Source organism: Ureaplasma urealyticum serovar 8 str. ATCC 27618 (genome assembly GCF_000169535.1).
GTDB classification, from domain to species: Bacteria; Bacillota_I; Bacilli_A; order Mycoplasmatales; family Mycoplasmoidaceae; genus Ureaplasma; species Ureaplasma urealyticum.
The window spans coordinates 749,725-865,067 of sequence record NZ_AAYN02000002.1 but is presented as its reverse complement, the minus strand read 5'-3'; the positions used below and the strand labels follow the sequence as shown (position 1 = coordinate 865,067).

Genomic DNA, 115,343 nt, shown 5'->3' with positions numbered 1-115,343 from the left:
TTGCAATTTTAGATTTAATGTGACGAAATAAGGTTTTATGGCTAAAGCACATGCATTCTCAAAAAAAGTAGGATGAATAGAACTAATTACAGGTCCAATGTTTGCTGGTAAAACAGCTGAGTTAATTCGACGATTACATCGTTTAGAGTATGCAGATGTAAAATATCTAGTATTTAAACCAAGAATTGATACTAGATCAACACAAAATATTAAATCACGAACAGGAACGTCATTACCATCAATTGAAGTTGAAAATGCTCCTGAAATTTTAAGTTATATTATGTCAGATAATTTTGATAATGAAATAAAAGTTATTGGTATTGATGAAGTTCAATTTTTTGATGATCGAATTTGTGAAGTTGCAAACATTTTAGCTGAAAATGGTTTTGTTGTGATTATTTCAGGATTAGATAAAAACTTTAAAGGCGAACCTTTTGGTCCTATTGCTAAACTTTTTGCCTATGCTGATAAAATTACAAAATTAACAGCTATTTGTAATGAATGTGGCGCTGAAGCAACGCACTCATTACGAAAGATTGATGGTAAATATGCTAATTATGATGATGAAATTGTAAAAATTGGTTGCCAAGAGTTTTATTCTGCTGTTTGTCGTCATCATCATAAAGTACCTAATCGCCCTTATTTGAATGCTAATTCTGAAGAATTTATTAGATTTTTCAAAAATAAAAAACGTAATAAAAATGTATAATTACATTTAATCATTATTAAATAGTTAGGAACAAATTTTGAAAATAGTTTTAGAAGAATTAAAAGAATATTTAACAAACAAACTATATTTTAAGTACAAATTTATTAATATTTTTATTAGCATTCTTTTAGCTACTTGATTAATTTCTTTTATTGTAAGTCTAATTTTAGTTTTAAATTATGGTTACAATAATAAATTGTTAAATCATCAAAAATGTTTAACTTTTGCTATTTTGGCTTGTATTAGTTTTTTAATGCTAACTATTACCATTGTATCTTTTTTGTGAATTATTTTTCACAATAGTACAGCAAGTTATTTAGTTTTAAAAATTAATAAATACGCTCCTAAAAAGCCAATTAAAAAATTACCATTCTTATTTTTTAAACTAGCTTATTACTCTTTTAGTAAAAAACAAAAAAGCCAATATTCACAAAAACAAATTTATGAATATTTAACATCTTTTAATGATTATGTATAGAATTTAATATTATGGATATTATTAATAAAAAAATTAATTGATTTCCTGGACACATGAAAAAAGCAACAGATGAGATTTTAAAAAATCTTAAAAATGTTGATTTTTTTATTCAATTAGTTGATGCACGATGTCCAATAACATCAAGTAATAATGAACTAATAAAACAAATTGCTTCAAAACCAATTATTAATTTAGCTAATAAAGCTGATTTAAGTGATTGAAACACTAATTTTAATAATGATTTTTTATTAATTTCAACTAAGAAAGTTAATGATAAAAATCTTGTTATTAAACATTTATATCAATTATTTGAACAAAAGATTAAAACATATCAAAAAAAAGGTTTAGTTAATCCTAAATTTATTGGCATGATTATTGGACTACCAAACATTGGTAAATCTTCATTAATTAATTTTTTAGCTCCTAAAAAAACCTTAAAAGTTGAAAATAGACCCGGTGTTACTAAAACACAAAGTATTCGTCAAATTAATCAACATTTTTATTTAATTGATACTCCTGGAATTTTTTTAAAAGACATTCAAAAAGAACGTGATGGTTTTGTTTTAACATTAATTAATTGTATTAAAAAAGAAGTTCTGGAATTAGAAGCAATTATTCGTTTTGCTTATGAGTTTTATTTAAAAAATTACCAAAAGGACTTATTTATAAGATATAAAATAAATCAAGTAATGAATTTTGAAGATTTTATCGATTATATTTGCCAATTATATAACTATAAATTAGTAAATAATGAATTTGATTATTCAAGAGCTTATGAAAACTTATTTAATGATTTTTGTAATGGATTAATTTGTAAAGTTAATTATGACCAATAATTTTTTTAAAATAAATTGTTTAATACTAATTAATTTAATGAGGTGATATCATTGAATTATTTAACACATTATTTTAGTTTGAAGTATAAAGGTGATTGATTAAAAATTTATTTAGCATTAATAAATCACGAAGAACAAAATGAGCATTCATTATTAGAAAATGAAGAATATGAAAGATTAAAAGCTATTGATTTAACAGATGAAAAATATCCAAATAAATATAAAAAAATCAATCAACCACCATTTATTTTATACTATTCAAAAACTATTGAGTGACTTGATAAGAAAAATATTTGATTAATAGATTATGAAAATGCAATCTCAAATTATGATATACTAACTTTGATAAAAGCAGGATATGGCTTTGTTATCTATTATGATAATGCCATATTGGATGTATTAATCAATCGTTTAATCACTCTTAAAGCGCGAATTTGCATTATTAGTAATGAAGGGATTTATAGTTCTAAAAATATTAAATATTTAAATTATTGTAATGTAAGTGTTATATCCGAAATTCCAAAAGATTATAATGGTAGTCAAACGAAACAAGACTTAAAACGCCTTGCATGCGCATCAAGTGATCATATTTTATGTGTTAATGAACTATATCAAATAGATGATTATCTTCTTAATCAATATAAAGATTGTCAATTAGATTTAGTGCTATTAGATAAAAAATTAACTAAACCAAACACAATTTATCCTAAATACATTAATCGTATTTATCAGTTTATTAAAAACACAAAATTAATAAATTAAACAAGAAACATAATATTATAATTATTTACAATGATTAAAACGAGCAAATGATTATAATAAATGGGAGAAAAAATGCAAAAAGATTTGATAGTAGTAGAGTCGCCAAATAAGATTAAATCGATTCAATCGTATTTAGGTGATGGATATAATGTAATAGCAACAGGTGGCCATTTACGCGAACTTGCTAAAAAATCAGGATACGATCCAAAAACTTATGATTTAAAATGAGAAATAATCAAAACAACAAATAAAAAAATATCAAAAAAACAACAAATAAAAGCAATCATAGATTTAGCAAAAAAATCAGATAATATTTATTTAGCAACTGACCCTGATCGTGAAGGCGAAGCTATTAGTTGACATGTTTATGATTTATTACCAAAAAAAGAGAAAGAACGTGTTAGAAGAATTACTTTTAATGAAATCACACAAAAAGCAATTTTAAAATCAATTGACGAAAAACATGATATTGATTTTAATTTGGTGGACTCACAATTTGCAAGACGAATTTTAGATCGAGTTATTGGTTATAAACTTTCTGGATTAGTTAAAAAAAATCTGCATGGTCTATCAGCTGGACGAGTGCAATCAATTGCTTTATTATTTGTAGTTGAAAGAGAATTAGAACGACGAGCTTTTGTTAAAGAAGAATGATACCAAGTTGAAGGAACGATTGAAAAAAATATTTTTGTATCTTTAAGAAAAGTTCCATACGACGTTGAATTATATAATCAAAAAGAGAATGGCGATAGTGATTTAAAATTTTTACATCGTAAAGATGCTCAACGTGTTATTGATGAATTAGGCGATATTTTTAAAGTTTATAATGTTGATGATTTAAAAATCACTAAAGGGGATGTTCAATTACCATTAACAACTGATAAATTACTACAAATGGCGTCAAATAATTTCGGTTGAAGTGCTAATAAAACAACACTAGTAGCCCAACAAATGTTTGAGGGTTTAGAAATTAATAATCAACAATTAGCTTTAATAACTTATCCAAGAACAGATAGCGAACGATTAAGCGATGATTTTTTATTAGAAGCTAATAAATTTATTGAAGATAATTATGGTAATGATTATTTAGAAAATTTTAAGAATAAAAAAATCAATAAAAAAGAAGAAAATGTACAAGATGCACACGAGGCAATTCGTCCTGTTGACATTAACTTAAAACCTGAAGAAATTAAAGAGCATGTTTCAGCAGATATTTACAAATTATATAATTTAGTTTGAAACAAAACTTTAGCTGCATTAATGAAAGTTCCAACATTTAATAAGCAAGTTATTCGTTTCATTAGTAATGAATATAAATTTTATACATCATATAAAACAATTAGAACTCTAGGATATTGAGTTTTAGATTTTTATAAAAAACAACGTGATGAATTAAAGTTTCAACCACCAGTTATTAATGTTGGTGATGAATTTAAAAAAGAAAACATTGAATTGGTTCAAAAAGAAACAACTCCACCACCTTATTACACAGAAGCATCTTTAATTGCTGCATTAAAAAATGCTGGTGTTGGTCGTCCATCAACATATGCGACAATGGCTACGATTGGAACAACTCGAGGTTATATTAATAAAGAAAAAGGAAAACTAATTCCAACAGAGTTAGGGATTAAAGTTATTCAAGAACTAAAAGAAGCCTTCCCACGAGTTATTTCTATTAAATTTACATCTAAAATGGAAGATCGTTTAGATGTTGTTGCTAATGGTGAATTATTTTGAAAAGATTTAGTTAGTTCTTTCATACCTGTTTTTGAAGAAGAAGTAAAACAAGCTTATACTAAAATTGAAAAAGTTCCAGATGAAAAAATTAATCGATTATGTCCAATGTGTGAACATGATTTAGTGATTAAAAGATCTAGAACAAATGCTCAATTTATTGCCTGTTCAAACTTTCCTACCTGTCGTTTTACAGAATCATTAGAAAAACCAGAAATTCTTGATGAATTATGTCCAACTTGTTCAGAACCATTAATTAAACGTAAGAATCGTAAGAATAAATACTTTATTGGATGTACAGGTTATCCACAATGTAACTACATTCGTAATGTTAATGAATCAAATAATGATAAAAACAATTCTGATCAAGAATAATATATAAAATACAAAAAGGAAAATCTTATGTTAATTAAATTAGAAAACAACCAAAACTTAAATCAAATACTAAAAGATAATCATTCAAAACCAGTTTTAATTGATTTTTATGCTGATTGATGCCCGCCTTGTCGTATGCTTTCACCAGTATTAGATTCAATTGAAAAAAAATACGGTGATGAATTTACTATTATTAAAGTAAACGTTGATCATTTTCCAGAATTATCTGCACAATATCAAGTTAAATCAATTCCATCTTTATTTTATGTAAAGAATGAAGAAATTAAAACAAATAGCTTAGGATTTATTGACGAAAATTCATTAGTTAATAAATTACGTTCAATTTAATAATTAAAATTTATTATTGTTTAGCTATTGCATTATTGCTTATTATTTACTATAATAAATAAGTTATATACATAAGCAATAATTATTTTGGAAACATACTCAAGTGGTTAAGAGGGCACCCTGCTAAGGTGTTAGGTCGTTCCGCGGCGCGTGGGTTCGAATCCCACTGTTTCCGCCATTTATAACTAAAAATAGGGATCAAACCCTATTTTTTATTTATATATGAACGAATTAATAATTATTGTATATTTCTAGTCTATTTTTAATTTTAAAACACATGTATAATTTTATTTGTAATAAGGATAAAAATAAAAAATGAGAAAAAGAATTCTAGCGAAATTTATCATAACATTCATTTGTGTGTTATTAATAATTAATGTTGCGCTAGTAGCGACATATTTTCATCATCGACCAACAGCAATTGTTACAGATATTTTAATATCATTTTATATTTTAAATACCACAATCGGTTTATATATTTTATCTTCAAAACACCGTCAAGACCGTTCTAAAAAATCGTGATTGTTTGTTTTCTTATTTTTACCAATTATTTCAATTATTTTATTTTGAATTTTTGGATCGCGCCCTTTTAAAGATAAAAGAATTAATGATATTATTGCTAATCGACGTGTGCTTTTTAAATATGAAGATTATGAATTTTATCATAATTTTCAAAACATGAATTTTAGTAATAATGGCCTTGATTTAATTCGTAAAATTGGTCTTTATAATTATCAACTTTTCCGTACGCCCATTTATTGTGATAATCAAATTACAATTATTAAAGAAGCAAATGAAATGTATGAACAAACCATTAAGTTAATAAGAAGCGCTAAAAAAACAATTTATTTACAATATTACATTATTGAAGATGGTCGTTGACTACAATCGCTTGTTAAAGAGTTAATCGCAAAAAGTAATGAAGGCGTTAAAATATACATTTTATACGATCCAATTGGAACACTAAATAAATTCCCTAAAAAATATCGTGAACAACTAATTAATAATAATGTAGAAATTGCTTGTTTTAAAGCACGAGCTGATTATAAATTTAGAAGTACAATTAATTTTCGCTCTCATCGTAAATATTTAATTGTTGATGGACAAACTGCTATTAGTGGTGGTTCTAATATTGGTGATTCTTATTTAAATATTGATGCTAAAGTTGGTCATTGAGTTGATTTGAATTATATTTTAACAGGTGGAATTGTGCACACAATTTTATTGGAGTTTATTCATGATTGATACTACTATACACCATTTTCAAAAACAAATAGTTTTAATGATGTTGTTAATAATATGCATCCCCAACCATATTTAGCATATGATGAAAACAATTTAGTAAATGATGATGTTAAAAATAAAACCTTAACAACACTTTTACATACAGGACCTGATCAATCAACTAGTTCTTTAAATGAAATTTTAGTTATGGCAATTGCTAATGCTAAAAAATCTATTACCATTTTTACACCATATTTATTCCCAACAGAAGACATTTTAATTGGTCTTAAAGCTGCATCAAACGCTGGAATAAAAGTCAAAATTATTTTGCCTGGTCGTGTTGATTCATGAGGTTTTATTATTTCAATGAATCGTTTAAGTTACGAATCATTAATTAAATCTGGTGTTCAAATTTATGAATATAGTGGTTTTTTACACACTAAAGCAATTTTAATTGATGATGATATATCATTGTTAGGTTCTTATAATCTTGACAATCGTGCGCTAGTAATTAATTATGAGTCCTTATTAACAGTTTATTCATTACAAGTTAACCAAGAAATCACTGAAGTTTTTAACCAATATTTACGTAATTCACAGTTAATTCATTTAGAAGATTTAGATAATAAATTCACTTTTAGTGAACTAGTTCAAACAATATTTGTCAATATCTTTCAGCTACTTTTATAATAAAAACCACTATTTAACAATATAAGGCATTAACATAAGGCTATAAGTAATATAATTAAAATACATTTTATCAAATATGATATTTTATGAAAAAGGTTTAATATGATATCGAGAGAATTTACTATTGTAGCAGAATTATCAACGTTTATTAAAGCGATTACTTATTTTGTTAATACAGCAAGTGATTTTAGTTCATCAATTACAATTAAAGCGAATGGACGTCAAGCAGATGCTAAATCAATTATTAACATTATGGCTTTAGGTATTAAACAAGGTACAAAAATCGAGTTAAGTGCTGTTGGTAATGATGCAAATGAAGCAATTAATAAATTAGAAGAAATTTTAATTGAACAAAAATTAATTTAAATATATTAAATATCTTTATTTTTTTAGTGGAGATTATAGAATATGAATCGTTATGTTAACGCAATGCGTTCACTTGCTTTACAAGCTATTAATAAAGCAAATCAAGGGCATAGTGGAATGAGTATTTCTGCTGCGCCCATTATTTATACTCTTTATAAAGGATTAATGACTATTTCTAAATCACATCCAAAATGATTTAATCGTGATCGTTTAGTTTTATCAGCTGGGCATGGATCAATGGCATTATATCCTGTTTTTTATTTTTCATCATTATTAACACTTGATGATATTAAAAACTTTCGTAATGACAATCATTTAACACCAGGTCATCCTGAAGTTTTATCAAATAATTATATTGATGCATCAACTGGTCCATTAGGTCAAGGTGTTGCTAATGCAGTTGGTATGGCAATTACTGAAAGTTATTTAAGAGCAGAATTTGCCAGCCTTAAAGGTGTTGTTGATCATTATACATACTGCATTGTTGGTGATGGTGATTTACAAGAAGGGATTAGTTATGAAGCAATGAGTATTGCTGGGAAACTTAAATTATCAAAACTAATTATTCTACATGATTCAAATGATTATCAATTAGATTCAGCAGTTAGTGATGTAAATATTGAAGATTTAAAAATGCGTGTTGAATCAATGGGATGAAATTATTTAAAAACTGATAATAATCCCGAAAATATTTTTAAAGCAATTGCTGAAGCTAAATGAAAGAAAAATGTTAAACCAACATTTATTGAAGTAAAAACAATTATTGGTGAAGGAACATCATTTGAAAATAGTAATGAAGCTCATGCTGCAGCAATATCTAAAGAAGAGTTAGAAAAATTTGGTAAACGTTTTCACACAAAAACTAATAATTTTGAATTTCATCAAGAAATCTTTGACCATTTCTTTTTTAATGTTGTCGCTCGTGGTGAAAGTGCATATAATCAATGACAACAATTAGTTGATCAATATATGCAAACAAATCCTGAACAAATGCAACGTTTATTAAATTACATTAATGGAAATTATGAAGATTTAAATAAAATGTTAGATGAAAACAAGATTGTTAATTTAAGTGATTCAACTCGTAGTTATTTAAAACAATACTTTGCTCAACTTAAAGATCTTAAATCAGCACTTGTTTTATCAGCTGATTTAGCAAAATCAACATTTACAAAAATTGGCGAAAACGCTTTTAATGATGATTATAAAAATCCATACATTAAATTTGGGATTCGTGAATTTGCCATGGCTGGAGCTATGAATGGGATTAGTTTGCACCAAGGTGCTAAAGCAATTGGGGGAACTTTTTTAGCCTTCTCTGATTATATGAAACCTGCTATTCGTTTAACTGCTATTAGCAATTTAGCTAACTTATTTATTTTTAGTCATGATAGTTATGCTGTTGGTGGAGATGGACCAACACATCAACCAGTTGATCAATTGCCAATGTTAAGAGCAATTCCTAATGTAGAAGTTATTCGCCCTGCTGATCATTATGAAGTCAAACATGCTCTATCATATAGTTTTAAACAAAAACAAAAACCAATTTGTTTAGTTACTTCACGTCAAGCTATTAAACAAATCAATGAACAAAAACCACAAGATTTCACTAAAGGTGCATACATTATTAACTCGCCATTTTCTTTTAGTGAAAATCCTGATTACACAATTATTGCTTCAGGTAGTGAAGTAAGTTTAGCAAATGATGCAGCTAAAGAAATTTTTGAAAAACATCAATTAAAAGTTAAAGTTATTTCAGCTTTTAACTTAAATTTATTTTTACAACAAAAACCTGAAGTTATTAAAAATTTAGTAAGTTCAAAAAATGGTTTATTAGCGATTGAAGCATCGAGCGAAATGCTTTGATGAAAACTATCAGTTTATACTAATAAATTTATGCAGATTGCTGCTAATCAATTTGGGCGTAGCGCAGATGGTAATAAATTAATGCACGAATTTGGTTTTAGTGTTGAAAACATTATCAATCAACTTTTAAATAAAAAATAAGGAAATATTTTTATGAATAAATATAGTATTTACGTTGATCACACTTTATTAAAACCTGATGCAAGTTTAGATGAAATTCACAATTTATGCGAAGAAGCTGAAGAAAATGAATTTTACTCAGTTTGTATTAACCCTTGTTTTATTAAAGTTGCCAAACATTATTTATTAGAAACACCTGTAAAAATTTGTACAGTTGTTGGTTTTCCACTAGGTGCTAATACAATTGAAACAAAAGTTTTTGAAACAAGAAATGCCATTGCTTTAGGTGCTGATGAGATTGATATGGTTATTAATATTAATCAACTAAAAAGTGCTAATCGTGAATATTGCTTACAAGAAATTAATGAAGTTAAAAAAGCGTGTAGTGATAAAGTTTTAAAAGTGATTGTTGAAACAGCACTTTTAGATCAAGAACAAAAAGAATTTGCAGCTAGAATTATTTTAGAATCAGATGCTGATTTTATTAAAACATCAACTGGTTTTGCTAAAGAAGGAGCAAAACTTGAGGATATTATTTTATGAAAGCAAATATTAGGTGATGCTAAACAAATTAAAGCTGCTGGAGGAATTAAAAATCTTGATGATTTCAAAGCTTTTATTGATGCTGGAGCAACAAGAATTGGCACTTCATCAGCCATCAAAATATTAAATAATCAATAAATTAAATTTTTAGAGAAAGGTTTTTAGTTGCTTAAAAACCTTTTTTATTTATCTAAAATAGAAATATTACTTTAAAAAGTATATAAAAGTCCTATTGTTCCAAAAATTACACTATAATAATTATTGTGCTTTTTATTATGTTTAAATGAAAGTGGTGATTTTTTTCTTGAGTTGTTTAATTAATAAAAAACAAAATAGTTTTTTTAAATTGAATTTTAGAAAAATATTTGGCGATAAAGAATTTGTTAAGAAAGCACTTAAATTATTTTTTCCAGCAATTATACAAAACATTATCATAACTGTTGTTGCTTATGTTGATAACTTTTTTTTAGCAACATACGCGCCCCAATCACAAGGATTAGATGCTAAAACGGCAACAATTCTTGCGACGCAATTATTATATTTACCTACAATTTTTACAGTGGCTGTTTGTTATGCGTGTAGTGTTTATAGTTCGCAGTATTTAGGAAGTAAAAATTATCATAAGTTTAAAGAAACAATAAACTATATGATTTTAGGTTCAGTAGTATTAAATATCCCTTTTTTAATTGCTTATATTGGTTTTCCACAATGATCAGTAACAACATACGCTGGATCAATTGGTAATTTTGGTAAAGACCTCTCAAAAATTACACCAGAGGAATTAGCTAACTTTGAAAAAGTTAATAAATGAGCATCAATGTATTTACAATATGCGATGATTGGTCAATGTTTTTATGCTTTTTCGTATCCATTTGCCATTGCTCATCGCCAGGATGCACGACCAACCATTCCTTTATTTGGAAGTATTGCAGCTCTTTGTTTAAATTGTATTTTAGATCCAGTTTTAATGATTTTAGTCGCTAAAACACCAGAAGAAGCAGTTATGTTAGCTGTGTTTTCAACAATTGCTTCACGTGGTTTTGATTTATCTATTGTTTTATTATGTGTGTTTATTTTTAAAAAACGTGCAACATATGTTGTTAATTATTGAAATTTAACATGACGATTGCTAAAAAACATTTTTAAACGTGGATGATTTATTGCTGTTAATGAAATTATATTTTCACTTTCAACAATTCTATTATCATTGTTTTTATATAAATACCATCCTGATATTCGTGCTTCTGCTTCAACTGCTTTATTAATTTCACAATTTACGAAATTAATTTGACCAGGAATGAATACTATTGTAGCTGTTCTTGTACTTTCACATTTAGGAAGAAATGAAATTAGTGCTGCAAAACAAAACTCACGTTATACAATTGCTTGATCTCTTGTTATTGCATGCATTTTAGCGATTATATTATTTATATTATCATTCTTTATTAACCCTTTATTGAATCCGCCATTATCAAATTCACTAGTTGATATTGAACATGCTAAAAAAGTAGCAAAATTAGCAACTCAATTAGAATGAGTTTTAGTTGCTGAAATTATTATTTTAGGCCCATATGCAGCAATGAATAATTGTATTCGTGGTGCTGGAGTTATTTATGGATCAATTAATGATAGTTCAGTCATGATTACATGAGTAGTAATGTTTGCTTTAATTAGTACATTTGCATATCATCCTAAAATTCCTCATGTTCTAACATTTGCTTTACTTGAATCTAATTGATTAGTAAAAATGATTCTTGTAAGTATCTTATTTTCAAAAGTTAATTGAGCTAAAAATTTAATTAACACTAATCAATTAAAAACAATAAATAATATGCAAACATTTGCATTTAATTACAATAAAAATAAATAAAATATTTAAAAATGAAAACAAATTAATAATACATGTGTAATAAAAGGAACATTTTTATCTTTTTTTGAAAAAATGAGGCCAATTTTTGCTATCATTTCTATATACTAGTGTCATTCTTTTGAGACTTTTCTATTTATATTATTACGAAACGTTATATTTAAAAATAGTTGAACTTGATTTAAGGATGGACGTGGTTGTAAGATAAATAGTTTTCAAAACAATGATGCTATTTTCATTTGTATAAATACCTGATTTATACTTTTTAGTTTACAAACCAAAAAAATTATCACATTTCGTATATTAATAATGAGTTTTTCGTGATAATTTTTAAAAAATTAAGTCAAAACATTATAAGTTATAAAAATGATTGTTTAAAAAGTCGTTATAGATTATTTATTGAAGCTAAATAAAAACTCATTCATTTATCTTTTAGAAAACAACTAAAAGCATTTTAAAGGAGAAACATATGCGCTTCGATTTTTTTAAAAAATCACGAAAAACAAAAGTAAATTGGTTAACGAATCAGTTTGGCGACAAAGTTTTCATGAAAACCGCTGCTAAGTTATTTTTTCCAGCAATTCTTGAAGTTATTATTTTATCGTCTGTTAACTATTTTGATAGTCTTTTCATTGCTTTATTTACACCTGATAATATGGGGGCAGCTGCAAAAACTGCAACAGTGTTAGCAACACAATTGATGTTCTTACCAACAATTTTTTTCTATGCTATTGTAGCAGCGGCAGGAATTTTAGCCGCACAATATTATGGTAAAAGAGATTATTTAAGATTTAAGGAAACAATAAACTTTATGTTATTGTTTGGTTCCATTGTAGTAGTGATATTTGTCATTATTTATATGGTAGTACCACTAGAAATGATTCAATTATATTCAGGAAATACTTTAGATGATTCAGCTTCTGAAGAAGCAAAACGTATTTATGATTTAACAAATCATTGAGCAGCAAGTTATTTACGTTGACAATCATTAACTTTAATTCCTTACATGTTTACATTCTCAATTGCGACTGCTTATCGTCAACACAACAATGCCATTATGCCATTGATTTCTAGTTCAATTGCGGTGTTAGTTAATATTATCTTAGACCCAGTGTTAATTAAATATTGTGCAACAAGACCCTTTGAAGCAATTTTATTTGTGGCTATTGCTACAATTATTGCTAGATGTATAGATGCTGGCATTATGTTAGTTTTAACATTATTCCGCAAGAGTTATCCATACTACTTCTTTAACCATTTAAAATTAAGTAAAAGAGTTATTAAACTAATTTTTATTCATGGTTGACAAGTATTAGTTAATGAAATTTTATTCTCAGTTGGTACAACAATCATTTTAATGTTCTATACAAGATATAGTCAAGATCATCGTGATGCAATTTCAACAGTTACTTTAATTATTCAATTTACTAACTTGATTTGACCAGGAGCTGCATCAACAGTTGCTGTTTTAGTATTAGCTAATCTTGGTGCTAATAAACATGATTTGGCAAAAGAAAATACACGAAAATTAATTAATTGAGGTATTGTTGTAGGGGTTAGCATAGGAATTATTTTATTAATTCTATCAACATTTGTGAACCAATTATTAAACCCACCTCTAGATTATACAGAACAAGGTTTAAAACAAGCAGCACATACTGCAACAATTGCAATGTATTTAGAATGAATTGTAATTATGGTTGTTCTAACACAAGGTCCATATTCAGTAATTTACTTCTGTATTCGTGGTGGTGGTAGTCGTTGATTATTAACAATCGATTGCTTATCAACTTTTATTTGATTAATTATTATGGGTTGTGTAACACATATTAATGTTCCAGAAAATTATAGTGATCGTTTACATGTTGTGCTTTTATTCTTCATCATGGAATCTCAAAATATTTCTAAATTAATTATGGCTATAGTTATCTTTAAAAAGACAAATTGAGCACAAAATTTAGTTGATGAAGAAAAAGAAATTACTTCTGAAATTGGTAATGAAAAAGAAGAAAAGCCAAAAAAACAATTAGAATCAAAAATAGAAAATAAAGTGATTAATACTAATTCACAAGGTGTGATGAATGAAATTTAGTGATAATAATTATCAAAAATGAATCCTTGATTCTTTAGCTGATCAAAAGATTTTTGAACCAACTCCTATACAAACAAAAGCTATACCATTAATTAGTAAAAAAGAAAATGTTATTGGTATTGCGCCAACAGGAACAGGAAAGACTTTAGCTTTTGCTTTGCCAATTTTAAATAATTTAGATTTATCGCAAAAACTACAAGCTATTATCATTGCACCAACACGCGAATTAGTTCGTCAAATTTTTAGTAAAATTGCTCTTTTTAAAAAACAACAACCCCTTTTACAAATTAAAATGTTAATTGGTGGTGAAAGTATTGACAAACAAATTAACTCACAATTAAATAAAGCTCATATTATTGTTGCAACTCCAACACGTTTAAAACAAGTTTTATCATCGCAAGTACTTGACTTACGAAGTATTAATACTCTTGTTTTTGATGAAGCAGATATGCTAATGGATTTGGGTTTTGTTAATGAACTAGATTTTATTAATTCACAATTTATCAATACTAATGTTCAAAAAATTAGTTTTAGTGCAACATTACACGAAATGTTATCTATTCAATTAAAGAAATATTTTAAAAACACTAAAATTATTAATATTAGCAATTCAATTTATGAAAATGAAAAAATAACACATTATGTTGTTCATAATCATGATAAATGACATTCGTTATCAACAATTATGAAAACAATTAAACCTTATTTATGTATTATTTTTGCTAATACAAAAAAAGAAGTTGAATTAATTTATAAGTATTTAGTTGAACAAAATAAAAATGTTTGTATTTTACATGGTTCACTACTTCAACGTGAACGAAAAAATAATTATCGTGATATTAAAAATAATAAATTTCAATATGTTGTTGCCTCAGATATTGCAAGTCGTGGTTTAGATATTGATGGTGCAAGCCACATCATTAACTGAAATTTACCTTCTGAAAATGAATGATATATTCATCGTGCAGGCCGAAGTGGTCGTGGTAAATATAGTGGTGAATCATATGTGCTTTATGATCCAAAAGATCATGATAAATTATTAAATTTATCAAAAAAAGGGATTGTTTTCCATCATAAATTTATTAAACAAAACGAATTAGTTGATAAACAATTTGTATTTAAGAAAAAGAATCAATTCCATGATTTAGAAACCCAAAATGAAATTAAAAAAGTAATTGCAACAGCAAGCACTAAAGTTAAACCAGGTTATAAAAAGAAAATTAAAGAAGCGATTCAAAAAATCAATCAAAAAAACAAGCGTTCTCATATTGAAAAGAAAATGAATGCTCATCGAATTCGTGGATATAAATTAAAAAATAGTCAATAAATTTAAAAAAAATAATATAATAACAATGCATATAAGGTAAAAAAGCTCGTAAGACTTATATGCATCGAATTCGTTTAAATTACATAAAAACATTTCGATATTAATCATACGTTAATATATTTTTAATCTCTATTTTAATAAAAAATATTCATTTTAAAACTCTCATTATGCTATTAAAAGTTTATTAGTCTCCATTCTCTTTGTCCATAAGTTCAAAAAATTTACACAAAACTAATAAACTTATTCATAAATAAAAACAAACATCAAGACTAACCCTCCTTAATAGTTTGCTTTGACTCCTTTGTTTTCTCTTTCTTTTTTAAGCAAACTTTTCTCATGTTTCTCACTTGTAATTTTTTATAGTCGTAAAAATACATATCCTTTCTCATTAAGTAAGTAGTTTTTAAATTGTAATAGCATTTTTTCTCTCAAACCACTCTATAATCTTTATTGTATTTATATTTTTTAAATTAAGTTTTATTTTCTCTCTCTTATAATTCCTTTCAAAGTTTATTTTTAAATAATATAAATTAAAATGTTTTATTCTTCCTTTACAACTTTTTTATTTTTTAACGAGTAATGAGAGTTTAATTTTTCATAATAAATTACCTATATTTATTTAATTTTTTTCTAAAAAATACCTTCTCAAAAAAAAAAAAAAAACACCCAACACTTTTAAAGTGTTTAGGTGTTTTTAGTTTTTATTAATTTTCTAATTCAGCTTCTTCATCGTATGGTTGAATATCATTGAAATTTAAATCTAATGTGTTAATTCGACCAAAGAATTCAAATTCCACAGTTGCAACTTTTTTGTTTTGATCAATTTTAGCAATTCTAGCAATTTCACCAAAGAAGGTATCTGCAACAATTTTTACTTGTTGATCAACTTCAAAATTAGGAAGATCTTCAGTTTCATGTGATTCAACAACTACAACATTTTGTTGGCTATTAGTTTGTTCATCCAAATTTACTAAAGCGCGTTTTGCATCATTATCAGCAATTAATTTTAAAATTTTATCTTCAGGCACTGGAATTGGTTTAACATTTTTTCCGGAAGAACCAACAAGGCCTGTAACCATTTGAGTATTACGAATTAAGAATCAAATTTGATCAGTCATTTCAGCTTTTAAGAAGATATAACCATTAAATTTATTACCTTCTTTAATTTTTGTACAACGATATTTTGTAACACCATCAACAACGATTGTTTCTCATTTTGTATTAGCTCGGTTTTTCATAGAGCGTGGCGCTTCTGATGGTTCGTAAATTTTAACTTCTTTAATTTTTTCTTTAATAATTTTTAAATCTGATAATTTATCGCCATATCCATAACCATTTAATTTATCTTTAATGTTTTCAATAACTTTTTGTTCATTACCACTTACAACCGTTACGATATATCATTGATGCGTATGATTTAAATCAATTTTTAAGTCACTTAATAATTTAGAATCTAAATCTTTAATTTTATATGCCATAATTTTTTCCTTTACTTTCAAAATTTTATTTTGCTGATAGTTTATAAAAACCTGAATCAATTCCAAAAAAGATTGCTGCAAGAATTAAAACAATAATAATTACAATAATCAAACTAACAAGAACAGAGCGTTTAGAAGCTCAAGAAGTACGTCGAATTTCTTTACCAATTCCATAGAATCAACGTTTTAATTTAAAACTTAGTTTTTCAAAATCAACGCTATATTTATCTAATAGTTGATAATGTTCATCAATCATTTCATTAATTGCATTTTTTAATTCTAAACGATGAGCATTAAACTGAGTTTTTGAAATTAGTTTATTCTCTTTTAATAATTTTAAAATAAGCTTTTGATCATCTTTAGCTTTTTTAATTAAACTTTTATGAAGATTTAATTCACGATAAGTTTGTTGTGCCAAGAGCTTTTTTTGCTGTTTACGTTCTTTTTCTAATAAAAGGTTTCGTTCATACTCTTGATCTTGATATGTCAAATACTTATTTGTTTTTTGCTTTTTTTCATTAGCCATTATTATCTTGTTTCCTTATGCAGTGTTTTCATATTGCATTTTTTACAATACTTATTTAATTCAAGCCGCGATGTAGCAAATTTATTACGCGTTGTTTGATAGTTTCTACTCATGCATGTTTCACAAACTAGTATTATTTTCTTAACCATAATATTGTATTATACTCCATTAATTAAATATTAAACTAATAAATCCTTACGATTGATATTATTTATTGTTAGTTTTTTTAATAATTGTTGTTTTAAAATAGCATCATTCATAAATGGAAAACCAATAAAGAAAACAATCATAACAAAAAACAATAAACTAGCAACCCATGGAATGATACTTACATTATTTGTATAAAACAATCCAAAACTATATAGTTTTAAATTGTAAGGATCTAATCAAGCATAAATTGTATAACCGTATAAGAATTGGTATAAGAAAACAAATAAACAACTTATCATCCCAATTAATCAAGCGCTTAAAATTCATTTATTAACAACTTTATTTTTTAATTTATTATCTTCATAATTAAAAAATCATTTTGGTTTTATATTGTTTTGTTTTTTAGTTGTTTTCTTATTTTTATTTAATTTTATTTGTTTGTAAAAAGCAAACGCTATTACTAATCCATAAATCGCAAAAAAGAAAACAATTGGATAATTAGATAATAAATCAATATATACATCAGTGTTTAATGGAATGCTAATTATCATAAAAATAATTATTCATACAAAAAACACAATTAAAACGCTAACTAATCCTTGCATTTCTTTAAAATGTTTTGATTTAACACGTTGTAATCACGATCATCAAAAAACAATTTTTTCATCAATCGCATATTGACCATTATGAATTAAGAAAATGACGAATGAATTTAAAACACCAATAATCGAAATTGTAATGAAAACATTAATAACAATAGTGATAATTCTTACTAAATTAGCATTGTATTCAAATACTTTATTAATTACACCATAAGCATAGCCTTCGCTTGTAAAAACCTGACCTATGGTTATTAAAATATAAACAATAGCTACTAAAAACATTCCTACAACTAAAGTTATGGGAACATTCTTTTTAGCGTTTTTAATTTTATGTTGTAACGAAGTAACTCCTAAAAACGCATCAAATGAAAATAGAATAGAAGGAAGCGAAGCTAATACGCCAACAATACTAAAACTTAAACGTTTCGGATTGTTATGATTAAATAACGAATCTTGTGCATGATTAATTCCATAAACAATTCCAATTATAGCAATAACAACAATAGGTATAAATTTAATGATTGTTGCACAATTTTGTAAGATTGAACTAAATTTAAATGAAATGAAATTAAGTAATAAAAAGAACAAAAACAATCCAATTGCCAAAAGAAAAATTTGATATATTTGAGGTGGTGGAGCATCTTTTGGCATTGTTGTCATTAATAATGATTCAGCAGCAAAAAATGAAATTGAAGGTGTTAGTATACCATTATAAAAAAAGGTTTGTAAAATTGAAATAAAGCGAGCAAATTTAGGCGCTTTTAATTCATCTACAACACCTGCAATTCCTGAACCTGATTTTTTAGAAAATGTAATATAAGCAAAACTTAATGCTGTAAAAAGGGCAATTAAACTAGCAAATACTCATGAAATAATAATACCTATATCATTAAAGTTGTTAAAACGAAAAATAGAACCATTTTTAAAGAAAATACCTATTCCTACGACGCTACTAATCATAATTGCAATTGATGTAAATAAACCAATTTGCCTTGTTTTTTTAACACTAATTTTCATTAAGTAAACCTTACTAAATAATTTTTTATCTTTAAAAAAGAGGGTGTAATCTTAATAGTCCCTCTTTTCATAATTGTTCCAATTTTTATTTAAAAATTATAACACAAAGAAATAAAATCCCTTAATTTTTCATTGAAAGAATATTTTCAATATCAATCTTTTTTAGTTTGGTCTTCAAATAAATAATTCTACACAAAATAAAATGTTTTTTTACACAAACTTTAAAGTAAAATTTAAACATCCCTTGTGTGTAATTATGTATGTACATAAAGATTAGAAATAGGGAGATTTGGGAAAGATTATGAAAAAGAACAAAAAAATTGATAAACATCAAGTTCCGAAAATTGCTTCAATTGGAATTATATCAACAGCTGTTATTGCTATTGGAGTTGGTACAAAATTAGGAATTGATCACTCACATGATTATGTAAGTACTTTAAATAACACGACAAATTTATCAACTGCTAAAAACTATATTTATGAATTTGACTCAGCTGCTATTAATGATGATGGTTCATTACCAACAAATACGTTTTTTACCATTTTTGAATTAATTCATGCTAACTATGATTTAAAAGTTGCAGTTCAAAAAGCCTTAGAGCGTTCATTAACAATTAGTGTTAGTGAAAATAACACACAAATACAAAAAAATTTAAATCAAACTGATTGACAAGTTAAACAAGAACCAATTGGTGCTGATGGTGCTGTTTATATTGAAAATAAAAACACTAATGAAACAATTAAAATTGTTGATAAGGCTGGATATTATAAAAATCCTTTAAGTATTGGTGATGCTTTAATGGATCTTTTACCAAATGGTCAAAAACAAATTACAAGCGTTATTGATTATGGTAAATATTTAAATCTACTAAAAGAAAATGCTTTTGTCAAAATTAACGATAATACATTTCAGAAAATTAAAGCGTTTATTACATCTTCATCACCTACATTATTAACTAATATTGCTGTTGCTAAAATTATTCTAAATCCCAACGATAAAATTAATAGTAAGATCCAATTAGTTGTAGTAGGAACAAATGCTAATAATCAACATGTTGTATATACGATTACAGGCAACCCAAATCCACAAAATACTGAAGATCCAAATCCTGGAATGCCTGTTGTTTATGGTTTTGATGATGTTAAAAATGAACTACCAAGTTTTGATGAAGTAGTTAATGAAAATTTTGATTACAAACAAGCCATTATTAAAAAATTAAAATCATTTAATGGTAATTCACAACATGATTTTGTTTTTAATGGAAAATTAAATCGCCAATTGGTTTTAGATAATGCTGAAAAAAACATTGCCATTTTAAAAGATAATTCTATTGGCATTAGTGATACACATCACTTAATTTATATAACAAAAGGAAATGAAGGTTATTCATACGAACGTTTAGATCGTGGTATTAACCAAGTAGATTCAAAATATCCTTTTAAATATAATTTATTAGAATTTGTTAATTTAATTAATGTTTTAACTAATAATAATGAATCCGGTGCTAAAAATGCGATTATTTTAACATCAGTTTTAAATAATAGCTTATTTTCTAAATATATAGTTGATAAGGGTTTTAATAATAACTTATCAAAAATTTACTATGAACCAGAACATAATCGTATTATTATTCGTGATGATACAAATGGTGCACGAAAAGCAGTTATGCTTGTTAATTTACCTAATGTTTTAAAAGTATCAAATGTTATTAATAACCAATCAAAAAACATTAACAACAAACCTTTATTAGATATTCAACAAATTTTACAATCATTCATATCACAAGTACATGACTTTAAAAAACACGATGTACAAATGTTAGAGATTTTCAAACATGCTTTATTAGAAAATTTAAAGTTAGCAAGTGGTGGTAAAATCGGATCTATTAGTGTTGAAGGAATTCCAAGTATTGATAATAGTGTAGAACAAAATCAAAACTTATTACCACAAGATTCAAAATATAAATATTTAAAGATTAACTATACAAAAGATAATCAAACAAAATCTTATTATATTCTTTATGCTAACACTTATGAAAGCGTTAATGGAAATGGTCTAATTTTTAAAGACAAACTAAACTATGTTAAAAATGAAAATAAAGTTGTTGCAACATATTTAACAATTTCAAATATTGGTTTAGTTGATTTAAATAATTATTTAGATCAAAAATATCCAAATCCTTTATTTTCAAAAAATGATTCAAAAATTATTCGTTATACAATAAATCATCAACAACAAAAAACAACTTTTTTTGTCATTATTAATACAAATCATGAAAATGATTTAACAAAATTTTTAATTATTTATAATCTTCCTCATGTTTTAAGTACGACAGAGACATTTAATAATTATGATAATGTAGCTTCATTAGATAAATTAGTAGATCAAATGCTTGTTAATCAAGACAATAAATCAGATAAAGAATTATTCATTAAAATTCTAAATGATAATGTTAAACGATCTTCAAGTGATGTTACAAAAATTGTAGTCGATGGAAATGAATACACTTTAAGTACAAAAGACAATAATGGCGTAAAATTTGATTTTAATTTAGAACAAAGCAATAAATTAATTAATTTAATACGTAATCAAGACCAAAAAATTATTGAACAAATTAAAGTTGATACAAACGATATTACTAATCCTAATGGTTTAATTCCCACAATTAAAAAAGTGCGTTGAAACAAAAGTGATCGTGATTCATTCTCATTTTATAAACGTTATGAACAATTAGTTAATGACCCAACACATCAAGGACGTAAAGTTTTAACAAACGAATTATTGAATGATCAATTAATTAAAGAAAATGTAGGTAATATTAAATCAGGAACGATCGAATATAAATATGATCAAGATTTTATCATTATTCGTGATTATACAACTCAACAAGCTGTTATTTTTACTAATGTGCCAAAAATTACAACAGTTGTTGAAATGTTCTGATCTTTAAAAAATATTAATTTTAATAATACAAAAAATAATTTAACAGATGTAGTAATGCAAACTTATGGCACAACTCCATCTAAACCAAATGATTTTAATAATCAAGCGTTTATTGAGAGCATCATTAATGCTCAACAATCAGGTAATTTAATACTAGGGAATTACACGATTGCTAAAGATCAAAAAAAATATGTAATTAAAGCTTTATCAGCGCCAAAATTAGATCAAGGACCAAATAATACAACACGTCGTTATAAGACTTTTGTTTATGAAATTGTTGATCAAGCTAATCCAGAAAACAAAATTAAAATTTATGATGAATCAAATTATTTAGATTCTAAAAAAGCTTATGAATTATATGGTTCTAATGTTTCATTTAATCAATGAAAAGCTTTATATGAAGCTTTAAATAATAAAAATAGTTATGAACAAGGATTAGATTTAGCGCAAGTTCAAACAATTGCTCCAAATTTTGTTCAACCTTTAACTAATTCAATTGAACAAGGTGGTTTTGGTTTCTTTTTAAATGTTCCAACAGGAATTAGCAATCCGCAATGAAAAAAAGTTAAAGTCTTCTTATGTGAAAAAAATAATCAAAAACAATTAGTAATTGCTGGTTGACGAAATCCTGAAGTAAATGCTTTTGATATTAATAATAATCCTGGCGAATTTAGTATTTTAAATTTATACAATCTTCCTAATATTATTAATGAAAATGATGAAAAACTAAAATTTACATTACCAACAAAAACTGAAATTATTGCTAGTGATGGTAATTATGAAAAAGCATTAGATTTAAAACTAAAAGCTATAGTTAAAGATGGTGCTTATGATTTACCTTATTTATACAATACAAATCAAGATAATAGTCTTTCATTAAATCCTAATAATTTAAAATTTGAAATTGATGAGCAAAATCGTAATTATATTAAACTATATCGTGGCACAAAAACATCATTTGGTTCGTTAATAATTTTTGCAAATCAACAAATTCCAAACGTTATTGGAACAAGTTATTCAAGCAGTAATGATTATTATTTAACTTGAGAGTATTGAACAAAATTAAATAATGCAAATGTTGATAATACTATAAAAACAAAATTATTAAAACAATTGATTGATACTCAAAACCAAAACGATTTAAAATTTAAAGCATTTAATTTCCAACTAAGTTCAAATAGTGGTGTAGAATTCATTAAAGACGAAGGCAAAATTATTGTTTATGAAAATATTAATGATAAACAAAATTCAAAAATTGCTTTAATTTATAACATTCCAAAAGTAATATCAAATCATGATATTTTTGAAACAAAACCTAATTCATTATTAACAGAAATTAATGTTTTACAATCTCCAAATAATGGTGATTTAAATAAAGCAATTAATAATCAAATTGAAAATCATTTAGATAATTTAATTGTTGAAAATAAATTATTTGGTTTAACTTATCAACCAAATACACCAATTACTTATTCATTAGATAATCATACAATTAATTTTGCCAACCATCATATTCATATTGTTAACCTTGAAGAGTATAAAATCAATAGTGAAAACTTATTTAGTAATGTATTAGAATACAAAAAATTAATTTTAGGTGAACATAGTTTAAAAGAGTTTGAACAACGTGAAGATGTTAGTTTATACAATAATAATGTAGATATTCAAAAAATTATTAGTAAAGCTGTTGAAATTAATTTAGAAGCTAAAAAAGTCTTTAAAGTTGGTTCAAAAATTGTTTTAGAAACAATTGATAAAACTAAACCAAACACAAAAGTTTATCTTATTTTTGTAGGTGCACCAAACTTTAGTACTGATTTAAACGAACAAATAACATGATTAAATGTTTATGATGCAATTGATTTTGCTAATCAACAACCAACATTTAGTACTGTTATTCAAAATCAATTAATAAAGAAAGCAATTTTAGATGCTAAACCAACTGTAAATGGATTGATTAAATTAGGACAAATTAAATTTGATCCAAATACAATGCATTTTGATTTAACAAAAAACAATCATGAATTAATTACTAACATTCACATTAGTGATGCAAAATCATTAGATTTGTTAATTGAAAATCCCCAAAAAATAGCTATTCTTGATTCATCAAACCTTGATACTTTTATTAAATTAGATAATAAAGTAAATATTGAAAAAGTACGTACTTTAATTACAGCTATTAAAAATGCCTCTAAAACGACAATTAATAATAAAGCAATTATTGATTATAATAGCATTGATGGAATTAATTTAATAACTCCAAATAATAAAATTTTTGACAAAATTTGATATGATGAGGCAAAACAAAATATTTGATTAATTGACTCAATTAACAATAAAGGTTATGCGATTACCAATATTCCAGATTTTACTGAAATTGTTATGGACAAAGATCTTGCTAAAAACCAATTTTTAGCAACAAAATCATTAACAACAAATGATTTATCACCAAAAACTTTAATTAGTAATTATTTACAAAACATTTCATTATCAACAAAACAAATTAATGATTTCACACTAAGTGGAGAAATTAGTTTTAATAATATTGAAAATTATTATGTAATTGCTTATGCAAGTAATCCAATTAAGCGTTTAGTTTTAATTGATCAAACAAAATATCATTTAGCCACAAGCGAACAAATTAATGCTCAACATAACTTTAATGATGTAAGTGCTTTTAAAAAACTATTTGAAGAAGTTAAAAAAACTAAAGATTTAACTACTTATGCAAATTTAGCACAAAATAGCGAATTAGATACATTAATTAATAATTATCATTTAGAAAAAAACAGTGTTAAATTATTAGTTGATAGTTACGATAACAAAAATGTTTTATTATTAACTGCTAATGATAGTGCGCAAAACTATCATGTTTACTTCATCTATAATTTACCAAAAATTACTGAACCTTCAAAACTAAAAATTCCAACTGTTTATGATTTTATTAAATATAAAGGTAATGAACAAAAACGTCTTGAAGAAGCTATTAAGAATGAATTAGATGAAACACCATCAAAAACAAATCAAACAATTATGATTTATGATCGAGTTATTGATTGAAATAATGCTAATGTAATTATTGATCGTGCTAATTTAAAAATTAAAATTGAAGATAAAACTGCTCAAAAGTATTTTGATGAAAAAACTTTTAGCAATATTCCAGAATTTAAAATTGTTAATGCTAATAATGCAAGTGATGAAGAAATTTATGAATTAATTAGCGCATTTAAAAAATTAAATACTGACAGCGAAGTTGACAAATCAAAAGATAATACTTTAGTTAATAATCTTCATCCTCAAAAACAAATTAATAATGAATTTTTAAATAATAAGATTATTAAAGAAAAAATTAAAGCAGTTTACGGTGATAATAATAATCTTTTTGCAGATTTAAATCACGTAAGTGTTGAATATTATTTAGAACCATCAAAACATAGTGATAATGATCGAATTATTATTCGTGTTTTTGATGCTCAAAACCAACTAACCCACGCATTAGTTATTACTAATATTCGTCGTGTTGTTAAAAATAATGTTGAAATTACAGTTAGTGAAGATGAGTTAATCTCTGCTATTGTTGAACATAATGATCCATCACGTGCTTATTTAACAAAAACAATTAATAGTATTAATGGCCAACAAATTACTGCTAAATTAGGCGATTTTACTTATAGCAAAAATTCAACAATTAATCAAAATAATGCTAAATATTATCTAGAAGATGGTAATCATGTTTTCCAACCAATTACTATTTTAGATGCGATTGATCCAATTCCTTACGCGATTAATTTAGAAGATGAAATTGTTAATATTAAAGAATATCAAAAAGCGTTTAATCAAATTAAACAAAATAGTGGTATTTTATTAAGTAATTTAAACAATCAAGAATTAAATAGTGTTGTTAACACTTATGGTAATGGCATGAACATTACTACAACAACTGTAGAAGTTCATAATAATAACATGTTGTTTAAAGATGGTAATAAATTATTAGTAGCTACAAAATTACCAATTGTTATTGATCTAACAAACACTACTGATAATGAAACAACTAAGATTCCAAGTTTTGATGAAATTGTTAAAATAATTGCTCATAACAAATCAGTTTTAAATGCTTATGAAGCTTGTTTTAAAGATACAAACAATTACCCAGTTAATGAACAAAAAATTACAATAGTCTCAAAAGCAAATAATCAATCTTATTCATTAAATATTAATAAAATGGTAATTAAATTTAATGATGATAATTCATTAACACTTACTGATTTATCAACAAGACAAACAATTAATTTAATTGTTGATCAGAAATTAGAAAGCAATAGTATTCTAGTAGTAAATGCTTTAGGAAGTGATGTTGATCAAGTTTTTGCATTCACACAACTAATTACATCAAAAGCAACACCAATGGCAATGACTGAAGCAATGAAACAAGCTACTTTTATTGTTAACAATCCTCTAATTCCTCAATCATTTTTTAATGATTTAACACATTTAACAATTAAATATTTAGTTGATCAAAACAAAATTGTTATTGAGAATACAAACAATAAACATTCAATTATTATTTATAATGTGCCACGAACACTAAAAGCAACAGATGTATATAGTATTGATGATATTGTTAAAGCAGATGTACGTGTTCAAAACTATTTAAAAAATAAATTAAATGATGCTTCAAAATACAATCAAACAATTCAATGAGGCGATTTAACAATCGAATATGCAAAAAGTCAAGAACAAGCAGTTAAAGTTATTAATGTTGGTTTAAATAATAATAGTTTAATTTCTTCGCCTACTAATTCATCAAAACCACAAGTTAGTGTTATTGATAAAATGATTTATCATTTAGGAATTGAAAAAATAGATGCAAGTGTTGAAATTAGCAATGTTGTTGATTTTGATAAATATCAAAAAACAATTACTGATACATTTAGCACTATTAATGCTAATGATTTACCAAAAGAATTAAAGCAAAAAGTCTTTAATGCTAACTATGGTAATATTGATTTAGCAACAGCACAAATTAAAAAAATTGTTGATCAAACAAATGCTAAAAATACAAAATTAGTGGTTTATGGAACTAATTTAACAAATCGACAAACACATGTTATTGTTATTAATAGTTTCCCTACAGTTTATAACCCAGCATCAGATAATGATGTATTAGCACCAACTGTTCAACAACTAACAGCAACGCAAAACATTGATCAAGATGCTTTATATTCACCAAATGATATTATGGCTGGTGTACTAAAGGACTTATTAAAAGATACTAATAATAAAATTATGCATACTGATTTTGATGCAAATAGTGTTTCAATTGTTGTTAATCGTCCTAATGCGAATATAGCTAATCCAACAAATAAAGATTATTCATATTCAATTACAAGTGCTCAAAAAACAATTACTTTAATTCCTAATGCGATTGTCCCTGAAATTTATGGTTATGATAGTGTAAGAATTAATCATCAAGCCTTAGATACTGCTCATTTTGAAAAAACTTATAATGAACTAATTAAAAATCAACAAGTAACTAATTTAACTACATTAAAAACAGATCAATTAATTAAATCATTAATTTCAAGTACAAGCATTGATCAAAAATTACAAGCATGATTTAAAGATGATGCTATCTTATCATCTAGTCGTGTAGTTTTTGATAAAACAAATAAACGAATTCTAATCTTAAATGATGATAAACACTTCTTAGTTATTTTTGGTAATATTCTAAAAGCTGCTACCGCTGATAATGCAACTAACAACGTATTATATACAATTAGTGATGTTGTGAATGCTAATGGTAATTTAGCTAATGTTATTACTAATAAATTAAACCGTTTACAACCACAAAAAATTAGTGTTAATGGTTATGAGTATACAAAAAACTTCACACCTGCTAATTTACAAACAGATGGTGTTTATTTATTACACGATAATGCAGCAACTTCACAAGACTTATATTTCATTGATGAAACGATTTATACTCATTATGATGCTAAATCATTCGCATTTAGTAATTTAGTTGATTTCTATAATAAAACAATTCTAAAACTACAACAAGCACCAATTGGCACACAATTAGATGCTTTAAATTTAGATTGTGTTGATTTTAATAATTTAATCCAAAATTTAGAATTTGATCAAAATCAAGCCCAACAAATTGTTTTAGGAAATGATAATGAACGATTAGGTATTATTGGTATTGATTGAAAAACTAAAAAATTAAAAGTAGTTATTTTAAGTTTACCAGCAATTAAAAAAGTTGATTTTGATTTAAGTTTAGAAGATGTAACTAACGCTGATGGTCAAAGTTTAGATGAAAAGATTGCTAATGCTACAAAACAAAAAATTCTTGCTGCAAATAGCACTAATAAGCAATTAAAAATTGCAGATCAAATTATTAACTTAGATGATCCTAAAATTACTTATCAAACAAAACCTAATCCAACTGATGCAAATAAGAAAATTGTGGAATTAGTTAAAGATAATCAAGTTATTGCAACATTAGTTTTAAGAAATGATACACCAAATGTTAAAGTTATTGATTGAACTTCAATTAATGCTACACCTTTACAAACATATAATGTTTTAGAAAACATTACTAAAAATTCAGCAATTGATACAAATTATCCTCATCAAAAACAAATTAATTGAATTAATTTAGCAAATCAAACAGATGCTCAAAATAACTTATTTAGTATTGATTTTATTGCTAAAGCCTTAGCTTCAAATCAAATTAGTAATATAAGTAATGAACCAAATCGTTCAATTGAATATAACCAAAACAAAAATGAAATCATTTTACGTTCAAAAAATACAACAGCTATTTTTATAAATGTATATCAAGTTGTTAATGCTAATTTAATGTACGATAGTGCACAAGGTTATATTAAAGCTGATAGTGAATTAATTAATTCTAAAAACCCATATCAAGCATTAGTTTCATATTTTAATAATTTACAAAAAGATTTTAAAGATCAAACAAAAATGTTAAGTGATAGTTTACATCATTATAAAGTAAGCGCTAATAGTGCAATTAATGATTTATCAAACACTTATCAAGATGCTTTCACATATGAATTTAGTTCAAATGATCAAACTAAAGTTTATGTCATTGATCAAAGACAATATGAAATAACACCAATTAATGCCCAACAAAAGTTCACTCAAAATTTAAATGATTTTGTTAAATTGCGTGATGCTTTAAGTACTAGCGAGTTTAAGAACATAAGTGATTATAATAATAAAATTATTAACCAATTTGCCCAAGAACATCAATTAATTGAACCACAAATTATTAAATCTAAACATGATAATAAGTTAGTTTTTGTTTTAGTTGGTAAAAAACTTATTGAACGTCATGTTGTTAATAATAATCAAACAACAAATGTTAGTGAGTATGTTGAATGTATCTATTTAATTAATGGATTACCAATTATTCCTGATAAATCAGTGTTGGCATTATTACCAAGTGATGATGAAATTATTAGCAATGGTGGAGACCAAGCAACCTTAATTCAACAAAAAATCAATGATCCAATTCGTTTCCCACCATTTGGTCAACCACCAATGATTGATTTTGGAGGTATAAAATTACAAATAGGAATTAAAAAGGTTGATGTCTTAACCGATGGAACAATTACTATTGTTGATGCAAATGATCAACAAGTTTCAATTCCAGCTTCAAATACAACGAAGATTTATGGTGAATATGATGTTGATATTTATAGTGATCAACCAAATGATGATGCATTAGATTTTAGATTCACTAATATTTTATTAGCTAAAGAATTATATGATGCTATTGATAATCAACAACCAATTCTAGGTGTACAACGACCCTTAACTGATGTCATTAAAAATAATGTTTTATTAAAGAAAATTATTGATAACTATAATTTAAAAGTTAAAAATTTAGTAGGTAATGATTGAGATTTAAGCAAAGCTACAATTAGTTATAATCGTATTAATAACACAATTATTATTCGTGATAATTTACAAACTAACACTTCAAATCCACGAATTGTAATTATTAAAAATGCTCCACGAATTATTGATGCTTATGATTTATATAATAAAGATGAATACTACTTTAAAGCTGCTGATTTTAATAATGATATTACAGCTTTAGTAAAAAATAAAGTTAAAGAAATTATTTCAAGTAGTAATAATGTAAGTTCTTACTTTATTGGTAATCAAATTGCAAATCAATATCAAACAATTACAGGATATGATAATTTAGCTAATATTGAAGCAGGCGAGCAAGCTTATGCTAATGCCCCTAATACTTGATATATTAGTTACAATAATTCATTACTAAAACGTAATCAACAAAAATTATTTATTATAGATAAAACACAATATCTAGCTACTCAAAATCCAAGATTAACTAATTTAGTAGCATTATATGATCAACTAAAAACAATTAATGATGATTACTTTAACGCAAGTAATTTAGAATATAGCGAATTAAAGCAAATTGTTCAACAAGCAATTAATGAACAAGATTTAAGCAATGTACGTTTAAAAATTTATCACCAAGTTTTAATTGTGCAAGCTTTAAATGATCAAAAACAAGTTATTAAAGATGTTTTAATTAGCTTACCTAAATTAATTGATCAATCAAAAGCTAAATTACCTTCAAAAGAAGACATTGTTAACTTTGATAAACCAATTAATGAATTAATCTTATTAAACTTCCAAGATGAAAATAAATTTGTTAGAAATAGTTCAAATCAAATTGAAGTGGATGGTGTTTTATTTAATCCATTTGAAGTAGATATTGTTCAAAATAATGATGGCACAATTTCTATTAATCAAAAAGATAGTCAACCACCTAAAACACTAGCAACAATTATTGCGAACAATCCTTCATATCCACAACGTTTATTTATTGATAATAAAGATAAAAAATATCATTTAGAACGTGACCCAATGGCAATTTATGAATTAGTAAAAATGATTAATAAATTACCAGCAAACGTTAATAGTTTTATTAATTTAACTAAAGAAATGAAACAAAATAGTTTCTTAAAACCAAAATTAGATGCTGTTTTCGAACCAAATTGATACAATACTACAACAACAAAAATACGTTATGATATTGCTAATAATCGTTTAATTATTGATAACAATAATCATAAGGATAATAAGATTTTAGTAATCAAAAATATTGATCGTGTTTTATTAGCAACAGATAATGATTACACACTATATACACCAAATACAATTGCTTCTGGTTATACAATCAGTGTGGCACAAGATTTTAGTGAACAAAAAATTAGTGCTGATGAAATTATCACTAAAGCGATTGCTAAAAACTTATTAAAAATGAACTTTTTAAAACCAGTTCACAATTTTGTTATTAAACTAAAAAACAATCAAGTTTTAGAACAAAATGATTTAACTTATATTAACGATTTAAATCATGATGTTTTTGCAGTTAGCACACAAGCACCAAAATCACGTCGTTACTTACAATTAACAACCGCTAATAATCAACAATATATTATTATTGATGATACATATTATCACTTTAGTAAAACAAAAGGTTTTGAAATCTTTAATGATAATTTAAGCTTTAAAAAACTATTTAATAACATTATAAAAGCTAACCAAAAATTAGAAATTACTGTAGAGATTGAACAAAAAACACCAGAGTTAACTAAATGATTAGATGAATTAAAACAAGATGATGGTTTAATTACATCTAATAATCCTAAATATTTAAATTCAACTTCTGGTCCTAATTTAGTTTTACGATATGAACAAGATCAAGTTAATTATGTATCAATTATTAATAATGTTCCACGAGTCCTTAGTGAAAAAGACATTAATTTACACTTACCAAGTGAAGCTGATGTTTTAAATAACCAAGGTAATTATGCTCAAACTATTGCTAAGATCTTAAAAGATCCAAAACAATACCCGCGAGATCCTAATAATAAAATTAATGTTAATGGTTTACTAATTGATCCAGATCAAATTAAAGTTATTGTTCGTGATGATGGCACAATTGATTTAATTGATAAAAATAATGCTAATTTACTATTATCAATTAGTCCAACGCGGGCACAACCAAATTATACAGTTATAAATGCTGAATTAAATGATGCTGTAGAAGCTAAGGCTTTATATGAATTAATCAAACAAACACGTGCTTTAATTCAAGCATTACCGCATCAAAAAAATATGAATGATTTATATCAAAGTGAAAAACAACGTTTAATAAATCACCCATGAATTATTAAAAATATTATTAGTGTTTATGAAGCAATTAACAACCCTGCTAACATTGTAACTGATTTTAAAAATTGAACAGTTGAATATAATCCTAACCTTGACAAACTAATTTTTAGAGGTATGAATACTGATCGTGAAAAACGAGCACAAACAATTGTTGTTAATAATGTAATTAAAGTAATTCGTGCTAGTGAACTTTATAGTACATTTGATATTTTAGTAAATAATAATGATCAAACTCTAATTGATGACGCAATTAATTTAACTATTAACCAAAAATTAGCTAATGCTAACCAAATAGGTGATTATTTAGTAAACAATCCTGTTTTAGTTAATAATTATTATGAAAATCATCATGCTTTAGTCAATAAAACACAACAAGCTAAATACAAAATTATTAGTGATCAAAACAATCATCAAATTGTAATTATTGATGATATTTTCTATATAAAAAAAGCTAAAGCAACAAGCATTTTCAAAGACTATTTAGCATTTAAAAAATTAGATCAAACTTTAGGTCTAAATAAAAATATTGATGTTAAATTAATGAACGAACAACAAGAATTTATTAACGATGAATTAAAAGATTATGTTTTAAAACTAAACAATCAAGAAGATTTAAAAATAACTGATTTAGTAATTACTAAAATTGATAACTTCTTTGTTATTAAAGGAACTTTATCAAATGGTAAATATATTGTTCAAAAACTTTATCAACTACCAAACGTTATTTCAAAACAAACAATTCCTTATATATCAATTGATGATGTTTTAAACGCAAATGGTGATGAAGCTTTAGCAATGCATAATTTACTGAAAAATAAAGCCAAATATCCTATTGATAAAAATGGTTTAATCAGACTTCAAAATGCACAATTAGATCCAAATAAAATCGTGGTTGAAAAAGATGAAAATGGGGATCTAAATATTTTTAAATTAGATGAAAACAATCAAAAAATTAAACCACCAGCAGCAATTATCTTAAGTAAATTAGGTAAAAATGATATTAAAGTAAACTATGTAAAAGTAGATGGTTCACAATTCTGACCATCATACTTACAAGAAATTATTGGTGATATTTATACTGCTAAGAATTTTGAAAGTATTGATGAACAAGTTAAACCTTTAAACTTAGTAAAAAATAACCAAATTATTCACGATGTTTTACCAAAAAATTTTAAAAATGGACCATTAGCAACAATTCAATTTGATGCACAACGTCATCAAATTGTAATAAAAGATAATGATACAAAAAATCCAAACGTTGTTGTAATAAGTACAAAATCAATTACTAATTCAAGTTTTAGTCGTGAAGAATTAGTTCACTATCGTGCTAAGAATGATTATTGAATGATTTGAGTGGCTGTTATTTCAATTGCAGCAATCATTGGCATTATTATCGGTGTTGGTTTATTAATTTATTTCTTTAAAAATAAACACTTAGGTAATAAGAAGATGAACAAAAATCTAAAAGTGAGAAAGATGGGTATAGTATATGGCAAAAAATAGTAAGAAGAAAAATTTAATACCAATAACCACTGGATTAGTAGCGACATCTGTTGTTGCCATTGGTTTTGGATTAGCAAAAAGCGAACAAACAAAATCAAAACTTGATTTTATTATTGAAAATGATCAACAAGATAATGAATATGCAGCTTTTAAACAACGTCAATCAATTGCAAAAAATAACACAGCACTTTTATTACCTTTTAATCATGAAATTTTAAATGCTTATGCAAGTTTATGTACAAACTTAGAAAATGCTAATGATGCAAATATTGTAAATTTAGATGATACAAAACGTGCAAACGCTTTAAAAATAGCCATTCAAAGAACTTTAAATAAAAATTTAAAAAATGGATTTAGTAATGAACATGTAGAATTAGCACAAAATAAATTTAATGAAAACGATATAGCTGTTGATTTTGTTTCATCAAATAATAATGTTGATAAATTTAAAATTAAGATTAAAAACCAAGATATTGGTGAATTTAGTGTTCCTAAATTTAGTGTTAAAGTTGTTGATTCATCTAGTATGTCAGAACTTTATAAAGCTTTAGTATCTTCATATATTAGCTCACTTGATACTAAAAATAGTATTAACATACCGCGTTTTGATATTTTTCATAAACTATTAAATAATTTAAATGATAAAAACCACGACAAATTCGTCGTTGGAAGTATTTATTATAAAAATCTAATTGAAGAATTGGTTGACACTCAAAAAAATAATTGAAATGATAATGATAATAAAGCTTTCGATTATTTAAATGCTAAGTTATGATATTCAAAAAAAGATAAGGCTTTATTTGTTTATAATAACAATCAAAAACGAAGTTTTATTTTTAAAAATTGAGATGCATATTTAAATGTAAGTGATGTTTTATCATATCAAGATATTTATACAAACGATGATGGTTTTAATCCTCAAGGTAGTCCTTTTAAACCAATTAATGGTAATTTAGCTAATATTAAAAAAGCGTTTGAAACAAAATATAAAGCTAATACTAATTTCAAATTAGGAAATGAAGGGATAACAAGTTATACATCAATTTCTGATACTAAGACATTTACAACAGGTACTGAAGTTCAATACATTCGTTATCCTTCAAAAAATCCGCAAAATGTTATTAATAATCCTAATTTGAAATATCGTTATTGAGAAATTAGTGATAATAATGGTATTCAATATAAATTATTTGAATCGCAACCATATATTCACACAACAGGTGGATATATCGTTGATCTACAAACGACTCCTAATTCATATGATCCAAAAGCAAAATCTTTTTATCGTGAAGTGCAAGAATTATATGACGCATTTGGTGGTAAAAAAGAAATGACAATGGATAAATTGATTTCAATAAATCCTAATAATTATTTTTTGCGACGTTTCTTTTTATTGAATGTTAATAAATGAGAATCAGAACAAAAAGTTCCAAGAGGCCATTTGAATAATAATGATTCACGTTCATTATCAATTAGTTATACAAACGACAATGTAAACACAATTGACAATACAATAAACGATCCTAAAAACATCATTTTTAAATTAATTAACTTAGGAAATCGTCAAGGATTAATTGTTGAAAATGCTGTTTCAAGTAATGAGGTTTGATATGACAATATTGCAGGTCATCAAGTTAATATGTTTATTGATGATATTCCTAATATTATAGATGATTCAAAATATCGTGCGCCTACCTTTGATGATTACTTAAAATATATGTTTTCACCTAACTATAATGTGTTAACAGAAAACAATAAACCAACACATAGTTTATTAGATTATGGAAGTAATTCTTCTTATAAAAATAAGAACGTTAAACTTCACGAATTTGATAAAGACCGAATGCATCGACAAAACGGTTGAGTAATTAATCAAATTCTAATGGCCGAACATGGTCATGATGGTTTTGTTAATTTTTTAAATCGTCGCATTCCCTATGCTCTTTTACAACCATGATTTTTTTCAAAATATGATGATTTAACTGCTGAAGATAGTCAAAAACATTTTGGTGTTATTGAATTTTCTCCTGATGATAAATATGCTAAAGTTCATGGATTTGTTAGATATCGTCAAGGTGTTTTTGCACCATTGAATCCAACACAAGAACACGAGTATGGATGAAATCAAAATCATCAAAATAATAACGGTGGTTCAGCTATTTGAGTATGAGCGAACACTAATAATGTTGGAGCTTTAAAAGATGATGGATTAATGAATACTTACAATACGATTTACGGTATTAGTAATGCTAAAGAAATTGATTATAACAATCCTAATCCTGATTTACCACCTCCCACAGATTCTTCATTTGGAAATCAGCATGATTATCATATCGATAAAAAAGATAATGAGCCAGCGAAAAAAAAATTATATGATCCATCAACTAATTTTGATGTTCGTGAAGGATTTATCAACAGTTTCTGATTACCAGAAGTTAGAGATTGAAATAATAATAAGATAAATGTTTCTTTAGCGGGAGCAAAATTTTTCATTGATATGTTTAAAAAACGTAATCCCAATGCTACTAGTGATGGATTTAATGCTGAACTAATAGAAAATCGTTATACACATAAAGATGCTAATAATCAATTAAAGTTAGGAGTATTAACAGGGTTAGAAACAATTCAATACTACCCAGATTTTTCAAAAATTGTTATTTCAGATAATGGTTATTACCATGATTGGGATTCAAAAGCTAAAAAACTAGTTTTAAAACGTCGAATGAAAGATAATAAAATTAATCCAATGTATTTTGTTGTCTATGCTATGAACAACACTGAATTAGGACATAATATTTATTCTGCAATTGATTTAGCAAAGGCTAATTGAGATAAAAAACAAGCAATTAGAAATATTTTAGATAATGCAAAAGATTCAACTAATATTAAAGGTGCAAAAATTGTAAGTAAGACTTTTCATTTAATCAACCCCCATTTAGGTGAAGGCAAATATGTAGATAATAACGGTCATGATGTTCGCAATATTTCTTTTAAAAATGGTATTAAAAGTGGAGATGAAGAACGAAATTCAATTGTTTTCGAATCAAAATTTGGTGATCAAAGACAATTATTAATTTATGATTTTGACTACTATCAAAAAGCTTTTGAAGATGGTGAAAAGATTTTTGGTGAAGACATTGTTGATTTTAATAATTTTTACAAAGGCGTTCTTAATGAATGTATTGATCAACAAACAAAACAAATTAAATATATTGATTTACCACAAAATGGTGTTACAGCAACAAGAATTAAAAATTTTATTGTTAATAAAGAATTTAAAACTGAAAACAATAATAAATCACTTATTAGCAATCCAAGCCATATAAGAATTGCTAAAGTCAATAATAAATTAATTATTAATTTTAGAACTGGTAATTATTTACCTGGTGATACACCAGCTAACTTATTAGATAAAACAAATTTATATTATCAAGAATATAACATCTTAGTTGAAAACTTACCACTTTACTATCGTGATATTGATGTTCATGTTAACATTCCAGAGCTAAAAAATTTAGCAGAATCACAAAAAACATTTAATGAAAATATTTTAGCTCAATTAAATGAAAAACATCGCGATCCAAATAACGCTAATAAAATCACTTTCGGACCCGCATCTAATCCTGATTTGGTAGCTGATAATATTAGTGATTTAGTTATTAATAATATTGATTATGATCATCAAATTTTTGAAATTTTAAACGTTAAAACTAATCAAAAAGTTAAAATTAAAGCAACAACAAATCTAATACCTCAGGTTAAATACATTAACGCTTCAGCTTCTGTAAATAACAAAATTAACAATAAAGATTACGAAAAAGATTTAAATTATGTTAACTCAGTTATTTATAATCAAGTTATTAAATTAACAAATGATAACGCTAACCCTAATAAAGGTAATCCAGTTGCTTACATTAATGTCCCAACAAGTAAATCAACAGATGCTAATGCTAATAATATTGCTTATCAATTATTTCGCGAATTTGATGAAACAACTGGTAATTATCCAAGTAATTTAGATAAAAATTCAACTAGTGCTCAAATTCGATATGATGCTAATAATCATCTACTATACTTACTTGATTATGGAACAACAACTAAAAAACCAGCTGCATTAGTAATTCGTTTAATGCCTAATACAATTTGATCAGCTAATTTAATTGATAAAAATAAAACAACACTTTATAAAAATAATGAAGGCCAAGATCTATTTATTAATAAAGTATTAGAAAATAAGGGCGATGTTCTTAAAACAATTAATCAATTGATTAATAATTTTGATCAAGTAAATAATCAAAAATATATTGGTGGATTTAGTTTAATTAACCCACGTGCTATAGCTGAAAAACAAAACAATTTAATTCAAATTAAAAGTGATGATTTAGTTAATTCAAATGATTCAACAACAAAACGAACACGTAGTATTGGTTTATATGATCATTATAGTTATTTTTTAAATAATGTGGACGGTGCCGAGTTATTTGAGGACTATGTAAAATTATTAGAAACTATTAAACATTCCAAAAATGATGATAATACCATTACTAATGGCTTTAAATATGACTTAGATAAAAATAATGATTTAGTAATGATTAACAATAGTAATGATTTTAATAACAATGTTCGTAATAAAATTATTAATGGTCAATTAAGTAGTGTTGAAGATGATAAAGTTAAAATTAAATATGTTGAAGTAACTAATGCTGATGGTACAAAATTTGGTCGTTTTATTGTTAAAGGTTTTATTAGTGAAAATGATGAATTAAATAAGGTTGCAATTTATAATATTGACCATATTCCTAATATTGTTGAATCAAATGAAACAACATTAACAATTCCTACTTTAAGTGAAATCATTGCTAATGATGGCGATGAGTTTAAAGCTTTAAAAACAAAATGATCAAGTTATAGTGGAAATAATTCAATTTATAATGCAAGTACTAAAGAAATTACTATTGGTTTAGCTAAATTTAATTTAGATACTGCTATTTTTAGTGTTGATGAAAAAACACGTAAATTTTTAATAATCCGCGATCCTAAAACGCTAAAAACTTTAGCAGTGGTTATTTTAAAAACGCCTCTTGAACGAGTGATTGCTAAAAATAAATTGTATGAACCAGAATTTGTGGTTGATAATCACATGAATTTAAGTGATGCTATTGCTAAAAAAATAATGACAACAATTGGATCATCATTTGACGATAACTATAATTTAGCTGGTTACATATACCAAAATGAATGTACTGTTCACAATAGTATTAATGATTATCAAATTAAAAATGGTTCACAAACAATTCATGTATTAGATGCTTATACATATGAAAGAAACAATGATGCTAATTCACAAGGTTATTTTAGTGGCTTAGAAATTTTTAAAGACACCAATGCTTTTAAAAAATGAAGTTTAACAATTACTCAACAATTTAGTAATCTTAAAAATAATGATCTTGCTGTTAGTCAATTAAAAGCTTGATTAAATCAACAAACAAGTATTAATTATGCTTTTAAAAATACTAACCAAACACATTTACAAATTCGTAAGTATAAAGATAAATTATTGTTAATAAGTAAAATTGAAAATCAACCAATTCATTTATTAACAATTAATAATTTACCAGATGAAATTTTAGATAAATCAATTAATCTTGAGATTCCAAGTCTAAATGAATTAATTGAAAATCATACAAATCTAAAAGATGAATTAATTAAGCGTTTACTAAAGCTTAATAATAACACTACTACATTTAGAATTGAAAATCGTGATTATAATAAAGATCAAGCCCAATTTGAATTTGATTATGAAAACAATAAAATTGTTATCAAACAAAATGATCAAGTTGATATTATTAAATGTTCAAAAAATTTAGTATCAATTAAATATGTTGACGCTAATAATACTAAACCACAAGGTAATCAAACAAAAACAACAATTGCTTTTAATGATTTAAATAATGCTGTTTATATTTCTAACTTATATAAAGAAATTCATAAAGCAATTGATTATACATCAAATGATAAAGGCGCAAAATTATTTTCAAATTTACCAGCAGATGTTCAACTTGGTGATGTATTTAATTTTAGAAAACAATTTGACGAATTAACAGTTGATTTATTGTTTAATAACAAAAAAATCTTTGATGCTAATTCACGTGCTTTAACAATTAAATATGATGCTAATCATGATCAATTAATTATTAAAGATAATGATAAAACACCAACTGCTTTAGTAATTACTAATTGCAATCGTTATTTAGATAATCCAACTCTTGTAATCCCAGCTAATATTGCTACTTCACCATCTGTTAATCTAGAAATTAAAAAAGTATTAACAGATACTATTAATAACATTGCAGTTAGTCAAAATAACACAAAACGCATTGGTTATTATGATGTAATTAATCCTATTTATAATTACGCTAATGCTAATGAATTATATGCTCGTATTGATTATCAAAATAATGTTAATGAGCAAACAAATTCATCAAAACCAATTTATTTAATTAGTATTAATAAATACCACGAAAAAGCTTTAGGAAATAATTTAGATTTAACACCAAAAACTTTCTATCAAGTTAAAAAAGTTGGTTTAAATAAATTTGTTAACTATAGTTCATTAGATGGTGAACAACAACAAATTGTTCAAAAGATTTTTAATGAAGCAATTAAAAATCATGGTAAATTTGATGATTATAAAGATTTAAAATTCAAATACATTATTGAAGAACACGAAAATCATGAACGTGAAAACTGTATCTTGTTTAGTGCAACTAAAAAAGATCAAGCTAACTTTAAAGAAGATCGTACATATTTCTTTAAAGTATGTAAACTTGTTAATGTAGTTGATGATAATAGTGCTTCATTAAAAACACCAACAGTTAATGATATCATTAAAGCTAATTTTGACTATAACATAGCATTTAAGTCAAAATGAATTAAAAATAGCAACAATGAATATGTTATTGGAACGGCTAAAATTAATGAGAATAATATCCAAATTGATTTAGCTGATTCTAAAGATTATGTTATTGTTAAAGATAAAACAAAAGATAATAATAAACAAATCATTGGTTATGTTATTTTAAAAACACCAATTGAAACAGTGCGTCAAGTTTCATATCATGAAGTACCACCACAAGAATTACAAACAATTTTAAAAATTGCTAAAAATTTCTTAGAAGTTAACAATATTGCGCAATCTCGTGAACAACTTTACACACTAAAACACTTATTACCAACTGAAATTGCTAATTTTGATAAAAATACTATTAGTGTTGAACTACGTCCTGATGGTAGTATTTTATTATTTGATGCCAAAAAACCAAGTGCAAATTATTTAATTTTGAAAGATGTGCCAAAATATCTTGAAGCTTCAAGTTTTTATAACTTATTAGATTTAATTACTTTAAGTAATGAACAAATTAATCCAGTTAACATCTTTAAAACAAAATGAAGTGTTAATAAACGAGTTGGTGGAAAACAAGTTGTTGATCCTATTGAAAATCAAACAAAAACACAACCACATTTTTACGTTTTTAATGAAAAAGACCATCCACAACAATTCATTTATATTTACGATCCACATCTTTATTTCACTAATACAATCAATGCTAAAGATAATCATAATACACTAAAAATTAATGAACAAAAATATCGTGTTTCAGCCTTAGCTGTAGGTACAAGAAAAGCGCCCCTAGCCCAATTAAATAATGAAGAAATTAATAAATTATTAACTGATGCTAACTGAGATATTAGCGATGCTAAAATTCAAATCTTTGGTTCAAAAATGTTAGTCATGGCTAAAGATAAAAATGATCAAAACAAAATTAAATATGGTTTAATAACTAATTTACCAGAAGTTTTAGATCCTTGCGGTTTAAATATTCCAAACGAAAACCAAATTATTTATGATAGTTTAGGTGATGTTAATGATGCATTAGCAAAAATGTTGGCTGATGAAAAACGTACACCACGTGATAGTAATGGTAAGATTTTAATTCGTGATGAAGCAGTTGATCCAAATCAAGTTGAATTAATATATAACACCAATAATGGTTCTATTAAATACAATTTAAATCATGTCGCAAAAGAACCAATTAATCCCATTTCTTCTCTTGGTTATTATAAAGTTGTTGATGCTAACACTAATCGTGCTCGTTTAAGTCATGAACATTCTTATGAATTAATTCAAAAAATTAAACATGATTGTCAGATAAATGACGAAGGTCATAAACTTTTAGGCGATTTAAAAAATGATCTTTATCTTCAAGAACATTTACCAGCAGATTTAGATCCAATAAATTCAACAATTGAATATGATTTAACAAGAAATTTAATTATTATTCGTGGTACTAATAAAGATATTAATAATCAAATTAACAATAGCCGTTTAATTATTAAAAATGTTCCTAAAGTTGTTAATCCATATGTAATTGGTTTATATACAATTGATGATGTTATTAATAATTTAGGTGATACTAAAAAAACTTTAGAACAAAAATGACAAGCAATTAATGCTGTTAATAGTGAAAAAACACTTGGTGATTATACAATTTTAGAACCTACACAAATTAGTAATAGTTTGTCAAACAATAAACAAGTTCTAAAAATTGAATCAACAATTACTGATGGTGATCAATTTAAAAAAGCACCAATTTATTTATATGATCCAATTAACTATGTTAAACCAATTGATGCAACTGCTCAAAATGTGTTTATTAACAAAAATGATTTAAAAAATATCTTAGATCATTCAACAAGTGAATTTAAAGATATTAATTCACAAAATCAATTATTAAATAATTCAATTAACATGATTTTAGATGCTAATGGTTTAATTAAAAATCAAAAAATTAAACAAGTTCGTGTTAATAATCAATTAGTTTTTGTTATTAGTGGTTACACAACAAACAATGTTCAAAAGATTATTATTTTACAAAACTTACCTTATATTATTTATACAAATCTTGATGATGAAAATAATGTCATTAAAGTTATTAATGTTCAAGATCTATTAAATGTTGACAATAATATTAATAACCAAAAACAACGTTGACAAGCGGCTTTTGCTCAAGGTTTTAAAAAACAAGCCATTGCTAATAACTTTATGATTAATGGTAATAACTTTGGTATTACTGAAAACTCACAAATTCAAGTTCAAATTAATGATACTAATGATCCAGTAGAAATTAATGTTTTTGTTACAAATAACAATGTACAAAAACTAATTGGAACAATGGTTATTCCATTAAGTGCATTACCACAATTTAAAATTGTTAACCAACCGCAAGCTTGAGCTAATGATCCTTTAGTAGCAAACGAATTCTATAATAAACTAAATGATCAAACAACTAATTCATTAACATCATTAATGAATGATGAAGCCTTTAAAACAATTGTTCCAAAAGATTTTAATCTTCAAGATCAAGTTTTAAGTATTGTTAATGATGTTAATAATAAAGGTTTATATTTCTTTAATAGTACAACTTTAGTTTTAGTTAATAAGACTATTAGAACAATTAATTATCATGATCTATATACAATTGAAGATGTAGCAAAAAATGAAAATGATGTTTTAGTGACAATTAAACAAAAACTAAATGAAATTCTTGCTTTAAGCGATAATAAACGTCGTATTGGTAATTTAAATATTCCATTAGGTATTGATGTTGATCGTAAAGATAAGAACTTTAATACTTTATTTAAAGATGATTTTGGTCGTGTATATATTATTGATCAACACACATATCGTCGTGGTATTGATGCTAGTTTAGTATTTGATAATTATGTTTGACTAAAAGAATTAATAACAACACTATCAGCCACTGATTCACTACTTAACGCCCAAGCTTTAAATAATCAAGAATTAATTAAAATGCTAAAAGCAAATCAATTAGATCCAAATACAACAATGGTGAAATTGATTGATATTAAAAATACTAAAGCACTAATGTTAGTTGCAAACGATACATCAACTGCTTCTGTTTTTGTTATTACTAATTTACCATTAGTTGTTAATGAAAAAGAATTCAATCATGCTTTCCCATCAATTACAGATATTATTGATAACAATGGCAATATTAAAGAAGCAATTTTAAACAAATTTAAAAATGAACAAAACAATATTACAATTAATAATCAACAATATAACATTAAAGATTTAAATACTATTGTTAACAAAGATGGTTCAATTACTTTAGTTGCTCCACAAAATGTACGTTTAACAATCGTATCAAATAATCCATTACCAAGTGTTTATAGTGAAGATGCAAACGAAAATGAATACTTAAAAATTTATAAAGTAACTAAAACAATTTTAGATAATGATACAACAGCTACAAATAAAAGTATTGCTTATACAAAAGTTAAAGAACTTGCATTTATTAAAGAGCTAATTAATCGAGCCTTTGCTGGTGTAAATATTAATTTAGATCAAGCTATTGTTAAATATGATAAAGCTACAGCTAAATTAACAATTTATCAACCAACAAATGATCATAATTTTGGTAATTTATTAATTGTTAATAATATTCCACAAGTTATTGAAGCACGTAGTTTATACACAGTTAATGAAGCAATTGATAATATTGATAGTACTGAAACTTTAATTACCAATAAACTAAAAGCTTTAAGTTTAAATAATCAAAATCAATTCCAAAACTTCCATATCGCTAACCAATTTATTGTTAATAAACAAAACAATACTAATTACTATGTTAGTGCAACAAAAGATGTAAATGATAAGATGAGAAATCTTTTCATTGTAGATCAATATCAATATGTAAATCAAAAAATTGATGGTAGTGCAGTATTTAATCAAATTAATGCCTTCGCTAATTTACAAAAACAATTAAAAGCAAATGAAACTAACTTTAATAAAGAACAAATATTAGCTAATGGTTTAGATCAACAAGTATTAAATAATGATGAATTTAATAAATTTGCTCAAGCAAATGAATTATTTAAAAATAATCCTCAATTAATTAGTGTTCCAAACCAAAATTACTGAATTGTTTACGCTGATCACAACATTGCTGTTATTAATCATTTACCAAACGTTGTTGATGAAAATGATGCTTTTGAAGCAGGTAAACAATTACCTAATGAATTTGATGTGATTGTTAATAATGGTGGTAATTATAAACGAGCGATTATTAATGCTTTAAAAAATGAAAATCAACAAATTATTGTTAATAAACAGATTTTTAATCCTCAAATTGTTAATATTGCAGTTAATAATGACAATACAATTAGTTTTATTGATCCTCAAACATTAGTTAGTGTTAATGTTGTTGTTAAAACTAAGATTCCATCATATCAAGTTTATGATGCTAATATTCATAAAGGTTTTAGAAATCTTAATGAAGTCGCTAAATTACGTGCTTTATTAGAAAAGATTGCTAATAATCAAAATAACAATCAAACCATTGATTGAAATGCTATTAGTCAACTTGGTATACTAGTTGATGAAAATAATCCAATTCGCAACACTGAGATTTATCCATCAAGTTTTGGCGAACAAGCAAGCTTTAGTTTTATTAAAGATCAGAATCGTTTAGCAATTAAGAGTGCTGACTCTAACAACCCTTCATATATCATTGTTAATAATATTCAACAAACAATTTATGCTAATGTTATTTATAACAATATTGATGTCATCGAAAACACTAATTCAATTACAAAAACAATTACAAACATACTAAAAAATTTAAGTAATAATAATCAAATTAGTTTGGGATCATTTAATTTAAATGAACCAATTGATATTCAAACGTTAAGTGATAGAAACTATTTAATTCGTGATAAAAATGAAAATAAAGTTTATGTAATCGATGGTCGTATTTATGATCAAGTACCAATTATTGGTGAAAATGTTTTTGATTCACTAAAAGATTTATATCGAATTAAAAAGATTTTAGGAAATGAAAAAGGTAATCTTAAACGTTTTGGTCAATTAGCTGATGTTCATGGTTTAATCAAATCAAAAGTTTTAACAAACATATTAGTTAATGCTAAGAACTTTGATTATGATAATGTTACTGTTCAAGTTATTAATGAAAATTTATATGTTCTTGAAGGCTATGACAAACTTGCTAAAGCTAAACGAGTTGTTGCTTTTGTTAATATCCCAACTGTAGTTGCTTTAAATGATAAAAATCGTTCACCTTTTACTAAAGTAAGTGATGATGAAGTGGCTAAAACTAATGGTGATGTTGGTGCTGCTTACTATAATCAATTAGTAGCTAAAGCAGTTGGTGAACCAAAAACAGTCCAAATTGATCAAAAAACTTATCCATTAGATGAGATTGGTGTTCGTTATTTAAAAGATGGTACAATCCAAGTTTATAAAAAAGGTTTACCTGGCGAAAAAGATTTACCAATTATTTCAATGGTTGAAGATCAAGATAGTAATGAATATATTATTAAAGATGCAGTTGATGGTCCATTCTTTAATCATGAAAATCAAGATAAAACTAATATTAATAATTTAATTAATGCAATTAATGATGCACAACCAATTGATCCAAATAATGATCAAGAAAAATCATTAAAACAAGTTTTAGATCATAATCCTGATTTAGCAAATTATTTAAAACAAAATAATTTTGACACTAATAATACAGAAGCAAGTATCAAATATGATCCAATTAATAATCAATTCATCATTAATGATCATCATAATCCATCAAAAGTTGTAATTATTAATAGTGTTCCTAAAGTATTAGAAGCAATTAGTATTTATCAACCACAAGATGTATTAATTAATTCAAATGATGTTACAATCACCTTAAACAATAAACTAAAAGCATTAGCAAAACAACATCTTGAATTCGTGTTAGGTCGAAAATATAGCGTTAAAGCACCATTTACAGTATCTATTAATAAAGCTAGTCAAAATGTTATTCAAGATGCTAATGCGACAACATCTGAAATTACAATTATTGAACCAAATAAATATGCAAACGATTATTTAGATGGCACAACTATTTTTAATAAAATTAAACCTTATAAAAAACTTTTTGATTTACTAAAAGTTAAAAAAACTTTATCATTTGCTAAAAATGAAATTAAATCAAACGAATTAATTAACTATTTAAAAGGTTTAAATATTGATTTAAGTGATGCACAATTAGTTTATGTAAATGATCATATTTGAATGCTATCATTACCATTAAACCAACCAAATAACTTACCTAATATTTATGGTATTGCTACAATTCCATATGTTGTTAACCAAAATGAATCAATTATTCATTTCCCAACTGATGATGAAGTCATTGCAAATAAAGGTTCAATTGAAGAAGCAATTAAACAACAAATTAAGCAATTAAAAACAAATAATGTTGGTAATGTAATAATTGATGGTAAAGAATTAAATCCAAACTATGTTGATGTACAAGTTGAAGAAGATGGTACAATCAAAATCCTAACGTTTGATCCTTTAAAACCAAATATTAAAAAATTAGGTGTTGCTATTAATCAAGATGATGATAACTTTAAAAAACCACATTATTACCAACAAAATGGTCAAGACATTAACCATCGTGATACAAAACTAATTTATGATTTAATGAATAAACATAACATTAGTGAAAACAAAAATGTTGTTCAAACAAAATTAACATTCTTATTAGCAAACGAACAAATCAAAAACAAACTAAAAGACAATGATCAATTGATTGATTTAGATTTTGATAGTAGCTTAATAACTTATAATCCTTTACTTGAGAATATAAGTATTAGTGGATTTACAAAAGATCATACTAATAAAGTTTTAATGGTAATCACAGCGATGAAAAATGTTATTTATGCTCATGAATTATATAATAGTGGACTAGTAACAAGTAATAGTCCAGTTGATGAATTAATGAGTCAATTACTAAATCCTCATAATCGTGATGCAAATAATAAAAATATTTACTTAATTGGCGCAATTAAATATCGTTTACGTGATCCATACTACTTACCATTAGAACAAAAATTAGATAATGATTCAATTATTAGCGATGCTGATCGTAAACAAGTTTATGTTATTGATAAAAATGTTTATAAAGTTGCTAGTGATGATGAACGTAAACAAATTATTAATTCAAATCTACTAGATTTAGAAAAAACGATTGCTAAATTAAATGAAAAACCAGCAACATTTATTAATGCTAATAATTTAGAAGATCAAACTTTATTAAAAAATTTACAAGATAATAATATTAATCTTAATAAAGCTAAAATTGCTTTTGTTAATGATTGTTTACAAGTTGTAGCAGTAAATGATGATGGTACAACAAGTACTTATAGTATTCCAAAAATTAAAAATGTTGTTTCATCAAATTATATTCATATTGCTAACGATCGTGATGTTATTGAAAATAATGCTGCTTTAGTTTCTGCTATTAAAAATGCTTTAAATAATGAAAAACTAAATCCACATGTTAATAATCAAGGTAAAATTCGTTTAGGTAATCAAATTATTAATCCAAAAACAGTAATTGTTGAAATTGAAAAAGATCAATCAAATAAACCAACGGGAAATGTTTTAATTAAAAAACAAGACCCAACAAATTTAGCAAATCGTGTTTTAGTTGCTAAATTATTAACAAACAAACAAGATCATGAAGTTGTTTCAACAAATTACCAAGGATTTAATGGATATGATTTAAATCAATCAAGTTTAGCTGATTTATTACGTGATTTAAATGAAAGTTTACAACAAAAAAACATAACAAAAACAAGTGTAGAACAATTTAAAGATAGTATTGTGTTTAAACAAATCGTGCCAAAATCAATTGATTTATCAAAAACAACAATTGAATACAATAATAGTTCACACTCAAAACTTGTTATTCGTAGTAATAATCCATTAAACAAACGTGTTTTTGTAGTTTACAACTTACCAGAACCATCTTCAAAATTAGAAGCTAATACAAATAATGAAATTAAACGATATGGTGATGATCGTGTACGAATATGAGCACCAATCGTTGCAACATTATTAGCAATCATTGTTTCTATAAGTGGTATTATCATTGGTTTAAAATTACGTAAGAAACGTAAAGAAAAATAGATAAAAATATTTATGAATAAAAAAATGACCCCCCTTGCTTTAAAGGAGTCATTTTTTATTTTCTATCTAAATAGAATTAGTTTTTATTTCTTGTTTTTAAAAAATCTTCTCATCCAAGAATTGAGGCGTTTTGACTATATAAATCTTCTTCACCACTTTTAACATATTGGCGTGTTTCATCACTAAAACGACGATCAGTAAAGGCTCAATTCTTAATTTGTTTACCTTCATCCATCATTTTCTTAAATGCTGAATTTTTAATTAAACCATGTACACCCATTAAGATTAAATTAACATTTAAGTTTTTAATAGGTTCATAATTAGTTGTTGTTCAATTAACATGATCTCCTTTAATGCTAACTGCTTTAACATTACTTAATTGTGTTTTTATTACATCATTTAAATAATATGCTAACTCAGGATCTTCATGAACACTAGTTGATAATTCACCTTTTACTAATAAATCTGGTTTTAAACCTAAAGCAATACAAATATCTAAAACTTGCGAATTAGTTGCTCAAATTTTTCAATCAGCACGATTTTGATCACGATGTCTTTTAAATGGTGAATCTATATTTGATTTAATTATTTGCACACCATCTTTAGTTTCTAATTCATCATTTGATAATAATTTTCTTAAAGTTGGAATTTTAAATTTTTCTTGTGCTTTTAAATGCTCTAATTCATCTTTTGGCATTCCAAATGCTTTTGATAGTGTATATAGCATGCGATGCATGCCAACAATGCCATAACTTGCATGTCAAACAACACTCATAGGTAAGGGAATTAAATCTTGTTTTTGATTTGCTTTTAAAAATTCACGCGCTATATAACCTTTATAATCTTGGTCAATCATTCAATTAGCAAAATCTTGAGTAATTTTTAAATTACGTTCTCCATTTTCATTATAAATATTAGGTACAATAGCATCATCATAAATATAAACAACCTTATCTGCAGTTTTAGCAAATGAACTTTGTAATTTAGTTGCTAAAACACCTTTTTCAACTAAATTACCTTTTGATGAAACCAGTGAACCAAAAGATTTTCATGTATCTAAAATATCAACAGCATCCATAGATTTAGGTGTTGGAAAAAATACTCCTAATCCTGGTAATGCTTCAAAATCAGGTTTAGCATACAATAGTGGATATTCAGCTGGTAATAATATTCCAGGTGCATTGATTTGATTATCATCTTTTTGAAAAGGAGCGTAATTAATTAAAAATAAAGCCGTTTTCTTTTGTTCGCGTCATTTCTTTCAAAATGGTGAATTAGCATACATTTTAATATCATCTTTAATTGTTTTAATTACATCTTCGATTTGTGCACTAAAAGTTTGCTTATATTCATTTTTATCAATTAATGATTTAAAATTTTTTGATTTTGTTAAATCAACATATTTATCTAAATCTTTTGCAAGTTTACGAGCTTGCTGAAATGGACTATTTCATCAATGAACTCAATCAATAAAATTATCCTTGCCTTCTTTTTTATTTAGTATAGCTTCAATAATTTTATTTGTTTGCTCTTGTGAGTTAATCTTTGTTTTTTGATTATTTTGTTTTGAACAAGCAACAATGCTAATCGTTGATATTGCACCCACAAATAACAATGCGATTGTTGAAGTAATAATCTTAATCTTTTTCATAAACTATTTATCCTATTCTCTCATTTAATAATATAGTTTATATCATTAAATTTATAGGGTATTTATTTTAATATATCAAAAGATTATTAATATTAAATAAATAAGGAAAAAAGATAGTAATTCTATTATTTAAGTGAGACCATAAAGTAATAATAATTTTTTAAAATAAACAACAAGAAATGGACTTTTTTACCTATATATAATAATGAAGGACAATAAAATAATATTGTGTATTAATTTTTGATAACTTTTTAGTATAATATTACATAGTTACATCTAAAAAATCCAATATTTTTAATTTTTAAAACTTATTTATCGTAAATAAGATCATTTTTCAAGGAGAGAAAAAATGCAAAAGTCTTCAATGCTTAAGAAAGAAGCGGCCATTGCTCGTCGACAATGATATCTTGTTGACGCAACTGACTTAGTTTTAGGTCGTTTATCTGTTAAAGTAGCAGATATTTTAAGAGGAAAAAATAAAGTTGATTACACACCAAACGTTGATGCTGGTGATTATGTAATTATTGTTAACTCAGATAAAGTTGTTTTAACTGGCCAAAAGGCATTACGTGAAAATTGATATAATCATTCACACTACATTGGTGGTTTAAGAACACGTAGTGGTGAAGAAATGATTAGTAAATATTCAGATGAACTTATTCGTCGTTCAGTTAAAGGAATGCTTCCAAAAAATAAATTATCAAAACAAATTTTAAATAAATTATTCATTTACAAAAATGATAAACACCCTCACGAAGCTCAACAACCAACTATTTTGGAATTAAAGTTAAAATAGAAGAAGGAATTAAATTATTATGCAAAAAAGTAATATCGTTGAATACAAAGGTTTAGGTCGTCGTAAATCTTCAATTGCAAGAGTTAAATTAGTTCCAGGTTCTGGAAAGGTTTTCATTAACGATCGTCAACCAGAAAATTATTTTCCAAATAAATTAGTTATCCAAGACATGATGCAACCATTAGTTTTAACTAAAACAGCTGAAACTTATGATGTTTATGTTAAAGTTATTGGTGGTGGATTTAATGGACAAGCTGGTGCAATTCGTTTAGGAATCACTCGTGCTTTAATTCAAACTCGTGAAGATTTAAAAACAGATTTACGTAAAGCTGGCTTAGTAACACGTGATTCACGTGTTAAAGAACGTAAAAAATTCGGTTTATATGGTGCACGTCGTGCTCCTCAATTTACAAAACGTTAATTTATTTTGAAATATTAAAGATCTAAAAATCCATCTTGAATGGATTTTTTATTTATCTTATAAAGGTTATATGTATACAAAACTAACATGAAACAATTATGAAATTGTTGAACAAATAAAAGAGAACATTAATCCTAATCAACAACTATCAGCTCTAACATTATTATTGTGAAGTTATTATGGTTATGATATTTATTTTGAATATTTAAAAGATGAAAATATTGTTTTATTTTATGCTCGAGCAAATGAACAATTAAAATTGATTGAAAATGATAATATTGCTAATCAGTTTATAGATAAATTCTTTATCATCTTCATTTATTTTAATGATGAAAAATATAATTGAACAACACTAATTCCCATTGCTTTAAAAGCATTAAAAGAAAATTTTAAAAACCAATCTTTACTAGTTGCTAGTGGAATAGTATATGAAGATTATTTAAATGATTTATTAAAATTTAATCATGAATTAGTTTATACTTGATATTCTAATTTTATTTATGAAACAGAATCATTGAAATATTTTCGAGGAAAAGCATTACAAAAGAAGCGTAACAATCTTAATTTCTTTATTAAAAACTTTAAAGAAGATTATGAAATTATTAAGTATGATTCCCAAATTCATTTAAATAAGGTTTGTGTTTTTTTAAAAAATTGAGATATTAAAAATTTTATCAATTCAAAATCAATGTTAGTTAATTCTAATTGTGATTTATTATCTAATACTCAAAATAATCCTTATTTTGCTGGATCAATTTTAGTAAAAAAATCAACAAATGAAATAGTTGGTTTTACATTAGTTTATATTCGTCCTAATATTGCAGAAATCATTATTGAGCAAACTGATCGACAAATTAGAGGAATGTATCAATATTTACTATCACAAAACTTAATCATCAATAATGTTAATAATTTATTGATTGATCGTCAAGATGGAGCATGATCTGATAATATAAGTGCATCAAAATTATCATATCAACCTAAAATAATTACTAAAAGAGCTAATATTTTAATTAAGGAATAAAAAATATGATGAATGATAAATTAGTTAAAGAATTAGATGGAATTACTAGATTATATTATGAAAATGATCATGAACAATTTGAAAAATCTTTAATAAACATTTGAACAAAAACGATGGGTTATACACCTAATTTACAACAACCAAAAACATATAATGAAAAACTACTTTATATGTATTTAAAAGCTGATCAATCAAAAATTTTAGAAATTGTTGATAAAATTAGTTTTAAAAAATGATTGATTAAACATCGATTATATCAATATCAAGTTCCAACATTAGCAGTTTTTAATCGTCAAAATCAAATTACTTTATTAGATCTTAATAAGTTTGCTAAACCTTATATTATTAAATTAAATAACAGTACTGAAAACGAAGACTTATATATTGTTCGTGAAACTACATCACAAGCTGAATTGATGCAAATTGCAATTCATTTCAATGATATTTTACTTAACAAAAAAGTTAATCAATCACGTAATTTTTATGAAACATGATGTTATTCGCAAATTAAACCACAAGTGCTTGTTGAGCCTTTATTAGGAAAACAAACCTTAGTTGCTGATTATAAGATTTTTTGTTTTGAAGAAGAACAATTTTGTTTGTATATGAATAAGGATGAGATTGAAAAAAATAATTGAAATTGAGATTTTTTAAAAAGCAATATTTTTGATTTAAAAAACAATAAATCTATTTTAAATGATGAAACAATTGATTTTGATTTTAGTGAAATAAAAAGCGTTTGCCAAAAAATTTATCAAATTTTAAAAGATGATTTTAAACATTTTCGTGTTGATTTTTATTATGTTGATAATCGTTTATATATTGGCGAAATTACTTTTAATACATCAAATGCTTTTTTTACTTTTTGAGATGATCCTCAATGAAGACAAAAAGATCTTGAATGAGGTAAATATTGAAAATAAAATGAAAACCTGCGAAATTCAATCGCTGGTTTTTTAATTATTTTTTTGATGATGATCGACCCAATACTTTTGTGACATTTGAAGCACTACGCACTTTTACGTTTGAAACGCTAATTCGTTTTGTATCATCAAATAAGTCATCACTAAAATAGATTTTTTTACGACGTTTAGCTTTTATTTTTAAAGCTTCACGTTCTTGGTTTTGAAGATTTTCAATACGTTTAATTTCTTCTGGGTCTTGAATTACATTATTTTTAATTAATTCTTGAACGATATCTACTTTAATTTGTTCAGAGAATTCGTGTAATAAACGTTCATTTTCACTTTGAAATTCTAAGAATCGACGATTATCACGACGTTTACCATATTCATTAATTACTGAAATTAAAGCTGAGGCGAATAACGAAGTTAAAAAACCATAGTAGGTAACACCAATTACTCCTAATATAACAGCAAACACTTTACCAGCTGGGGAAACAGGGGTAATATCACCATAAGCAATTGTTGTAATTGTCCCCATGGCAAACCATAGAGTTTCACCAAAATTTTTATGTTTATATAATGGATTGCCAGGCAAGATATTATTTATTGCATAATAGTTTTGTTCAATTCGATAAATAATAAAACTCAATAAAAAAGTAAATAAAACTAAGATTAAAAATGATGATAATAAAACTCGTCAACGACGTCTAAATATTTGTCAAAAGAAGTTAACTTCACTACTTAAGATAATATTTTTAATGATTTTTGAGTGTGCACCTAAAATTTTAATTAAAAACATGCAAGGCACAATATTCATATAAGCATTGTTATTAACTATTTGATAGTAACAACTAATTTTTTCATTAATAGATGTAGCTTCATTCATTTTAGTAATTAAATCTAATAATCCTGTATTGTAAATGATAATAATCGCTACAAAAGAAACTAAATCTAATAAATTAACAAATCGAAATGGTGCAATTAAAAACGCTTTGAGACGTGAGATAGAATTATATGTATAATCTGCGTATGAAATACGGATTAAATAATCAATAATAAAGAAAATATTAAAAGCATAATATACTTCAAAATATTTAGCAATAAAATCAAGGTGTGCTTCATTAGCTTGTTTTAGTTCAACATGATTATAAATAATAATTGTTACTGAACAAAAAGCAATCATTATTACTAATAATTGATAAAAAAAAGAAAAGAATGTTTCTGGAACAAACATGCGTTGATAGGCTTTCATGTCTGTTCATTCATAAAAAAAGTAACGAATTCGATTAAAGTAAATTGCTTTATTTTTTTTAATAAATTCTTTACGCTCATCATTAGTCATTGTTTTATTTAACTCCTAGTATTTTAAATAAAATAAATAAACCAAAGGTTTGATCTTTGGTTTAAAAAGCTTTGTATATTATATATTAAATAATTGATTCATTAACTAATTCGTATTCGTTATCGATTAGACAATATAGCATTTTTACATTAAAAACATAAATTAATAAGTTTTTAACATTCTCATTTTGAGCACGTACAAACACTTCATCTAAAGCACTTAAAACATCAATATTTTCTTTGATTTCAATAACTTTAACGAACATATCTTCATCATCATGAAGGTTTGAATATAAAGCATCACATCAATGAGCATTTAAATCAATTTCACGTTTTGTAAAACCTTTTTTACTTAAAGCTTCATTAGCTAAACTTAATTGATGATTCTTAGAGAAAATCATATTTTTATTACTATTTCCTAATTCATTAAAAATATTTTTATTTCCTGTTTCATCAAAATAATCTAATAAGTTAAATAATAGTGCTTGTTGGCCAAAATTACGAGCATTTCGATTAATAATGTAATCTAATTTTAATGAATTATAAGTAATGTTTTTCTTTGTAATTTCAGAAGGACGTCCATACACTGTTAAATCATTGATTAGTGTTTCAAATCCTGATTCATCTAAGGCTTTAAAGACCACGAATGTAAAGAAGTCTACAAAGAATAATTGTGATTCATCATCTAATGGAACTTGTGTTTTTGAAGCATGTTTTTTAAGATCTAATAAAAGTGTTAATAATTCAGTATTTTTTTCACTATAGTCTAAGAAACGATATAAGGAATTAACAAAGAAAGGAAATTTTTGTAATAGCTTTCTTGTATTTACATTAGCAATAATTGATAATTGATAGAAAATAAAGTTCATCAAACGACGACCACTAGTTTTTGTTTTATAACGATCTAAACGAACAACATTAGTTTTTTCTGGATCAATAATGTTTCTAAAAATCTTTCGTTCATCTAAATATTTAAAACCACTTGCGTCAAAAATCACAGTGTTATTTAATTGATTTAAAGTCTTAAAATACTTTAGCATTTTTGGATATTGTTCACTATTAATATCAACAACATCATAGAAGAAGGAATAATTGTTTTGAACAACTAGTTTGGAACGCTCTAAAAATCGTGAATAAAAGGTAACTTTAGCATTAATTCGCTCTTCTGAATTCCCATCTATAAAGTATTTATCATAGATTCGTTTAAAACCTTCAGTCATGTTTGAAACAATATAATTTCGTTTGTTATTTTTTAAACTACTAAATAAGGCCACAAAAGCAGAAATAATAACAGCAATTACCAAAGAGAATAATAAACTTAAAAAAGCAATATATCCACTTTTACCTCATAAATTAATAATAGCATCACCACGTAAGAAAGTAACTGAGATCAAAGGCACAGCCAATGTTGTACCCAATGTACTAAAAGCAGTTAAAACAGGCATTAAAAAAATTTTTGAACGTGATGTAATTTCACGATCAGCAAATGCTGAGTTAATTTCTTCAATTTTTTTAACAACAGTATTCAAACGACGTTTTTTTCATCAATTAATTAAAGGACTATTTGAAGGCAAATTTTTAAAATTTTCTAAACTAGCATTTGATAGTAAGAAATTTTTAATATCATTAATACATTGATCTTCTGTTGCGCTTGAAATTGATGATCAATTAGGAATTTCAACATCCATTAAACTAATTAAATCATTCATTAGTTTATAAGAAGCGTTTTCTGGAACACCATATAAAGCAACAACTCTTTTATTTTTTGACACCAAGGTTTTGGTTAATTTTTCGATTTCTAAATCAGATAAATTATTTCGCATATAAAGTTGATTTACCTACTCAATTTATGTTAATTACACGTTATTTAATTATACAACTTTAAGAGCTAGTTATTTTTTAAAATGCAAGCTATAATTTTTGATTGAACTTACAAAAATAAGATTGATAATTTGATATTAAAACTTAGTTATTTTTAGTTAAAATAATCTTATTACAAAAAACGAGGGATTTATAAGTATGAAAAAAGCGATTAAGCAAAAATTAATGAATCTTGTTAATTTAAATCCACATGATTCAATTATTTTGACAAGACTTTCATCATCAAGAAATATTGATTTATTTAAATATATTAAAAAAGAAGATTTAATTAGTTTTGTTAATGGTGAAATTAGTTACATCGAATTAAATGTTGGTAAAAATTTAAATTTATTTGAAGAAAGTTTAAAAAATTCTTTAAATATTGGTGAATTTTTAGAAATTTTAGTAAATTACAATGTAAGTTTACCAGATAATAAAATTAATTTATTACAACGTGATTTTCATGCAAATAAGAAAAAAGTTATTCCATTAGCGATTGAACAATTATTAGCATTTAGAAAAAAATTCATTTCAATTAATCGATTAGCTAAAAATTATTTTGAAGATACAACTGTTTGACCTCTTTACTTTGCTTTTAATTTCTTAAAAGGAAAGTTATTACCAAATGATGCTTTTAAATCACCATTAACTTTATTTAAAGTTGAAATTCGTGAAGAAGCTGACAAAATCTTTATTGCTAAAATGCAAGATGAACCAATTGTTAATGAAAAAATTCAAATTTTCTTAAAAAAAGGTTATCAAGATTTCAAAGTTGAAACAACTGAATTATTAACAAATTATGAACTATCTTCAACAATTAAAATGATTGAAGATATGACTGGACAAAAAATTAGTGTAAATGAAAACGAATTTGTTCCTTTTATGAACGAAAACGAAGCCCAAATTTTAGATCGTTATACAACTTTTGAAGTTGAACCATCAGCAATGTTGGGATTATTTGAACCAGATGGTGGAGCACTAAAAGCTGATCTACATAAAATTATTGAAATGGATGTTGATCCATTCGAATCAGAAAATGAAGGTTTAAATAAACCAGTTGAATATTATGAAGAAAAAGTAATTAAAGAACAAGCAGTAGTTGAAATTGGTCGACCTTTAAATATTTTTCAAAAATATGCAGTTGCATCATCACTTTCACAAAACACTTTAATTTATGGTCCGCCTGGAACAGGTAAATCTGAAGTAATTGCTAATATTATTTTTAATGTTTTACTAAAAGGTAAAAGTAGTTTACTAGTATCAGAAAAACGAGCAGCTTTAGATGTATTAACAGAAAGAATAGGTTCACTTTCACAATTTGCTTTATATGTTTATGACTTAACAAATAAGGAAACTTTTTTTGAAAAAATTTCTAATTTAAATGATTTATTGGGAACACAATGATATCGTGAACAATCACGTTCAACAAAAATTAAAGAAATTGAACCAATTAAATTTACTCCAGAAGAATCAATGTTCTTTAAAAATTATGAAGATTGAAATGCTGAATTATTACATTTAGTTAAAAAACACTGAAGCATTGAAGACTATAATGATGGCATTTATAAAATGGATTATGCAGATTATATAGCAACTAAAAATGAATTAGGTGAACAAATTGTTAAAGAATGATTAACGCCACAACAATTTAATGATGAAAGCGAAAAACGTTCAACATTATTTGAAGAAATTAGTGCTATTTTTAACGAATATAATTTATTAAAAATAGAAGATTTATTTAGCGCTTATTTAAGATTTACTTCATTTATTAAAAAATACAAGCTAACAGATACTTATAGTTCAACAGAAATTTTAAAGCATTTAAAAATGATTACTAATAAGATTCAAACAAACGGTGAATTAGTAACCAAGTTTTTAATGCATTCAAATCGAATTACTAAAGACATTGATAATTATTACAATTTCTTAGCTGAACACAATCTTGAATCAAATAGTGTTTTTATAAATAAATCAATTCGTGATAAACGTATTTTTATTGATAAAATTGGTGATTATTTAAAATTCCGTAAAGATGTAATTGATAAAGATTTTAGTTTACAATCAAAAACAACACAACAACTAAACGAAATCATTGATATATGTGATAATTTCTTTACAAAACACAAGAAATTATTAGTTAAAAACGAATGATATGATTTTTTAGTTAAAAATAAAGATCGTATTTCAGCATTTTTATCAGTTTACAACAATGCTAGTGAAGAAAATAAACAAATTATTTTTGCTGAATTCATTACTAATGGAACAATTATTAATAATTCAGATCCAAGTGATGAGTCAACATTAAGTTTAAAAGAAATTAAAACACGTAATCGTGATAGTCAAGAAGTTATTGAACTATTTGTTGATTTCTTAAATAATGTTGAATACTTAGCTAAGCCAAAAATGGATCAAATTGCTTCATATCGTGAGTTTATTAACCAAGATGTTGATTTCTTATCAAAACTACACACACTTGCTGAAATTTACACACCAATAATGCAAGATATTATTCGTGAATGATCATGATTATCATTACCATATATTAAAACCTTATATTTAGAACCATTAATGTTGTTTGATCTTGAAAAAGTGGGCAAGATTATGAAACATGTTTCAACATTAATTACACACGAACAATTTAAGAAATTAAAAGTTGTTGTGTTATGAGATGAAATTACACACATTATCCCAATGTTTTCTGAAACTAAAGGACGTTTATTACAAGACATTATTGTTCAACTAAGACGCGAATCATCACGTTCAGCAAGAATTGTTGGTGAAATTGTTTTCAAAAAATACATTAATAATTTACGAAATTATTTAACAAAATTACCTCAACAAGAAAAAGATGAAATTACAAATGCTTTACGAATTGCTTCATCACGATCATGACCTTCAATTTCACGTTATTTATCAAAATATTACAACGCTTTAAAACGTTTATTCCCAATTTGAGTTGCACGACCAGATAATGTTGCTTCTTTAATTCCATTAGTTGAAAATGAATTTGATTATGGAATCTTTGATGAAGCATCCCAAATGACAATTGAACGATCATATCCAATTGTATATCGTTGCAAAATTAAAGTTGTTTCAGGGGATGATAAACAATTAAAACCTACTTCATTCTTTATTAATAAATTAGTAGATAGCGATTTTGAAATTGATGATTTTGATAAAGTAGATTCATTATTAGAACGTGCTAAAACTTCATGATGAAATGAATATCATTTAAAAAACCACTATCGTTCTGATTCAAAAGAATTAATTGAATTCTCAAACAAGTATATTTACAATAATAATTTAGAAGTAGCAACACGTCAGGGTGCTTTTGAAAAAGGAATTGATGTTATTAATGTTAATGGAGTTTGAGAAAAAGGTAATCCATTAGAAGCAGAACAAACAATCGCAATTTTAATCGATAATTGAAAAAAATATGAAAAGATTTTAATTGTCACATTTAATGCTGTTCAAGCTAGTTTAGTAGAGAACTTACTTTTTGAACGAATGAGTATGTTTGAAAAAGGGTTATGCGATAAGATTGAAAATAATGAAATTGTGATTACTAACCTTGAAAATGTTCAGGGTAATGAAGGTGATTTAGTTATTTTATCAATTGCTTATGGTCCAAATCCAGAGGGTAATTTACGTAATAACTTTGGTCCACTTAATGCTAAAGGTGGAATGAATCGTTTAAACGTAGCGATTACTCGTGCTCGTAAGAAAATGATTGTTATTAAATCACTTTATGGCCACCAAATTCAAGTTTCAAATCTTAATAACCAAAATGCTTTAACATTTAAACGTTTCATTGAATACATTGATCGAATTAATGGTGAATTAAGTATTAGCGATACACTTGAAAGTTTAGAACAACAAACTTATTTAGAATTTGATAATGATTTAGTGAAAGAAATTTATAGTGAACTAACAAAGAAATTATCAAATAAATACCAAATTTTCCCAAATTGAAATATTGGAACTAAAAAAATTGATTTAGTAATTATTAAAAAAGAAACTAAAGAAATTGTAAAAACTATTTTATTAGAAACATGAAAAGAAAATCGTAGTGTTCAAATTATGTTTGAAGATATTGATCGTCAATATTTTTTAGAAGATCGTGGCTATTCAACTTATCGAATTAAAGAGTATGAATGATATATTGACAAACATAAAATTGTGTCACGAATTAATGATTCATTATCATCAAATAACAATAGTAATAAAATTGATTATGTACTATGACAACAAAATAATTTTTAATTAATTAAATACAATTTAAATAAAATACTAAGGAGATTTCTAATTAAATTAAGCCTTAGTATTTTTAGTTTTAAGTTATAATGCGAATATTTAAATATTGGTTATAATTATTAAATCAAGTGTTTTTAAAATCCTTAATTACAATTGTTAGTGTAACACATAGAGTATGATATGACGTTTCTATTACATTCCAACAACAACTAGATAATAATGAATATTTAGATGGAAAATATAAATACTATTAAACAATTAAATACCTCAATCAGGAGCTATTTTTATTTTAAATTTGTTCCAAAATTCGCACTTCAAATCAAAAAAAAAAAAAAAGAACGGTTTTTATTAATCACAATATGTCAAAATATATAATTTGTTCATGAAATTAAATAACAAAAAAATATTATTAAAGCTAATGTTTTTACCATTAACATTAGTTCCTATTATTAGTATTATTGCTTCATGCAATTCTAATAAAACAAAAAAACAAACTCAACAACCTATTCCTAAACAACCTTTAGAACCATCTCAACCCAAACTTACACCAAAACCTCCAAAAAATGAAATTACTAAAGATGATCGTTCACTAAAAGAATTGCAATCAACAATTGAACAATCACAAAAGTTTTTAGATGAAATTAAAACTAATCAAGACTATGAAGAAATAGCTAAATCTTTAAGTCAACAAATTAATAAAGCAAAATTAATCAATGAAAAAACAAGTAAATCAATTATTTTAGAAACAAATCAAAATCTATTAAAAGCTTTAAATGAAGCAAAAACAAATATCCTAATTTTTGATCAAAACAAATCTTTTGATCAATTACAAACTAATATTACATTAACTTCTAAGTTAGTTTTTTTAAATGATTCACTACATTTAATTGAATTTAAAAAAGAAATTACTGCATATCTTGATGAAACTAAAAAAGTAAATAAACTATCAAATGTTTCACAAAATGATCTAGAAAAAAACATTAGTAAAATTAATGAATTAATTAATAAATTTACAAAAATAGCTAATAAAATTGCTTTAGCATTAAATAGTATTTTTGATACAAAAGATCAAAAATCAATTATTTTTAAATTTAAAGATAGTATATTAAAAAATAATTTTATTAATAAAGCTTTTGAAAAATTTCCAGATAATAAATTTAGTGAATTTGCAAAACAGTTTGATGAATGAACAATAAATTTTTCTAAATGAAGTAATTGAGATAAAACGAAACAAAGCTTTGCAGAATATTTAGATTTTTTAATTTTAAAATGAAAAGATTTACAAACCAAAACACTTACATTTATTAATTTCTTTGAAGATGCATGTTTAAAATACTATAAATGAAAAGCTATAGATCCATTAGTAAAAACATTTAAAAATTTAGTTAGTGAAAAACAAAGAGAAGAATTTACACTTCGATCTCAACAAATTATTCCTTATTTTCCTAAAGAAATAAAATCAGCTATATTTTATGACATTGTTAACTTTTTTGATGAACAAAATAAAGATCCAAAATCATTTAAAAATATGATGAATAAAATTGTTAGTGCAACACATAAGCTTTGATATGATGTTTCTATTGCATTCCAACAACAACCTTAATTATGAATATTTAGATGAAAAATAAATAAAATATTTAAATGCTTTAACAAAGAGGCATTTTTTATTTAAAATTTATAAAAATCGTTTATTAATCATTAAAAATTTGTTCCAAAACTCGCACTTTAATCAAAAAAAAAAAAAAAAACAAGAATATTTTTTATTAATCACAATATGTCAAAATATATAATTTGTTCATGAAATTAAATAACAAAAAAATATTATTAAAGCTAATGTTTTTACCATTAACATTAGTTCCTATTATTAGTATTATTGCTTCATGCAATTCTAATAAAACAAAAAAACAAACTCAACAACCTATTCCTAAACAACCTTTAGAACCATCTCAACCTAAATTTACACCAAATCCTAAAAAAGACGAAGTAGTTTTAGATAGGGTTTCATTTACAAAAGACAAAAAGAAACCAAACGAAGCAGTAGTTTCATTAATTTTTAGTAAATTAGAATTAGCAGATGTTGGCAAAAAATTATTTAGTTTAGAGATTACTAAAAAAGATAATACTAATCCAATCAAAGTAAATGATTTAAATTATGATGAAGCATCTAAAACATTAACTAGTAAATTAAATAATTTAGCAAAAGGAGAATATAGTATTTCTAAACTAACTTTAAATGGTAATGAAATTAGTTTAAATGATATAGTTAAAAATAATAAATTATTAATTGAAGACCAAGAAAATAGTGGAAATGGTGGCAACGAACAAAAAATTCAACCTTCAAAACCAAATTTACCAAAAAAAGAAGATGCAATTACTTTTACAGATAATTCAATTCATTTTAGTCAAATGACAAGTACAGAAATTGAATTAAAAATTGGTATTAACAAATTATCCTATGCTGATGAAAACAATAAAAATTTTGAACTAGAATTAATTAATTTAACAACACAAGAAGTTTTTAAACCAAAAAATTATAAATTAAATGGTAATTCATATACTGCAACTTTTAGTGACGAACAATTATTAACTCCAGGGTCTTATTGAATTAAAAGCTTTAAATTAAATAATAAAAATTATGAAATTGATTATTCTAAGTATAAAAGACTTTTAAACGATAGTTCTACATCTCTTGAAGTTCCTAGCATTTTTGATGCAAAAGTAGATAATGTTGTTTTAAAAAGTTTAGAAGATTATAAGACTACTTTTGAAATTAATTTTTCAAGCATTGAAGTATTATATAATAAAAATGAAGATTCATCGTCAACAGAAATTACTTTAAATTTAATTTCAAAATCAAGACCATCAAAAAGAATTTTTGGATCAACAACATTTGATCCAAAAACTAAAAAAGCTTCAGTTAAAATTAATCCATCATTTTTTGACCTTGAAAATAATGAAAAATTTAATATTAATTCTATTACTATTAATGGAGAACAATTAAATTTAAGTGAAAAAATTAAAAATCTTGAGTTTACTTTAAATAAAACTGCTAATAACTTAATCTCTTAATTATGAGGCATTTTTTTTATTATGAATAAAAATATGTTTGACTCTTATTTCATTATATTAAATGTTTAAATAATAAAATCCTTATTGATTATTTCCAATTTGTTCCAAAACTCACACTCCATCAAAAAAAAAAAAAAAAACGCCCCTGTTTTTTATTATTTGTAATTTGTGTAAACATATAATTTGTTTATGAAATTGAAGAACAAAAAAATATTAATAAAACTAATGCTTTTACCATTAGCATTAGTTCCTATTGCTAGCATTCTTGCTTCATGCAATTCTAATAAAACAAAATATAAAATAGAAGTTTTAAAACATGTTTTTAAGACTAAAAATAATGGTTATTATATAGCATATCAATTTGATGATTTAAGCACTAATGATAAAACTAAACTAGAAAAAGTGTCATTTTCATCAAGTATTATTAATCAGTTAAACCAAAGAATCGCTTTTAATGTTGATACAAAAGCAATTATTAAAGACAATAAAATTTATATTCGTCTACCTCAACAACCACAAGCTAATCAAAAGATCATTGTTAATTCAAGTCATGATTTTATTGCTGTTAGAATTATTAACACAAACGATTTAATTATGGAATTTGTTGATTTAGAATTAAAAGAACAAAATCCTCAACCTCAGCCACAACCAATACCTCAACCTACACCCAAACCAACCAATCCTAAATTAGATCCTCAACCTACTCCTATACCACCAATCGTTGAACCAGAACCAATATGAAATCCAATAATAAATGATTTAACAACTAAACAAGAAAATAACGATCTTAATAATCAAACTCTAAAAGCTAATATAAAATTTGAAGATCATACTTTCTTAATTGATAAAGAGCAAATTGCTAATATAAACGAACTTTCAAAAGCATTTTATTTTGAATTCACTAAAAAAGATAGTAGTGAAAAGATTAGTTTTAGTGGCAATGAAGCTAATGAAATGATTAATATTAACGATATCAAAACAAATAATGAAAAATTGTTTTTAAGTCAATTTTCATTAAACTTTTTATTATCAAAAATTCCACAACACAAACAAGGAATTTATCATTTAACTAAATTAACTTTTAATAATCAAGAAATTAATTTAGAAGATAGAATTAGAAATAAAGAAATTAACTTAATTGCAAAAACTAATCCAACTTTACCACAAAAAGAAGATTTAATTGTTTTATCAGATAATTAAATTCATTTTAGTCAAATAACAAGTACAAAAATTGAATTACAAATTGGTATTGATACATTAGCATATGTTAATGGAAATCATAAGGATTTTGATTTAGAATTAGTTAATTTAACAACAAGACAAGTTTTTAAGCCAACAAATTATACAATAACTAACAATAAGTTATATACTGCTGAGTTTAGCAACAAAGAATTATTAACTCCTGGATTTTATAAAATTAGAGCTTTTAAACTAAATAATAAAGAGTATGTCATTGAAGATTCTAAATACAAAGGATATTTAAATAACAATTCTACATACCTTGAAGTTCCTAATATTTTTAATGTAAATATAAATAATGTTAAGTTAAATACTCTAAAAGATAACAAAGCTACTTTTGAAATTGATTTTTCAAGTCTTGAAATGTTATCTAATACAAATTTATCATCAACAGATATTGCTTTAACTTTGAACTCAAAAAATGATCAATCAAAAATAGTTTTTGGTAATGCAACATTTAATCCTAAAACTAAAAAAGCTTTATTAGATATTAATTTATCAGTTTTTGAGCTTGAAGATAATGAGAAATTTAATATTAAAACCATTAGTCTCGATGGAAAACACTTAGATTTAAATCAAAAAATTAAAGATCTTGAATTCAATTTAAATGAAATTAATAATTATTTAGTGTCAGCTAATCTAAGAAATGGTGGAAGAGAGAAAAGAAACTACCAAGAAACCATTTATTTAGATCTATTAATAAAAACTAATGACAAAAATTTGATAAATTTTTTTAAGAAAACAGATGTTAATTTAATAAAAAGATTAGACGATAATTTATCTTTTAAATTTATAGAAACAAAAAGTGGAGACATGTCTTGATATGGTAATGGTTGAAATATTCAATATTGCAATTTAGGAGATAACTATTTTTCTATTACTGTATCAATAACTAAAGATGATGTTGATGCTTTAATAACTAAAGATGGAAAGTATAAATTAAAAAATTTAGCATTAAAAGACAAGAAAATTAGTATTCCTAAAGAAATTGCTAATAAAATTTTTGAATTTAAATTTAATGAAGAGCCTTTAAACAATTTACCTCAAGATAAAAAAGAACCATGATTTGTAGGTAGTGTTAGTCAATTATTTAGTGAATATTTTGGTCGTTATTTTAGAGTTATGATTAAAAGTTGTCTTGATTATGATAAACAAGGATTTATTGATCGAGATTTAGAATTTACTAGTTTAATAGGTTCAGGATGAGAAATAGCTCAAGCATTAAATAATGATTTTAGTGTTGAATTTACAAAACAAAATACAAATGAAAAACTAGTTTATAAATTTAGTGATAAAGAAAAATGATTCTTTATTCGTAGAAATATTAGTGACAATTTATTAGTAATTGATTTTAGACCATTATTACCAAAAATACGTAAAGAACAACAAGGAATTTATTATTTAACAAAAATATCTTTAAAAAATTATGAAATACATATTCCAGATGTCATAACAAAAATACATTTAAATTTTAATGAACAACATATTGATACAGAAATTAATCAAATAAATGTTGTAGATTCTAATTCATCTACACAACAAGTTGATTTAACATTAACTTTTAATCCTCAAAAACCATTTAATTATTATTTTTTAGAAAACACAATTTATGATGATCCTAATAAATATAAAGTTAAAGACAAAACTTTTAAAGAACAATTTATTAAATTAAAATTAACTAATGTTAATGATCTTAATGAAACTTGAACAATTGCTCCTTTTGCTGAAGAATTTAAAAATTTTGTTAGTGTAACTAAAGAAAGTGCTAATGGTATTGATACTAAATATAAATTTAGTTTTGATTTAAGTAAATTACCAAAAGATAAACAAAAAAAATACAAAATTACTGAATTAATTATTGGACCAGAAGGGATTGAACCAATTATTTTAACAAAAGAAGTTTTAGATACTGAAATAAATTTAACAGTTAGAGCAAAATAAAAATAACAATCATTTTCCATCTTTTTAAGTTTTTCTAATATAATTATTATTAATGTATATCAAGGTTTTATATAAAAGGTGTGTTTACATCGTTTTATATATTTATATAAATAAAATTATATTTTTAATATTAGAAAAACCAAATTATAAGGAGTTAAGATGGAAAATGCCAAAAAAAGTCCTACATATGTTTATGCTTTAGGAGGACTAGAAGAAATTGGTAAAAACACTTATGTTGTTGAACATGAAGATGAAATCATTTTAATCGATGCTGGTATTAAATTTGCTAACGCATCTTTACCAGGATTCGATGGAACTGTTGCCAATTTTGAATACTTAATAAAGAATAATCATAAAATCCACTCATTAGTGGTTACACATGGTCATGAAGATCATATTGGGGGAATTCCTCATATTTTACGACACGTTAACATTAAAACAATTTATGCACCAACATTAGCTGCAAAACTAATTGAACGTCGTTTAAGTGAATATAAAGATATTAAACCACCACGAATTATTATTTTTGAAGATGAATCAATGTATAAAACTAAACACTTTGAAGTTGATTTTTATCGTGTATGTCACTCAATTCCTGATTCATTTGGAATTTGTGTTAAAACACCTAATGGTTATATTGTAACAACTGGAGATTTTAGATTTGATTTTGCAACAGCAGGGGATGAAACAAATCTAGCTAAAATATCACAAATTGCTAATCGTGGTATTTCAGTGTTAATGTGTGAATCAACAAGTGCTGAAATCCCTGGTTTTAGTGAAAGTGAACGTTATGTAATCGATAATATTCGTGATTACATGGTTAATATTAAAGGGCGTACTTTTATTTCAACATTTGCTTCTAATTTAGGTCGTGTTGAAGAGATTATTGCGATTGCTGTTGGTTTAAACAAAAAAATTTGTATTATTGGGAAATCAATGGAAGCCAATATTAAAACCAGTCGTAAACTAGGTTATTTAAATGTTCCTGAATCATCATTTATTACACATAAAGAATTACCTTTTTACAAAGATCATGAAATTGTGGTAATTCTAACGGGTTCACAGGGTGAAAAAATGGCTGCATTAAATGTTATGGCTAATAATAATCACTCAAAAATTACTTTAAAACCATCAGATACAATTATTTTGTCATCAAATCCAATTCCAGGAAACTATGCTCAAGTTGAAGCAATGGTTAATAAACTTTATAAACTTGGATTAACAGTTTATGAAAATTCACCAAATAAAAAAATTCATGCTTCAGGTCATGCTACACGTAGTGAACACCAATTAATGATTAAAGCGATTAATCCTTCATATTTATTCCCTATTCATGGTGAATATAAAATGTTCCGTGCCCTAAAACAAAATGCTGTGGATCAAGGTTTTGATAAAGACCATGTTATTATTGCAACAAATGGTCAAAAATTACAATTATTAGATGGTGTTTTAAGTCATAGTAATATTCATGTTGATGCTGAACCTAAATTTATTAATGGTTATGAAATTAGTTCTAAAATTAGTAAATTATTAAGCGAACGTGTTGTTTTATCAAGTGATGGAATTTTAAATTTAGTTTTAAATGCTGATTTTAAAAAAGCTAAATTAAATTCAGCTGTAAGTATTTCAACACGAGGTTGCTTTTTTGCTAAAGAATCAACAAATCTAATTAATAAAATTTCTAATGTAGCAAAATCAAGTTTAGAAGATGCATTAGCAAAAAAAGAATTTGATGAGAAAAAACTAAAAGAAATTGTTAGTGGTAGTGTTAAATCAATTGTTTGAAAATGACGTAAGAAAAATCCTATTATTAACATTACAATTATTAATAATGATTTAGTTGAACAATTTAGAAAAGATAACAATTATGTTGAGTTCATCAAACAAACTGAAGTTGAAGAAATTGAACAAGAAGTAGATATTGATGATTTAATTTCAAATGGTTTATAAGAATCATTAAAAACCTTAAGGAAATTGTTAAATATGCAATACAAAATGTTAGTTATTGATTTAGATGGTACTTTATTATCAAAAACAAAAAATATTAGTAAAGCTAATTTAGAAGCATTAAAAAAATATATTAGTTTAGGTGGTAAAGTTGTATTAAGTACTGGTAGATCATTAGAAAATACTTTAAAGATTGTACATTTAATTCATTATGAAATTAAAGAATTAATTGAATATATTTCATGCTTTAATGGCTCATATATTTATGATGTTATTAATGATCAAGTATTGTTTGAATCAATAATCAACAAAGATGTAGTTAATGAAATTTATGATTTTTCATTAAAAAATAATTTAGGATTTTGACCATATAATGAAAAATTCATGCAAACACATTTTTTAGATGTTTACAATATTAACTATAAATTACTATTACAATTACATCATACTAAAAGAAAAGTTTGTTTAAACCCAGTTTTTAATCGTAATGATAAGGTTTATAAAATTAATCTTTTACCTTCAAGTTTTACTAAAAAACTAAAACATTCTATTATTGATCAATTAATTGAAAAATTTCATGATCAAGTTAATATTTCGTTTACTTCAAAATATATTGTTGAAGTCACAAATAAAAATATCAATAAAGCTTCATCTTTACAATTTATTGCTAATTTATATCAAATTAATTTAAATGAGATTGCTACAATTGGCGATTCACCTAATGATATTCCAATGTTTGAAATAAGTGGATTAGCAGCTGCTGCAAGAACTAAATCTAAAGCCATTCTTGAACATGTTGATGTAATTATTAAACATAAAAACAATTCTAAATCAGTTGCATTATTTATTAATAACTATTTACTAAAATAAAAATTTAAAGGCGTTAAGTAAAAATACTTGACACCTTTATTTTTTTTGTTTATAATCTTATCGTTATTTTAATAATAAACAAACGAGGTGAAAATTTTGGTAAAGATTAGATTAACAAGAGTGGGGACACACAAAAAACCATTCTTTCGTATTGTAGTTATGGATGCTAAAGCAAAAGCTAATGGTGCATATATTGAAAATTTAGGTCATTATGATCCTGTTTTAGGAAAAGTAGTTTTAAAAAAAGAAGCTATTTTAGCACAATTACAAAATGGTGCTCAACCTAGTGAAACAGTAAAAAATATCTTATCACAAGAAGGTATTTGAAAAGAATTCATTGCTTTAAAAGATGCAAACAAAAAACGTAAAGTAGCTTTAGCTAAGGCTAAATAATTCATAACATAGATGAAAATATCAATTTTATCTTTATTTCCTGAATTATATGAAACATGGATAAACCATTCTATTATTAGTAATGCTATTAAAAATAATCAAGTTACGATAGAAATTATTAATTTTCGTTTATACACAAATGATAAACACAAAAAAGTTGATGATTATCAATATGGTGGTGGAGCTGGTATGGTTTTAATGATCGAACCAATTGTATCTGCCATTCGTGCGATTCGTACACCTAATTCATATGTGATTTTAACAACACCAAAAGGTCAAGTTTTTAATCAAGAATTAGCTAACGAATTTGTTAGTAAATATGATCATATTATTATCATTGCTGGTCATTATGAAGGTTTTGATGAACGTATTAATTATTACGTTGATGCCCAATATAGTATTGGTGATTTTGTTTTAACAGGAGGAGAATTACCTAGTATGGTAATTTCTGATGCTGTTATTCGATTATTAGATGGTGTTATTTCTTCATCTAGTTTAGAAAGTGAATCATTTAATAACTATTTATTAGATTATCCTGTTTATACACGTCCTGTTGTTTTTGAAGGACATCAAGTACCAGATGTACTTTTATCTGGTCATCACAAAAACATTGCTGATTTTCGTAAACAGCAACAAGAGATGATTACTAAAAAGAATCGTCCTGATTTATATCAAAAATATTTAAATAGCAAAAAGTAGGTGTAAAAAAATGGCTTTATTTAAAATTAACAAAGGCGAAATTATGAATTTTGTTAATTCGACACAATTAAAAACAGATATTCCTAGTTTTGATTCTGGTGATACAATTATCGTTCATAATCGAATTGTTGAAGGGAAGAAAACACGGATTCAAAAATTTGAAGGTGTTGTATTACGTCGTCGTGGTTCTGGTTCAAGTGAAACAGTTATTGTTCGTAAAGAATCAAATGGAGTTGGTGTTGAACAATCATTTAACATTCACTCTCCACTTGTTGAAAAAATTGAAGTTATCAAGTATGGTAAAGTAAGACGTGCTTACATTTCATACATGCGTAATCGTTCAGGTAAATCTGCAAGAATTAAAGAACTAAATAAACAATAAAATGTTTACTTGGCTAAAAGCAACAATTATCTTTAAATAGTTGTTGCTTTTTTAGTGTTTATATTTAAAATATTATTTTAAGTAGAACAAAAAATTTTTCCTTTTATAAAAAAACCAAAAGGAGTTGATTTAATTGAATAATAATGAGGAAAAAACGCATCCTAAAAATAGAATTAAAAAGATTTTTAATTGAAGAAATAAAACTAAAGAAGCATTAAGAACCGAAAATAATTTATTAAAGCAAATAAGTAATGAAGCAACAATTCAACAAAGTGTACAAATTGAAAAAATTCGCTACAAGGCTGGTCTTTTAAAATTTGCTGCTCTTTATTCAACTAAAAAAATCTTTTTACGCTACTTAATCATTGTTATTTTTTCACTTCTTGCGAGTTTATTGGTTTTATTATTAGTTCATAATACTGGAATTTATTCAGCGGGAATTATGGGAACATCACAAGGGATTGCGCGGATTTTGCAATCAATTATGATTTCGAACCATAGTTCGCCAAAAGAAGCAAAATTAGCATATGATATTATGTTTTGATTGTTTGCAATTTTTGTAAACATTCCCTTACTAGTTTTTTCATACAAAAAAATTGGTAAACACTTTACATTAATGACATTAACATACATTGTTACTGTTCAAGTCTTTGGTTTTGCTTTAAGTCAAATTCCAAATGTTGAAAAAATTATGATCTTTGGGGACAATCGTTTAAGTTACCCACCTATTAATTCATTTTTTACTAATAGCATCTTAGATGAAAAAATAGCTCAAAATATTGAAGCTAATGTTCTAAGCTATGCAAACATCTCTAATTTAGAGATTCGAAATGAATTTATAAATTATGTACAAGCAAACCCTAATGCAACAATTGGTGATTTATTTCATTTAAATCAAACCACAGCTTATCGTCAAGCTTTATATGAGTTTGCAAAACCTTTATATGTTTTCCATGATCTTATTGTTAATAAAGTGCAAATTTTATCTTGAGTTGATCCAGATCAAGCAAGTAAAATTCCTTCTATTCTAATTTATGCAGTTATTTATCCGATATTTGATGGTATTTTCTTATCAATTATTTATATTGCTGGAGGATCATCTGGAGGAACAGATATTATTTCATTCTGATATTCTAAAAAATATGGAAAACCAACTGGTTCAATTCTAACTTACTTTAATGTAGCAACATTAATTATTGGGATTGTTTTAGGATCATTTGCACCTGCTGGTATGATTAATCCGCGTTATTGAGATGCTCAATATTTCTTTTCACCAAACATGGTAGCTTCTATTCTTGCTTCAATTGTTTTAGGAATTGTCTTTAATATTTACTTCCCAAAACACAAGAGTTTAAAAATTCAAGTTTACTCAAAAAATACGAGTGCAATTATTGAAAATTTACGTGCTAACGATTTTAATAATTCTATTACTTTAAATAGTTTAAGTGATTCATTATCATTAAGAACAAATTATTCATTAGAAATTATTTCACCATACATTGAATTACCATCCTTAATTCATTTAGTTCGTGATATTGACAAAGACTGCTTAATTGTTATTTATCCAATTATTGACATTGATGGAGAAATGGTTGTTAGAAAATCAACAATTAGTTAAAAAATATTAATTACTAAAATGGTCGTCATTGACCATTTTTTTATTCTATACAAAAAATAAATTAATCTAAAAAACATAATAATGTTAAGAAGAAAAATAAAACAATAATTTTTAATAAATAAGGGTAAATTATTAACTAAATTTATTGATTTTAATGATATAAACGCCTTTTTTTATAAAAAAATTGTAATATTTGGTATTTAATTAAACATTTTTATAAAAAAACTTTATAATATAACACAATAACTAAAAGGAGAAAAAATACGATGATTAATTTAAATAATAATCGAAATAATTTTTTTAATCATACTATTGGCATGTTTTATAACAAGCGTATTTTTTGCTCTCGTTTTATTATTATTTGCATTTCTATTATTTACAAGATCTATATTAATACGATTAAAATTAATAAGCGTTGAAGCATTATTAATAAAATGTATTTTTAAGTATAAATCAAAATAAATTAAAGGAAGTGTAGGCTCTAAGCACAGATTTTAGAGCAAAAATATATGAAAACAAAAAGTAATCTCAGAACAAGATTAATAGCATTTATTAGTACAATACTCGCAACTATTGTCATTAGTTTAGTTTTAATAACCAGTTGTTCTACAATAAATACTAAAAAAACAACAATTAGTCAAGATACCCAAGTAAAATTCAAATCAATCACTAATAATAGTATTAATCTTGCAAATGAAAAACAAATTTTAAAGCAAACACAAGATATTGAAACAAAAGCCTTTTATAATCTTTATGAAAGTTTAAAGCTTTATTTTGAACAAACCATTAAACGCTCTTTATATTTATATTATTCTTATAATTTCGCTTTATTAAATTTATATAACGCAAAATATCATGTTGAATTAAATGATTTTAGCTTAATTTATAATAAAAATCAAAATAACAACGACAATAGTTTTGATGTTAATTATCAAGTAAGTTTAGTTGTTGATGATATTGGTGATATTAATATCAAAACTAAACCACAATTTTATGAACCAATTCCACCAGATCAAAAAGTTAAAAATGAAGATTATCGTTTTACGAAAAAATTAAAAAACTTTTGATTTGGTTCAAAAAAAGCAATAATTGACTATTTCAATCAAGCAATTAGTATGCGAATCAATTATTCAAATGTAAAAATTTATCGTTCGATTATTAAATATCCAGATAGTAAAGATCATTATGAAGGATATACAATGACGAGTGGCAGTTTATACCGATGATTTAAACAAGCTATGCCAATTGATGATAATCAAAACAAAGTTCATTATATGATTAATGAAATCAGTGACTTAAATGTTGATGACGATGTTAAGTTATTTAATTTAAATGACACAATTTTAAAACAAGTTTTTGTTGTTGATCGTATTCCTGAAATACCAATTAAACCAGAACGCGATCTTGTTTATACTAATATTTGAAACAATAGTTTAAATGATTTTAACTTCTCACCTATCGAATTTTTAGTACCAACATTTATTAAAAAAGACGCTCATAAAATTACCCCTTTAAATTCAAAAACCAATAAAGAGTATTTAAACAACTTATACGCTAAGGTTTTAGTTGAGGGTAAAAAGAATAACAACACCTTAATTAAAGGTAAGTATGTTATCTATAATATGTATGATTATTTTGATTTAACACTTGAACCAGAAAAACCAGGAAGCATTCATCATTGTCATGCTGATGGTTATTGTCATTAAACAAAGGAGTGATTATCAAATAATAATGAGTAAAAAAAATCAAGCATTTCCCAATCGTTTATTAAATTATAAAAGCATTATTATCTTAATTTCTTTATTAGCACTAATGGTAATTAGTCACTTAATTGTTGAATTAATTATTGATTATCACCAATATCGTATCAATGTTTTTATAGCTTACACATGTATTTTCATGGTAGTTTTCTTATATGTTATTTTCTCGCGTCAAGCATATCGACGACGATGAGTTGCGAAATTAAGAAAATATAATGAATATAAGCTTAGTTCATGGGAAATCAAATTAGTTGATCGTTTTTATACTAATGCTAAATATGAATTACGATCTGTTGATTATGCCACAATTCGTTTAAACATTTTAATTACAATCATTACATTGCCAAGCTTTATTTATTCACTAGCTTGTATGATTGCTTATATTGTAAAAACAGCGCAATCAACTATTTAAAAATAGGAGTTTTATATGAATCAGAAAAATAGTCTTGAGTCTAATTCATCACAAAGTAATTATGGTGAATTACCCCAACAACCGACTACCTTAAACCAAAAAAAGCGAGTTAATTATTCATTTAGTAATAATTTTGTTATTTTTGGTGGTGGTCGTTCACTAAAAACAGCAGCTGATCGTGATCATGTTGTTGATCCATTAATTGATTTTTTCACTTTTGATTCAAAGTTTATGACATTCATCACTAAATCTTTGAAATTAATTGCTGAATTCTTTTTATTAGCTTGAATTGTAATTACAATTACATTCTTTCTAATTAATTCAGTACCTGGAGAATCTGCTTTAACAATTGGAATTACATCTCCAGAAGCAAAAAAAGCTATCTTAGCACAATATGGACTAGATCGTCCACTTGGTGTTCGTTATGCTGATTATTTAGCAAATATCTTTAGAGGAGAATTTGGGGTAAGCACTTCAATTCGTCCAGGAGTTGAAATTAATTCATTTATTTGATCTCGTTATCTAGTGAGTTTTGCTGTAGGGATATTTTCAGTATTATTAACGCTAGTAATTGGAATCCCTTTAGGTATTTTTGTTGGACGTAAACCAGGAGGAGTATTAGATAGTGTATCAACTGTGATTATTTCCATAGTTTCAGCTGTACCATCACTTGTGTTTGGTTTAATCCTACTATTAATTGGTAAAGAAATTGGATTACCATTTACATTCGATATTAATAATTTTGTAACTTATATCTTACCAGGATTAGCGTTATCACTTGGTTCAATTATTGTTTATGTACAATATATTAAAGTTGAAATGAATCGTGAGCTAAACTCAATGCATGCAAAATTTGCTTACTTAAAAGGGGCAACTGTTAATCGTTTTGTGTGATTACATGCTTTAAAACCATCATTATTCCCAATTGCAACATTCTTCCCGTTTGTAATTTTAGGATCATTTGTTGGGGCATTGTTTATTGAACAAATTTTCCAAATTCCTGGATCAGGTTCATTATTCTTTGAAGCAATTATTTCAAAAGATTATAACGTAATTTTATTGTTAGTAATTATTTATTCATTAATTACAATTATTGGTTATACAATTCGGGATGCTTTATATCAAATTATTGACCCGCGTATTAGAAGAGGAGGAAAATAGGCTTATGGCTAAGTTTGGACAATATTTAAAAGAAAAATCAAAAAGTCTCACTTCATCATTTGTTGATGAATTAGTTTCTGATGCACCAAATAAATTTTTACAACCTTTTCAACATCAACAATGAAAAATTATTGGTAATTTAATTGAATTTAGAGATAATGCATACATGGGTGGCCGTCCACGTCCATTCCGTGAATTTGCCAACCGTTATGGGCGTTCTTTTTCAGGATTGATTGGATTAGCAATTATTATTATTTTATTTATATTAGCAATTATTATTCCTTTTACAACAGGGTCACCAACTGAACTTCGTCCTAATCAACGTTATTTAGATTATTTTACAGATGGCTTCATTTTTGGGACTGACAATAATGGGCGCGATCTATGAGCAATGTTATGATGAGGGTTACGTTATTCATTGGGGATTGCAATCATTGTAACAGCTATTGAATTAGTTGTTGGGGTAACCTTAGGAATCTTAATGGGTTATTTTGAAATGTTTGATAAGATTATGACTTTCATTATTAAAATCTTAACAAACGTTCCAACTATTATTATCTTAATGATCTTAACAATTATTCTAAAACCATCATTTGGAGTAATGATCTTTGCGATTTCATTCTCAGGATGGATTGCAATGGCGAACCAAATGCGTTCACAAGTAAAACGTGCTCGTAGTTTCTTATGAGTAGCTGCCTCAAAAACATTAGGAACAAAAGCATGAAGAATCATTTGAAATTTCTTACCAATTTTAGTACCAATGATGATTACACAATTAGTGTTTAGTATACCAGGAGCAATTTTAGCCGAATCATCACTTGCTTTCATTGGTTTATCATTACCAAATACACCAACATTAGGTAATTTAATTGCTGATGGTTCATCAATTATTACTTTATATCCACGATTTACCTTAATTCCATCATTTTTACTAGTTTGCTTAGTTGCTTCAATTCAATTAGTTGGGGGTGCCACACAAGACGCATTAAGACGTCAAAGATAATTTATGAAACCAAAAAACAATCGATATACTTATATTAAATATCTTCGTAGTCAACGTGCTTTTGTTCAAGCATTAAAACCACAAGTTTTAGTAGAACCAACTTTAAATAATAATGTTCATTTAGAAGAACAACAAATAAATTTAGTACCACAATTAACTAATTTAGAAAATATTAATGAATTAGTAGTCAATGAGTTAGTTGAAACAAAATCAAATGAAGAAGTTAATATTCAAGATGTAATTAATTTAGAACAAGAAATTAATTATGAAAACAACAATAATCAAAATCAAGATTCAGATAATGAAATCTTTGCGACAACATTAATTAATGAACAAGCTAGCGGTATTAATGAAGTTAGTGAACAAAAACAAGAAAGTCCAAAAGTTAACAAAAAACATAAAAAACAAACAATGGCTTTTAAAGTTGCTAACTCACGAAAAAACTTTGATTTTGAAAAATTTGAAAAAAATGTTAAATATAAAACTTTTAAAGATGGCACAGTTAAAAAAATTGCTGCTGAAGTCGATAATGTACGTTTAACATTTACTAATCCTTCTAAACCTGAAGACCGTGCTTTAGTTTTACGAAATACATCTGTTCAATTTTATGAAGGTGAAGTTCATGCGATTATTGGTGAATCAGGATCTGGTAAATCAGTAATTACTTCTCTTTTATATGGATTGGCTGGAAAAAATGCGAACGTTGAAGAAGGCAGAATCTTATTATATAATAATGAAGTTCAAGATTTTAGCTTTAAAGATTGAGAAAAATCACGTTATTTAGGAAAAGTAATTTCAGCTGTTTTCCAAAACCCAATGTCAACACTAAACCCAACCATGAAAATTGGTAAACAAATTATGGAAGGGATGTTGATTAATGGAATTGTTAAAACAAGAAAAGAAGCTTACAAAAAATCAATTGAATATTTAAAATTAACAAAAATTAATAACCCAGAAGAAATTATGGAATTATATCCACACGAACTATCTGGGGGGATGATTCAAAGAGTTGTAATTGCTTCAATTGTTTCATTACATCCCAAGATTTTAGTTTTAGACGAACCAACAACAGCGCTTGACCCGACAGTACAAGCTTTAGTGCTAGATGTTATTCGTGAACTACAAGATAAATTTAAAATGTGTATTATTTTTATTACCCATGACTTAGGGGTTGTTGCTTCGATTGCTAACTACATTTCAATTATGTATGCTGGTCAAATTATTGAAGAAGGGCAACGAGATGAAATCTTATGAAACCCACAGCACCCTTATACTTGAGGTTTAATTATGTCAATGCCAGATGTTAATAAAGGTGATCGTTTAGCAACAATTAAAGGTTCTGTACCATCACGTTTAAATGAAATTATTGGGGATGCATTTGCTATTCGTAATGATTACGCATTGACTCGAGATTTTGAACACGAACCTGAAATGTATTATGTGAGTGAAACCCATCGTGTTAAATCAGCATTATTAGATGAACGTGCTGAAGAATATACACCACCACAAATAATTTTAGATAAATGAAATAGTTTTAAACAACGACAAGAAAATAAAAATAATCAATAAAATAAGGAGCATTTATTATGAGTGATACAAACCAGAAAAAAGCCTTTTTCAATCATAAAAAACGTTTTTGTCTGTCAGATAAAATTACTATTCGCCCAATTACTGAAGGTTTATTAGATCGATTAAACGCTAATCCAGAAAAAAAACGTTTAGTAGAGGTGCGTCATTTAGATGTTACTTATGGTCATGGATTTAAGAAGTTTAGAGCTGTTAAAGATATTTCATTTAATATTTATCAAGGTGAAGTTTTAGGGTTAGTAGGTGAATCAGGTTCTGGTAAATCAACAACAGGATCTGCATTAATTGGATTAGCGCGCCATAGTTTTGGTGATATTGTTATTGATGGTGTTAAATTACCAAAACAAGGCGAAAAAGTTACTAAAGAATTAACTGATTTTATGGTTAATAATGTCCAAATGATTTTCCAAGATCCATCTAACTCACTTAACCCTTATGTAAATATTGAAACCGTTGTTTCAGAAGGATTAAACAACATTAAAGACTTAAAAAAATCTTTCTTACGTTTAATTTATAAAGATTATTTACGTGGATTAAAAAAAGAACTTAAAGCTAAAAATTTAGTTAATAATGAACAAGCTCAATCTTTTTTAGAGAAAGCACAAGATTTAAAATTTGATTATTTAAATGAAACTAATCAACAAGAATTAATTCAATTATTTAATGAATTAGAATTAACTAATTTATCATTAGATAATAATAGCGAAAAATTAGAAAAAGCATTTGATGATATTAATACTTGAAAATCAAAAACAAGAACAGATATTACACGTCATTTAATTTTAGACGTTCTAAAATCAGTTGGTTTAGATGAAACTGTTCTTCGTCGTTATCCATTAGAATTCTCAGGTGGTCAACAACAACGTATTGGAATTTCAAGAGCTGTTGCTCTTCGTCCCAAACTATTAATTGCTGACGAACCAATTAGTGCTTTAGACGTTTCAATTCAAGCACAAGTTGTAAACATTTTTAAAGAATTAAAAGCTAAATATGATTTAACAATTTTATTCATTGCTCACGATTTACGAATGGTTGAATATATTTCAGATCGAATCGCTGTTATGAATAAAGGAGTGTTATTAGAAATTGGTCCAACAAAAGAGATTGTAAAGAATTTCTTACATCCATATACACGATCATTAATGGAAGCAGTACCATCAATTGATTCAGATAAAAAATCTTTATTAGGTTATGTATATGATGCTAATATGCATGGATATACTCATGAAAAACAACCTAAATGAATTCACTTAGGTAATGATCATTATATTCTTGGAACAGAAGAAGAAGTTGCTGATTGAAAAGTAGGGAAATATTAGAAAAGGAGCGAAAGCAATATGAAAAAAAGGTTAAACTTATCCGCTAAAATTGCAATTGCTTTTGCATCAGTTGGTGCATTTGCTGGAGCAGTAGTTGGATTTATGAAATTATATGCTATTTCAACAGGAGGTCTTGGACGTCAAACATTACAAGTTAATAGTAGTTTTGATACAAGAATTCCAAATCGTCAAGTTGATCGTGCTTTATTAATGAACCAATTTGGAAAACCTGTTGCAGAATATGATTTTAAAGCTAAAAAAGGCAATAATACACAAGTAACTTTATTAGTTGATTTTGGCAAATACAAAGAAGGTCAAAAAATTTCTTATATTGAATTTTTAGATACTTTTGTTAGTCTAAATAACAATAACTTACCAAACTTAAGATTAGAAGTTGGACCAATTGTTTTTAACAATAATTACATTAATAGTATTTCGCCAGATGAATTTATTGAATTCACTAATTGATTTTTTAAAAATGTTTCTTGAGGACCAGATTTATTAACTTTAAAAGAATTTAAACTAAGTCGTGGTATACAACAAAACGGTAACGCAATTACATTAGGACTACATAGTGGTACAAGAGAAAGAACAGTAATTGAATTCTTTCCTGACGCCTTTTTTGGATCATTACCAATTTATAATATTAATGCTGGACCTGGTAATGCTTATGATTCATTAGCACGTCAAGTTAACAAAGAAGCAATGATCTTAGAGGAACTAGAAGAGTATCACCAAAAAATTCCATTGATGATTTCGGCTTACAATAGTCATAGTTTTGGTGGTGTTAAATTAATAAATGTTCTAAAAAATGCAAAAAACACTTATTTATTTAATGCTGATAAATATTTTGATTTAACAAAAGATCCATTAAATTTCCCTAGTCTAAAAAATCTTAAAGCAAGTGATAGAACTTTAAACTATCTTTTTTATGCTGAAAATGAACAACAAGCGAAACAAAAAGTACAAGCATATTTAAATGAACTGCAATTTGTTAAGGGTTTAATTCCAAAAGATAAGAAATTTAATCCTAAGATCGATGTAAAAGCTGATGAAATTAATAAAGTTAAAATTAATGAATTTATAGAATTTAATGGTAGTTCCTTACCACCACTAGGTGGTTCACTTGATCTTGAATCAATTGGCAAAACAAGAGGCGGGCAAAATTATTTATTAGTTGATGCAACAGTCGGTAATAAGCAACAAAAAATTAAATATTATATGTTTAAAGAAGAATTTACTTCTAGAGCAAACCCAAGTAATGATGATGAGTTTATTCAAAATGATAATAGTATATTAGCTTCAAGTTTGCGTGAGATAATAACTAAGAACTTTGATGATTACATTAATCAAAAACAAAATTTCAAAAATGTTTACGACACCGATTCTACATTTGCAAACAAAAAATTTTATGTTTATGATATTAATGGCAATGGTAAAAATCCACACTTTTATAAAACAAAAGAGTCGTTATTACAATCTGAATTAGTAAATTACGATGAAAAAAAAGTTTCATTAGTAACAATTAGTAAGGCAAAAGTTGAAAGCTCAAAAAAACTTATTCTAACAACTAAAGAAAATAAAGAAATTATTTTACAAGAACCAGTTAATAACCCTAAAGGTTATAATTATGATTCAAGTTTTGATGATGCCTTTAATACTTTAAAAATTGCAGCAAATTACTTTGATATTTTTACACCTCGTTTAATTAAACAAGGAAGTAAATTTGTTAATGGTAAAATTGTTAAAACTTATACTGTATATGTTGATGCATATAGTGGTTTATTAGATAAAGTTTTAAATAAAAACCGTCATTTATTACAAAAAATTAATGGTATTCATACAGAAGTTGTTCAAGATAAAAATGGTAAGAACACATATAAAGTTGTTAATGGTGAATATGAAGGTATTTACGCAACTGATCGAATTCCATACTTATCATTAGTTGCAGAATCGGACCCTGCTTTTAAAACAACTGGTATTAATTATTTAAAATACGTAAGTACACACGAATATGGGCACCACCAAACATTACAAGATATGAAAGATATTAGTGATAGTGATGATTCGGTTGTAGGAGGTGGAATTGATTCTAGAACTGGGGTTAGTGATGAATCATATGTTAATGGTAAAGTATTGCAAGATTATTTGAATGCGCGTTCTAGCGGAATTACTTTTAGAAAAACAGATGTTGACTATAACCCAACTAAAAACGGATCATTCTTTAATTTTTCATTAAATAACGATCCAAAAAAACCAATTTGAGAATCAGAAAAAGATATTTTTGGATCTGCCAATGCTGATAATCCAAAAGCTTTCTTTGAAAATAAAAAACGTCGTTTTCTACAAAAATATGATGAATTATATGAAGCTGCTAAATTACGTAATGTAAAACCATATGATTTATTTATTATGAATTCATTTGACCACGAATCAGCAACTGTTAATCCATCATTTGGCCCTAACATCAAAGATCCAAGTCGTTTAAAAGCTGAATATTACTTTTATAACGAACAAGAACAAAAAGACAATAATTTTAGATTTGGTAGTGTTATCGAAAAACCTGGTCTTTCAAGATATGATGGCATTTTAAAAGATGGCATGGGAACACCAATTAAATTTAGTAAAGATGGTAGACCAATTATTTATAGACTTCATAAGAAAAAACATCCATATACAAAAGACGATATTGAAATTTTAGTTAAGACTAAAAATAATATGCCAGTTATTGATTTATCAACTTGTTTAAGAGCTGATGGTACAATAGATATCTCTAAATTTAAAAAGCAAGTAAAAGAAATTGAAAATTCAATTAATAGTCTAATTATTAAAAATTACTATAATGGTGGTTGAGACGAAAATGGCAATTTTGATACATCAATGTTTAATTTAAAAACATACATTGATCATCAAATGTTCACTTCGCCTGAAAAACGAAAATGAGCTGAGCGAATCACTGATGCGATGTTTAAATATGCGGACTTTAATATTAGTAAATCTTTAAAATTAAATGAAAAAGCAAACGTATCTTCTGTTCCATATTATAAAAAAGTTCTTTCACAAATTGCTGGTGAAGATGTTACAGGTAAAACTTTTGATCAGTTCAAATATACTTTAGCAACTTTACAATATAATGCATCAAAAATATGAGATAACAAAACTAAAGAAGAACTTAATAAACTTGATCCAGAATTATTAGAAATTAAAAAATATTATGATAAACAATTTGATCGTTTTGGTGTTAAGGATGTTAATGTAGTTGCTCAAACAACATTATTTAATTACTTTGATATGGGAATTGAAGGCAATAACGGTTATAAATATTTTGTTAAACCAAAAGAAGCAGAACTATATAAAACTATTTTAAGAACAAAATCAAAAGAATCAATCGAATCAATTATTGGTATTCGTGCTAGCTATCTTACACAAAATAAGATTACTTCATATGAAGAATTATTTAATAAAGGCATGATAAATTTAAATCAAATTGGAACTATTAAATTAATAGTTAATAAAAGTAATGGTGAAGGAAAGCCAGAAAAAAAACTTGATGAATTAACTGAAAATGAAATTTATCCGTTAATGGTTTTAACACCATCAGAGGCACAAGCAATTAATTTTAATTATTTAAAATCAAACAATACATCATTTACTCCATTAACTATTCAAAATAAGGATGGAACAAAATTTTACATGATTAAATTTAAAGACATTCCATCTTTAATTGAATTTATGTCAGTTGATCCATCTAAATATACAATTGTTGAAAATACATTAAGTCCAAACCATGAAAATATTCGTAAATGAGATTATGAATATCTAAAAGAACGTTATGATGTTGATAAATTCTTTAATGAAGTAATTAAAAAACAAGAACAATATAAAAATATAACTTTAGAAGAATTTAAACAAAATCTAACTGGTTTATTATTTGATGGATTTACAGAATCTCACGATATTTTTAAATTCTATAAATCGAAAGATTTTAATGCAAATGAATTAGATAAATATAAACAAGTATTTGATGGTAAATTAGGTTTATATGGATTTAGAAGCTTTGGTAATAAATATGATAAACCAGCTTCTCCATATGGAGAACCACTTGATACATATAACTTTGCTGGTAATCCGCAAAATGTTTGAGAAGCAAAACCAAATGAAAAAAATGTACGTACTGTTGATTCAATTATTAAAGGAATTCAAGTTGAAATTGAACGAAAACACCGTCAAAATTACACTCTAAACTTTGGTCAATTATTACAATATGCTTTTGGGTTTACAATTTATACTGACAAACCCGGTGGTTCAAATGATATTTATGGTCAATTAGGATCATTTTTTGGAATAACTCAATCATCTGAAATTCCAAACGATGATGGAACAGTTGTTTCATCAGATTATGTAACATTAAATAAAAAACGTGTTCAAGAAAAACTAAATGAAATCTTTGGAGATTATGTATTTAATATTGCCGAGGTATTAACACGTGACTATGTTCAAACTGTATTTATTCCATCGCAAAAAGAATTAGATAATTTACCAAACTACATTTCAGGATTAAGTGATTTTAATACTGGTAATGAATATGTGTTTAGTGGTGATAATACAAAACAATGAAACGAACGATTAATCCCAGTTAATAATTTTTTAAGTACATCAAATACAATTGCATTAAATGCATTGTTTGCAACTAATGATTATGAAAAAATTCAAAACGTCTTAGCAAATCAAGCTCTAAGTGTTTATCGAAAAAATCAACAATTATTTGATGATTATGCAACAAAACCAGAAGAATTAGAAAATAACTTTGCTAAAGTTAAAGAAAGTTTTTTATCTGATACTAACTTCTTATCATTATCAAAAACTCATGACAATGATGTTTTAAATAATTTAAATTCATATTCTTTCTTAACACGTTTAAGTGCTAAAGCAAATGCTTATATTGGTAAAACAAGATTGACAAACAATGGTTTCTTTAAAGATCGTTGATTAAGAAAAATTATTGATTGACAAATCTATGACGACAATCGTGAACCAATCAAGGATAATCATTTAAATATTTTAGAATTAGATGATAAAACAAAAGTTACCGATCGTGCTCGAGCAATGTGATTATATATGTTGAGATCAAAAGGTATTGGCGATCGAACACTAGCTCAAATATATAGAAATAAAGAAAAAGATTCAATTTTAATGTATGGTTTCATTAAAAAAGAATACAAAGATAAAGTTAAAAAAATTGCAATTAAAAACAAAAATAATGGCAATATCGAATACATCGATGTTCATACAAACAACACAAATAATTTATTCTATTTAAAACGTCAATCAGATATTAATTCTAAATGAACATTAGAAGATGAAGGTTATGTTTCATGAACAACTGATTATGCAATTTTATCTAACTTCACTAACCAGTTAATTGGTTATGATTCAGTCAATGCCAAAGGTAGTGAATTTGAAATATATTTTGTTGATGAAAATCTAAAAGAAGTTATGGATTTAAGTGATCCAAACCACCCAAAAAGTTTAATGAATTTGGGCTCACGTAAGTATGTTGCTGAAAATGGTAAATCATACGCTATTTCGCCAGTCTACGCAAGAAATGAAAATACAAAAGAAAAAAACCGTACTATTATTAGAATTTCAAACCAATTCTCAATTTAGTAAATTAAGGAGTTTAAAATGAAAAAAATAAATAAGAAAATTATATTTTCATCAATCGCAATTGCTGGTTTAATCCCTGTTGCTGCTATTATTGCTTCTTGTGCTAAAACTAAGACTAGAGAACAAAATAAAATTAGTCCATATTTAGAAGATGGTAGCAATTTTGGTTTGGCAATTGATGCAATTAACACATTAAATTATGTAAAATTTGCATCGCTTCGTAAAATTGTATTTTCACTAGTAGATGGTTTAATAAAAGAAGCGCCATCAACAAATTCAACAATTGGTAACTTATTAGGTATCTCAAAATTATATTTAAACCAATATAGAAACCCTGTTGATGCAGGTTTTAATAACATGACCGATGCACAATTAGCGGGGATGAAAATTTCACCATCATATGTTGATTTATCATCTTTTGGAATTAATACAGGTGTATTAGCACCGACAACTAGCGAAGATGATCCAACTTGAACTTTCTATAATAATTCAAATAATAGAATCGTTGCAACAAAATTTACAACTAATTTTGGCGCTTCAAAATGAAGTGATGGTAAAGAAGTTAACGCACAAGATTTTATTGATGCAATCCAATATATTTTAGATTTAAATACTGGTAGTCAATTACGTTCAAACTTGTTACGTTTTAATATTAAAGGAACAAACGCCTTTAATAATGCACAAGAGGAATATATTCGTAAGCATGGCGTTCCTTATAAAAATCCTTTTGGACGAGCGCCATACATTTTAAATAAACAAACTGGGGAATGAGAAGAAGATTTTAATTTTGTTCCATATCAAAATCAAACTTTTGATAAAAACGGACGTCCTGTTGATGATTTAGAAATTGCAGCTATTAAAAAAGCTGCTTATGAAATAGGATTAAGTACCGGCAAAGCTTATACTAATATTTCAAATGAACAATTAAAAGAAGCTTTAAAATTACCAGAAAATAAGAATTTTAAATTTCAGGAATCAAAAACTTTAACAATTTTAAATCCTAAATACGATCACACAAAACCAGATAAAAATATCCCTGAGAAAATTGTCATTAATTTAATTGAAAATCCTTCGTTTAATCATCGCCAAAAACTAGCAAGTGACAACTTGCAAACTTTAGCTAATTCAAAAGATTTATTTAAATTTAATTCATTACCAACTACACGTTTTGATTTATTGATGGAATTTGAAACATACGCACCAAAACCTTCATTTAGTGTTTTATTAACTGATATTTTAGGTAATCAAGCATTATTGCCAGTTAATCGTCGTTTTATTGAAACGCATGGCGGAATTGAAAAATTTGGTTCAACTCTTGATAATTTTGTTTGAAGCGGTCCGTTTAATATTAGTGAGGTTGTTTTAGGGCCTCAAGGATATATGACATTAGAAAAAAATAAAGATTATTTTTCAGCTAATTGAACTATTAGCGATAAAATTAAAATTTATTTTAATTCTAAAAATGAAGTTACATCACTTTGATTTGAGCAAGGAATGATTTCATCAACAACCGTTCCTCCATCATATCAATTAAAATTTTGAGCGCAAAGTAAAATGCGTGATTTAATGAAAAAACAAGCAGGTGCTGGAACCGTTGCTATGCAATTTAATTTAGATCGCCAATCACGTTATGATAGTTATGAAGAATACTTAGCCAATCCTAACAAAGACATTCCAATTTTAGACCCTGATCTAAGACGAGCTATTGCCTTTGCTATTAATCGTGAAAATGTTTTAAAATTATCTGGTTGAACTTCATCTTTTCCAGTAACAACTTGAACATCATTTCAAAGAATAAAAGACTCAAAAGGACGAAATTTAGAGTATTGATTTGATAATCAACGTTTTGAAAGCGAGTACGTTGATACTATTAAAGACAAAAAAACTCATGAAACAAAAAAACAAAATCGTTCTTTCTTGGTTCAAAATAATGATTTTAGTGACCATGTTGGTGCAAAAAATTCAACATTTGAAAACATTAATAGAAAAGATAATGGTTTTGATGTTGAAGTTGCTAAGTTTTATTTGAATAAATACAAACAAAAAAATCCAAATAAAAAGCAAGTTGTTTTAAAATTTGTTTATCCTACAGAACCAGCTGATATCGGAAAAGCTGTAATTGCAATTAAAGATTTAATTGATCGTCATTTAGGTGGTTATGTAAAATTAGAACTACAAGCATTACCACCAAACACCTTTGTTTCATTTGCAAATAGTGGTAAATTTGATATTTCATACCAAAACTTTGATAAATACGCTGGTAGTACATATGATTCAGCGTTAGGATTATTTTTAACACCAGATGGTATTGATTTAAAAAACAATAAAAGTTTAGGTTATGAATTAAATCCAACAGGGTCTTGGACACCAAAAGATTTCTTTGATCGTTATAAAAACAAAGAAGATCTAGAATATGCTTTAAAACGTTTACATATCAGCCAAGAAGATGCCGATATTATTCGTGAATTAGTAACACCAACAAACATCAAAACAAGTGAAGTTTATAATCCACAACATTTAACAAATAGAACAGATTTACGAAAATTAAAATTAAAAGATAAAGCAATTCCAATGTTTGATATTGGTTATTCAGAATATGATGCTAAAATCATTAATGATTTACAACATCAAATCGAACAATTAAAACAAAAAATAACATTGCAACCATCGAATAATTTAAAAGTTCAATGAGAAAAAGAAGTTGTTGACTTACAAAATAAAATTGAGTCAATGCAAGAACGTGAGTTTTATTTATCAGAAGAGTTTTTAAACCAACACGATCCAAAACGTGAAAACAAACCATTCTCCTTAGTTTTACAGAATAATGTAACAGGCGAATATTCATCATTACAAATTGAACCAGTTGTTGATGTAAAAACAAAACAATATGTTCGAGCAACAAAAGAAGATTATGCGAAATATTATCATAAAGAAAATATTGATGAAATTAATTTAAAGAAACGATTTAAATACAAATTCTCAATTAAAACATTACCAGTTGGATCATATCAAGTAATCAACTTATCTTACACAGATGTTCCAAGACCATTATTAACTAAGTATTTAAGAAATGAAAATAATGATGCATCTGATAAAGTAAATACTGAAATTTTTATGACAAAATTAGAAACAGTTGTTGAACAACGTCAAAGAATTATTGATTTCTTCTCAGGTAATCGTCCAGGTTGAGAAGATGATAATAGCATCTTTAGAACAATTTTAAACTTAGAAAAAATCTTACGTGATGAAGCTGCGATTGTCCCAATTATGGAAATTGATACAAACTGAACAATTTCATCACTTGGTGGTATGAAAAATAACTATACATACTACTTGCAATATGCTTATGATTACCGTCGTCCACCACGCCCAGGATTACCAACATCCCCTCAAGCAGAAGGAGAAAATTAAGATTAATTATGGATTTAATTTTTAAAAGATTAAAATTTGTTTCAATTCAAAATTGAGCTTTACTTTTATTTTCTGTTGCCTTATTTATTTGTGTTGGTGCTTGAATTGGACACGAATTAGTGCGTCATAATTTATTTGATGCACACACACTAAGTCATGAAAAAGAACTACTCAATATGTTAAGTGCTAAAGATTTAAAAAATTATTTAACACTAAAAGAAGAAATTCAACTATCAATTGGTTTTTTTGGATTGTTTTTAGTTTTATGAACATTAACATATTTAATTAGTTTAACTGTTAATATTCGTATTTTAGTAAAGTATTTAAATGATTTTAATGAAAATAAAACAAAAGTTAAAAATGCTTTAATCATTTCACTAATTCCTTTTATTCACTATGCTTCAGCAATTTTCTTAACAATTGTGTATGATAAAGTGTTTAATTGAAATCGTAAAAAAAGTCATACTTTACAAGAAGAGTATATTTCAGCTTATGCTTAATTAATACAATATAAAAAAACAAGGTTAAAATTGTGTGTATAACACAAGAACCTTGTTTTTATATTCTTAATGTTTTAATGTTATCATTCATAAATTACAATAATTTCATTCCAAAAATTTTACTATTTTAGAAAAAAATAAAAAGATTAATGTTAATAAAAAATTAATTTATCTCAATATAGATTTATAAATAAGTGCACAATATTAAAATTAAGTATATTTACATATGAATATCAAGTTTAAAAAAATCTTAAAAAGCACAATATTATTACCATTAATATCTTTACCATTAATTTCATTGGTAATAAAAGGAAATAATCAAACAAGTTCGTCTTTACACGATAAACAAAATATAAGTACTATTTCTAATGAAATACAACATTCTACAATATTAATGAATAAGAAAAACGAAAAAGAGTTTAAAAATAAAAATATTATTAGAATTACTTTTAACAATATTAATGATAAGGATAAATTTATATCAAATATTGAAAGAACAAAATTATTAATGAATGATAAATCTGATATAAAATCATTTAAACTACTTCCATTTGTGGATTTGATAATTGATAAAAATTTAGAAACCAGTGAAATTAAGAATTTCATTCTAAGTAATAAGTTTAGATCTATAACATTTAACGAAATTAAATTTTATAGCAATGAAACACCATCACAAGAAAATAATTTAAATACTAATAATTTAAATTTAGACAATTGATTTTTAAAAGATTCTAGTTATTTGAAATCATACTCAACTATTGAAAATAATTATATTGTTGATTTAATTTATTTTGATTATGAATTTAAACCCATTAGCAAAGAAGAGGATTTAGTAAAAAAAGACTTTATTAAAAATAAGTTTTTGTACATTAAAATAAACAAAAAATTTAATCATAAAATTGGTCAATTAGTAAAAATTGATTTTTATAATATTAGAGATAATAAACAATACTCAGTTCAAGGAAAACTTTTAGTTAATAGCGATAATGAACAATTTTTAAAAATCAATATTGATTACAATTTGGAAATAAAACAAACATATTTAGTTAGTGCAATAAAATTTTTGGATGAAAACATCGAATACAACACACGTTCAAATTATGTAATGGTTAATTCCAATATTTCATTAGAGCATTTTTCTTTCTATGTTAATGATTACTTAACAGATTTAAATAAAAATATTTATGAAATGATTGGTGTAAACAAGTATAGACATAATTTAGAAGAGATTCCAGGTATAAAAAATTCGAATTATGAATTGCGTTCAAGACCAAAAATTGGAATATTTGAAGCGGGAAATGAAGTAGATTTAATTCCATCAAATTTATTTTATAGTGATACTAATTTTGAACATTATGAAAATTATAAAGATAAGTATGTAAAATGAGAGAATGATAGAAGAGTTAGAGAAGCGATTATTACTAATGCTAAAAAACAATTAAAAGACTATCAAGATAAAGGTGGTAATGATCCAGATGTTATTAACAATTTATACAAAAATATAAATGATAAAATTGACAAAAATTTACATGCTAACAATGTTGCATCTATTATTGCAAGCAATGTAGGAATTAATGAAAAATCACACATATATAGTTGAAATGTACATGAAAATGAAGGTTATTATGGATATTTTAGAAAATTTAATGAATTTATAGAAAAAGGAATAAAAATTATTAATCATAGTTATGGTATTTCATTACCAAACTATTTCAATTTAGAATTACAAAATCATTTTGAAAGTATAATTTTTGATAATTATGATTACAATGAAATAAAAAAAAGAAATAAGTAATTTTCTAAAAAAATATTCAAATGAATTAAGATATTCATTAAAGAATTTTCTTTTTGACTATGTTGTTATCATTATGGCGTAATAAATATTATGTCAACTGGTAATGATGGAAACTATGTTTTGAAATTAAATGTAAAAACTAAAAATAATGGTGAAAGAAAATTAAGTATACCTTTAAAAGAAGTTGATAATAAATATATCTTAAATGATAGATTTAACAAAAATTCTATTTACGTTGGTAGTATAAATAATAATTATGAAATTTCAAGTTATTCTAATTACGGAAATCATTCTAGTGTAGAAGAAAATATTGGCGGTAATTTATTTCCATTTTTAGTTGCTCCAGGAAATATATATGGTGTAGCAAAAATAAATCAACTTGATAAGTTTAATTACGTAAATAATAAAGAAACAATTAGTGAAGTACTAATAGGAGGAACAAGTTTTTCTACTCCAATGGTTACAGGTGCAGTTAGTTTATTGCAAGCATATTATATGGCTAATAATGCAAATAAAACAATTCCCGTTTCTCATGTTAGATCTATATTAGCAACTTCTTCATCTATGGATAAAATTAAAGATATATCTACAGTTTATAAAGAAAATAACCATAATAATGTATATGGATTTGGAATTTTAAACTTTGAAAATATTATAGAAGCTTATAAAAATGTTAATGATTTTGAAATTAATAAAAAATATAAAGAAAAAGAGCTAGTTAAAGAAATTGATTTAAATATAGAAAATGATAGTTCTAATTTAAACTTTTCTTTATCATGATTATATAATTCTAAAGAAAATATTGAGAAAAGTGATTCCCAACTAGAAAATGATTTTAATACAAACAATTACAAAAAACCAATCGACCAATCACATTATTCTTTAGTTTTAGTAGATAGCAATTCTTTAAAAGGGCGTTAATTATAGCAATATTGATAATATTAAAAACGTAATTATATCAAAATCTAATTCTAACACCAATGTTGAATTAATAAGAGCAAATTCTTTGAAAAAAGGAAATTATAAAATTTTAGTTTACAAAAATTCTGTCGATCAAAATCAATATGAAAAATTTAGCTATTCATATATTGTAAAAAATAGCAAACATTATTAAATCTTAGGAAAATCTAATTATGAATAAAAAAATAATAAAAATATCTTTACCTATTTTTGTGGGGTTGCTAAGTATTCCTTTAATCATAAGTTGTACAAAAACAACAAAATCAACAACTTTAAATTTTATTGAAGACTACCAATTTAATAGCAGTAAAAAACAATTTATTTTTAAAATTAAAAATGAGTTTTTTGACGATAAAGCAATTAATATAAATCAAATTTATAAAACAAAAGGACCTAATACTAGCAGGCATTATTTAAATAATATAGATTTAGCGTATTTATATAATTTTAAAACTAAGATTACAACAACGCATTATTCAAGTATTAACAAAATTGATCATGTAGATACTAAAATTCAATCTCCAGATGATATGCATCGAAAAATTAAAATAAGAATCATTCAACCAAACAGCAATAAAACCTTTTTTATTGATGGAAAACTTTATAAAAATGCCGTTGTCTTTAGTTGAAATGATTTTGAGAAAAATCAAAATTATATTTTAAAAAATATTGTTGTTAATGGTGTTGATTCAAAAGATTTTAATTTTAAATTTTCAACAAATACACTTCCTTCATTTGTTTATGATCAATCAAAAGTATTTACTAATAATCAATATAGTGATACCTTTGTTGATGAATTATTAAATTATCTTCAAAAAACTAAAGCTAAAGCATTTGATTTTAATTTCATTAAACAAAGCAAAAATAAAAAATTCTTTCCTTTATTAATTAATTGATTGCTATATGAAAATTTAACTACACCAATTAGCTTGAATGCAAGTGAATGCCAACAAGATTTTTGAAATGCTTTTAGTATGCTTAAAAACTTTCAAAATTTTAATGCAATTAATTTAAAAAATGATGAGTGAAAAGATTTTTTAAAACAAGAATTTGACAACCAAGCTAGCGTTGATGTTTTAACATTTCCATTTTATAATGCAAATAAAAATATGAACTTTAATGAATTTTTAAAAGCTAATAAAAAACCAAATGAAAATTCAAAAAATAGTACCTGGTAATGAAAAGATTCGAACTCATTTTGATTATTACTTTAATTTTTCAAAACTTAGTCCTTATTTTTATCGACAAAATTATGCAAATAATTTTTTATTATTGCAAAAGAAATTAATGCAATTAAATCCAAAAGAACAACAAGCTATTTTCAATGCTTTAATTGCACCAGATGCTAAAGATGATTATTCATTTAACAAATATTTTGCGCAAATTCCAACAAAATATAAAGATAGTGTTAACCAATATTTAATGAAATTTAATTTTGATTCTTTAAACCAAGATAAAGATATTATTAAACAAATTTATTTAGGTAATCAATATCTTTTAGAAGAAATTAATAATGAAGATCCATGATTGTTAGTTGATGATATTCAATATTTAATGAATTTAAATGATAAACAATTAAAAGCAAATAAGCATTATTTTAAATTAGTTCAAATGATTTGAAATGGTGTAGATATGTTAGATTATCTAAAGGGTTATTCACGCAAAAAGAATGATAAAACTTATCGAATCAACATTAATAATTTAAAACATGAATTAGCAATTAAGAATTTAAATCATGTAATTATTCAAGATTTAATTACTAAAAATCCACAAGATGATTCACTAAAATCAAGCTTAGTATCAATTCAAAAACAAATTGATGATTTAAAACAAAAAATTGATTCATTACTTGAAAACTTTAAAAAAGACTTATTAGATTATGATCTTAATTTAGATTTAATACAATGAGATTCTTTTAAACAAAGAGTTATTGATAATCAATTATTTACTAAAGAAAGTATTAATAAATTAGCAAGAATATTTAATAAATAAATTATAAAAACAAGGTAAAAATGTTTGCTAACACTAATAACCTTGTTTTTTATTTTTTAATGCTTTAAAATATTATTAACTATAAATTACTTATAGTCATTTTATTTGGGGATGTCACGGTTTCGACGTGACATATTAATTTTTAATTGCAGTGGGGTTAGCCCCTTATCGCTTTCGAGGCATCTTAAATGCAGAAAACAAAAAATCTTCTGAAGTAGAATTAAACCCAGTGTTTATGGCTTCAGCTACTAATGCAAACTACGCTTTTGCGTACTAATTAATTATTAGTAGAAACGTTCACTAACACAATTACTATTGGTTGGTTTTTGGGCTTATTGTACAATAGTTTTAAGTTTAAAAATTGTTATTTGTTGTTTTAAATTTAAATAAATCTAACAAATAGTTAGTTAATTATAAATTCGTTTTATTATTTGTTAACTACACTACTTCTAATAAAACTAAACTGTAGACATTATTAATTAAGTGTTGCGGAAAGGGGTTCGACTCCCCTCATCTCCACCATCACAATTTCAAGTAGAAATTTAATTATTATTAAAACTTATTGTGCAATTCAATAGATTGTGACCAAAAAATCATGGATTAGTTCCATGATTTTTTTAATGTTTTATAGTTCTAAAGTCATATGAATAATGTCTTTACCATCATCTTCTAGAGTCATTTCTTTTTGAATAGTAAAGCCCATTTTCAATCAAAATTGTTTAGCTCCTGGCAAATGATGGTGTGTATGTAAATAAAAACATTGAATGCCTTGTTTTTTAGCTTGCTCTCTTAATGCATTAAACAAACTAGTGGCAATTCCTTGGCGACGAATTGAAGGATCAATATATAATTTACCAACTTCACTTGTTTTGATATTTTTATCCAAACAAAATAAATCGTTATATCTATAGTTGTATTCATGACATGAAATTGTTCCAACTAGTTCATGAGTACCTTCTAAAAAGACGCTAAATCATGCGCCTAAAGGATTAATGATATAGGTTTGTTTAAAATTAGCTAATTCTTTAGGTAGGGTATTATGATCTATTTCAGGATAAAGTCTTTTACGAAAAGCAACAACGTATGCCACAATAGCATTAATATCTTGCTCATTGATTTTTTCTATCGACACCATAACTTAAAATCTAAAAGCTCCATATATATGATTAAATAATTTAACTTTATTATACTCCTAAATTTGGTATAATTTTAACGTTTATTCAACAATAATTATTGGACTAAACACTCTTGCTAATTTTAGAATTAACGAAATTAGCTATTAATATCCATAAGAGGAGCAAAATAAATGGCAAAATACGAAATTATGTTAGTTGTTCGTGGTGATTTAGATCAAGAACAAGCTAACAAAGTTGCAAATGAATTAAAAGCAACTTTAAAAAACACAGAAGTTAAAGAAAATAATTATGAAGGTGTGCAACAATTAGCTTATGAAATCAACAAGCTAAAAACTGCTTATCGTTATGTTTATAATTTTGAAACAACTGATGTTAGTTTAATTAATGAATTTAGACGTTTAGCAATTATTAATAAAAATGTATTAAGACACATTATTATTAATTTAGAAAAAGATTACGGTTACAAAGCAACTGTTAATGCTAAAAAAGTACAACGTAATGAAAAACGTGCTGAAGTTTATGTACGTCAAAAAGAAGAAGCAGAACGTCGTGCAGCAGAACGTCAAGCAGCTTATGAAGCAATGAAGGCTGAACGTGAAGCAGCTGGGCTACCAGTTAAAGAATTTGTTAAAGGTGCAAATTCAAAACGTTAAAAATAAAAATATTTTAATTTAACTAAAAAGATATTGAGGCGTAAAATGAACAAAGTAATTTTGATTGGTAATCTAGTTCGTGATCCAGAAGCTCGTCAAATACCAAGCGGTCGTTTGGTTACTAACTTTACAGTTGCTGTTAATGATAATATTCCTAATGCTAATGCAAATTTTATTCGTTGTGTTGCATGAAATAACCAAGCTAACTTTTTAACAACATATTTAAAAAAAGGTGATGCTATCGCAATTGAAGGACGTATTGTTTCACGAAGCTACGTTGATAATAATGGTAAAACAAATTATGTAACTGAAGTTTATGCAGATCAAGTCCAATCATTATCACGTCGTAATCAAAATGCTAATGATCATAATAATGATAAAGTAAATGTTGACACAATGATGGGTGCATACGCAAGCATTAATACTGATGCAGCATTTAGTTCAAACCAACCTCAAACTAATTTTCAATCAACAACATCAAATTCTAATAAAAATGATGATGAAGAAGATGAAATTACAAGTTGAATTAATCTTGATGATGATTTAGAATAGGAGATTTTATGGCTAAAGTAATTAATAACCGTAATCGTAAACCACGTAAAAAAGTTTGTATTTTATCTGCTAAAGGAATTGAGCATGTAGATTACAAAGATGTAGAACTACTACAACGTTTTATTAACAATAATAACAAAATTGCATCACGTCGTGTAACAGGTGCAAGTGCTCGTATGCAAAGAAGAATTGCAAATGCAATTAAACGTGCACGTTTTGTAGGATTACTTCCATACGTTAAAGAATAATTAAAATCAAAATAAAACGAAGGTATCATTTTGCAAACAAGTTAATGATATGTTCGTTTTATTTAATAAATAAGGAGTAAAGTTATGAAAGTTATTTTATTAGAAGATATTGCAAATCTTGGTAAAAAAAATGACATTGTTGATGTTAGTGATGGTTATGCAAAAAACTTTTTAATTCGTCAAAAAAAAGCAGTTGCACTAACAAGCAAATCACAAGAAGTTTTAAATAAAGACCTTGCAATTTTACAAGCTCAAGAGCAACAAGCTATTTTAGATGCAACTTTACTAAAAGATGAGTTAGAACAAAAACCTTTACACTTTTTTTTAAAAACAAACAATCTACAAACTTTTGGCTCAATTAGCAATAAACAAATTATTGATGAAATTAATAAAGACCAAAAATTAGTAATAAAACACATGATAACAAAACCACATGCATTAGGTATTGGTGAACACGTTGTTGAAATTTCATTACACAAAAAAGTGATTGCTAAAGTTAATGTTATTGTTAGCAAAGAATAGTGATTTATGTCAACGAAAGACTTAAATGATGCGATCTTAGATTTGTTTTGTTTAGTAATTAATAATAACGACTTTTGAAAAGATGTTATTTTACGTTTAGAAGCTAAGGATTTTCCAGAAAAAGTTCAACAAAATATTTTTAATACAATTGCTAATTTAAACGAGCAAAAATATAAAATTAGTGAATCAAATATTTTAAATGGTTTAGGTAATTATGTGATTGTTGATGAACAAGATCAAAATTATTTATTACATAAAAATTATTTAGTGCAAATTTTAGAACGTACTGACTATTTAGTTGATTTAAAAGATTGTATTGAAATTATTAAAAACGCTTCTATTAAAAATAAACTCGATCTTTTTGCTAATGAAATTCTATCAACACAAATTTCATTAACTAACGCTAAAGATCAGTTTAAAGAAATGCATGAAAAATTTTTAGAAATTCTTGCTTCACGAACTGAAGATACTATTGAAAACATGGAACTAATTGCAAATCGCTATTTTGAAAAATTAAACAAAATTGGTAATAGTGGGATTATTCCAGGTGTTATTAAAACTAAATATGATAATATTGATAAATTCACAAATGGTTATAAACCAGGAGAATTAGTTGTTATTGCAGCACGTCCTGGGATTGGGAAAACAACGTTTTGTTTAAATGTTATGGTTAATAATGTTAATGAAATTATTGAATATAATCAAAACATTCAACCTAACCAAAAAGAAAAGATTATTGTAATGTTTTCACTTGAAATTACTAAAGAACAAATCTTGCAAAAATTTATTTCAATTAAAACAGGGATTTCTAATAGAGAAGTTATTGAAAATAAATATCGCATAGCTAAAGGTTATGATACAAGGTCATTTGCAATGCAAGCAATTAATGAAATTAAAAGTTGACCAATTTTTGTTGATGATCGTCCCAATATTTCAATTGTAGATATTGAAGCAAAATTATATGATTTAAAAAAACGTTATGATATTGCTTTAGTAGTTTTAGATTATTTACAATTAGTCTCTGCTGGTAATGCTAATAAAAATATGACAAGAACACAAGAGGTTGGCCGTGTCTCAAGCGCATTAAAAGTCATCGCTAAAGAAATTAATGCTCCAGTTATTGCAATTGCTCAACTTTCACGTAAAGCTGAAGAACGTGATGTAAGTAGCAATGCTAATATGAAAAATAATCCTTTAGTGAAAACAATCGATAATTCCCCAAAATTATCAGATTTACGAGAATCTGGGTCAATTGAACAAGATGCTGACGTTGTTGCTTTTTTACATTGAGATCGAAAACAACGTAACGCTATGCAAAACGATAATCAAGAAACACGAATGCGTGATGATTTGATTGAAGCAAAATTTATTGTTGAAAAAAACCGAAATGGTTCAACAGGTGAAACTGACATTATTTTTTCAAAATTAAACAGTAAATTTATTCGTGCAACCACTTCGAAGGAGTAAACATGAAAAAAAATAAAAGTAAAAAACTAATTTTTTCATTATTAGGAATTAGTTTTATTGGATTAGTGCCAATTATCGCTGCTTCATGTTCAGCAGCTGCACATCCTCAAGTTAATGTTCACTATGTTAGTGCTAACGTTAAAACTAATAATATTGGTAAAGTTAAAATTCGTGCATTTGAAGGTAAAGATCAAAAACATGAAATGGTTTTTGAAAACGAAAACTTATTAGATGATGTTTATTATGAGGCAGGAGATTTAACTTATACAAGTATCAAAGATAATAAACGTTTTGATAAAAATAACAAAGAAATTGATCAATTAGGTTATTTAATTCCTAAAAAAGAAGTTTGAACAAAAGCTCCATCAAACTCAAACAAACTAACACCAATCAATTTAAGTATTTTACAAAATGAATTAATTCGTTTAATTGGTAATAAACTAAGTTTTGATCCAACAAGTAAGTATGCTAATAATCTAGAAGTTGTTGATGAAGCAAGTAAACAAACAGTTTTTAACCAAAAAGTTTATACACAAGGTGAATTAACAAAAATTAATAAAACTGTTGAATTAATTAATTCTTTGGTTATTAGTGATGGCTTGTATACTTACATTACTTCAATGACAGATCAATTAATGAAATGATTAGGCGAACATGCTTTTAACAATCACTCAAATAAAGATTTTGAATTATTTAAGGGATTAAAAAATGAAGTTGCTAAAGAATTTCTATTGGCTTTAGTCCAAGGTGTAGGTGCTGGTCAACATACATACAAACTGGCTTTATACAACTTTAGTTTTGATTGAGAATATGTTGATGCTATTACAGGTTTAAGTATTACTAAACCAAGTTTTGGTACTAAAGTAAGTGATGAATTATTAGTAAATCCAAGTTCAAAAAATGTTTTTGTACGTTTAAAAAACATTAAATTACAATATGCATGATACAACTCTTCAAACAAAACAGCTGGTTCATTTATGGAAGCGAGCTCAAATGGAAGCCAAGTAAATGCGCTTAGTTCAATTAACGCTGCACTATCAGGCGTTGACAAACAAATTTATGCTAAAATTCATGAAGATAAAAAACCAGAAATTCGTAATTTAGTTTATGATATTCCACTAAAAGATATCGTTGTTAATTTTGCACCATCAACAATGCGTTCTGCTAACGTTAATGAAAATGCAACAAAATTATTACAAGAAAACTTTGCAAAAATTAAAAATCAAAAAACTGAATTAACAGAAACAGAGAAAAAACAAACAACTGTTTATAATGAATATTACACAGGAACATTATCTAAGATTCATGCTTTTAGTGTTTTAGGTAAAGACTTAAAAGAAGATTTAAAAAACGAAGCTAAAGCTAATGAAAAAGAATACGTCGAAGACAAAAAGATTGAGGATTGACAATATTATGAACACGATCGTGGTTTAAATGGTGTTTATCCATATGCTTTCTTGGCTGAAAATAATGCACTTGAATTAAAAGTTGATGACTTTATTAAAGCACGTAAATTTGTTGAAGCTATTAAAGCATCAAATACTTCACGTACTATTTTACCAATCACCGATCCTAAAAACAACCAAGTTTTATCAAAGCAAGCTTATTCACAATTAGCAATGATTGCTTTAGAAAATAAAGATGCTAATATTCATGATTTAAGTAGTTTTGAATCTGCTAAAAATAATTTAAAGAAATATCTTTTTGATCTTAATGATATTAAAAGTGTAAACGTTAACTATAGTAAATGAAATGAAAAGAATTTATAATTAATCAAACCAAACAAGATTATTTAAGAAATATTATTCAAAAAGTTAATACAATCGAAAATCATCAAGTTGTTTATCCTTTAAAAAAACAACGATTTCGATGTTTTAACTTTTTTGATATTGAACAAACTAAAGTTGTTATTTTAGGTCAAGACCCATACCACACCCCAAAAATGGCTAATGGTTTATGTTTTAGTGTTGATTTAGGTAATAATTTACCTGGATCATTAGTTAATATTTTCAAAGCCTTAGAGTATGATTTGCAAATAAAAAGAACAAATCCTGATTTATCTGATTGAGCAAAACAAGGCGTTTTATTGTTAAATACTGTTTTAACTGTTAATGCTCATCAAGCTAATTCACATAAGGATTTTGGGTATGATCAACTAATTAAAAATGCGTTTATTGAACTAAAAAAACAAAAACATGTCGTTTATTTGTTGTGAGGAAAACAAGCGATGAGCTATATTGATTTAATTGATAAAGATCACAATTTAATTTTATGTGCTCCCCATCCTTCACCACTAAGCGCGCATCGTGGTTTTTTAACTTGCAAGCATTTTAGTGCATGTAATGATTATTTAATTAAACATTTTCGCACTCCAATAAAATGGTAAAATTAAATAATTAGTGAGGTGAATCTGTGACAAACATAACAAGCGTATTGCATGCAACAAATACTTCACAAGGTAATGGAATTAATTCATGACAATCAATCCTAATTTTTTTAGCGTTTTTGATTGTTTTTATTATCTTTACAGTTATTAAAAAAATTTATTATTCAATTCGTTTTCAAAAGCGTTTTTATATTATTCCTAAAACTTCAGTTAAAGGAATTTCTAATATTGCAATGGTAATTTCGATTTCTGTTGCAGTAATTATATTATTAACGGTTTTATCAGCTAACACAGCTTCTGTAATCTTTCGGGCTTGACCAGGAACTCGTGTTACATTAGAGGGAATTCTTGTTAAAATTGGTGGTTTATTATTTGGTCCTATTTTAGGTATTTTTATTGGCGCAATGACTGATTTATTATCAGTTGCTATGACTGCTGGTGTATTTCATTATGGTTATTTAATTGCTGCTATGGCCTATGGATTAATTGGTGGATTAATTCGAATTATTCTAACAACTTCAAAAAAGAAGGATTTACCTTTTGCAATTTATAGTTCGATTGCAACTATTTTAATTGGTGTAGCAATTGCTTTATTTTTATATTTTGCACCAGGGATTGGTGATAAAGGTTTTAACATTCAATTATTTGGTTTTGATATTAAAATTGCAAGAACATTAATGATTGGAATCATTTTAGGATTTTTCTTATTATCAATTATTGTTGTTTGATTTAGTTTGTTAATAAAATATTTACTTAATCATAAAAATAAAAACAAAGCTAAATCAAATTGATTTATTATTTTTGCTCCTGTTTTAGTAACGATTTTATTAACTGAAGCAGTAGTAAACGTTTTAATGATGCCATCATTTGATGCTGAATTATCAAGTTTAAAATATACACAATGATTATCAATTCGTGCAGTTTTATTTGTACCAATGGTAGTTTTAAATCTATTAATTATTTATCCAATTTTCAAAATAGTTGTTCCTTTAATTCGTTATGATTATGAAGATGATATTATCGAGGATAAACACATTCCAATTCATGTTGATTAATAGAGGAGAAGAGAAATTAAGATGAGTTATAATTTACAAAAATTAATGTCATCATGTATGTTTGAATTAAGTGATGATGAAATTAAACAAGTTGAAAATCGTTTAAATACTTTATTTAATGAAATTAAAGTTTTTGAGCTTTTTGATTTACAGCAAATAGCACCCTTTGAAGTTATTAATAATTCTTTTGATAATTTCTTACGCCAAGACGAAATTGATTCTTGCGCAACTAATAATAGTGAAGAAGTTTTAAATAATTGTTTAGAAGTAATTGATCATTATGGGGTATTAAAAAATGAAAAATAAAACTATTTTAACACTTCATGAACAAATTAAAAAACGTGAAATTAAAATTTATGATTTAGTTAAAAAAACAATTGATCATAATTTAAAAATAAAAAATTTAAATGCAAGTTTAGCAAATAATTATGAACAAGCATTAAATCAAGCATCTTTTTTAGACCAAGAAATTTCAAATAATGACACGCAAATTGATTATTTATTTGGAATTCCATATTCTTTAAAAGACAATATTTCAACTAAAAATATCATTACAACAGGTGGTTCATTATTTTTAGAAAATTATCAACCACCATATGATGCAACAGTTAAAACACTATTAGATCAAAACCAAGCGATTTTATTAAATAAATCAAATTTAGATGAATTTGGTTTAGGTGGTACTGGAACTGATTCTGCTTTTGGTATAGTTGTTAATCCATTAGATTCAACACGTGTGTGTGGTGGTTCATCTTCTGGTAGTGCAGTATTAGTACAACAAGGTGTTGTGCCTTTTGCAATTGCTACAGACACAGGTGATTCTATTCGTCGACCTGCTTCAATTATGGGAATCGTTGGTTTTAAACCATCATATGGTATTATTTCACGTTATGGAGTTTATCCTTTCGCTCCATCGCTTGATCATGTTGGTATTTTCACAAATAATGTTTTAGATACTCAAATTGTTTTTAATGCCATAGCAAAACGTGATTTTAAAGATTTTACAAGTCTTGATTTTAAGACACAATCACTTACAACTCTAAAAACAAACAACAAATATAAAATTGGTATTTTTAAACCTAGTTTTGATTTATTAGAGCCAAAATATCAACAAGAATTAAATAATTTAATTAATAAATTAAATAAAGACCATGAAGTTATTAGTGTTGATTATGATATTAATTTACTAAAAGCAATTAGTCCAGTTTATAAATTAGTTGCTTTTAGTGAAGCTTATAGTTCATACTCTAATTTTACAAATATTACTTTTGGTAAACACGATATAGAATATAAAAACTATGAAGATTTAATTATTAAAGCTCGAACTTTATATTTAGGAACACAATTAAAACAACGTTTTATGATAGGTGCTTATGTTACTCAAGAAGCTCAATTTGAAACTTTATTAACTGCAGCTAAAAAAATGCGAACATTAATTGTGCAAAAAGCTAAGCAGTTATTTACTAATTGTGATTTAATTTTAAACTTAGCAGTTCATGATGTTAGCGAAACAATTGAAGATGTTAATAATCAAAAACCAACAACTAATTTAGTTGAAGATGTAATGCAAATTGCTAATTTTGGTGGTTTTCCATCAATTGTAATTCCTTTTATAAAAACCTCATTAGGAAACTTAGGTTTAAATTTATGAGCAGATTATTTAAATGACAACAAACTATTAAATGCTGCTTATTTAATTAGTAATTTATTAGGAAATGAGGAGAAATAATAATGCAAAATTTTGAAGTTATTATTGGTATTGAAGTCCATACAGCACTTAATACTAAAACAAAAATGTTTTCTAATACTCCTACATCTCATAAAAGTATGGCTAATACTTTGATTAATGAAATTGATTTAGCATTACCCGGAACATTACCAAGTGTTAATCAAGAAGTTGTACATAAAGGCCTTTTTTTAGCAAACGCTTTACACATGCATACAAATCATCAATTTATTGCTTTTGATCGTAAACATTATTACTATTTAGACTTACCTAAGGGTTATCAAATTACGCAAAATTATTTTCCTATTGGTCAAAATGGTTATATTCAAATCACTGATGAAAATAATAATCCAAAAAAAATACGTATTAAACAAATTCATTTAGAAGAAGATACCGCTAAACAAACTAGTGTTAATAATCAAGTTTATTTAGATTATAATCGTGCTGGTTGACCACTAATTGAAATTGTAAGCGAAGCTGATTTAAGAAGTGCACAAGAGACTGTTTTGTTTTTAGAAGAATTACGTAAGATTTTATTATTTAATGATATATCAGATGCAAAAATGGAAGATGGTTCATTACGTGTTGATGTAAATATTTCAATTAGACCACGGGGTGCAAAATCATTTGGTACAAAAGTTGAAATTAAGAATATTAACTCTATTTCTAATGTTGCTAAAGCGATTAATTACGAGTATAATCGTCAATTAAATTTAATTTTATTAAACCAAAGTGTTGAACAACAAACACGTCGTTTTGATGATAGTACTAATACAACTGTTTTTATGCGTTCAAAAAACGATGCCATTAATTATCGTTATATTCGAGAACTAAATATTGCGCCAATTTATTTAAGTGATGAATATGTTAGTCAATTATTATCTACTAAACCTTATAGTATTAATGATTTACGTCAAGAATTATTACAAAAAGGCTTAGTTAGCTCAGCTATTGAACAACTATTGGGTGATGGCCCTTTATTTAAAGCGTTTAAATATGTCAATAAGATTGTTAACAATCCTTCAAGTGTTTATAAATGACTATGTTTAGAATTCATTGGTTTAATTAATAAGAACGCTCAAATCATTGAAGATATTTCAATGGAATTATTACAAAAAATTGGCGCCATGATTGTATTATTTGATCAAACTTTAATAAATGGGAAACAAACAAAAACAATTTTAGAAAAAATTTATTTAACAAATAAAGACCCACAAACACTAATTAAAGAATTAGGATTTGAACAAATTACTGATGAAAATGAAATTACTAACCTTTGAAATCAAATCCTAGCTAATAACCAAGAAATGTTATTACAATATGAAGAACGACCCGATCGAGTTGAAAAATTCTTTATGGGTGAAATGATGAAATTAACTAAAGCACAAGCTAATCCAACAATTTCTTTCAACATTTTAAAAAAAATATTACAAAAATAAAAAAACATTGTATAATTATTTTTATACTAAGAAGTTTGCAAATACTTTTTAGTTGATATTATGTATAGAATTAAAAAAGCTCGTGGTTTTCGCAAATTATATTTTCCATGAGCTTTTTTATTGTTTTCTTATAATCTTAAACTTATATTTTAGAGCTTTATATCAGCAACAAAAAAGATGATCGTATTGACCATCTTTTTTTAATCTGTAAATTGGTTTAAAGCTTTTGGTAAGTTTAGCTTTTTAGTTTTATATAACATTTGTAATCAAGCAAATAATAACACAAGACCAACAAAACCAAAACTAACAACAAAGATTCATCAAGGAATAGAAGCTACTAAAACAATGTTGAAAGCCGCAAAGATTGCTAATTTATAAATATGAATAATTCCAAATGAAAGTGGTGTAGCGATTAAGATGTTTAATAACCATACAATTGGATATATAAACATGAAATTATTAACATTTTTAAAATCACGCATTCCTAAGACTTTCATAATCGCAATTAAACGTCGTGATTCATTAGCTAATGTTGAAGCTACTAAAATAATAATAATCACAAGCGATGGAATAATCGCAATAATAATATTTAACAACAATGTAAACGATGTTTTATCAATTACTGAAGCAAAGATTTCATTTTCAATATTAGCATCAACTGCTTTAAATGATGGCAAGTTAGCTTCTTTACCAAAAATTTTATTCATCTTTTTTAATAGTTTATCTAAATTAACTTCAGAGAAAGAATCTCAACTAATTTTATTTTTATCAAAACTAGCATTTAAAATTGAATTAGCTAAATCTCAACTATAGTAGAAGATTCAATAAATATTAATATTTTGAACATTACCACCAATGTTTTCTAATAAGTTTTGTGGTCATGAATCAATGGCAGGTGATAGACCACTTGGTGAATAGAATGAAGCCATATTATTGAAAAAGATTGGGCTTTTTTCTTTTGTAAAAAAGCCATTAAATTCACGCGCTTCAATTATTGGATGACCATTTTCAACTTGCATTCGTTCACGATAATCATCAAATCCAATTAATTTATTAGCAATTTTTTGATTAATAATTAATTGCTCATCCATTAAACTATCATTAATACCAACAACTTTAAATTTTGTTTTGTAAACTTGAGGTGTGTTATTAAATTTATTTGATAAACGTTTGATATGATTGTTAATTTCGTATTCAAAAACATCATTAATGTTTAAATGATATTTTTGAGCAACAACTTTATTAATGATAATATTATGAACTTCATTGTTAACATTATCATCTTTAATTAAATCAATTAAATTTACACCTTGGTCATTTATTAAACTTAGTTGAGTAGTAGGACTTGGTTTATCATCAATGAATTTGTTTTTTTCGTAATTAATTCCTAAGATTTTAATTTCATTTCCAAACTTCTTGGTTTTTGTTTGCATTTGACCTAATAAATAAGTATATGGTTGTTGCGTTTTTTCATCTTCAATATTAACAAATTTTAAACCTGCTTTATATTGTAGATAACGTGTTGATTTAAATGTGTACATTTGTGTGATTAATCGTAAGAATTCAGGTAAGAATTCAGCAGCGCCTTGTTCTGTTAGTACACCTGGTTTTTCATTAATTTTTCATTGACCATTAATTTTAACAAAGAAAGCATCTTCATCATTTTCGCTTTTTGGTGGTAAACCAGTTTTAGTTCATAATGAAACTTGACGAACAATACCATCATCTTCAAAATTAGGTACATCATATAATTTATTAACTTTTTTACCATCAATAATTTCATATCCAAAGTTTTTAAATGCTTCATCTAATAAATGTTTTTCATTTAACTCAGAACGTGCAATAGCTGTAATTGGTAAGAAAGTTTTAGCAAAAACTCAAGGGTTAAATTCAATATTAACGTCAGTTGCTTTAACACTAATATTCCCATCTAATGAGCTTTTTGAAATAACTTTACTATCAAAGAAACGAATGTTTTGTAGAATTTCTGGTTGAGTACTAATTGATGGATAATAAACATTTGATAACATTTTGCCATAAACTGGATGATCTGTTCCTAGATCTTTAATTTCACGCATTGCATTATTATATTTTAGTGATGAATATGGTAAACCACTATCTTTAGTTTTATCAATAGCATTTACATTATCTAAATATAGATTTGTATCGCTACCCTCTAATGTTGCGCTACTAATTTGATAAATATAACCTTTTTCAAGTTGATTGTAATCTAAGATACCAACATTTGGTTCAACTAATTGAGCAATTGCTTTAGTTGTTATAAAAGGTACTTTATTTTTATTATTAAATTCATTGCGCATTGCTTTTAGTGTTAAATATAAATTACGATTTACACTTAAATAATCAATGCTAATTTGGTTTTTATCATGATTATTTAATCCATAATAATTATTATCAAAATAAATTAAATTATCATTAAATTCATGTTGTTTACTATCATAAACTAATAAGTTAGTTTTTTCAATACGCATATCACGCAATTGATAACTTTGTTGAGGATTAATTTTTAGTTTTGTTAAATCAAAAACAACTTCTTTTTGTTCGTTAACAACACCACAAATGCGAATTTCATTAGTTTGATTAATTGTATAAGTTAAATAAACTTTTTGATTAATTAACTCTTGTGGTAAATTATTGAAATATAAATATGGTAGACGCCCATAATATCCATATAAATAACGACCATTTTTAGAATAATCTAATGTTTTTAAAACATCATTTATTTTTGATAAATCAACTAATGGATTTCCTTTAGTGTTTATTACATTAACTAAACGATATTTTTGTTTTTGATTTAGTAATGAAAGATCAAATACTAAAGTTTGATCTTGAATTTTTGGTTTTAAATAAGTGTGTTGATTATTAGAATCAACATAATCTAAAATCACATCATTATCACTAAAATGTGATTTTAGTAAATGAATATATTGTTTGTGATCTGATCAACTAAAATGACCAATTTTTTGATTATTTATATTAATTAAATAAGGACTTAAATTTTGCGAACCAATTAATAATCTATTTGTTTCTTGTTCATAAATTCCTTCAAACATAAAACTACCATTAATTAATTGATCGGTTTTAAAGTTGATTAATCCTTTTTCATTAATAATTGCTTCAATAATAACTTTTTGTTTTGTTTGATTATTAATATAAACAACATTAACTTTTTTATTAATTAAATTTTTGATTTTAACTTCAATTTTAACGTTTTGAACAATTTGTTTTAAAGGGGAATATTCATTTGGAACTCCCATTTCTTCAAATTTTGAAATGTAATAAAATCCGCCTTGTTCTGTTGGTGAGTATAAATCAACAGCGTATTCATATTCACGTTTAGCATTAGTAATGCTTGCTGATTGACTAAAGTTATTTTTTGTTGTAGCAATAATTGAAGCAATAATCGAGAACGATGAAGCAATTACTAATAAAATTAACATCCGTGCTAAATTAGCAACAACATATGTAGCTTTTAAAACACGAATCGCACCAAATTTTAAAAAGATGGCTTTTGTGCCAATAATAAATTTATTAATTTTAAAACCAGCATCACCCTTCATTGTTTCAGCTGTTGGTTGTTTTAAAATATAAAAGATTAATGTTCAACAAATAAAACCTAAAATTAGTGCTAATGTAATTGGAATAGCAAAGATTCATCCAACACTAACAAACTGTTCTGGAATAGGAATTAGTCAATAAGAACTAAATAAACGCATAATTAAAGGTTGAATAGCATATGCAACGCTATAGCCAATAATTAGAACAATTAATGAAGGAATAGTATAAAAAGGAGCGAATGATAATCATGCTTGTCATCTTGTTACACCTTGGGCTTGCATAGCACCAAACATCACTTTATTTTTGTTGATCATATTTTTAATACTTGAAGCAACAAAATAAATTCCCAATAATAAAATTAAAACAATTAATCCCACTGCAATAGCAATTACTAAATTTCGTAATTGTGTTAAGAAAAGTGTTCGTTTAACATAAATTCGATAAGGATTATCTTTATCTGTTTTTTTGTATATATTACCTTTTTTAGCACTTAATAACTCTGATTTTATTTGATTATAAACATTGTTTTTTTGTAATAAATTAAAATTATTAGTATTAACTTTTAGAGTGTAGTACTCTAGAATTGGTACACTAGCAGCAATAGTTTTAAGTTTAGCAAATCCTGAATCATTAACATATAAAACAGTTGACTTTTGTTTATTAATTAAAATATCTGAATCATTAATAGCTGGGAATAAAAATTCTGGACTATCAACAGCTCCAATAATAAAGAAGAATTGACCATTAATTTCAACTTTATTAGCAGGACTTACAACATAGTTGATTCAACTATAATAATCTTTTGCAATTCTTTTTTTAGAACCATCTGCTAAAGTAATTTCTCGATAGTTTGGCTCATCATTAATAACACGATATGGTAATTTTAAAGCTTCTAAAAAGTCTTCATAGTTACCAACTTCTTTATAACTATTTGTATTTTTTGCTGTTTTTTGATTAGCTTTAATATATGATGTACTTACATATGCTAAATCTGAACTTCGATTAATAATATTGATTGTAAATGGTAATAATAAAACGTTTGTCAAAACATTTTGCGCTTGAATTGTATAACCATAAGGTGATTGTTGAAGTTGTAAAAAATTATAACGTTTAATAATTTTTGACATTCAAATCTTAAATTGTGCATAATCTTGTGGATTATCTAAAGCTCATTGATCATAAATTGCTTGCTGGTTTGTATTAATATCTTTAATACCTTTTTTGAAATTAATGATGTTTGTATAATCATTTAAATCACGTTCTAAAACATTAATTAAGGTATTTTTTTGATTTTCTTCATCTTTTTTAACAATATTAACTAATTGTAAACGTGTTGGTAAATTTTTATCATACTTAACATCAATGTAAGCCTGATGGTTTTTTATATATCCATTAAAATAGTATTGTTTTTGATCTTTAGGGTTGTTTGCATTTTTATAAATGGCAATAACTTGTTGATCATCTTTTCAATTTTGATGATTTAAATTAAAAATTCAGTTTTTATCTTTATACGGTTCGAAGATTTGATATAAGTATTTTTTATACTCATTCATTTCTCTTAAATATTGTATTGATAATAACCATTCTGATTCATTAAATAAAACATTAAAAAATTGGGGCAATTGATAAATATTGATGAATGATGTATTAACTCATGGACTATAATCACGTTGTTCAACTAATAAATCTTTATCAGTATTTGGATCCTTTTCATAGCTTTTTTCTAATGTACGAATCGCTTTAATATAGTTAGAGTAAAGATTGTAGAAATCATTAATTTTATTTGAATTATGATTATCTATAAAAATACGTTTAAATTTTTTGTTTGGATTTTGGCTTTTTTTATTTTTCTCATCAATTTGCACCATGTTATCGATTCACTCATTTTTTGGAGCGATAACCCCATTTTGTGCGTATGTAGGGTTGCTTACATTAGTAACAATAAAATTTGAATCACTTTTAACATCGTTATGAATAGCAGATTCATGTTTACGATAGAAAACATCATAATTATTTAAAACAGAATGAAAATCTTGAGCGATTAAATCATTGTATAAAAAACGTTTAAATTTAGCTTGATCAAGATTAGCAGCCAATACTTTTTGTTGGTTTTTTAATTGAATAAGTTCAAAATTAGAATAATTAGAATTTTGTAAAGCAATATTTATTTGTTTTAATTGCGCTTCATAATCTTTAATTTGATCTCTGTTTTCTTCAGCTAATTTTTGTGAATTCTCATAAAAGATATTTGTTTCTTCTCGAATTTTTGTTAGTAACAATACTTTTGCTTTGGTAATGATTTTTTGAACTTCATCAAACTTTTTTGGATCATTAATTAATTCTTTTGGAATTAAAACTTGATTTTGGAATAAATCTAAATATTTTTGTTTATAGTTATCAATTTTTAATTCGTCTGCATAACGATTTTTATCAATTCCTTCACTATTTAAATAATTAGCAAATAATAAATATTTTGTTGATAATGTACTAAAATCAACATGTAAATTTACGCTATAAAAATCTTTTTTTATGGTGTTTGCTTCTAATGTATCAACAATAGCTTGAAATGTATTTTGATAATTTTTAAAATCAATAGCTTGATTAGAACGATCATTTATTGTTTGAATAACTTGTTTTGAATTAAGATCAATATTTCTAATTAATACTGGATTTGTAAAATAAGATTTATTTTTAAAACCTAATTCTTCGTGTTTATTAAAATCAAAAAAGGTTTTAAATGGCGTGTTTTTTTGTACGATTGCTGCATTAACTTTAAATGTTGAATCATAATTATTATTTGTTTGTTTTAGTGTAGGTGATTGAAATAAAATACGTCCTCCACTTAAATTTTGAAAACCAACTAACTGGTTTTTAAAATTACGATATTCATAAACTAAATCTTCATAATTATTAGCAAAATTTTGATTGCTTTCTTGACGAGTTTCAAATCAAAAAACAGTTTGTAATTTTAGTTGATTAATTTTATTTCAATCGATATTTCCTTCTAAATTTAATACTTCTACTTGTCGATTATTTTTATTAGTAGGTCAATAAAGATTGTGGTTGTTGAATGTCGGATCAATTAGTTGTAAATAATTATTAGAATTTTTTAAGATATTTTGATTAAAAATTGTTAACTGAGTTAGTTTTTCATTATGCTTAACTAGATTATCACTTACTTCAATTTCATTAAAACTAATGTTATCTTGTTCTTTTGTGTCGACTAAAAAATCACTCTGTAAACCAATTTTTTTAATGTCACTTTGTGATTTTTGCAAACGTTGAACTGTAATTGTTGTTGCAACGATTACAACCGTTGAAACAATCATTAAAATTGAAAGTTGGGTTACTAAGGCTTTATTTTTGAAGAATAAACGCATCATATTCTTCATTAATAAAAACATTTTTTTCATATTAACTCCAAACTAAAAGCACATGGGCAACTCGTACTTATTAAGTTAGCATAATTTTATTATTATAACATTTACGCATTAAAACAAAACTATTAATAAAAGCTGATAATTCCATATTTAGATTGCTTTTAAATGGGTCATGTAGTATAATTTCATACGTGTAGTAACTTACTTACACAATTTATTAGCATGTGGAAAAGTTTTAAACTTGTTAAACCACGTAGCGAATATCTTAAATTTTAACTTATAAAATAAGTAGAAAGAGGTGTTGCGTGTGGCTCCTAAAAAGAAAGAAGTTACAAGAATCGCAAAATTAAATCTAATTGGTGGACAAGCTAAACCTGGTCCAGCATTAGCATCAGTTGGGATTAATATGGCTGAGTTTACAAAGTCATTTAATGATAAAACTAAAGATCAAAATGGAAAAGTTATTCCAGTAATTATTACAGCTTATAAAGATAAGTCATTTGATTATGTTGTAAAAACAACTCCTGTGACATATTTACTAAAAGACGCTGCCAAAATCAAAAGTGGTGCAAAAGATCCTAAAAAACAAGTTGTAGCAACAATTTCAAAAGAACAAGCTTTAGAAATTGCTCGTTATAAATTAGTTGATATGACAGCATATGATGAAGAAGCAGCTTTAAGAATGATTGCTGGTTCAGCAAAACAAATGGGTATTGCAATCGAAGGCGTAAGTGCATATAAAGAAAAGAAAGGTAACTAATCATGGCTAAAATTTCTAAAAAATTATCTGCTGCTTATGAAGGAATTGATAAACAAAAAGCTTACCCTTTATTTGATGCAATTAAACTAGCACAAGAAAAATCAATTACTAAATTCGATGGATCAATTAATATTGCTGTTAAATTAAATTTAGACACAACTAAAGTTGAACAACAATTACGTGGATCAATCTCATTACCAAATGGTAATGGTAAAAATGTACGTGTTCTTGTTTTAAGTGAAGATATCACTAAAGAACAAGCTGCTGCTGTTGGTGCTGATTACTTTGGTGGTGCTGATTACATTCAAAACATTGAAAAAATGTTAAACCAAATTGATGTAATTATTACTAACCAAAAAATGATGCCATTATTAGCTAAATTAGGTAAAGTATTAGGACCTCGTGGTTTAATGCCTAACCCAAAAATTGGTACTGTTACAAACGATGTTTTAAAAGCTGTAGAAGAATTTAAAAAAGGTCGTATTGAATATCGTACAGATACTTATGGAAACATTCATATGAGTATTGGTCGTGTTTCATTTGAAACAGCTAAAATTGAAGAAAATGCTAATGCATTACTAAGCTTAATTAGATCTAAAAAACCAGCAACTGTGAAAGGTCAATACATTCAAAATATTGCTATTTCACCTACAATGGGACCTGGAATAAAAGTTATTATCAATAACAATTAATTAACATAATTTTATAATAAGACATGTGAAAGGTGTTAGCTAGCTAGCATCTTTTATTTGTCTATTTTTAATTTGCTTTGTAAATGTTTTAGTTAAAAACATACTATAATATATAAATACCTTTCCCTAAGGAGTTTATTAAATGAGTCAAAGTGATAAGAATACTCATAATTATCAAATTTCATCATTAGATAAAGTCATTAACGATTCAAGTGTTGCAGTTGAATTTGAAAATGTTTATTTTGCTTACACAGAAGAGCGTATGATTTTAAAAAATGTTTCATTTACAATCAATGATAATGAATATGTTTGTATTATTGGTCATAATGGTTCTGGAAAATCAACAATTTCTAAAGTTTTAACAGGATTATTAAAACCAAAAAGTGGGGCAATTAAACTTTTTGGAATTGAAATAAGTGCTGCGAATTTAAAATATTTAAGAAACAATATCGGTATTGTTTTTCAAAATCCTGATAACCAATTTGTGGGTATTACAGCTGAAGATGATATTGCTTTTGGTTTAGAGAATCGTAAAGTTCCACCTAACAAGATGTGAGATATTATTAATGATGCAGCCATTGCTACTGGAATTGAAGACTTATTAAAAAAAGAATCACTTGAGCTATCAGGCGGTCAAAAACAACGAGTTGCTATTGCTTCTGTTTTAGCAATTAATCCTAAAGTAATTATTTTTGATGAATCAACAAGCATGTTAGATCCTAAAGGAAAAAACGAATTAAAAGATTTAATGGTTTCATTACGTGATGTAGCTAAAAAAACAATTATTTCTATCACTCATGATATGGAAGAAGTTGTTAAAGCTGACAAAGTAATTGTTATGTCAAATGGCGAAGTTCAATACATTGGTACTCCACAAGAAGTTTTTGCTAATGAAGAACGTTTGC

The 115,343-nt window shown here is 25.6% G+C and carries 67 protein-coding genes, 1 tRNA gene and 1 other RNA gene (2 of these 69 only partly in view); 60 read left to right on the top strand and 9 right to left on the bottom strand.

The annotated features are described in order from the left end of the window. The 15 genes from ychF to UUR8_RS03375 form a co-directional block, all read left to right on the top strand. Positions 1-31, top strand: partial view of a redox-regulated ATPase YchF gene (ychF, locus tag UUR8_RS03445; RefSeq protein ID WP_004025983.1) — the 3' end only. 1,076 nt of this gene lie to the left of the window's left edge; 31 of the gene's 1,107 nt are visible here — the last part of the coding sequence; the start codon falls outside the window, past its left edge; its stop codon occupies positions 29-31. Positions 32-37: 6 nt separating this feature from the next. Further along, positions 38-709 carry a thymidine kinase gene (locus tag UUR8_RS03440; RefSeq protein WP_004025969.1) on the top strand — a complete coding sequence of 224 codons (672 nt, stop codon included), beginning with the start codon at positions 38-40 and terminating at the stop codon, positions 707-709. Positions 710-746: 37 nt separating this feature from the next. After that, entirely contained in the window at positions 747-1,187 is a 441-nt protein-coding gene (locus tag UUR8_RS03435; protein ID WP_004025625.1) for a hypothetical protein, read from the top strand. Between the two features lie 11 nt (positions 1,188-1,198). Continuing rightward, entirely contained in the window at positions 1,199-2,023 is an 825-nt protein-coding gene (ylqF, locus tag UUR8_RS03430; RefSeq protein WP_004025730.1) for a ribosome biogenesis GTPase YlqF, read from the top strand. A gap of 51 nt (positions 2,024-2,074) precedes the next feature. After that, positions 2,075-2,785 carry a DNA-protecting protein DprA gene (locus UUR8_RS03425; RefSeq protein WP_004025584.1) on the top strand — a complete coding sequence of 237 codons (711 nt, stop codon included), beginning with the start codon at positions 2,075-2,077 and terminating at the stop codon, positions 2,783-2,785. A gap of 72 nt (positions 2,786-2,857) precedes the next feature. Then, positions 2,858-4,894 carry a type I DNA topoisomerase gene (topA, locus tag UUR8_RS03420; protein WP_004026228.1) on the top strand — a complete coding sequence of 679 codons (2,037 nt, stop codon included), beginning with the start codon at positions 2,858-2,860 and terminating at the stop codon, positions 4,892-4,894. A gap of 27 nt (positions 4,895-4,921) precedes the next feature. Beyond that, positions 4,922-5,242, top strand: coding sequence for a thioredoxin (gene trxA, locus UUR8_RS03415; protein WP_004026009.1), 321 nt, complete (start codon positions 4,922-4,924; stop codon positions 5,240-5,242). An 89-nt stretch (positions 5,243-5,331) separates the two neighbouring features. Next, positions 5,332-5,420: transfer RNA gene (locus UUR8_RS03410), tRNA-Ser, on the top strand. Between the two features lie 137 nt (positions 5,421-5,557). Next, positions 5,558-7,156 carry a phospholipase D-like domain-containing protein gene (locus tag UUR8_RS03405; RefSeq protein WP_004025877.1) on the top strand — a complete coding sequence of 533 codons (1,599 nt, stop codon included), beginning with the start codon at positions 5,558-5,560 and terminating at the stop codon, positions 7,154-7,156. 102 nt (positions 7,157-7,258) lie between these two features. Continuing rightward, entirely contained in the window at positions 7,259-7,522 is a 264-nt protein-coding gene (locus tag UUR8_RS03400; RefSeq protein ID WP_004026187.1) for an HPr family phosphocarrier protein, read from the top strand. Positions 7,523-7,564: 42 nt separating this feature from the next. Continuing rightward, a complete protein-coding gene (locus UUR8_RS03395) occupies positions 7,565-9,529 on the top strand; it encodes a transketolase (protein ID WP_004026126.1) in 1,965 nt (654 codons plus the stop codon). A gap of 12 nt (positions 9,530-9,541) precedes the next feature. After that, positions 9,542-10,189, top strand: a complete 648-nt coding sequence (gene deoC / locus UUR8_RS03390; protein WP_004026118.1) for a deoxyribose-phosphate aldolase — start codon at positions 9,542-9,544, stop codon at positions 10,187-10,189. A 166-nt stretch (positions 10,190-10,355) separates the two neighbouring features. After that, positions 10,356-11,921 (top strand): MATE family efflux transporter, encoded by a 1,566-nt coding sequence (locus UUR8_RS03385; RefSeq protein ID WP_004026191.1) that lies wholly within the window; start codon positions 10,356-10,358, stop codon positions 11,919-11,921. 466 nt (positions 11,922-12,387) lie between these two features. After that, positions 12,388-14,010, top strand: a complete 1,623-nt coding sequence (locus UUR8_RS03380; RefSeq protein WP_004025529.1) for an MATE family efflux transporter — start codon at positions 12,388-12,390, stop codon at positions 14,008-14,010. After that, a complete protein-coding gene (locus tag UUR8_RS03375) occupies positions 14,000-15,337 on the top strand; it encodes a DEAD/DEAH box helicase (protein WP_004025616.1) in 1,338 nt (445 codons plus the stop codon). The genes UUR8_RS03380 and UUR8_RS03375 overlap by 11 nt, the downstream gene beginning before the upstream one ends. 704 nt (positions 15,338-16,041) lie before the next feature. Here the strand turns inward: UUR8_RS03375 and nusG are convergent. Genes nusG through UUR8_RS03360 form a run of 4 tightly spaced genes read right to left on the bottom strand, consistent with a single transcriptional unit; the run spans position 16,042 to position 19,110 of the window. Then, positions 16,042-16,815: a transcription termination/antitermination protein NusG gene (gene nusG / locus UUR8_RS03370; RefSeq protein WP_004025703.1), complete on the bottom strand. Its 774-nt coding sequence runs from the start codon at positions 16,813-16,815 to the stop codon at positions 16,042-16,044. Positions 16,816-16,840: 25 nt separating this feature from the next. Next, entirely contained in the window at positions 16,841-17,341 is a 501-nt protein-coding gene (gene secE / locus UUR8_RS03365; protein WP_004025755.1) for a preprotein translocase subunit SecE, read from the bottom strand. Between the two features lie 2 nt (positions 17,342-17,343). Beyond that, positions 17,344-17,490, bottom strand: coding sequence for a 50S ribosomal protein L33 (gene rpmG, locus UUR8_RS03610; RefSeq protein ID WP_080508261.1), 147 nt, complete (start codon positions 17,488-17,490; stop codon positions 17,344-17,346). 30 nt (positions 17,491-17,520) lie between these two features. After that, positions 17,521-19,110, bottom strand: coding sequence for an amino acid permease (locus UUR8_RS03360; RefSeq protein ID WP_004025757.1), 1,590 nt, complete (start codon positions 19,108-19,110; stop codon positions 17,521-17,523). Between the two features lie 301 nt (positions 19,111-19,411). Here UUR8_RS03360 and UUR8_RS03355 point away from each other — a divergent pair, with 301 nt between their 5' ends. Further along, complete coding sequence (locus UUR8_RS03355; protein WP_004025824.1) at positions 19,412-33,808, top strand: GUMAP protein; 14,397 nt, start codon at positions 19,412-19,414, stop codon at positions 33,806-33,808. Beyond that, positions 33,795-48,866: a GUMAP protein gene (locus UUR8_RS03350; protein ID WP_004026148.1), complete on the top strand. Its 15,072-nt coding sequence runs from the start codon at positions 33,795-33,797 to the stop codon at positions 48,864-48,866. The genes UUR8_RS03355 and UUR8_RS03350 overlap by 14 nt, the downstream gene beginning before the upstream one ends. A gap of 76 nt (positions 48,867-48,942) precedes the next feature. Here UUR8_RS03350 and UUR8_RS03345 read toward each other — a convergent pair whose 3' ends face one another. Beyond that, complete coding sequence (locus tag UUR8_RS03345) at positions 48,943-50,517, bottom strand: hypothetical protein (protein ID WP_004025532.1); 1,575 nt, start codon at positions 50,515-50,517, stop codon at positions 48,943-48,945. 349 nt (positions 50,518-50,866) lie between these two features. On the opposite strand from UUR8_RS03345, the gene rplM reads away from it, so the two are divergent. The 4 genes from rplM (at position 50,867) to UUR8_RS03325 (ending at position 53,681) form a co-directional block, all read left to right on the top strand. Next, a complete protein-coding gene (rplM, locus tag UUR8_RS03340) occupies positions 50,867-51,313 on the top strand; it encodes a 50S ribosomal protein L13 (RefSeq protein WP_004025887.1) in 447 nt (148 codons plus the stop codon). A 19-nt stretch (positions 51,314-51,332) separates the two neighbouring features. Continuing rightward, positions 51,333-51,734, top strand: a complete 402-nt coding sequence (gene rpsI, locus UUR8_RS03335; RefSeq protein WP_004026084.1) for a 30S ribosomal protein S9 — start codon at positions 51,333-51,335, stop codon at positions 51,732-51,734. A gap of 70 nt (positions 51,735-51,804) precedes the next feature. Further along, positions 51,805-52,758, top strand: a complete 954-nt coding sequence (locus UUR8_RS03330; RefSeq protein ID WP_004025694.1) for a hypothetical protein — start codon at positions 51,805-51,807, stop codon at positions 52,756-52,758. A gap of 5 nt (positions 52,759-52,763) precedes the next feature. Then, entirely contained in the window at positions 52,764-53,681 is a 918-nt protein-coding gene (locus UUR8_RS03325; RefSeq protein ID WP_004025761.1) for an ATP-grasp fold amidoligase family protein, read from the top strand. Between the two features lie 37 nt (positions 53,682-53,718). On the opposite strand, the gene UUR8_RS03320 is transcribed toward UUR8_RS03325, so the two are convergent. After that, on the bottom strand, positions 53,719-55,005 hold the full coding sequence (locus UUR8_RS03320; protein WP_004025515.1) for a potassium channel family protein: 1,287 nt from the start codon (positions 55,003-55,005) through the stop codon (positions 53,719-53,721). A gap of 85 nt (positions 55,006-55,090) precedes the next feature. After that, a complete protein-coding gene (locus tag UUR8_RS03315; RefSeq protein WP_004026180.1) occupies positions 55,091-56,827 on the bottom strand; it encodes a hypothetical protein in 1,737 nt (578 codons plus the stop codon). 196 nt (positions 56,828-57,023) lie between these two features. Here UUR8_RS03315 and UUR8_RS03310 point away from each other — a divergent pair, with 196 nt between their 5' ends. From UUR8_RS03310 to ssrA, 25 genes are all read left to right on the top strand, one after another. Further along, on the top strand, positions 57,024-61,127 hold the full coding sequence (locus UUR8_RS03310; RefSeq protein ID WP_004026135.1) for an AAA domain-containing protein: 4,104 nt from the start codon (positions 57,024-57,026) through the stop codon (positions 61,125-61,127). A gap of 373 nt (positions 61,128-61,500) precedes the next feature. After that, on the top strand, positions 61,501-62,721 hold the full coding sequence (locus UUR8_RS03305) for a hypothetical protein (RefSeq protein WP_004025871.1): 1,221 nt from the start codon (positions 61,501-61,503) through the stop codon (positions 62,719-62,721). A gap of 194 nt (positions 62,722-62,915) precedes the next feature. Continuing rightward, a complete protein-coding gene (locus tag UUR8_RS03300) occupies positions 62,916-64,187 on the top strand; it encodes a DUF1410 domain-containing protein (RefSeq protein WP_004025762.1) in 1,272 nt (423 codons plus the stop codon). A 189-nt stretch (positions 64,188-64,376) separates the two neighbouring features. After that, positions 64,377-65,387 (top strand): MBA family surface membrane protein, encoded by a 1,011-nt coding sequence (locus tag UUR8_RS03295; RefSeq protein ID WP_230438566.1) that lies wholly within the window; start codon positions 64,377-64,379, stop codon positions 65,385-65,387. Positions 65,388-65,789: 402 nt separating this feature from the next. Continuing rightward, positions 65,790-67,367, top strand: a complete 1,578-nt coding sequence (locus UUR8_RS03290) for a hypothetical protein (RefSeq protein ID WP_004025538.1) — start codon at positions 65,790-65,792, stop codon at positions 67,365-67,367. A 159-nt stretch (positions 67,368-67,526) separates the two neighbouring features. Then, on the top strand, positions 67,527-69,317 hold the full coding sequence (locus UUR8_RS03285) for a ribonuclease J (protein ID WP_004025795.1): 1,791 nt from the start codon (positions 67,527-67,529) through the stop codon (positions 69,315-69,317). A gap of 33 nt (positions 69,318-69,350) precedes the next feature. After that, positions 69,351-70,184, top strand: a complete 834-nt coding sequence (locus tag UUR8_RS03280; protein WP_004025847.1) for a Cof-type HAD-IIB family hydrolase — start codon at positions 69,351-69,353, stop codon at positions 70,182-70,184. An 87-nt stretch (positions 70,185-70,271) separates the two neighbouring features. Continuing rightward, positions 70,272-70,577: a 30S ribosomal protein S16 gene (rpsP, locus tag UUR8_RS03275; RefSeq protein WP_004026901.1), complete on the top strand. Its 306-nt coding sequence runs from the start codon at positions 70,272-70,274 to the stop codon at positions 70,575-70,577. 12 nt (positions 70,578-70,589) lie between these two features. Beyond that, the gene (gene trmD, locus UUR8_RS03270) at positions 70,590-71,276 is read left to right on the top strand and encodes a tRNA (guanosine(37)-N1)-methyltransferase TrmD (RefSeq protein ID WP_004026001.1); all 687 of its coding nucleotides are present in this window, start codon (positions 70,590-70,592) and stop codon (positions 71,274-71,276) included. 10 nt (positions 71,277-71,286) lie between these two features. Beyond that, positions 71,287-71,658 carry a 50S ribosomal protein L19 gene (gene rplS, locus UUR8_RS03265; protein ID WP_004026076.1) on the top strand — a complete coding sequence of 124 codons (372 nt, stop codon included), beginning with the start codon at positions 71,287-71,289 and terminating at the stop codon, positions 71,656-71,658. A gap of 133 nt (positions 71,659-71,791) precedes the next feature. Then, positions 71,792-73,276, top strand: a complete 1,485-nt coding sequence (locus UUR8_RS03260; RefSeq protein ID WP_004026232.1) for a YitT family protein — start codon at positions 71,792-71,794, stop codon at positions 73,274-73,276. Between the two features lie 509 nt (positions 73,277-73,785). Further along, entirely contained in the window at positions 73,786-74,982 is a 1,197-nt protein-coding gene (locus UUR8_RS03250) for a hypothetical protein (protein WP_004026072.1), read from the top strand. Positions 74,983-75,007: 25 nt separating this feature from the next. After that, a complete protein-coding gene (locus tag UUR8_RS03245; protein ID WP_004025648.1) occupies positions 75,008-75,448 on the top strand; it encodes a hypothetical protein in 441 nt (146 codons plus the stop codon). Positions 75,449-75,463: 15 nt separating this feature from the next. Then, on the top strand, positions 75,464-76,609 hold the full coding sequence (locus UUR8_RS03240; protein ID WP_004025543.1) for an ABC transporter permease: 1,146 nt from the start codon (positions 75,464-75,466) through the stop codon (positions 76,607-76,609). Between the two features lie 4 nt (positions 76,610-76,613). Further along, on the top strand, positions 76,614-77,612 hold the full coding sequence (locus UUR8_RS03235) for an ABC transporter permease (RefSeq protein ID WP_004025781.1): 999 nt from the start codon (positions 76,614-76,616) through the stop codon (positions 77,610-77,612). Positions 77,613-77,615: 3 nt separating this feature from the next. Continuing rightward, positions 77,616-79,181 (top strand): ABC transporter ATP-binding protein, encoded by a 1,566-nt coding sequence (locus tag UUR8_RS03230; RefSeq protein WP_004025909.1) that lies wholly within the window; start codon positions 77,616-77,618, stop codon positions 79,179-79,181. A 17-nt stretch (positions 79,182-79,198) separates the two neighbouring features. Further along, positions 79,199-80,518: an ABC transporter ATP-binding protein gene (locus UUR8_RS03225; protein ID WP_004025988.1), complete on the top strand. Its 1,320-nt coding sequence runs from the start codon at positions 79,199-79,201 to the stop codon at positions 80,516-80,518. Between the two features lie 18 nt (positions 80,519-80,536). Continuing rightward, complete coding sequence (locus UUR8_RS03220) at positions 80,537-86,185, top strand: PDxFFG protein (protein WP_004026230.1); 5,649 nt, start codon at positions 80,537-80,539, stop codon at positions 86,183-86,185. An 18-nt stretch (positions 86,186-86,203) separates the two neighbouring features. Further along, positions 86,204-89,596, top strand: a complete 3,393-nt coding sequence (locus tag UUR8_RS03215) for an ABC transporter substrate-binding protein (protein WP_004026058.1) — start codon at positions 86,204-86,206, stop codon at positions 89,594-89,596. Between the two features lie 8 nt (positions 89,597-89,604). Then, on the top strand, positions 89,605-90,096 hold the full coding sequence (locus tag UUR8_RS03210) for a hypothetical protein (protein ID WP_004026156.1): 492 nt from the start codon (positions 89,605-89,607) through the stop codon (positions 90,094-90,096). Between the two features lie 226 nt (positions 90,097-90,322). Next, positions 90,323-91,891: a S8/S53 family peptidase gene (locus tag UUR8_RS03205; protein WP_004026902.1), complete on the top strand. Its 1,569-nt coding sequence runs from the start codon at positions 90,323-90,325 to the stop codon at positions 91,889-91,891. Positions 91,892-91,981: 90 nt separating this feature from the next. Next, the gene (locus UUR8_RS03200) at positions 91,982-92,812 is read left to right on the top strand and encodes a S8 family serine peptidase (protein WP_004025542.1); all 831 of its coding nucleotides are present in this window, start codon (positions 91,982-91,984) and stop codon (positions 92,810-92,812) included. Positions 92,813-93,024: 212 nt separating this feature from the next. After that, positions 93,025-94,029 (top strand): hypothetical protein, encoded by a 1,005-nt coding sequence (locus tag UUR8_RS03825; protein WP_004026095.1) that lies wholly within the window; start codon positions 93,025-93,027, stop codon positions 94,027-94,029. Further along, positions 94,001-94,843, top strand: a complete 843-nt coding sequence (locus UUR8_RS03820; protein ID WP_004026012.1) for a hypothetical protein — start codon at positions 94,001-94,003, stop codon at positions 94,841-94,843. Before UUR8_RS03825 ends, UUR8_RS03820 begins: the two co-directional genes overlap by 29 nt. 107 nt (positions 94,844-94,950) lie before the next feature. Continuing rightward, positions 94,951-95,365: a transfer-messenger RNA gene (gene ssrA, locus UUR8_RS03605) on the top strand. A 103-nt stretch (positions 95,366-95,468) separates the two neighbouring features. Here ssrA and UUR8_RS03190 read toward each other — a convergent pair. Continuing rightward, positions 95,469-95,978, bottom strand: coding sequence for a GNAT family N-acetyltransferase (locus UUR8_RS03190; RefSeq protein ID WP_004025696.1), 510 nt, complete (start codon positions 95,976-95,978; stop codon positions 95,469-95,471). A 171-nt stretch (positions 95,979-96,149) separates the two neighbouring features. Between UUR8_RS03190 and rpsF the strand changes: the two genes are divergently transcribed. The 11 genes from rpsF to gatB all read left to right on the top strand — a co-directional run bounded on the left by rpsF (position 96,150) and on the right by gatB (position 106,027). Further along, the gene (gene rpsF / locus UUR8_RS03185; protein WP_004025588.1) at positions 96,150-96,632 is read left to right on the top strand and encodes a 30S ribosomal protein S6; all 483 of its coding nucleotides are present in this window, start codon (positions 96,150-96,152) and stop codon (positions 96,630-96,632) included. A 45-nt stretch (positions 96,633-96,677) separates the two neighbouring features. Further along, positions 96,678-97,184 (top strand): single-stranded DNA-binding protein, encoded by a 507-nt coding sequence (locus tag UUR8_RS03180; RefSeq protein WP_004025516.1) that lies wholly within the window; start codon positions 96,678-96,680, stop codon positions 97,182-97,184. A gap of 8 nt (positions 97,185-97,192) precedes the next feature. After that, positions 97,193-97,432 carry a 30S ribosomal protein S18 gene (rpsR, locus tag UUR8_RS03175; protein ID WP_004025615.1) on the top strand — a complete coding sequence of 80 codons (240 nt, stop codon included), beginning with the start codon at positions 97,193-97,195 and terminating at the stop codon, positions 97,430-97,432. An 84-nt stretch (positions 97,433-97,516) separates the two neighbouring features. Continuing rightward, entirely contained in the window at positions 97,517-97,954 is a 438-nt protein-coding gene (rplI, locus tag UUR8_RS03170) for a 50S ribosomal protein L9 (protein WP_004025721.1), read from the top strand. 6 nt (positions 97,955-97,960) lie between these two features. Continuing rightward, positions 97,961-99,421: a replicative DNA helicase gene (locus UUR8_RS03165; protein WP_004026202.1), complete on the top strand. Its 1,461-nt coding sequence runs from the start codon at positions 97,961-97,963 to the stop codon at positions 99,419-99,421. 2 nt (positions 99,422-99,423) lie between these two features. Then, positions 99,424-101,190: a hypothetical protein gene (locus tag UUR8_RS03160; protein ID WP_004026105.1), complete on the top strand. Its 1,767-nt coding sequence runs from the start codon at positions 99,424-99,426 to the stop codon at positions 101,188-101,190. Next, positions 101,169-101,807, top strand: coding sequence for a uracil-DNA glycosylase (locus UUR8_RS03155; RefSeq protein WP_004025643.1), 639 nt, complete (start codon positions 101,169-101,171; stop codon positions 101,805-101,807). The genes UUR8_RS03160 and UUR8_RS03155 overlap by 22 nt, the downstream gene beginning before the upstream one ends. A gap of 26 nt (positions 101,808-101,833) precedes the next feature. Then, positions 101,834-102,862, top strand: a complete 1,029-nt coding sequence (locus UUR8_RS03150; protein ID WP_004025595.1) for a membrane protein — start codon at positions 101,834-101,836, stop codon at positions 102,860-102,862. Positions 102,863-102,883: 21 nt separating this feature from the next. Further along, positions 102,884-103,168 carry a hypothetical protein gene (locus tag UUR8_RS03145; RefSeq protein WP_004026136.1) on the top strand — a complete coding sequence of 95 codons (285 nt, stop codon included), beginning with the start codon at positions 102,884-102,886 and terminating at the stop codon, positions 103,166-103,168. Beyond that, positions 103,158-104,591: an amidase family protein gene (locus UUR8_RS03140; RefSeq protein WP_004026021.1), complete on the top strand. Its 1,434-nt coding sequence runs from the start codon at positions 103,158-103,160 to the stop codon at positions 104,589-104,591. The genes UUR8_RS03145 and UUR8_RS03140 overlap by 11 nt, the downstream gene beginning before the upstream one ends. A 2-nt stretch (positions 104,592-104,593) precedes the next feature. Then, positions 104,594-106,027 (top strand): Asp-tRNA(Asn)/Glu-tRNA(Gln) amidotransferase subunit GatB, encoded by a 1,434-nt coding sequence (gene gatB / locus UUR8_RS03135; RefSeq protein ID WP_004025819.1) that lies wholly within the window; start codon positions 104,594-104,596, stop codon positions 106,025-106,027. A 200-nt stretch (positions 106,028-106,227) separates the two neighbouring features. Here the strand turns inward: gatB and UUR8_RS03130 are convergent, their stop codons facing one another. Then, complete coding sequence (locus UUR8_RS03130) at positions 106,228-113,019, bottom strand: ABC transporter permease (protein WP_004025954.1); 6,792 nt, start codon at positions 113,017-113,019, stop codon at positions 106,228-106,230. Positions 113,020-113,284: 265 nt separating this feature from the next. On the opposite strand from UUR8_RS03130, the gene rplK reads away from it, so the two are divergent. The 3 genes from rplK to UUR8_RS03115 all read left to right on the top strand — a co-directional run. Next, positions 113,285-113,746, top strand: a complete 462-nt coding sequence (gene rplK, locus UUR8_RS03125; RefSeq protein ID WP_172601408.1) for a 50S ribosomal protein L11 — start codon at positions 113,285-113,287, stop codon at positions 113,744-113,746. Positions 113,747-113,748: 2 nt separating this feature from the next. Next, on the top strand, positions 113,749-114,438 hold the full coding sequence (rplA, locus tag UUR8_RS03120; protein WP_004025539.1) for a 50S ribosomal protein L1: 690 nt from the start codon (positions 113,749-113,751) through the stop codon (positions 114,436-114,438). Between the two features lie 142 nt (positions 114,439-114,580). Beyond that, on the top strand, positions 114,581-115,343 hold the 5' portion of the coding sequence (locus UUR8_RS03115) for an energy-coupling factor transporter ATPase (protein ID WP_004026062.1). The gene runs 122 nt beyond the window's last position; the window shows 763 of its 885 coding nt (coding positions 1-763); the start codon lies at positions 114,581-114,583; its stop codon lies beyond the right edge, outside the window.